General features: G+C 62.8%; 97 protein-coding genes and 1 riboswitch. Of the genes, 34 read left to right on the top strand and 63 right to left on the bottom strand.

Annotation, left to right across the window (positions count from 1 at the left end):
* Positions 1-572 precede the first annotated feature (572 nt).
* Positions 573-2,423 (bottom strand): glutamine--fructose-6-phosphate transaminase (isomerizing), encoded by a 1,851-nt coding sequence (gene glmS, locus AC1DZE_RS22165; RefSeq protein WP_477700558.1) that lies wholly within the window; start codon positions 2,421-2,423, stop codon positions 573-575.
* Positions 2,424-2,556: 133 nt separating this feature from the next.
* Here glmS and AC1DZE_RS22160 point away from each other — a divergent pair, with 133 nt between their 5' ends.
* Positions 2,557-3,042, top strand: a complete 486-nt coding sequence (locus AC1DZE_RS22160; RefSeq protein WP_477700557.1) for an Lrp/AsnC family transcriptional regulator — start codon at positions 2,557-2,559, stop codon at positions 3,040-3,042.
* 63 nt (positions 3,043-3,105) lie between these two features.
* Here the strand turns inward: AC1DZE_RS22160 and AC1DZE_RS22155 are convergent, their stop codons facing one another.
* The 3 genes from AC1DZE_RS22155 to AC1DZE_RS22145 all read right to left on the bottom strand — a co-directional run bounded on the left by AC1DZE_RS22155 (position 3,106) and on the right by AC1DZE_RS22145 (position 8,641).
* Positions 3,106-4,557 (bottom strand): DUF3999 domain-containing protein, encoded by a 1,452-nt coding sequence (locus AC1DZE_RS22155; protein WP_477700556.1) that lies wholly within the window; start codon positions 4,555-4,557, stop codon positions 3,106-3,108.
* Complete coding sequence (locus AC1DZE_RS22150; RefSeq protein ID WP_477700555.1) at positions 4,554-7,550, bottom strand: DUF2339 domain-containing protein; 2,997 nt, start codon at positions 7,548-7,550, stop codon at positions 4,554-4,556. Before AC1DZE_RS22150 ends, AC1DZE_RS22155 begins: the two co-directional genes overlap by 4 nt.
* 218 nt (positions 7,551-7,768) lie before the next feature.
* Complete coding sequence (locus AC1DZE_RS22145; RefSeq protein WP_477673898.1) at positions 7,769-8,641, bottom strand: LysR family transcriptional regulator; 873 nt, start codon at positions 8,639-8,641, stop codon at positions 7,769-7,771.
* 131 nt (positions 8,642-8,772) lie between these two features.
* Here AC1DZE_RS22145 and AC1DZE_RS22140 point away from each other — a divergent pair, with 131 nt between their 5' ends.
* Entirely contained in the window at positions 8,773-9,732 is a 960-nt protein-coding gene (locus tag AC1DZE_RS22140) for a DMT family transporter (RefSeq protein ID WP_477673897.1), read from the top strand.
* Positions 9,733-10,419: 687 nt separating this feature from the next.
* Here the strand turns inward: AC1DZE_RS22140 and glmU are convergent.
* Positions 10,420-11,880 carry a bifunctional UDP-N-acetylglucosamine diphosphorylase/glucosamine-1-phosphate N-acetyltransferase GlmU gene (gene glmU / locus AC1DZE_RS22135; protein WP_477700554.1) on the bottom strand — a complete coding sequence of 487 codons (1,461 nt, stop codon included), beginning with the start codon at positions 11,878-11,880 and terminating at the stop codon, positions 10,420-10,422.
* Here glmU and AC1DZE_RS22130 point away from each other — a divergent pair.
* Positions 11,879-12,820, top strand: a complete 942-nt coding sequence (locus tag AC1DZE_RS22130) for a DUF6279 family lipoprotein (protein WP_477700553.1) — start codon at positions 11,879-11,881, stop codon at positions 12,818-12,820. The genes glmU and AC1DZE_RS22130 overlap by 2 nt on opposite strands.
* A gap of 29 nt (positions 12,821-12,849) precedes the next feature.
* On the opposite strand, the gene AC1DZE_RS22125 is transcribed toward AC1DZE_RS22130, so the two are convergent.
* The gene (locus AC1DZE_RS22125; protein WP_477670014.1) at positions 12,850-13,167 is read right to left on the bottom strand and encodes a hypothetical protein; all 318 of its coding nucleotides are present in this window, start codon (positions 13,165-13,167) and stop codon (positions 12,850-12,852) included.
* Between the two features lie 183 nt (positions 13,168-13,350).
* Entirely contained in the window at positions 13,351-14,109 is a 759-nt protein-coding gene (locus AC1DZE_RS22120; RefSeq protein WP_477673170.1) for a Crp/Fnr family transcriptional regulator, read from the bottom strand.
* Between the two features lie 77 nt (positions 14,110-14,186).
* On the opposite strand from AC1DZE_RS22120, the gene AC1DZE_RS22115 reads away from it, so the two are divergent.
* Positions 14,187-14,594 carry a BLUF domain-containing protein gene (locus tag AC1DZE_RS22115; protein WP_477673169.1) on the top strand — a complete coding sequence of 136 codons (408 nt, stop codon included), beginning with the start codon at positions 14,187-14,189 and terminating at the stop codon, positions 14,592-14,594.
* A 12-nt stretch (positions 14,595-14,606) separates the two neighbouring features.
* On the opposite strand, the gene AC1DZE_RS22110 is transcribed toward AC1DZE_RS22115, so the two are convergent.
* Complete coding sequence (locus tag AC1DZE_RS22110) at positions 14,607-15,596, bottom strand: MBL fold metallo-hydrolase (protein ID WP_477673168.1); 990 nt, start codon at positions 15,594-15,596, stop codon at positions 14,607-14,609.
* Positions 15,597-15,828: 232 nt separating this feature from the next.
* Complete coding sequence (locus AC1DZE_RS22105) at positions 15,829-16,383, bottom strand: gluconokinase (RefSeq protein WP_477673167.1); 555 nt, start codon at positions 16,381-16,383, stop codon at positions 15,829-15,831.
* A gap of 141 nt (positions 16,384-16,524) precedes the next feature.
* Between AC1DZE_RS22105 and AC1DZE_RS22100 the strand changes: the two genes are divergently transcribed.
* Positions 16,525-16,986, top strand: coding sequence for a TfoX/Sxy family protein (locus tag AC1DZE_RS22100; protein WP_477673166.1), 462 nt, complete (start codon positions 16,525-16,527; stop codon positions 16,984-16,986).
* Between the two features lie 68 nt (positions 16,987-17,054).
* Here the strand turns inward: AC1DZE_RS22100 and AC1DZE_RS22095 are convergent, their stop codons facing one another.
* Positions 17,055-17,684: a DUF2917 domain-containing protein gene (locus tag AC1DZE_RS22095; RefSeq protein WP_477673165.1), complete on the bottom strand. Its 630-nt coding sequence runs from the start codon at positions 17,682-17,684 to the stop codon at positions 17,055-17,057.
* 161 nt (positions 17,685-17,845) lie between these two features.
* Between AC1DZE_RS22095 and AC1DZE_RS22090 the strand changes: the two genes are divergently transcribed.
* The 3 genes from AC1DZE_RS22090 to AC1DZE_RS22080 all read left to right on the top strand — a co-directional run bounded on the left by AC1DZE_RS22090 (position 17,846) and on the right by AC1DZE_RS22080 (position 19,926).
* Positions 17,846-18,829, top strand: a complete 984-nt coding sequence (locus AC1DZE_RS22090; RefSeq protein ID WP_477700552.1) for a LysR substrate-binding domain-containing protein — start codon at positions 17,846-17,848, stop codon at positions 18,827-18,829.
* A gap of 72 nt (positions 18,830-18,901) precedes the next feature.
* Positions 18,902-19,429, top strand: coding sequence for a hypothetical protein (locus AC1DZE_RS22085; RefSeq protein WP_477674029.1), 528 nt, complete (start codon positions 18,902-18,904; stop codon positions 19,427-19,429).
* Between the two features lie 56 nt (positions 19,430-19,485).
* On the top strand, positions 19,486-19,926 hold the full coding sequence (locus AC1DZE_RS22080; protein WP_477674030.1) for a hypothetical protein: 441 nt from the start codon (positions 19,486-19,488) through the stop codon (positions 19,924-19,926).
* 82 nt (positions 19,927-20,008) lie between these two features.
* Here AC1DZE_RS22080 and AC1DZE_RS22075 read toward each other — a convergent pair whose 3' ends face one another.
* The 8 genes from AC1DZE_RS22075 to AC1DZE_RS22040 all read right to left on the bottom strand — a co-directional run bounded on the left by AC1DZE_RS22075 (position 20,009) and on the right by AC1DZE_RS22040 (position 29,220).
* Positions 20,009-21,487 (bottom strand): N-acyl-D-amino-acid deacylase family protein, encoded by a 1,479-nt coding sequence (locus AC1DZE_RS22075; protein WP_477700551.1) that lies wholly within the window; start codon positions 21,485-21,487, stop codon positions 20,009-20,011.
* Positions 21,484-22,395, bottom strand: a complete 912-nt coding sequence (locus AC1DZE_RS22070) for a MurR/RpiR family transcriptional regulator (RefSeq protein WP_477670023.1) — start codon at positions 22,393-22,395, stop codon at positions 21,484-21,486. The genes AC1DZE_RS22075 and AC1DZE_RS22070 overlap by 4 nt, the downstream gene beginning before the upstream one ends.
* Positions 22,396-23,679, bottom strand: coding sequence for an amino acid deaminase (locus AC1DZE_RS22065; protein WP_477670024.1), 1,284 nt, complete (start codon positions 23,677-23,679; stop codon positions 22,396-22,398).
* Positions 23,676-24,665 carry an ABC transporter ATP-binding protein gene (locus tag AC1DZE_RS22060; protein WP_477670025.1) on the bottom strand — a complete coding sequence of 330 codons (990 nt, stop codon included), beginning with the start codon at positions 24,663-24,665 and terminating at the stop codon, positions 23,676-23,678. Before AC1DZE_RS22060 ends, AC1DZE_RS22065 begins: the two co-directional genes overlap by 4 nt.
* Entirely contained in the window at positions 24,662-25,687 is a 1,026-nt protein-coding gene (locus tag AC1DZE_RS22055; protein ID WP_477670026.1) for an ABC transporter ATP-binding protein, read from the bottom strand. Before AC1DZE_RS22055 ends, AC1DZE_RS22060 begins: the two co-directional genes overlap by 4 nt.
* On the bottom strand, positions 25,684-26,532 hold the full coding sequence (locus AC1DZE_RS22050) for an ABC transporter permease (RefSeq protein ID WP_477670027.1): 849 nt from the start codon (positions 26,530-26,532) through the stop codon (positions 25,684-25,686). The genes AC1DZE_RS22055 and AC1DZE_RS22050 overlap by 4 nt, the downstream gene beginning before the upstream one ends.
* 4 nt (positions 26,533-26,536) lie before the next feature.
* Positions 26,537-27,478, bottom strand: coding sequence for an ABC transporter permease (locus AC1DZE_RS22045; RefSeq protein WP_477648166.1), 942 nt, complete (start codon positions 27,476-27,478; stop codon positions 26,537-26,539).
* Between the two features lie 185 nt (positions 27,479-27,663).
* Entirely contained in the window at positions 27,664-29,220 is a 1,557-nt protein-coding gene (locus tag AC1DZE_RS22040) for an ABC transporter substrate-binding protein (protein WP_477670028.1), read from the bottom strand.
* Positions 29,221-29,369: 149 nt separating this feature from the next.
* Between AC1DZE_RS22040 and AC1DZE_RS22035 the strand changes: the two genes are divergently transcribed.
* Positions 29,370-29,759: a RidA family protein gene (locus tag AC1DZE_RS22035; RefSeq protein WP_477672530.1), complete on the top strand. Its 390-nt coding sequence runs from the start codon at positions 29,370-29,372 to the stop codon at positions 29,757-29,759.
* Positions 29,760-29,916: 157 nt separating this feature from the next.
* On the opposite strand, the gene AC1DZE_RS22030 is transcribed toward AC1DZE_RS22035, so the two are convergent.
* Positions 29,917-32,046, bottom strand: coding sequence for a lytic transglycosylase domain-containing protein (locus AC1DZE_RS22030; protein ID WP_477670029.1), 2,130 nt, complete (start codon positions 32,044-32,046; stop codon positions 29,917-29,919).
* Positions 32,047-32,055: 9 nt separating this feature from the next.
* Here AC1DZE_RS22030 and AC1DZE_RS22025 point away from each other — a divergent pair, with 9 nt between their 5' ends.
* Positions 32,056-32,694: a 5-formyltetrahydrofolate cyclo-ligase gene (locus AC1DZE_RS22025; RefSeq protein WP_477651343.1), complete on the top strand. Its 639-nt coding sequence runs from the start codon at positions 32,056-32,058 to the stop codon at positions 32,692-32,694.
* A gap of 100 nt (positions 32,695-32,794) precedes the next feature.
* A complete protein-coding gene (locus AC1DZE_RS22020; RefSeq protein WP_477700550.1) occupies positions 32,795-34,663 on the top strand; it encodes a M48 family metallopeptidase in 1,869 nt (622 codons plus the stop codon).
* 131 nt (positions 34,664-34,794) lie between these two features.
* On the opposite strand, the gene AC1DZE_RS22015 is transcribed toward AC1DZE_RS22020, so the two are convergent.
* A complete protein-coding gene (locus tag AC1DZE_RS22015) occupies positions 34,795-35,940 on the bottom strand; it encodes an anhydro-N-acetylmuramic acid kinase (RefSeq protein WP_477700549.1) in 1,146 nt (381 codons plus the stop codon).
* A 168-nt stretch (positions 35,941-36,108) separates the two neighbouring features.
* Complete coding sequence (locus tag AC1DZE_RS22010) at positions 36,109-37,473, bottom strand: peptidoglycan DD-metalloendopeptidase family protein (protein WP_477670032.1); 1,365 nt, start codon at positions 37,471-37,473, stop codon at positions 36,109-36,111.
* A gap of 225 nt (positions 37,474-37,698) precedes the next feature.
* Here AC1DZE_RS22010 and tyrS point away from each other — a divergent pair, with 225 nt between their 5' ends.
* Positions 37,699-38,931 (top strand): tyrosine--tRNA ligase, encoded by a 1,233-nt coding sequence (gene tyrS / locus AC1DZE_RS22005; protein ID WP_477670033.1) that lies wholly within the window; start codon positions 37,699-37,701, stop codon positions 38,929-38,931.
* A gap of 120 nt (positions 38,932-39,051) precedes the next feature.
* Here the strand turns inward: tyrS and AC1DZE_RS22000 are convergent, their stop codons facing one another.
* Together AC1DZE_RS22000 and AC1DZE_RS21995 are read right to left on the bottom strand one after the other, a co-directional pair.
* Complete coding sequence (locus tag AC1DZE_RS22000) at positions 39,052-39,663, bottom strand: OmpA family protein (RefSeq protein WP_477670034.1); 612 nt, start codon at positions 39,661-39,663, stop codon at positions 39,052-39,054.
* Entirely contained in the window at positions 39,660-40,226 is a 567-nt protein-coding gene (locus AC1DZE_RS21995) for a FecR family protein (protein WP_477670035.1), read from the bottom strand. Before AC1DZE_RS21995 ends, AC1DZE_RS22000 begins: the two co-directional genes overlap by 4 nt.
* A 121-nt stretch (positions 40,227-40,347) precedes the next feature.
* Here AC1DZE_RS21995 and AC1DZE_RS21990 point away from each other — a divergent pair, with 121 nt between their 5' ends.
* The 4 genes from AC1DZE_RS21990 (at position 40,348) to AC1DZE_RS21975 (ending at position 43,070) form a co-directional block, all read left to right on the top strand.
* Positions 40,348-41,262 carry a cation diffusion facilitator family transporter gene (locus tag AC1DZE_RS21990; protein WP_477673645.1) on the top strand — a complete coding sequence of 305 codons (915 nt, stop codon included), beginning with the start codon at positions 40,348-40,350 and terminating at the stop codon, positions 41,260-41,262.
* A 76-nt stretch (positions 41,263-41,338) separates the two neighbouring features.
* Positions 41,339-42,097, top strand: coding sequence for a substrate-binding domain-containing protein (locus tag AC1DZE_RS21985; RefSeq protein WP_477700548.1), 759 nt, complete (start codon positions 41,339-41,341; stop codon positions 42,095-42,097).
* A complete protein-coding gene (gene dtd / locus AC1DZE_RS21980) occupies positions 42,097-42,546 on the top strand; it encodes a D-aminoacyl-tRNA deacylase (protein ID WP_477700547.1) in 450 nt (149 codons plus the stop codon). Before AC1DZE_RS21985 ends, dtd begins: the two co-directional genes overlap by 1 nt.
* Before the next feature lie 65 nt (positions 42,547-42,611).
* The gene (locus AC1DZE_RS21975) at positions 42,612-43,070 is read left to right on the top strand and encodes a hypothetical protein (protein ID WP_477700546.1); all 459 of its coding nucleotides are present in this window, start codon (positions 42,612-42,614) and stop codon (positions 43,068-43,070) included.
* Positions 43,071-43,104: 34 nt separating this feature from the next.
* Here AC1DZE_RS21975 and ybeY read toward each other — a convergent pair whose 3' ends face one another.
* Together ybeY and AC1DZE_RS21965 are read right to left on the bottom strand one after the other, a co-directional pair.
* Positions 43,105-43,560 carry an rRNA maturation RNase YbeY gene (ybeY, locus tag AC1DZE_RS21970; RefSeq protein WP_477673525.1) on the bottom strand — a complete coding sequence of 152 codons (456 nt, stop codon included), beginning with the start codon at positions 43,558-43,560 and terminating at the stop codon, positions 43,105-43,107.
* The gene (locus AC1DZE_RS21965; RefSeq protein ID WP_477673524.1) at positions 43,550-44,560 is read right to left on the bottom strand and encodes a PhoH family protein; all 1,011 of its coding nucleotides are present in this window, start codon (positions 44,558-44,560) and stop codon (positions 43,550-43,552) included. Before AC1DZE_RS21965 ends, ybeY begins: the two co-directional genes overlap by 11 nt.
* Before the next feature lie 93 nt (positions 44,561-44,653).
* Between AC1DZE_RS21965 and ruvA the strand changes: the two genes are divergently transcribed.
* The 4 genes from ruvA (at position 44,654) to AC1DZE_RS21945 (ending at position 48,575) form a co-directional block, all read left to right on the top strand.
* On the top strand, positions 44,654-45,226 hold the full coding sequence (gene ruvA / locus AC1DZE_RS21960; protein WP_477648181.1) for a Holliday junction branch migration protein RuvA: 573 nt from the start codon (positions 44,654-44,656) through the stop codon (positions 45,224-45,226).
* A gap of 14 nt (positions 45,227-45,240) precedes the next feature.
* Positions 45,241-46,314, top strand: a complete 1,074-nt coding sequence (gene ruvB, locus AC1DZE_RS21955; RefSeq protein WP_477670041.1) for a Holliday junction branch migration DNA helicase RuvB — start codon at positions 45,241-45,243, stop codon at positions 46,312-46,314.
* A 42-nt stretch (positions 46,315-46,356) separates the two neighbouring features.
* Positions 46,357-48,078, top strand: a complete 1,722-nt coding sequence (locus tag AC1DZE_RS21950) for a rhomboid family intramembrane serine protease (protein WP_477700545.1) — start codon at positions 46,357-46,359, stop codon at positions 48,076-48,078.
* A gap of 116 nt (positions 48,079-48,194) precedes the next feature.
* Positions 48,195-48,575, top strand: coding sequence for an energy transducer TonB family protein (locus AC1DZE_RS21945; RefSeq protein WP_477670043.1), 381 nt, complete (start codon positions 48,195-48,197; stop codon positions 48,573-48,575).
* A gap of 29 nt (positions 48,576-48,604) precedes the next feature.
* Here AC1DZE_RS21945 and AC1DZE_RS21940 read toward each other — a convergent pair whose 3' ends face one another.
* The 6 genes from AC1DZE_RS21940 to AC1DZE_RS21915 form a co-directional block, all read right to left on the bottom strand.
* On the bottom strand, positions 48,605-49,792 hold the full coding sequence (locus AC1DZE_RS21940; RefSeq protein WP_477670044.1) for a DSD1 family PLP-dependent enzyme: 1,188 nt from the start codon (positions 49,790-49,792) through the stop codon (positions 48,605-48,607).
* Positions 49,793-49,816: 24 nt separating this feature from the next.
* A complete protein-coding gene (locus tag AC1DZE_RS21935; protein WP_477670045.1) occupies positions 49,817-50,491 on the bottom strand; it encodes a histidine phosphatase family protein in 675 nt (224 codons plus the stop codon).
* Positions 50,492-50,636: 145 nt separating this feature from the next.
* Positions 50,637-51,257 (bottom strand): DUF4136 domain-containing protein, encoded by a 621-nt coding sequence (locus AC1DZE_RS21930; protein WP_477670046.1) that lies wholly within the window; start codon positions 51,255-51,257, stop codon positions 50,637-50,639.
* 53 nt (positions 51,258-51,310) lie between these two features.
* On the bottom strand, positions 51,311-52,261 hold the full coding sequence (gene ttcA / locus AC1DZE_RS21925) for a tRNA 2-thiocytidine(32) synthetase TtcA (protein ID WP_477673619.1): 951 nt from the start codon (positions 52,259-52,261) through the stop codon (positions 51,311-51,313).
* A 20-nt stretch (positions 52,262-52,281) separates the two neighbouring features.
* Positions 52,282-52,653: a dihydroneopterin aldolase gene (locus tag AC1DZE_RS21920; protein ID WP_431094939.1), complete on the bottom strand. Its 372-nt coding sequence runs from the start codon at positions 52,651-52,653 to the stop codon at positions 52,282-52,284.
* A 54-nt stretch (positions 52,654-52,707) separates the two neighbouring features.
* Positions 52,708-53,481: an SDR family oxidoreductase gene (locus AC1DZE_RS21915; protein WP_457282902.1), complete on the bottom strand. Its 774-nt coding sequence runs from the start codon at positions 53,479-53,481 to the stop codon at positions 52,708-52,710.
* Between the two features lie 64 nt (positions 53,482-53,545).
* Here AC1DZE_RS21915 and AC1DZE_RS21910 point away from each other — a divergent pair, with 64 nt between their 5' ends.
* The 3 genes from AC1DZE_RS21910 to AC1DZE_RS21900 all read left to right on the top strand — a co-directional run bounded on the left by AC1DZE_RS21910 (position 53,546) and on the right by AC1DZE_RS21900 (position 55,998).
* Positions 53,546-54,664, top strand: coding sequence for a class I SAM-dependent methyltransferase (locus AC1DZE_RS21910; protein ID WP_477700544.1), 1,119 nt, complete (start codon positions 53,546-53,548; stop codon positions 54,662-54,664).
* 38 nt (positions 54,665-54,702) lie between these two features.
* Complete coding sequence (locus tag AC1DZE_RS21905; RefSeq protein WP_477670049.1) at positions 54,703-54,897, top strand: DUF2905 domain-containing protein; 195 nt, start codon at positions 54,703-54,705, stop codon at positions 54,895-54,897.
* A 144-nt stretch (positions 54,898-55,041) separates the two neighbouring features.
* The gene (locus tag AC1DZE_RS21900) at positions 55,042-55,998 is read left to right on the top strand and encodes an ROK family protein (protein ID WP_477700560.1); all 957 of its coding nucleotides are present in this window, start codon (positions 55,042-55,044) and stop codon (positions 55,996-55,998) included.
* Positions 55,999-56,019: 21 nt separating this feature from the next.
* Here AC1DZE_RS21900 and mdtD read toward each other — a convergent pair whose 3' ends face one another.
* The 6 genes from mdtD to rplM form a co-directional block, all read right to left on the bottom strand.
* Positions 56,020-57,441 carry a multidrug transporter subunit MdtD gene (gene mdtD / locus AC1DZE_RS21895; protein ID WP_477670050.1) on the bottom strand — a complete coding sequence of 474 codons (1,422 nt, stop codon included), beginning with the start codon at positions 57,439-57,441 and terminating at the stop codon, positions 56,020-56,022.
* A 124-nt stretch (positions 57,442-57,565) separates the two neighbouring features.
* Positions 57,566-57,931, bottom strand: coding sequence for an iron-sulfur cluster insertion protein ErpA (erpA, locus tag AC1DZE_RS21890; protein WP_122955163.1), 366 nt, complete (start codon positions 57,929-57,931; stop codon positions 57,566-57,568).
* 167 nt (positions 57,932-58,098) lie between these two features.
* Positions 58,099-58,500 carry a bactofilin family protein gene (locus tag AC1DZE_RS21885; protein WP_457282898.1) on the bottom strand — a complete coding sequence of 134 codons (402 nt, stop codon included), beginning with the start codon at positions 58,498-58,500 and terminating at the stop codon, positions 58,099-58,101.
* Positions 58,501-58,554: 54 nt separating this feature from the next.
* Positions 58,555-59,262, bottom strand: a complete 708-nt coding sequence (locus AC1DZE_RS21880; protein WP_477666786.1) for a DUF6776 family protein — start codon at positions 59,260-59,262, stop codon at positions 58,555-58,557.
* Between the two features lie 230 nt (positions 59,263-59,492).
* Entirely contained in the window at positions 59,493-59,885 is a 393-nt protein-coding gene (gene rpsI / locus AC1DZE_RS21875) for a 30S ribosomal protein S9 (RefSeq protein ID WP_007867568.1), read from the bottom strand.
* A 10-nt stretch (positions 59,886-59,895) separates the two neighbouring features.
* Positions 59,896-60,324, bottom strand: a complete 429-nt coding sequence (gene rplM, locus AC1DZE_RS21870) for a 50S ribosomal protein L13 (RefSeq protein ID WP_007867557.1) — start codon at positions 60,322-60,324, stop codon at positions 59,896-59,898.
* 205 nt (positions 60,325-60,529) lie between these two features.
* Here rplM and AC1DZE_RS21865 point away from each other — a divergent pair, with 205 nt between their 5' ends.
* The 3 genes from AC1DZE_RS21865 to AC1DZE_RS21855 all read left to right on the top strand — a co-directional run bounded on the left by AC1DZE_RS21865 (position 60,530) and on the right by AC1DZE_RS21855 (position 65,919).
* Complete coding sequence (locus tag AC1DZE_RS21865; RefSeq protein ID WP_477674085.1) at positions 60,530-61,528, top strand: 23S rRNA (adenine(2030)-N(6))-methyltransferase RlmJ; 999 nt, start codon at positions 60,530-60,532, stop codon at positions 61,526-61,528.
* A 405-nt stretch (positions 61,529-61,933) separates the two neighbouring features.
* Positions 61,934-63,850 (top strand): sensor histidine kinase, encoded by a 1,917-nt coding sequence (locus AC1DZE_RS21860; protein WP_477700543.1) that lies wholly within the window; start codon positions 61,934-61,936, stop codon positions 63,848-63,850.
* Complete coding sequence (locus AC1DZE_RS21855) at positions 63,847-65,919, top strand: protein kinase domain-containing protein (RefSeq protein ID WP_477670053.1); 2,073 nt, start codon at positions 63,847-63,849, stop codon at positions 65,917-65,919. The genes AC1DZE_RS21860 and AC1DZE_RS21855 overlap by 4 nt, the downstream gene beginning before the upstream one ends.
* Before the next feature lie 243 nt (positions 65,920-66,162).
* On the opposite strand, the gene AC1DZE_RS21850 is transcribed toward AC1DZE_RS21855, so the two are convergent.
* The 3 genes from AC1DZE_RS21850 to AC1DZE_RS21840 are packed head-to-tail and all read right to left on the bottom strand — an operon-like array spanning position 66,163 to position 69,261.
* Positions 66,163-67,194, bottom strand: coding sequence for a cytochrome d ubiquinol oxidase subunit II (locus AC1DZE_RS21850; protein ID WP_477700542.1), 1,032 nt, complete (start codon positions 67,192-67,194; stop codon positions 66,163-66,165).
* Positions 67,187-68,602, bottom strand: a complete 1,416-nt coding sequence (locus AC1DZE_RS21845; RefSeq protein WP_477700541.1) for a cytochrome ubiquinol oxidase subunit I — start codon at positions 68,600-68,602, stop codon at positions 67,187-67,189. The genes AC1DZE_RS21850 and AC1DZE_RS21845 overlap by 8 nt, the downstream gene beginning before the upstream one ends.
* A 2-nt stretch (positions 68,603-68,604) precedes the next feature.
* Positions 68,605-69,261 carry a GbsR/MarR family transcriptional regulator gene (locus AC1DZE_RS21840; RefSeq protein ID WP_477670055.1) on the bottom strand — a complete coding sequence of 219 codons (657 nt, stop codon included), beginning with the start codon at positions 69,259-69,261 and terminating at the stop codon, positions 68,605-68,607.
* 204 nt (positions 69,262-69,465) lie between these two features.
* Between AC1DZE_RS21840 and AC1DZE_RS21835 the strand changes: the two genes are divergently transcribed.
* The gene (locus AC1DZE_RS21835) at positions 69,466-69,990 is read left to right on the top strand and encodes a hypothetical protein (protein ID WP_477674103.1); all 525 of its coding nucleotides are present in this window, start codon (positions 69,466-69,468) and stop codon (positions 69,988-69,990) included.
* A gap of 376 nt (positions 69,991-70,366) precedes the next feature.
* Positions 70,367-70,837, top strand: a complete 471-nt coding sequence (locus AC1DZE_RS21830; protein ID WP_477670057.1) for a cupin domain-containing protein — start codon at positions 70,367-70,369, stop codon at positions 70,835-70,837.
* A 28-nt stretch (positions 70,838-70,865) separates the two neighbouring features.
* On the opposite strand, the gene AC1DZE_RS21825 is transcribed toward AC1DZE_RS21830, so the two are convergent.
* The 4 genes from AC1DZE_RS21825 to ahcY form a co-directional block, all read right to left on the bottom strand.
* Positions 70,866-71,495: a septal ring lytic transglycosylase RlpA family protein gene (locus AC1DZE_RS21825; protein ID WP_477674556.1), complete on the bottom strand. Its 630-nt coding sequence runs from the start codon at positions 71,493-71,495 to the stop codon at positions 70,866-70,868.
* An 11-nt stretch (positions 71,496-71,506) separates the two neighbouring features.
* Positions 71,507-72,343, bottom strand: coding sequence for a methylenetetrahydrofolate reductase [NAD(P)H] (gene metF / locus AC1DZE_RS21820; protein ID WP_477700540.1), 837 nt, complete (start codon positions 72,341-72,343; stop codon positions 71,507-71,509).
* Positions 72,344-72,351: 8 nt separating this feature from the next.
* Positions 72,352-73,386: a TlyA family RNA methyltransferase gene (locus AC1DZE_RS21815; RefSeq protein WP_477674535.1), complete on the bottom strand. Its 1,035-nt coding sequence runs from the start codon at positions 73,384-73,386 to the stop codon at positions 72,352-72,354.
* Between the two features lie 160 nt (positions 73,387-73,546).
* Positions 73,547-74,977: an adenosylhomocysteinase gene (gene ahcY, locus AC1DZE_RS21810; protein WP_477700539.1), complete on the bottom strand. Its 1,431-nt coding sequence runs from the start codon at positions 74,975-74,977 to the stop codon at positions 73,547-73,549.
* A 101-nt stretch (positions 74,978-75,078) separates the two neighbouring features.
* A riboswitch (S-adenosyl-L-homocysteine riboswitch) is annotated at positions 75,079-75,153 on the bottom strand.
* A gap of 263 nt (positions 75,154-75,416) precedes the next feature.
* On the opposite strand from ahcY, the gene AC1DZE_RS21805 reads away from it, so the two are divergent.
* On the top strand, positions 75,417-76,238 hold the full coding sequence (locus tag AC1DZE_RS21805) for an HAD family hydrolase (RefSeq protein ID WP_477700559.1): 822 nt from the start codon (positions 75,417-75,419) through the stop codon (positions 76,236-76,238).
* A 115-nt stretch (positions 76,239-76,353) separates the two neighbouring features.
* Here the strand turns inward: AC1DZE_RS21805 and AC1DZE_RS21800 are convergent, their stop codons facing one another.
* Positions 76,354-77,601, bottom strand: coding sequence for an MFS transporter (locus AC1DZE_RS21800; RefSeq protein ID WP_477673859.1), 1,248 nt, complete (start codon positions 77,599-77,601; stop codon positions 76,354-76,356).
* 107 nt (positions 77,602-77,708) lie between these two features.
* Between AC1DZE_RS21800 and AC1DZE_RS21795 the strand changes: the two genes are divergently transcribed.
* A complete protein-coding gene (locus tag AC1DZE_RS21795) occupies positions 77,709-78,284 on the top strand; it encodes a TetR/AcrR family transcriptional regulator (RefSeq protein ID WP_477700538.1) in 576 nt (191 codons plus the stop codon).
* A 207-nt stretch (positions 78,285-78,491) separates the two neighbouring features.
* Here the strand turns inward: AC1DZE_RS21795 and AC1DZE_RS21790 are convergent, their stop codons facing one another.
* A complete protein-coding gene (locus AC1DZE_RS21790; RefSeq protein ID WP_477700537.1) occupies positions 78,492-79,463 on the bottom strand; it encodes a Bug family tripartite tricarboxylate transporter substrate binding protein in 972 nt (323 codons plus the stop codon).
* Positions 79,464-79,786: 323 nt separating this feature from the next.
* On the bottom strand, positions 79,787-85,684 hold the full coding sequence (gene uvrA / locus AC1DZE_RS21785; protein ID WP_477700536.1) for an excinuclease ABC subunit UvrA: 5,898 nt from the start codon (positions 85,682-85,684) through the stop codon (positions 79,787-79,789).
* A 200-nt stretch (positions 85,685-85,884) separates the two neighbouring features.
* Between uvrA and AC1DZE_RS21780 the strand changes: the two genes are divergently transcribed.
* Complete coding sequence (locus AC1DZE_RS21780; protein WP_477670066.1) at positions 85,885-86,997, top strand: ABC transporter substrate-binding protein; 1,113 nt, start codon at positions 85,885-85,887, stop codon at positions 86,995-86,997.
* Positions 86,998-87,344: 347 nt separating this feature from the next.
* On the opposite strand, the gene AC1DZE_RS21775 is transcribed toward AC1DZE_RS21780, so the two are convergent.
* The 13 genes from AC1DZE_RS21775 to AC1DZE_RS21715 all read right to left on the bottom strand — a co-directional run bounded on the left by AC1DZE_RS21775 (position 87,345) and on the right by AC1DZE_RS21715 (position 100,490).
* Entirely contained in the window at positions 87,345-87,809 is a 465-nt protein-coding gene (locus tag AC1DZE_RS21775; protein WP_477648213.1) for a hypothetical protein, read from the bottom strand.
* Positions 87,810-88,001: 192 nt separating this feature from the next.
* Positions 88,002-88,220: a hypothetical protein gene (locus AC1DZE_RS21770; protein WP_477670067.1), complete on the bottom strand. Its 219-nt coding sequence runs from the start codon at positions 88,218-88,220 to the stop codon at positions 88,002-88,004.
* Positions 88,221-88,281: 61 nt separating this feature from the next.
* A complete protein-coding gene (locus tag AC1DZE_RS21765; RefSeq protein ID WP_477670068.1) occupies positions 88,282-89,940 on the bottom strand; it encodes an MFS transporter in 1,659 nt (552 codons plus the stop codon).
* Positions 89,941-90,132: 192 nt separating this feature from the next.
* Positions 90,133-90,783: a 2-hydroxychromene-2-carboxylate isomerase gene (locus AC1DZE_RS21760; RefSeq protein WP_477671893.1), complete on the bottom strand. Its 651-nt coding sequence runs from the start codon at positions 90,781-90,783 to the stop codon at positions 90,133-90,135.
* Positions 90,784-90,830: 47 nt separating this feature from the next.
* Positions 90,831-91,583: a YbaK/EbsC family protein gene (locus AC1DZE_RS21755; protein WP_477671882.1), complete on the bottom strand. Its 753-nt coding sequence runs from the start codon at positions 91,581-91,583 to the stop codon at positions 90,831-90,833.
* A gap of 1 nt (position 91,584) precedes the next feature.
* On the bottom strand, positions 91,585-92,505 hold the full coding sequence (locus AC1DZE_RS21750; protein ID WP_477671883.1) for a hydroxymethylglutaryl-CoA lyase: 921 nt from the start codon (positions 92,503-92,505) through the stop codon (positions 91,585-91,587).
* Positions 92,506-92,531: 26 nt separating this feature from the next.
* Complete coding sequence (locus AC1DZE_RS21745) at positions 92,532-92,990, bottom strand: DUF3592 domain-containing protein (RefSeq protein WP_477671884.1); 459 nt, start codon at positions 92,988-92,990, stop codon at positions 92,532-92,534.
* A gap of 36 nt (positions 92,991-93,026) precedes the next feature.
* Positions 93,027-93,956, bottom strand: coding sequence for a 2-hydroxyacid dehydrogenase (locus AC1DZE_RS21740; protein WP_477671885.1), 930 nt, complete (start codon positions 93,954-93,956; stop codon positions 93,027-93,029).
* A gap of 36 nt (positions 93,957-93,992) precedes the next feature.
* The gene (locus AC1DZE_RS21735) at positions 93,993-95,984 is read right to left on the bottom strand and encodes an acetyl/propionyl/methylcrotonyl-CoA carboxylase subunit alpha (protein ID WP_477700535.1); all 1,992 of its coding nucleotides are present in this window, start codon (positions 95,982-95,984) and stop codon (positions 93,993-93,995) included.
* Positions 95,977-96,642, bottom strand: coding sequence for a DUF4126 domain-containing protein (locus AC1DZE_RS21730; RefSeq protein WP_477671887.1), 666 nt, complete (start codon positions 96,640-96,642; stop codon positions 95,977-95,979). Before AC1DZE_RS21730 ends, AC1DZE_RS21735 begins: the two co-directional genes overlap by 8 nt.
* A gap of 214 nt (positions 96,643-96,856) precedes the next feature.
* Entirely contained in the window at positions 96,857-97,636 is a 780-nt protein-coding gene (locus AC1DZE_RS21725) for an enoyl-CoA hydratase/isomerase family protein (RefSeq protein ID WP_477671888.1), read from the bottom strand.
* Positions 97,633-98,823 (bottom strand): dienelactone hydrolase family protein, encoded by a 1,191-nt coding sequence (locus tag AC1DZE_RS21720; RefSeq protein WP_477671889.1) that lies wholly within the window; start codon positions 98,821-98,823, stop codon positions 97,633-97,635. The genes AC1DZE_RS21725 and AC1DZE_RS21720 overlap by 4 nt, the downstream gene beginning before the upstream one ends.
* Before the next feature lie 44 nt (positions 98,824-98,867).
* Positions 98,868-100,490 carry a carboxyl transferase domain-containing protein gene (locus AC1DZE_RS21715; protein WP_477648222.1) on the bottom strand — a complete coding sequence of 541 codons (1,623 nt, stop codon included), beginning with the start codon at positions 100,488-100,490 and terminating at the stop codon, positions 98,868-98,870.
* A 181-nt stretch (positions 100,491-100,671) separates the two neighbouring features.
* Here AC1DZE_RS21715 and AC1DZE_RS21710 point away from each other — a divergent pair, with 181 nt between their 5' ends.
* Positions 100,672-101,706 carry an AraC family transcriptional regulator gene (locus AC1DZE_RS21710; RefSeq protein ID WP_477671890.1) on the top strand — a complete coding sequence of 345 codons (1,035 nt, stop codon included), beginning with the start codon at positions 100,672-100,674 and terminating at the stop codon, positions 101,704-101,706.
* Between the two features lie 41 nt (positions 101,707-101,747).
* Here the strand turns inward: AC1DZE_RS21710 and AC1DZE_RS21705 are convergent, their stop codons facing one another.
* The gene (locus AC1DZE_RS21705; protein WP_477671891.1) at positions 101,748-102,053 is read right to left on the bottom strand and encodes a hypothetical protein; all 306 of its coding nucleotides are present in this window, start codon (positions 102,051-102,053) and stop codon (positions 101,748-101,750) included.
* On the bottom strand, positions 102,050-103,459 hold the full coding sequence (locus tag AC1DZE_RS21700; RefSeq protein WP_477671892.1) for an MFS transporter: 1,410 nt from the start codon (positions 103,457-103,459) through the stop codon (positions 102,050-102,052). Before AC1DZE_RS21700 ends, AC1DZE_RS21705 begins: the two co-directional genes overlap by 4 nt.
* 520 nt (positions 103,460-103,979) lie before the next feature.
* Here AC1DZE_RS21700 and AC1DZE_RS21695 point away from each other — a divergent pair.
* Complete coding sequence (locus tag AC1DZE_RS21695) at positions 103,980-104,906, top strand: sigma-70 family RNA polymerase sigma factor (protein WP_477674652.1); 927 nt, start codon at positions 103,980-103,982, stop codon at positions 104,904-104,906.
* A gap of 115 nt (positions 104,907-105,021) precedes the next feature.
* Positions 105,022-105,237, top strand: a complete 216-nt coding sequence (locus tag AC1DZE_RS21690) for a helix-turn-helix domain-containing protein (protein ID WP_477700534.1) — start codon at positions 105,022-105,024, stop codon at positions 105,235-105,237.
* On the opposite strand, the gene AC1DZE_RS21685 is transcribed toward AC1DZE_RS21690, so the two are convergent.
* Positions 105,232-105,720 (bottom strand): hypothetical protein, encoded by a 489-nt coding sequence (locus AC1DZE_RS21685; RefSeq protein WP_477700533.1) that lies wholly within the window; start codon positions 105,718-105,720, stop codon positions 105,232-105,234. The genes AC1DZE_RS21690 and AC1DZE_RS21685 overlap by 6 nt on opposite strands.
* Between the last annotated feature and the right edge of the window lie 278 nt (positions 105,721-105,998).

Genomic DNA, 105,998 nt, shown 5'->3' with positions numbered 1-105,998 from the left:
ACTTGGGCTCGCTCTCTTCCGATCGCAGGTGCTTCTTTATTGTGTTGCGAGCCAGGCCTGTACGCCTTGAGATCTCGCGAATGGACATCTGATCCCGCAATGCCCAACGTCTGATGACATTCAATGTCGCCACGTCTATCACTCCTAATTTCCCCCTGCTTTTAAAACAAGCAGGGTAGTGCCTACGTGGGTCAGTTTTGGATGGAAATTACTGCGCTAAATGGATCAGATTTCGACGGAATTCAACAGCCTGCCKAAATATTGCAAACGACACTACTTCGCCGCGTCTGGCCAGCCTCATAAAACGACTCTTCGCTGAAACCGCGCTAGCCACGGAGCTGAATGTTGAAGCGGGTGTCGCAGCATCAGCTGCAGAACAGGCTTAGCCTGGGAACGATTAGCCAGCGCAGCCTCACGTACTTGGTCGGACGAAGCGCAGGAATGCCTACCAACGAAACCTATTTTCATATTGTCCGAGGGATCTATTAATGGCATTCTGCGGTTTTTACAGTTTTTCTTAGGTTTTTACAGTTTTTCTTTTTACAAACAAGCGTGCCCGGGCACGCTGACCGTCATTCGACAGTCACTGACTTCGCCAGGTTTCTCGGTTTGTCCACATCCGTCCCCCGCGCCACAGCCGTGTGATACGCCAGCAACTGCAGCGGCACCACGTGCAGCAGTGGGCTCAACGCCCCGTAGTGCTCGGGCATGCGGATGACATGCAGGCCTTCGCCGCTTTCGATGTGGCTGTCGGCGTCTGCCAGTACATAAAGCACGCCGCCGCGGGCGCGAACTTCCTGCATGTTGCTTTTGAGTTTTTCGAGCAGGGCATCGTTGGGGGCGACGCAGACGACTGGCATCTCGCTGGTGACTAAAGCCAGGGGGCCGTGTTTGAGTTCACCTGCGGGGTAGGCCTCTGCGTGGATGTAGCTGATTTCCTTGAGCTTGAGGGCTCCTTCGAGGGCAATGGGGTAGTGCAGGCCGCGGCCGAGGAACAGTGCGTTTTCCATCTTGGCGAAGTCTTCGGCCCAGCTGATGACTTGCGGCTCCAGCGCCAGCACGGCTTGCAGGGCGGCGGGCAGGTGGCGCATGGCTTTGAGGTGCCCGGCTTCTTCTTCGTCGCTGAGCTTGCCTTTGCTTTGGGCCAGGGCCAGCGTGAGCAGGAAGAGGCCTGCCAGTTGCGTGGTGAAGGCCTTGGTGGAAGCCACGCCAATTTCCACACCCGCGCGGGTGATGTAGGCGAGCTTGCATTCACGCACCATGGCTGACGTTGACACATTGCAGATGGTGAGGGTCTGCGTCATGCCCAGGCTTTGCGCGTGGCGCAGCGCGGCCAGGGTATCGGCGGTCTCACCGCTTTGCGTGATGGTAACGACGAGTGATTTCGGGTTGGGTACCGATGTGCGGTAGCGGTATTCGCTGGCCACTTCGACTTGCGTAGGGATGCCGGCAATCGACTCGAGCCAGTACTTGGCCGCGCAGCCGCTGTAGTAGCTGGTGCCGCACGCCAGGATGAGGACCGAGTCGATGTCCTTGAACACGCGGTAAGCCTCGTCGCCGAACAGCTCGGGAACGATGCCTTCCACGCCTTCGAGCGTGTCGGCAATGGCGCGCGGCTGCTCGAAGATTTCTTTTTGCATGTAGTGGCGATACGGGCCCAGCTCTGCGGCGCCGCTGTGGGCGTGCACGGTTTTGACTTCGCGCAGGACGGCTTTGCCTTCTTTGTTGAGTACCCAGTACTTGCCGAGCTGGATGTCAACCATATCGCCTTCTTCGAGGTACACGATCTGGTCCGTCACGCCGGCCAGGGCCATGGCGTCGCTGGCCAGGAAGTTTTCGGTCTTGTCCTTGCCAACGCCCAGGATCAGCGGCGAGCCGGCGCGCGCGCCGACGACGCGGTGCGGTTCGTCCTTGCAGAAGGCAGCGATCGCGTAGGCGCCGTGCAGTTGCGCGACGGTGGCCTTGAGGGCTTCGAACAAATCGCCGTCGTACAGGCTGTCCATCAAATGCACGATGACTTCGGTGTCGGTCTGGCTGTCGAAGACATAGCCCTTGGCCTTGAGGCCGGCGCGCAGCTCTTCGTAGTTTTCGATGATGCCGTTGTGCACCAGTGCAACCTTGCCTGCGCGCGCCGTGGCGCCCGCGCCGCTGCCGTGGCTGAAATGGGGGTGGGCGTTGTGAACGACTGGCGCGCCATGTGTGGCCCAGCGGGTGTGGGCAATGCCGGTGACGCCTTCGAGTTTGTCGGCGCTCACCTGCTCCTGCAACTCGGCCACGCGCGACGTGCTGCGAGCGCGCTTCAGGCCGCCGGCGTACACCGCAACACCGCAGGAGTCATAACCGCGGTATTCGAGGCGCTGCAAACCCTGCACCAGGATGGGAACGATATTTCGGGTCGAAACGGAAGCAACAATGCCGCACATGAAGGTCTCCTGAAGATCAATGCGGTGATGCTACGTACTTACAGTTTTCCAATGTGATCTATTTTTACAATAAAATGGAATTTAATTTCATTATTTGCACAGTATTGAATTAAATTTCATTTATATTTCATTAATGGAACAAATACTCATTGACGATATCGACGTGAAGCTGCTGGACAGCCTGCAAACCGATGCCTCACTGAGCAACCAGGCGCTGGCCGAACGCGTCTATATCTCGCCGCCGACCTGCTTGCGCCGCGTGAAACGCCTGCGCGATGCCGGGCTGGTGGAACGTGAAATCGCGCTGCTCAGCCCCGACAAGCTGGCCGCCCTCACCGGCCACGGGCTGACGGCGCTGGTGGAGATCACGCTGGATCGCCAGGGCACGGAACATCAAGAGGCATTTGAAACGAGGGTGGTGCAGGACGACGCCGTTCAGCAGTGCTACCGCGTCTCACCGGGGCCGGACTTCATGCTGGTGGTGCATGTGGCCGACATGCCGCGCTACCTGGCGCTGGCGCAGCGGCTTTTTACCAGCGATGCAAATGTGCGCAACGTGAAGGCTTTTTTCAGCACCAAACGCGCAAAATTTGAACCAAAAGTACTTCTAGGCCAATAGGAATCTGCGCGAGGTGCTATCAAAACAATAGCAATACGACTTCAGGTAGTGGCGGTATAAAACTTATTGACCGGGCTCCACAGCCTGCCGGGTTTGCCTGAGCAGCACCCACGCCATCAACCCCAGCGCCAGCGCGCCCGCCAGCAAGACGCCCCACAACACCAGGCTGCGTGTCGGCATGCCCTGACTGGGTGGTTGCGCCGCCACCAGCGAGCCGGCCGCACCGGCGCTGCCACCGGTGATGTCTGCTTTGGACACATCGGCCTGGGCGACGGGCAAGGAGTTTTCCTGTTGCGCCTTGTAGCCGGGAATCAGGCTGGCCATGGGCAGAAAAGCGCCTGCTGCCCCCGTTGCGCTGGCCAGGCCCGCAGCCAGGGTGAAAGGGCCCTGCCCGCTGGCCAGAAAGATGAGCTGTGCCGGTTCGAACTGCAGGACGATTTCAGGCGCGGCGGCAAACCCCGGCGTTTTGAGGTCGGCTTCGATCTTCATTTCGCGCACCGATGAGCCCTGCAATTCGACCGGGCCGCTGGTTTGTTCCTTGCCCGCGGTTGTCATCCGGTAGACCACGGCGCTGGCCAGCAACGCCCACGGCTGGTTGCGGTCGTTGCGGCCCAGCACACGGATGGGCACCAGCACATTGCTGCCTTGCGGCGTGATCTTTAAAGCGGCAACAGGCGTGGCAAAGGGCAACGCAAAAGTCAGCTCATGGGGATTCGTCAGCACCGGCGCGGCCATAGTGGCGCCCACGCGCTGGCGCAGGGCCGTGCTACGGGACGTGACCAGCGTGGCGCCGCGCAGGGTGACGGCGGCGTCGCCCCAGGTGATGCGCAGGTAGTGGTCTTTCAGGTCCGCCATGGCAAGCGCCAGGCTGTTGTCGCCCAGGCTCGCGGCCTTGACAGAAGCATCGGCGCGATACAGCACGGTGTCGGCCAGGGGCCGCCAGTTCTTCAGATCCTTGCTGGCCTGCACATTAAAGCTCACGGGCTGGCCGACCGGCAGGTCGGCGTCCAGCGTCAGGCGGGCTGCCGGCGCATTGACGCTGCGCGTGTCGAGCAGCGCGCCCAGCACCTTTTGCGATGAAGCCGCGCCCGCGGTGTCTGCCGCGCTGCCCGTGTTGAGCTGCACCACGCGCCGGCCCTGCCGCTCTTCAATGCGCAGCGACAGACCCTCCAGACCGGCAGCGCCTGCGGCACCCAGGATGGGATACGCCGTGAGCTTGACCTGCTGCTCCTGCGTAGCCGTTTCCGCGGCGACGTTGGCCAGCGCCATGGGCACCGGCTGACCCGCCGCATTGAAGAGGCGTATGTCGCCATAACCGGCGCTTTGCAGCCGCACCAGGGCTTCGGCCGGCACCACCAGCCGCTGCAACGGCGCATCAGGCGCCAGCGTCACAGGTATGCGAACAGCATACGATTTGGCGCTGCCGGCATCCGCGGCGTCGGCGGCCAGCGCCAGCAACGGGGCTGCCAGCGCGGTGGAGAGCGCCAGGGTTAAAAAGCGTTGGTTGATTTTCATGACTGGGTTACCTTCTGGTCGCCCGCATCTTCGGGCAAAACATCTTGCGCAGTGGCGGTGGCGGCGGCCTTGGGCGGCAGCGGCGCAAAGTAGCCCACCACCAGCATCAGCACCCCCACCACGATGAACGCGATGATGCGCTCCGCCCCGCCGGCGTTCGACAAGTCAATCAACAGCAGCTTGACGACCACCAGGCCCAGCAGGCCAGCGCCCACCAGCCACAGCGGCCGCTGCACGCGCCGGTGCGCCAGCACCATCAAGCTCAAGGCCAGCAGTGTCCACAGAATCGCATAGCCGGTTTGCACCACGAAGCTGCCGAACAGCGCGTCGGCATCCCAGCGCACGCCGAAGAAATGGTGGGCGATGCGCAGCCACACGGTATTGACGGCGACAAACACCAGCAAGGCCAAAGCCACCAGTGCATTGCGGCCCGTCACCCAGCCCGCATTGCCCGGCGGCGGCGCGGCCGTCACCAGCACGCGGCGCCAGAACACCAGGGCGCCCAACGCGAGCGCAAGCGTCAGGTCGGTCGGATTGAGCAGCGGGATGTAAGGCAGCGGTGCGGTGTGGCCCGACGAGTGAACCGCAGCCACCAGCGTGCCCCAGAACACCAGCACCGCAAGCGGCAAGGCGGCATACCAGTAGTAAGCCTGGGCATGCGGATTGAGGGGCCACCTGGCGCCCTGTCGCAGGGCCGCGCTGTTGACACGCCCTGCCCACACCGCCAGCAGCATCAGCACCGCGATGGCGCTGACCAGCAGGACCACGCCGGCCCACGAAGTGCGCCAGAGCTCGGCCTTGCCGATACCCGACCACAGGCAGTCCGCAAGCAGGAAGGTCACCAACCACGCGCTTGCCGCATGCAAAAAACCATAGGGCGACCGGGCCTCCATTCCCGCTGGCGAAGACAGGGCCAGCGCCTGCTTGTCAGACTGCCGCAGCATCCAGTAATGCAGCACCAGCACCGCCGGCCACACGGCCCACGCCGGCGTGGCGAGCACGCGGTAGCCTTGACCGGCCTGCGCCACATAACCCAGCGCCAGCACGCCCACGGTGATGCGCGCCGGCCAGGTCGCCACCGCCCACTGTTTCTTCAGGCCCAGCAGCATCGACAAGGCCGCGCTGGCCACCACTGCCAGCATCATCAGCAGGCCGGTGGTGCGGTCGCTAAAGGCCTGTTGAGGAAAGGCATCTGCTTCCAGCGCCGGCACACGGCGGTTGATTTCCAGCAACCAGGCCAGGCACCAGAAGAAAAAACCGTAGAGGTAAACAGGAACGCTGAGCTGCGACTCCACGCCGGCATAGGCCTTGGCCCACGAAGACTCGCTGTGCGGCAGGGGCCGGCGCAGCCACCACGCCAGCTGCAGCGCCGGCAGCGCGATCAGCATGGCGCCGATAAAGGCCGGGTTGCCGAACGGAATGGCCGAGACAGGGTTACCCAGTGCGCCTGCGTCATCAAGCCCGCCCAAAAATGCCATGGCGGCCACGCCCTGCAGCAGCAGGCCGAAAGCGCGCGGCATCCAGCGCGCCTGCCGCATGCCGACCCAGAACGCGCCCGCACCTTCGAGTGCCCAGACAGCCGACGTCCACTTCGCGTCAAGCGCCAGCGGCACCGCCAGCGTGGCAAAACCCACACCCACTGCAATAAAGCATTCAATCAGCAAGCGGTAGCTGGACAGCGCCCGGCGTACCAGCACCATCGCCGTCACCAGGTACAGCGCGGCAAAGCCCAGCGCCGAAAAGGCCGTGCCCAGTTCCATGGTGCGCACCAGCCCGGCCTGAAGGCCGAAGCCCACCAGCGGCGTGCCGAACACCAGCATGGTGTCGACGGCGTTGCCGAGCTTCGTGGGCGTGTTGCGCGCATAGAGGATGGCGGCGAAAAGATAGATCAGTACAAAGCCGATGAGGAAAGGCTGGGTGCTGGCGTAGTGCTCTGGCGTGTACTTGAGAACACCCCAGGCAGTGGCCACGCCGAAGGTGGCGATAAAACCCACCACGTTCAGGATGCGCCACGAACGTTTGTAGGCAATGAACAAAATGGCCAGGTTCAGCACTGAGTAGTAGCTGAAGAGACCCACATGGCTGCCCTGCCCTGTCGACAGCAGAATCGGCACGGCAAAACCGCCGGCGAATGCGGCGACCGCCAGCGCGCGCGAGTTTTGCAGCAGTGCCAGCGCACAGCTCAGCGCGCACACCACAATCATCAAACCAAAGGCCGGTAGCGGTTCAAGCAGGCCGTACATGCGGAAGGCCGCAAACACCGTGAGGTACATCACCGCCACGCCGGCGCCCTGCAGAGCGAGTGCAAAGCCGGGCTTTTCCGTGCGCTTGCGAAAGCCCACGGCCAGCAGCGCGATCGCCGCGGCGGCGATGGCCGCCAGGCGGAATTCCACCGGAAAGAGCCCGGCCGATGCCGCGTAGCGTGCCAGGAATGACAGGCCGATGAACAAAATAACCAGCCCGACCCGGACGATGGTGTTGCCGCCCAGGAACCAGTTTTTGCCGGCAATCAGGGCCAGCTCGATGGCATTGGGCTCGGCCGGCTTGTAAGCCGGCCGCACGGCGGGCGCGGCCTGAGCGCGCGGCAAGCCATTCGGGGCCAGGTCTTCTTGCAGGGATGCCTCTTCGTTGCTAACCGCGCTGAGCGTGCTGGCAGCCACAGGCGCCATGGTTTGCGGCGCAGCAGGTGCGCGTGCAGGAAGCGGGGCAACGGGCGAAGGAGCGGTGTTTTCAAATTCCCTGAATCCGCCGTCGTCTTCCACAACCTGAATGCTGCCACGCGGCATGGCAGATGGTTGCGGTGCCGATGCAGTCGCCGCTTTGACCTGCTGCGCATGCTTTCTGTGTGCGGCCTCGACTTCGGCGCGCACGGCCCAGCGCAAGGAAAGGCCGGCGAACAAACCGAGGAAGCCCCCCAGAAAGACTCCGAAATCGCCATAGCCCGGCCAGAACCAGCCCAGCACGGCACCCCAAACAATGCTCCAGATAATCATGACCCCGGCCTCCCTGTTGTTTTCCGTGCTGCGATGTTGCACGCCAGCCTGCGGAATGGGCTGATGGTACTTGATGGGCACACTCGTGAGCACCGGCGGCACGGTGCCGGGCAAGCCAGCAGAAAAGCCCGTCTGCAGCCCTCATTGATTTAGAAAGAAACCGGCTGAAACCCAATCAGAACTGGCGCAAGCAGCTATCAAATAAGTAGCAACCCGACTCAACGTGCTTTGGCACCTTCACGGGCGGTGTTCCAGAAAGCACGTGCCAGCGGCGAGAGTTTGGCCACATCCAGGCAGGCCAGACCGACCGTGCGCGGCTGCGGCGGTGACAGGGGCCGGTACACCACGCCCCTGGGTGCATCGGGCAGCGCGAGGCGGGCAGCTACCGATACCGCCAGGCCCTGCTGCACAAATTGCAGGATGGAAATGATCTGCGTGAAGTGGTACAGGACCTTGGGCAACGCGATGTTTTTTTGCAGGATGGGCACGATGACCGGCCCGCAGCCGGCCTCTGTCAGCACAAAGTCCAGCCCCGTAAGGGCGGTAACCGGCACGGCCTTGTGTTTGGCCAGTGGGTGTTTGACCGGCAGGATGGCGACAAACTCGTCCTGCACCAGCGGCAGCACTTCAAAGCGCTCGTCAGGCACGACGACAAAACCCAGCTCCACCCGTTTTTGCAGCAGCCAGTCGTCCACCACTTCGTCGCTTTCCTCTTCAATGCGCACCTGCGCGCCTGGGTGGCGCTTTTTAAAGGCAGCCAGCAGTGGTGGCAAAAGGTTGACGGTGGACGTGGGCCCAAATGAACCGATGCGCAGCGTACCGGTTTTCAGCTCGCGGGCGTCGCCGAGCTCCTGCGTCATGGTGGCGGCCAGGGCGGTCATTTCGCGGGCCCGCAGCAACAGCCGCTCGCCGGCATCCGTCATGGCCACGCCGGACGCGTCACGCTGCGCAAGCTTCACGCCGAACTGCGTTTCAAGCGCGCGCAACGCATGGCTGACGGCCGACTGCGTCGTGCCCAGGCGCATGGCCGCGCGTGAAAAGCTGCGGCATTCATCGAGAGTGATCAGGACTTCAAGTTGGGCGAGTGTCATGGTCGGTTCAACAAGCGTTAAGGGGGTACGCGGGCAAGAATGAGTAAACACTCATTTGATAGTGAGTCATTTAGCAGTTAATCTCATGCATCAATCTAACCGATGCCAGCCTTTTTCCCAACAAAAACCGCATGACCGCTACAGCCACATCATCCACCGCAGCCCCCCTGTCCGGCATCGCCGCCACGGCTCCCCCGGCGGGTAAAAGCCTTCTGGGCCTGTACCTGCGCCTGACCTGCGTGCCCTTTCTCTGGGGCGGCACCTTCATTGCCGGGCGCGTCATCTCCGCCCACCTGCCGCCCGCCACGGCGGGTTTCATACGCTTTGTGTTTGCTACGCTGGCGCTGCTGGTGGCGCTGCATTTCACCGAAGGCCTGCGCGCACTCACGACACTGTCGCGCCGCCAGCTGCTGGGCACGATGGCGCTGGGCGCCACCGGTATCTTTATTTACAACCTGTTGTTCTTCTCGGCGCTTTCCGTGCTGCCGGCAGGCCGCACCTCACTCATCATTGCCCTGAACCCGGTGGTCACACTGCTGCTGGCCGCCGCATTCCTGGGCGACCGGCTTTCGCCAGTGCGCTGGCTGGGCGTAGCCCTGGCCTTGCTGGGCGTATGGATCGTTGTCACGCGCGGAGATCTTTCGCAAATCGCGCAGTCGCTCGGCAAGGGTGAGCTGTCGATGTTCGGCGCGGTGTGCGCCTGGGCGGTGTACACGCTGCTGGGACGCAAGCTGCTGCAGGGCCTGTCGCCGGTGCTGGCCACGCTCTGGGCCGCCATCTGGGGCACGCTGTTCCTGGGCCTGCTGGCCCTGCGCGACATCACCAGCGTACATGCCGGATCATTCACCCCTGAGGTGTGGGCCGGCCTGGCGTTTCTAGGCGTGCTCGGCACCGCGGTGGCTTTTGTCTGGTACTACGAAGGCATACGCCAGCTGGGCGCGGCACGCACCGTGGTGTTCAACAACCTGGTGCCGGTGTTTGGCGTGCTGCTGGGTTGGCTGATTCTGGGGGAACCCTTGAGCGTCAGTTTGCTGGCGGGTGGGGCTTTGGCGATTTTTGGGGTGTTTTTGGTGAATCGGGTGAAGAGTTGAGCTTCTGTTTATTTGATGGGCGCGCTCTTTGCTGAGTGCTGCTGGCCGGGGGTTGCCCGGCATGCAACTCACTTTCTTTTGCTTCGCCAAAAGAAAGTAAGCAAAGAAAAGGCGACCCTGGTTCCTGCGTCCCTCCGCTTCGCTACGGGCAACCTGCGGTGCTCGGTCCAGCCGGGGTCAAAAACAACTCGCTGCGCTCAAACAAGTTTTTGCCCTGATCCGCCTGACCCTGCGCTCCTCGGCGCATACACAAGGGGGTGGAGGCAGGAATACCAAACAGCCGAAGACAGGGCCCTGAATACCGGAAGAAACAAGGACACGCCATGGCGTGTCCTTGTCGGTATTAGTATTGGTATTGGAGTTGGTACTTGTCTTCAGTCCCCGCTCCCGATTAGCCCTTCTGTCTGCGCCGAGGAGCGCAGGGCCAGGCGGATCAGGGATCGCGATTGTCTGAGCCGAAGGCGAGTTCGAGCGAGACCCCGCCTGGACCGAGCACCGCAGGTTGCCCGTAGCGCAGCGAAGGGACGCAGACAGCAGGGTCGCCTTTTCTTTTGCTTACTTTTCTTTTGGCGAAGCAAAAGAAAAGTGAGTAGCCGCCGGGCTACCCCCGGCCAGCAGATCTCAGAAAAAAGCGCATGGCCAGAGCAAGAACAGCCAAGACAAGGCGCCCCCCGGATAGGCAAAGACCTACCCCTTAACCACCTTCACAGGCCTCTTCCAGTTAGGCAAACTGACCTGTTTGCCCCGCGCCACACTCAACGAATCCGGTGGCGTACTTTTGGTGATGGTCGACCCTCCGCCCACCGTGCCGCCCGCGCCTATGGTGACGGGTGCCACCAGGACGCAGTTGCTGCCGATGTGCACGTCGGCTTCAATCACCGTGCGGTGCTTGTTGGCGCCGTCGTAGTTGGCGGTGATGCTGCCGGCGCCGTAGTTCACGCGCTCGCCCACCGTCGCATCACCCAGGTAAGCCAGGTGGTTGGCCTTGGCGCCCTTGGCCAGGGTGGCGTTTTTTACTTCCACAAAATTGCCGATGTGTACCTCGGCGCCCAGTTGCGCGCCGGGCCGCAGGCGGGCAAAGGGCCCGATCAACGCGCCCTCGCCGATCTGCACACCCAGCTTCTCGCCGTCGATATGGGTGAAGGGATGGATCACGGCGCCGGCGGCAATGGTGCAGTTGGCAATCACGCAGTTGGCGCCAATGCGCACTCCGTCGCCCAGCGTGACCTGGCCTTCGAACACGCAGTTCACGTCGACTTCCACATCCTGGCCGCAGCGAAGCGTGCCGCGCACATCCAGTCGTGCGGGATCGGCCAGCCGCACGCCTTGCTCCATCAGCGCCGTGGCCAGGCGGCTTTGGTACACGCGTTCCAGTTCAGCCAGTTGCACCGGACTGTTCACGCCGGCCACCTGGGCTGCGTCTGTGATCTGCTGCGCCACGACGGCCACGCCATCAGCCACCGCAAACTTGACGATGTCGGTGAGGTAATACTCGCCTTGGGCGTTTTGATTGTCCAGCCGGGAAAGCCAGGCACGCAGCAGGCGCGTGGGGACAGCCATGATGCCGCTGTAAATTTCGCGGATCTCGCGCTGGGCAGGTGTCGCATCTTTATGCTCGACGATGGCGCGTACCTGGGCCGAGGCTTCGGCGCCGGCCCGCAAGGGCTCGGAGGCGTGCGCCTGCGCGCGCACGATACGGCCATAACCCGTGGGGTCGGCCATGCTGAGCGTGAGCAGTGCCAGCCGCTGGCCGTCGCACTGTGCCAGCAGGGCCTGCAGCGTGGCGGCTTGGGTCAGCGGCACATCGCCCGACAGCACCAGCGTGACGCCATCGTCGGCCAGCAGGGGAATCGCCTGCTGCACTGCATGACCGGTGCCGAGCTGTGGTTCCTGCCGCGCAAATTGCAGGCTGAGCTTCGAATCTGTGCCCGTTTCCCGCTGCGTAAAGCCCTGGCAGGCGGCCTCAACAGCCTCAGCGCCGTGGCCGGTAATGACGACCGCCTTGCGCGCTGACAAAGACGCAGCGCATTCGATGACATGCTGCAGCAAAGCCTTCCCGCCCAATCGGTGCAAAACCTTGGGTAAGCTGCTTTTCATCCGCGTGCCTTTGCCTGCGGCCATGATGACGACATCAACTGGGGTTGCCATGAAGTTTCCTCTGGATTTTCGAAGGACAGGATTTGAAAAGCGTGCCAGCCCCGCCGGGGCAGCGCTGGTACGCAGCTTACGGATTATCGGTGTGCTTGCCGCCATGCTGCTGGGTGCGGCGCTGCCCGGTTGCAACGTGATGATGAAACTGGCCTACAACCAGGCGCCTGAGCTGGTGTATTGGCATCTGGACGGCCATTTTGACTTCACCGACACGCAAAACGTGCAGGTCAGGGCCGACCTGGACAGGCTGCATGCCTGGCACCGGCAAACCCAGCTGCCGGGCTATATCGACACGCTGCAAAAACTGCAGCACCAGATGCCGCAGGACATGGACACGGCAAAGGCTTGTGCGGTCTATACCGACCTGCGGCGAAAGCTGATGGTGGTGTCGAACGAGGCTGAGCCCCTTATGACAAAGCTGGCGGGCACGCTCCACGCCAGCCAGATGAAAAAACTGCAGCAGCGTTTTGAAAAAGGCAATGCCGACTACCGCGAAGACTTTCTGGAGTCATCCAAAACCAGCCGCAAAAAGCGCTACAAAGAGGCGGTGAACCGGGCTGAAATGCTTTACGGGCGGCTGGAGGAAAAACAACTGGACATCATCGGCCGGCGAATCGATACGTCCCACTTTGACGCCGCCGTGTCCTACCGGGAAAGGCTGCGGCGCCAGCAGGATGCCCTGCAAACCCTGCGCCCGCTGGCTGACGGCCATAGCGCACCCGAGAAAACGCAGGCCGCCGTGAACGGACTGTTTGAACGCACGCTGAACTCACCAGACGTCGCTTACCGGGACTATTTCGAACGCCTGACCCAGGACATTTGCCAGGGGTTTGCAGAACTGCACAACAGCACCACGCCCGCCCAGCGCTTAAAAGCCGTGGAAAACCTTCACCGCTATGAGCGGGATTTCAAAGCCCTGCACAGCCAAAAGTCCTGACCCAGGAGCCAGCCCCCGCGCAACCCGGCTTATTTGCCGGGCGCCTTGGAATGGGACAAGCCTTCCTCTTCAGCTTTCTTCAGTTCTGCCGCCTGCTGGGGTGAATCGGGTTTCGCCGCCTTCGCGTCGGCAGCGACATCTGCATCCTTGAGATAGGACTTGATGTTCTTCTGGTAGTCGCGGGTGGCTTCATAGCTCCCTTCGCCCATCTGCCCGGCCGGGGCATCGCCCGGCCTGGACTGGCGCGGCTGGAACTCGCGGGAGCCGCTGCTTTGCTGTTGCTGGCGGTCCGAAACACGGCGCGGTTGCTGCTGCAGGCGTGCACCGGGTGCTTGTGCGTGGTTCATGAACGTCTCCTGGGTGGGTTGTCGGTGCGTGTCGCCACGACCTTCCCTTCGCTGGAAAAGGGGGCAAATCGTGGGCAAGGAGAGTCACCTTAAAACCGGATGGACGCCGCGTTTGTCATCCGCCCCATGGCCTTGTTGTCAGCAACCGCCTACACGCCTGAACCAAAGCAAAAACAGATGAAATCAGAGTAAAGGAATGTGCGCAGGCGGCGTGTCGTAGTAGTCGGCAATGCGCTCCAGCGCGCGGGTATTGAGCAACCGGAGCTGCCCATTTTCAATCTCATGCAGACCCAGCTGGCGCAACCGCCTGAGCGTCTTGTTGGTATGCACCAGCGACAGTCCCAGCGCGTCGGCAATATGCTGCTGGTTGATGGGAAACCCTATCCAGCCTTTTTCGGCCATGCCCACGCGTTCCAGCCTGCGGTACAGGTGCATCAGCAGCATCGCCACGCGTTCGGTGGCGTTGCGCCGGCCTGCCGTCAGCAGGTGGTCATCGACCATACCTTCCTCGCGCGCGCCCATCCACGTGATGTCGTAGCCCAGGCTGGGGTGGTTGCGAAACAGTTCCCACAGGCCGTCCCGCGGGAACACACAGAGGCTTACATCCGTCACGGCCTCGATGCCGTGCATGGCGCCGTCCGCGAACTTTTGCTGCAGGCCGATGAAGTCTCCGGGCAGCAAAAAATTGAGTATCTGGCGACGGCCATCGCTCAGGGTTTTGTAGCGGAAGGCCCAGCCCGAGTAGAGGGTGAAGAGTTTGCCGTTGGGCTTTTGCTCATGCAGGATGGTCGTGCCGGCGGCTACCTGCAAGATGCCAGTGCGGAAGGCCTCGATGAACTGGAGCTCTTCCGCTTTCACGGGCATGAATGCACCGGTGCTGCGTAAACCGCAAGCATTACAGCGAGGCGGGCAGATGGCTGATGTTGGCGTCGGAATGCTCATGGAAGGCACATCTTAGGCGCATATGGCTGTGTCTTTTGACATTGTGAGGTGTGTAGTCCGTCGCTACATTCGGCGCAATGACAAAAATAAGCACCACTTTGTATGAAATTCTTTACGTCAGCACCTTGGCGCCGGAGGCGCCGTTGAGCGTGGTGGGGGGTATTGCGGCCAAGGCTCGCCTGGTCAATGCGGAGCGCGACATTACAGGACTGCTGATTTTTGACGGCATGCGGTTTTGCCAGCAGCTTGAAGGCGGCCAGAAGCAGGTGTTGGCGTTGCTGGAGCGCATCCGGCAGGACACCCGCCACATCAACATGCAGGTTCTGCACCACGGCGAACTGGCCGCCAGGCGGTTCAGGCGCTTCAGCCTGGGCTATTGCCTGGTCGAGGATGAGGACGTGCTGGAGCGCATGGAAACCCTGGACGGCCAGGCCGCGCTCGATGCCTTTGTGGGATTGCTTTCCAGGCTGGACCTGGATTCCTGAACGCGCCGGGCTTCAGCCCTGCAGCGCTTGCCACATTTCCTGGTCGCGTTGGGCTGTCCAGATACGCGGGTTCTTGATGCCGCTGGCTTCGTCAAATGCGCGGCTCACGTCAAACGGCAGGCAGTGCTCGTAAATAAACACATGGCCGAAGATCGGGTCCATGCTTTTGCGGGTGTGGTCCATGGCGGCTTTGAGGTCCATGCCGGCGGCGGCGGCTTCCTTGCCCGCCTGGTACAGGGTTTCGACCCAGCGCTTCGTATAGTCCAGTGCCTTGTTGACATTGGCAGCGCCCTTCATGGCCTCGCCGCGGCCGGGCACGATGGCTTCGGCTTTCAGTGCGCGCAGGGCTTCCAGTGTGGCGGGCCATTCCTCCAGCTGCGCGTCGCCGGTGTAAACGCCGGCCTCGTACTCGACCAGGTCGCCTGAGAACAGCACTTTTTCTTCTTCGACCCACGCAATCGTGTCGCCGCGTGTGTGGCCGGGGCCCGGGTGCCAGACCTGCACCTTGACACCGCCCAGGTCCAGCACCAGCTTGCCAGGCACTTCGCACTTCACCGGGTTGCCGCCGTCGATAACCAATGTCGGCCAGGTCAGGCCGGGCACGCTTTCGGCGTTGCGGAACAGGCGCGGAAAGCGCTCCATCTCGCTTTGCATGTCCTGCACACCGCGCTCGACGATGAGTTCGTACGTGCCCTGGCTGGCGATCACTTCCGTGGCGCCTTCCGCAATGTAGGCACTGGCGCCCAGCACCCGGACCGCGTGATAGTGAGTCAGCAGCACATATTTGATGGGCTTGTCGCTCACGGTGCGGATACGGGCGATCAGGTCTTGCGCCATGGCCGGGGTGGCGGTGGCGTCGCTCACCATGATGAATTTGTCGCCAATGATCACGCCGGAATTGGGGTCGCCCTCGGCGGTATAAGCCCAGCAATGTGCGCTGAGCTGCTCAAAAGTGATGACCTTGTCGGTGAGATCGGACTGCGAGGCGAAGGCTTTGGACATGCGGTTCCTGTGTTTGGGACGCCGTGCCGGCGGTTCAATGAACCCGCGGCAGTTTTGGGTCATTTTACTTAAACGTAACGCGTTACGGATAGTTGAACCAATACACCTGCCCGGTGAAAACGATTTTCAAGGCCGCTATTGATTTGATAGCTGCTTGCGCTCGTCCTGATTGGCCTGCAAGGCAATTTGATGCCAAAAAACGGGCCCTGCAGGCGAGGCCGGCGGCAGGGCGCTACCCGCGAATTGCCAGCCAGGCGACCGCACTGTCGGCCAGGGCTTCCAGGGAAGCATTCCCGGCCAGGGTCAACACGCCCGGCTCGGCCGAAGGATCCTGCAGCGCCTCGAACTGGCTGGCGACCAGGCTGGGCGGGTAAAAGTGACCCGGCCGCGCGGAGACGCGTCGCAGGGATTCGGCCTGGCCGATGGCCAGATGCACAAACTGCAGACCGGGCACGGCGCCGCGCAGGCTGTCGCGGTAAGCGGCCTTGAGGGCCGAGCAGGTCAGCACAACACCGGCCGGGTGACGCGCCAGTTCCACACCCAGCTGGCGCAGCCAGTCAGCGCGGTCCTCGTCCGTGAGGGGAATGCCTTGCTGCATCTTCTGGATGTTGCCGGAGGGATGGAAATCATCCCCTTCGATCAGCGGCAACGCCAGCTGGTCGGCCATCAAACGCCCGACCGCCGACTTGCCGCAGCCAGCCACACCCATGACCACCACATGGACTGCCGGGGCGGCGTGGCGCACACCGGGCGCGGAGAAGGAATGGGTCTGGGAAGCTGGGGCCATGCCCAAATTATCGCGGCCCGCCGCGTCTTTGCGCGTCGCGCCCGCGATATCTGCCAGGCACCGATTTTTTGAGCAAAGGGGCAGCCATGGCGCGCTGCGCCCGCCGCAACACAAGTCCGCCGGGTTTGGTATGGTTGCGCGATGGCTTCTTCCACGAATGATTTTGCGACCTACTGCTGCGAGCTTTTGTCAGGCGTCGGGCCCTGCACGGCCAAGCGCATGTTTGGCGGGTTTGGCATCAGCACCTCGGGACTGACGCTGGCCCTGGTGGCCGACCTGGGCGGCGGCGAGAAGCTGTGGCTCAAGGCGGATGCGCAGACCCGCAGCCTGTATGAAGCCCACGGCTGTGAGCGGTTCACCTATGAAATGACACGAAATGGCGTCAGTGCGCCGCACAGCCTCAACTACTACGCGGCACCCGAAGACGCGATGGAGTCGCCCGCCGTGATGCTGGAATGGGCGCGTGTAGCGTTGGAGTGTGCGTTGAAGGCGCGTGCGGTCAAGGCGACCAAAGCGCCCAAGACAACGAAGGCGAGGAAAACGCCAAAGGCGCCGGCAACCAGGACCGCCAAAACGGCCAAGCCCCGAACCAGGCGCCCATAAAAAAACCCGCAGCCTTGCGACTGCGGGTTAAACGGTTTTCCCGGAGTAAAACTGTTGGCTATCTGCGCTTAGACCAGGTTGGACATGGCCAGCACGTTGTAGTTACGCGGCTGGAGCTGATTGTCCCTGTAGGCGTCAAAGTCGTGGCCGGTGACGTGAGGCCGGGCGCGGGCAGTGACGAACACCAGGGCAACGGGGGTCAGCACCGCTTCAACAGCGGCGACAGCACCCATCGCCAGCCCGCGGACCAGGCGGCCGAGGGCGCTGGTGGCCAGGCCGAAGGCGGCGCGCAAGTCACCCAAAGGCTGCATCACGCCGGCGCGCCAGCCGGAAGTCTCTTTCATCTCGGGCACTTCGGCGCAGGCCGTTGCCGGCTCCCAGCTGAAATAAGCGGAAGCAGCGTGACCAGCGCTGAAGGACTCCATCACCAGCGACTCACCCGCCCGCAGCGAAAGGCTTTCGCCCCGGCTGAGGAAATGGTCGCCGGCGCGGACCTGGATGTCCTGGCTGGCGGAGTCGAAGGTGGCCCAGACCCGGCCATGCGCAATTCGCAACACGCCGGCCTGCGAGGCGCGCAGCGTCAGCGCTCGGCCCGCACCCAGTTTCCAGAAGCCCGCCAGGCCGGCCACATGGCCGTTGGTGGCATCGGAAGCCTGTTGCAAGAAACGATCTCCTGAGAGGTGAGCTGCGTGGTCCATGGTGTTCTCCTAAAAAGGCACAAAGTGAGTGATGAGGGTTGAATCATCTCGCCACGGGCTTGCACAGTCCAATGAAATCGCGGTAAGCTATTGATTCCATAATCGCATCAATCAATTAGGCCCGAATTGCCCTATTTGGCCTTTTTCACCCTCACACTGTCATGCTCCATTCACAAACACACCTGCGCTCCCGGCCGATTTCCGCCGGCCAGTTAAGGGCTTTTGAGGCCGTCGCCCGCCACCTCAACTTCCGCGCCGCCTCGGAGGAGCTGGCCCTCACCCAATCGGCTGTGAGCCGCCAGATCCAGGGCCTGGAGGAAGACGTGGGCGTGAGCCTTTTTCACCGCCATACCCGGGCGGTGGAGCTCACCACCGCCGGCGGCATCCTGCTGCGGGCCGTCACGCCCTCGCTGGAGCGCATTGACAACGCCGTGCGGCAGATACGCCAGACCGCCGGGCGCAAGAGCGTTTCGCTCACCACCTTTGCCTCGTTTGCCTCGATGTGGCTGATTCCGCGGCTGGAGGGCTTTCAGCGCGACAACCCCGACATCGACATCCGGATTGATGCGTCAGACGTGGCGGTGGACCTGGACATTTCTGACCTGGACCTGGCGCTGCGCTACGCCCCGGCCAGCCACATGCCGCCAGGCGCCATACGCCTTTTCGGCGAGCAGATCACGCCCGTCATCAGCCCCTGGCTGCTCAAAAGCGGGCCGCGCCTGAAGAAGCCAGACGATCTGGCACAGTTCACCTTGATTGAGGCGGGCGACGCGCATCACACCCATCTGGAATGGCTGACCTGGCGCCGCTGGCTGGAAGAGCACGCCAGCCCCAAGCTGGAAGCCAAGCGCTGGCTGTACTTCAACTACGCCTACCAGATGGTGCAGGCGACGCTGACGGGCCAGGGCGTGGTGCTGGCGCGGCTGCCACTGATTGCCGAAAGCCTGGCCTCAGGCGATCTGGTGGAGCCCCTGCCGCAAATGCGCATGGAGTCTCCGATGAGTTATTGGCTGATCATCGGCCCGCGCAATGTGGCCCGGCCCGAAGTGCTGGCGTTTTGCGACTGGCTCAAAAGCCAGGCCGCGCTGACGCGTGAGGCGATTGGGGATGGGCCGGATCCGGATACGGTTGACTCTTTGGATTGAAACCCACCCCATGAAGATCGAGCCATGTCATTCCGCAGGTTTGCGGGCCATATCAAGTTAGGCGACGCACGAGTGCACTTCAGCACCTTCCTCAAGACTGGCGTCGAGGTACTACAAATAGGCGGCCAGCATTGGCAAAGCAACGCTTGGCCCATCGATCATTGGAAGGCCAACCCTGGTCGCTGGCGCCTTTTCACTCCAGCGATTGATGCGTTCCTTAACGAAGACCTGACGCTTAGGAACTTCGGAACATCGATTGAACAATTCGTCCTGATCCTGGAGGTTGCCGACTTCAAGGCCTGGGGCGAGGGAGTGGCCTTCACGGGACCTGACGGATTCACCCGGTACAAGCACAAGACACGGGAAGTTTGGAGCGTCGGCCGAATAGACTGGACTGAAGTTCAGAATCTACCAGCCCGATTGCAACTACTTGCCTTCGGGCAAGCCTTGCAGGCCGCCATTGCGAACGTCGCGATTGCTAAACGCAAGCCGAAGGATTTCCCTGCGGAGGCATTGGGTTCGGCGGTAGCCGCCAGGCTTCACTCAGCGAAGGTTTCGCAACTTTCTCGCAAAGTTCATGCGCAGTACGACGGGGCCTGACCTTTCCATCGAGAGGCCTCACATGTCAAACGTTCAATCTTCTCGAAAGGAATTCCGTGCGTGTTCAAGTCGTGTCCACTGAAGACGAGTACTGGGCTGCCGTGAAGCAGTTGAAGGGAACGTTCGAGTTCTTCGAGGAGCAGGGAGATGCCCACGGGCATATTGACGGCGATTTGCAGGACGCGATCGAGGCCGTGCTGGTGCCTCTGGCCGGATCATGGGAGCGCTCCGACGTATGGTTTCACAATCAAGACTTCTACGGGAACGGCATTCGCTCCCTCACCTTTCGTGCAGGCGACTTCCCCTGGCCCAGCGTAGTGTCGTTGCAGAAGTTATTGGTGGGTGATGCAGCCCGGTTCTGCATCTCCGTAGTGCTTTTGAATACGCTCGAGCTGGACGGCAAATGGGTGAGTTCAGTAGCAATCCTGCAGGACCAACTGGTTGCCACTCCCCTCGCTCTTGAAATGCTGAGGAAGCATTTCAGCGTTGAGACTTGACTTTATTAGCCCCCACGGTCGCTCACTGCGTGTAGCTCCCGAGGCCTTGCAGGCCGCGGCTCATGCGGGCTGAAGAGTCTTTTCAGGGCTGGGTTACGTGACGTTTCAACAGCCGCCCGGCACGTGCCTGTACCTTCGCGTTCGCCGCATCAGCACCGCCGGCCACATAAGCCAACTCGCCATTCACAAAGACCTTCTCGATGCCTTCGGACAGCGCGATCGGGTTTTCGTACGTCGCCACGTCGCGCACTCGGACCGGGTCCAGCACCACGACATCGGCGTACCAGCCCGGCTGCAACTGGCCGCGCTGGTGCAGGCGGAAGTTGCGCGCCGAGAGGCCCGTCATCTTGTAGATCGCGGTCTCCAGCGAAAACAGCTGCTGCTCGCGCCAATAGCGCGCAAGCACCCGCGGGAAGGCACCCCACAGGCGCGGGTGCGGATGCTTGTCATGCGGCAGGCCGTCCGATCCGATCATGGAAAGCGGGTGCGCAATGACGCGCCGCACATCATCCTCGTGCATCTGGAAATAGCAGGCCCCGCCGGGCTGCAGGCGGCGGCAAACTGTTTTCTGGTCAACGCCCCACTCGGCTGCAATCGACGCCAGGGTGCGGCCCATCATTTCCGGATGCGGGGCCGACCAGCTCACGAGCACGTCAATAATGCCGTCGACCAGGTCTTCGCGCAGCACGGTCGAGCCGGCCACGTAGGGATAGACATCCATCGCGATGTCCTGGCGCTGCGCCAGCGTGTCGATCAGCGGCAGCGTCTCCTGCGTGCGGCCCCAGTTGGCCGGGCCGGCGCATTTGTGATGCGAGATCACCAGCGGCACACCTGCCTCGAAGGCGCAGCCGGCGGCCTCGTGCATGGCCTCCAGGATGTCGGCCATCTCCGAGCGCATGTGTGTGGCGTAAATGCCGCCGTACCGCGCGACGACGCGCGCCAGCGATGTCACCTCGGCGGCCGGTGCCGGCATGGCTTCGGCGTAAAAGAGGCCCGACGACAGGCCGATCGCGCCCTGGGCCATGCATTGCTCCAGCAGGGTGCACATGGCGGCCACTTCGCCGGCGGTGGCTGGCCGGTTGAGGTCGTCCACACAGGCATAGCGCAGCGTGGTGTGGCCGATCAGCGGCGCTACATTGACGGCCGGCTGCGCCTCGCCCACCGCCTGCGCATAAGCATCCACCGAGGGGTACTTGAATGAATTTCCCAGCAGGGTGAGGGCGCCCTGCGGTTCCTCCACCACGAAAGGCGCGACCGACAGGCCGCAGTTGCCGGTGACCACCGTGGTGATGCCCTGCGACAGCTTGGGAAACATGCCGGGCGCGTTCAGCACGATAGCGTCGTCGTGGGTGTGCACGTCGACGAAGCCGGGCGCAATCACCAGGCCGCTGCAGTCGTACACCTGGACATCGGACAGAGACAGGCCGTCCGGCAGGCTGCGACGCAAGTCCGGGCCCATGGCCACGATCCGGTCGCCCGCCAGCAGAAGGTCACCTGATCGGCCAGTCGCGCTGGTACCGTCCACCAGCAGGCCGTTTTCCAGCAAGGTGGCGCGCGTCATCGTACTTTCCCCATGGTGAGCTTGGCGCCTTCGTCCCAGTCCAGCCGGGGGTGGTGGTGCATGTCCACGCCGCGTGTTTCCAGCGTGTGCTGGATGTTGGCCAGCCGGTTCACGGCCTTGTCGCCCAGGCGCTGCGCCACCAGCACGGTGAGGATTTCGATCACCGTCAGGTGCGCCAGGTAGGCCTCGGGGCCCACCGGCATTACCGGGTCGGGCGCCACTTCCACGCCCAGCACGATGTCGGCCAGCGCCGCCAGCTGCGAGCCGGGCTGGGTGAGCGCGATGATGGTGGCGCCCTGCGAGCGCGCCACGTCCACCGCCTCCAGCAACGAGGGCATGCCGCCGACATGCGTGATGGCCATCACCACGCCACGCGGGCCGATGGTAGCGGCCGAGATCAGCTGCAGGTGCGGGTCCAGGTAGCTGTTGGAAGCCACGCCCATGCGGTACAGCCGCGCCTGCAAGTCGGAGGCCATGAAGTTGGAGGTGACGCCGACGCCATAGCAGTCCACCCGGGCGCCGTCGACGATGGCGTCGGCCGCCGCCTGCACCGCTTCCACATTGAGCTGGGCCTGCACGCTGTTGATCACCGTGGTGGCGCCGCGCGTCACCTTGGCGATGACCTGCCGGGTGTCGTCATCGATGCGCACGCGCCGGTTCAGCGGCGAGCCGCCCACCGCCAGCTCTTGCGCCAGCGCCAGCTTGAACTCGCGCAGCCCGGGGTAGCCCAGGTCACGGCAGGTGCGCATGATGGTGGGGACCGAGCTGTTGGCGCGCTGTGCCAGGGTCTCGAAGGTTTCGTCCAGCACGCGCTGCGGGTCTTCCAGGATCAGGGCCAGCACAGTGCGCCGTGCGGCGGGCGCGCGGTCCATGATCTCGGCAATTTTTTCAAGGACGCGTGGAGTCATTTAAAAGCAGGTGACGATGGCGTCACACACGTTGTTTTGTTCGTCCACCACCGGCATCCAGCGCCATTTGTCGAAGGTGGTGCAGGGGTGGGAGATGCCCAGCGCAACCAGGTCGCCCACGCGCAGGGCCTGGTGTTCGGGGCCACTGCCGCGCAGGTAGGCATGCTGGTCGTTCAGGCCGGCGATCTTCCAGTCTGCAGGCGCCGGTGTCATGGTGGCCTCGCCCGCTCTGCACACACCCAGGGGCACGGGAAGCTCCAGGTCGTAGGAGATGTCGCGCTTGCCCACCGCGAGAATGGCCAGGCCCGGTTCAGGGCAGGATTGCACCGCCGCCCACACCTCCATCGCCGCGTGCAAGCCATGGCCGCAGCCCATGCGCGCAGCTACCGTATTCATGAAGCGGTGGTACGTGCCATGGTCGTGCGTCACATAGCAGCCCGAACGCAGCAGGCCCTGCACAGGCTGCGACAGTTTCATCTTCAGGTGTTCGGCTACCAGATCGAAGATGGCGGAGCCACCGGCCGTGAGCAGGATTTCATTCGTTTCGAACAACTGTTGTTCGTCGCAGGCTTTGGCGATGTCGCGCACACGCTGCATCAGCGCATTGGCGTAGGCCGTGTCGGCGTCTGACTGGCCGGTGGCGCCCAGGCCTTCGTAGCATTCGATGCCGACCAGCCGCGTGGCCTTGCCGCTGCGCAGGCGCTGAGCCAGGGCCAACGCCTGCTCGTGGCTGCGGCAGCCGGTGCGGCCGCCGTCCACACCGATCTCCAGCAGCACGTCGAAAGGCTCAGCGTGTGCATTCACCGCATGCCAGGCTTCAATGAGCTCCGCCTGCGCCAGTGAGTCCACCAGAAAAGCCACCCTCAGCCCGGCATGGGCACGCTTGAGGTCGGCTATGCCCTGCAGGTCCACCGACTGGAACACCTGGTTGGCGATCAAGCAGCGTTTCGCACCGGCCGTCACGCCTGCGCGCAGCTGCGTCACGGTGGCGAAGGTCAAGCCCCAGGCGCCGGCATCGAGCTGACGCCGGAACAGCTGCGGCGACATGGTGGTTTTGCCGTGCGGCGCCAGGCCCACGCCGTGGCTGCCGGCAAAACCCTGCATCCATTGCAGGTTGCCGGCCAGAGCGTCGCGGCGGATCACGGCCAGCGGCAACGGCAGGTCGCCGCGCAGCACGTTCCAGCCCTGGGTGCCAACGGCCGAGCGGCGCAGCGGCGGGCTATGGTGCGGAAAGCCCTTCCAGGAGGCGTCGAGCAGGGGGTCGAGAATATCTTGCAGTGTCATGGTGTCGTCAATGATTCGATGTCGTCTCGGATGCAGGCTTTGAGGCGGCCGCCGCCCATGTCGCGCGGCTCCGGCCGTGTCTCGGCACAGGCGTCAATGGCATGCGGGCAGCGTGTGCGAAACACGCAGCCCGAAGGCGGATTGACCGGGCTGGGCATGTCGCCTTTCAAGGGCACATGCACCATCCTGATGGTCGGGTCCGGTTTGGGCGAAGCGGCCAGCAGGGCCTGCGTGTAGGGATGCAGCGGCCGCGCGAACAGCTGCGCCGTCGGCGCCACTTCCATCACCCGGCCCAGGTACAGCACAACCACCCGGTCGCACAGGTATTCCACCACATCCAGGTCATGCGAGATGAACAGCATGGTCAGCTTCAGGCTATCGCGCAGGTCGCACAGCAGGTTGACCACCTGCGCCTGGATGGAAACGTCCAGTGCCGAGAGCGGCTCATCGGCCACGATGAATTCAGGCTGCACCGAGAGGGCCCGCGCCACGCCGATGCGCTGCCGCTGGCCGCCGGAAAACTCGTGCGGGTAACGCGCCGCGTGTTCAGGCGGCAGCCCCACTAACTGCAACAGCTCGGCGATGCGCTGTGCGGTGGCCTCCTTGCCTTTGGCCAGGCCATGCACCTGCAATGCCTCGCCCAGGATGTCGCGTACCCGCATCTTGGGGTTCAGGCTGGCGTATGGGTCCTGGAAGATCATCTGCAGCTTGCTGCGCAGCGCGCGCATGCGGCTGCCCGAGGCCGCGCCGAGGTCTTCGCCGCGGTAGCTCACCGTGCCGCCGGTGCTGTCGACCAGGCGCAGCAGGGCGCGGCCGATGGTGCTCTTGCCCGAGCCCGATTCGCCCACCAGGCCCAGTGTCTCGCCGGGATGGATCACGAAGGACACATCGTCCACGGCGCGCACTGGCCGCACAGAGGAACCGAAGAATTTCTGCAGGTTGCGCACCTCGATCAAGGGCGCAGCGGCTGGGGTCTGTGCGCTCATGCGGCCTCCGGCACCAGGATGCAGCGGGCGCTGCCGCCGGCTTCGTCGTTGCGCAGCGCCGGCATGGCGTCGCGGCAGGCCGCGATGGCCTTGTCACAGCGCGGCTCGAAAGCGCAACCCGGTGGCGGCGCCAGCGGGCTGGAAACCTGGCCGCGGATGGCATAGAGTCGGCGCTTGCCTCCCGCCGCATGTGAGCCCTCGCCCGCCGACGCCCGCCCGCGCTGCTGCGCCGGCAGGCAGGCCAGCAGGCCCTGCGTGTAAGGATGCTGCGGCCGTGCGAACAGGTCGTTGACAGGCGCGGCCTCCACGATGCGGCCGGCGTACATCACAGCCACGTCATCGGCATGGTGGGCCACCACGCCCAGGTTATGGGTGATGAACAGGATGCTCATGCCGGTTTCGGCCTGCAGACGACGCATCAGCGCCAGGATCTGCGCCTGGATGGTAACGTCCAGCGCGGTGGTGGGTTCGTCGGCGATCAGCAGCGTCGGGTCGCAGGCCATGGCCAGCGCGATCATCACCCGCTGGCGCATGCCGCCCGAAAGCTGGTGCGGGTATTCATGCAGGCGCTGGGCAGCCGCCGGGATCTCGACGAGCTCCAGCATGCGCAGGGCCTGGGCCAGGGCGGCCGCATGGCCCAGGCCCTTGTGCAGGCGCAGCGATTCGGCCACCTGCTCACCCACGGTGAAGACCGGGTTCAGGCTGGTCATCGGCTCCTGGAAGATCATCGCCACCTCGTTGCCGCGGATTGCGCGCATGCGCGGCTCGGGCAGCGTCAACAGGTCCAGCGTTTCGCCGGCGCGATTGACGAACAGGGCCTGGCCGCTGACCTGCGTCGAAGCGGTTCGCGGCAAGAGGCGCATCAGCGTCAGGCTGGTGACCGATTTGCCCGAGCCCGATTCGCCGACCAGGGCTGTGGTCTTGCCGGCACGGATGTTGAAGCTCACGTCGGCGACGGAGCGGATCAGGCCTTCGTCGGTGTCGAAGAAGGTGGAAAGGTGGCGTACTTCGAGACGGTTCACATCGATTTCCGCAGGCGCGGATCCAGCAGGTCGCGGATGCCGTCGCCCAGCAATTGAAGCGACAGCGCGGTAAGGATGATGGCCAGGCCCGGGAACAGCACGATCCACAGCGCCTGGTGGGCGTATTGCTGGCTGCCGGCGACCATGGTGCCCCAGGTCGGGATTTCGGGCGGCACGCCCACACCCAGGAAAGACAGCGCGGCTTCCGCCAGGATGGCGTAGGCAAAGATGAAGGAAGCCTGCACGAGAATCGGCGACATCAGGTTGGGCAGCACATGGCGCCAGAGGATGCGCACGGTGGAGACCCCGACGGCGCGCGCCGCTTCCACAAACAGCAGCTCGCGCACCACCAGCGTCGAGGCGCGCACCACCCGCGCCACGCGAGGCGTGTAGACCAGCACCAGGGCCAGCACCACGTTCAACATCGAGGGGCCGAGAATGCCGACCAGGGCGATTGCCAGCAGGATGTCGGGGAAGGACATCATGGCATCGACCAGCCGCATGACGGGCGCGTCGAGCCGGCGAAAGAAACCCGCGATCAGGCCAAACAAGGTGCCGGCCACCACCGAACCCAGCGCCGTCAGCAGCGCGATGGTCAGCGAATAGCGTCCGCCGAAGGCGATGCGGGCAAACAGGTCGCGGCCCAGTTCGTCGGTGCCGAACAGGTGAGCAGAAGAGGGTTGCGAGAGGCGCTGGCTCACGGCGGTTTCGTTCGGGTCCAGCCCGCTCAGGGGGCCGGCGAAGAGTGATACCAGCACCACCACGACCAAAGCGATGGCCGCGGCCAGAACGATACGGCGGCGAAACAGCTTGCGCAGGATGAGAGGAAGTTGAGGCATACGCATCGCTTCAGTACTTCACGCGTGGATCGACCACGGTGTAGAGCAGGTCGATCGCAAAGTTGATCACCACATAGATTGCCGCCACCACCAGCAGTGCCCCCTGGATCACCGGGTAGTCGCGCCGGATCACCGCGCTCACCACCAGGTTGCCCACGCCGGGCAGGCCGAACACCGTCTCGGTGACCACCGCGCCACCGATCATCAGTGCCACTGTCAGGCCGAGCACGGTGACGATGGGCACCAGCGCGTTGCGCAGCGCATGTTTGAGCACCACCACGTTTTCCGAAAGCCCCTTGGCCCGGGCAGTGCGCACGTAGTCCTCGCCCAGCACATCCAGCATCGAAGCGCGGGTGAAGCGGATGATCAGCGCCGAATTGAGCACGCCCAGCACCGTGGCCGGCAGCACCAGGCAGTGGATGCGGGCCGCCAGCGAGGCGCCCGGCTCGCCATAGCCCGAGACGGGGAACCAGCCCAGCGAGACCGCGAAGATCTGCATCAGCACCAGGCCGAACCAGAAGCTGGGTATGCTGGCGCCCAGCATGGCGAAGCCGGTGAAAGCCTGGTCGACGGCCCTGCCACGATACACGGCCGAGACGATGCCGCACGGCACACCGATCAGCGCGGCAATGGCGATGGCCATCAGCGAGAGCAGGGTCGTGGGCTCGGCCCTCTCCCACAGCGCCTGGGTTACCGGGCGCTGCAGAAAGATCGATTCGCCCAGGTTGCCGCGCGCCAGCTCCCGGACCCACAAGCCGAACTGCACCGGCAGGGGCTTGTCCAGGCCATAGACCTTCTGCACGCGCGCGATGTCCTCGGCCGTGGCCTGGTCGCCCAGCAGCACGGCGATCGGGTCACCCGGGGCGGCGCGCGTGAGGATGAAAACCAGCACCGCCACGATGGCCATGACCACCAGCATGCCGCCCAGCCGGGACAGGAGGTACCGTGTCATGACGTTGCTCTATTCAATGATGCGAATTTTTTACTCATTCGAAGGCACTCCACGTCCCCATCTCCACGCCCGCCGAAAGAACAGCGAAATAAAGCCAGTTGAGCCGCGGAACCGGCTTTGCCGGGCCGCAGGCGGACGGCCCCCTCGGGGGGCAGCGCATTACACGGAGTGAAAAGCGTGGGGGCTCAACTCTTTAGGCTGGTGTTCCAGAAGAACGGGTAGGTGTAGGGGGTGTAGCCCTGCAGCGCAGGCGCACGCGCCGACAGGCTGGCGAACTTGCCCACCTGGATGTAAGGCACCTCGTCATACACCACCTGCTGCACCTTGCCCCATAGCGCACCGCGCTTGGCAGGGTTCGGCTCCTGGTTCAGCGCGGCCAGTGCCTCGGCCTTGGCGGGCGAGCTCCACCAGCCCGGCGCGCCGTCGCCCAGCTGCGGCGGTGAAAGCATGGGCTCGGGGAACAGGCCCGAATGGGTGATGTAGATGTCCCACAGCTTGGGGTCGGCGCGGCGCTGCAGCAGCGTCGCCCACTCGACCACGTTGAGTTCGGCCTTGAAGCCGGCACGCTTGAGCTGCTCGGCCATGATCAATGCCATGTTGTAGTGAAAGTCGTACTGCCGGCTGGTCAGGATACGCACCGGCTCGCCCTTGTAGCCGGCCTGCTCGGCCTGGCTCTTGGCCTTCTTGGCATCGCGTTCGTTATAGGCTGCGGTGCCGGCTGTGGAATAGAAGGGCGTGCCTTTGGGGAAGTGGTTACCTTCGGCGATGAAAAATCGCGTGTCGCCAAAGCCCGCTGCCAGCATCTCGCCTTCGCCCAGCGCGGTCTGCACCGCCTTGCGCACCGGTTGATGCGCCAGTGAACCCTCCTTGGTGTTGAACACCAGGTAAGGAAAGCCGAAAGAGGGCGTCATGATGGGCACGACCTTGCCGCCGGCTTTTTCCAGCCGCGGCAGCGCCTCGATCGGCAGCAGATCGGCGTAGTGGAACTGGCCGGCCAGCGCACCCTCCACCCGCGTGTTGGCATTGGGCACCGGTACGAAGCGCAGTTCCTCCACCACGGCCACCCGCTTGCCGCCGTAACCGCTGGCAGCTTCATTGCGCGCGGTGTAGCCATCGAAGCGGGTGAGCAGCACATACTGGTCGGGCTTGCGCTCCTTGAACTTGTAGGGCCCCGTGCCTACGTATTCGCGCAGCGGTTGGGCCAGCGATTCCTTGGCCATGATGGCTGCCATGCCCGAGGCCATCGCCAGCTGCGAGAGCAGCGGCGCATAGGCGTTCTTCAGGCTGATCTCCACGCTGAGTGGGCCCTTGGCCGACAGGTCGGCCACCTGCACCGCCACCGACTTGCCACGCGGCGAGACTTCCATCCAGCGCTTCAGGCTGGCCACCACGTCGTCGGCATGAAGCTCGCGCCCGCTGTGCAGCATCACGCCCTTGCGCAGGGCGATGCTGTAGAGCTTGCCGTCCGCCGATATCTTGGGCATCGCCTCGGCCAGCATCGGCACCAGGGCCGCCTTGGCGTCGAAGGTGAACAGCGGCTCGTAGACGTGCTGCATGATGATGCAGACCAGGTCGGCCGGGGTCGACTGGATGTCCAGCGTCGGCGGCTCAGCCACCATGGCCAGATTCAGGGCTGACTTGCCCGTCTGCGCGGCGGCCGGACCGAAGCCGGCGCCGGCCGCACCCAGGGCCAACAGGGAGGACAAGGCAGTGCGGCGGTGCATGCGAATTCCACGGATCATGACAACTCCTGATTGAAGTTAAATTTCAAAAGTGAAGATTAATTGACCTGAAGAGGATCATTTTCAGGATAAACCCGAGTATTTGCGCATATTCATGAAAATATATTTCATAATTTGCCACAAAAGAGACTGGAAAAAAGGAGTTCTTCATGCCTCTGGAACATTTCGGAAATCCTCCGCTGGCCTCCGACCGCCAGCCCCGACCGTTCTCACCCGCCGTACGCGCCGGTGACTTCGTCTATGTCTCCGGCCAGGTGCCGGCCAATGAAAACGGCGAGATCGTGACCGGCGGAATAGAGATGCAGACCCACCAGGTGATGAAGAACCTGCAGGCGGTGCTGGCCCTGGCCGGTTGCACGCTGGACGACGTCTGCAAGAGCACTGTTTGGCTGCAGGACGCGCGCGACTTCGGCAGTTTCAACCGCATCTACATGGGCTATTTCGGTGAGAAGAAGCCGGCCCGCTCGACGACCGAAGCGCGGTTGATGGTGGATGCGCGGGTGGAGATTGATGTTGTGGCTTATAAGCCCAAGGGCTGAGGCCTGGCTTGTTCTGTCGTTGCGCTTTTTGCTGAGGGTTGCTGGCCGGGGGTTGCCCGGCCAGCAGGATTCAGAGGAGGGTGCGCCGGAAAATTAATAACAACCCTGAAAAAACGCTATCAATTCAATAGCTGCCCGCGCTCGTCCCCAAAATACTTCAAGGCAGATCCTTGTAAGGCTCCGGCTGCGCCGCATCCCTGGGCCCCACGGTGCCAAGCCGTGCTTTCAGCGACTGCGGCTGCCCCGTCAGGATGGCCGCGTAATTGGTGGTGTTCGACAGCACTTTTTTCACATAGTCGCGCGTTTCGCTGAACGGCACGCTTTCGGCCCAGATCGCAGCGTCCAGCACCGGCCCGTTGCGCCAGAGGCGTGGCCGCCCGGGGCCGGCGTTGTAGGCTGCGGCGGCCATGGGCATGGAGCCGTTCAGGTCATCCAGCGCAAACTTGAGGTAGGCCGTGCCGATCGCGATGTTGGTATCGCGGTCATTGAGCTGGTCTTGCGTGAAGCCTTCAAGGCCGATTTTTTTGGCCGTCCAGCGTGCCGTCGCCGGCATGACCTGCATCAGGCCCGAAGCGCCCACGCCGGAGCGCGCGTCCATGATGAAACGGCTTTCCTGGCGGATCAGGCCGTACACATAGGCCGGGTCGAGGTTGATGGACTGGCTGCGTTTGGTCACCGTTTCGCGAAACGGCATCGGGAAGCGTTGCTCGAAATCGATCTCGCCTTTGGTGCGCTCACTGGTGTTGATGCAGCGGTCCCAGATCTGCCGGTCGCAGGCGAACTGGGCGGCCGCCAGCAGGTCGCGGTCAGCCATGCCACCGCGCTTGTGCAGGTTGGTGCTGTAGTTCCACTCGCGCGTGCCTTCGGGGCGCAGGCCGACGGCGATGGCATAAGCGGCGCGGTTCAGGCCCGGGTTCAGCCGTGCAGTTTCTTTTTCCTCGGCCGTCAGCGGCGCTGGTCTAGCCGGCACCGTGATCTTCTGGCCCAGCTCTTCCAGCGCGAGCTGCTCGTAAAAACCACGGGCCGACGCGAAGGACTGCAGCAAGGCCAGGGCTTCGGCTCGCTGCGGCGCAATGGTGATGCCGGTGCTGATGGTTTGCGTTACGCCGGGTGTGGTCGCGACGACGATCGGGCCTTTGGGCGCTGCGTCAGGCGGCGCGGTGGCCAGCAGCGCGCGCGCTTTCCAGTAGCTCCAGGTAGGTTCCTTGCGCGCGTCGTCGCTCATGGCGTTGACGGCTGCCAGCACGAGCGTCCAGTTGGGCTGTGTCCCTGCGCGCAATGCGGCCCGGACTTTCCAGCCCAGCATGTCATCGCTGAGGTCGGTGTCCTTGGTGACCTTAGAAAAGTACTGCAGCGCGTCGCCTGCAGGCGTGGTGCCCAGGCGGGTGGCGGCCTGCCTGCCGATCACACCCCAGACCCAGTTGCGCTCTTCGGTATTCAGCTGCATGCCCCATTTGTTTTCCATTTGGGATGCCGCTCCGTCCGTGTCGCTGATCGCCATCTTGATCAGCGCCAGCGTGACGATTTCGCGCCGCGCCTTGCTAAGCGCGAGGTGTTTGCCCGCCAGGAACCTGATGGGGCTGGCATTCAGTTCATTGACCATGCCGACGGCGTCGGGCGCAATGATCTGTACCGCACTGGTCGCTGCGCGTGGCCGGTTGGCCTCGGTGGCCAGGCGGGCCTTGATCCAGACGTCCTGCGCTGTGAGGTTTTTGGTGCCAACCAGCCGCTCGGCGGCCGAGTTGCAGCCGTCGTCTGCCTCGCGCTGTGCATACCAGTTCTTTTTCACTTCGTCGGCCAGGCGCGCATCAGCCACCGGATTTTTGAGGTGTTCGACCAGCAGTGCGTAGCAACGCACTTCCTTGTCGTCGTTCATCCGGTAGTTGGGGTATTCAGCGGCAAAGCCGGCCCAATCGCGGCGCTGGCCCAGCAGCAGCAGCCAGTCGTTGCGCAGCCGGTCTTCCTGGTAGGTGCCGGCGTAACGGCCGAAAAAATCCTGCACCTCTTGCGCACTGGCTTCGCCCAGTCGCGTCTTGAGTTCCCAGTAGGCCGCCCAGGGCTCAAGCGCGTGGCCCCGGGCCTGGGGCAGCAGTTGTGCCAGCCGGCCCTTGTCGCCGCGTTTGAAAGCCTTGTTCATCTCCACAATCACGTTGTCGGCTGCGCTGGCGCTTGCGGGAAGGGTGGTTTGGGCGGTTGCAGGGACGAGCAGCGTCAGGGAGGCAATCGCGGAAAAAATGGCGGGCAGGGAGGCCGCACGTACCGGGCCATTAAGAAATTTGTATAGCATCGGGACATTATGGACAAATTAAGCATACGCAAGGCGCTGGTGGAAGCGCGACTGAACATGCCTGACCGCCTGGTGCGGGCTGACCTGCTGCAGCGTGTGATGCGCATCTGGCTGGTAGGTTCCACGCACGAGGTGATTGGCGCGTATTGGCCCATCAAGGGCGAGTTCGATCCGCTGCCTGCACTGTACCGCTGGCAGGAAGATGCCATTTTGAGCCAGGATTCGTCATCAAATCCGGCGCTGGACCAGGTGGAACGTGCGCAACTAGCTACTGAAAGCATAGCAGCGCGGTCGCCGCGCAAGATCGGTCTGCCGGTGGTCAACAAGCTGCACAAGACATTGACTTTCCATGCCTGGTACCCGGGCTGCCCCATGGAAGAAGACGCCTACGGCATTCCGAAACCAAAAGATACAGAGGTGATTATTCCCACCCTGCTGTTCGTGCCCTGCGTAGGTTACGGCCCCGGGGGCTATCGGCTGGGCTATGGCGGGGGCTTTTACGACCGCACGCTGGCCACGCTGCAACCACGGCCTTTCACAGTGGGCCTGGGCTATACCCAGGGCTGGCTGCCCGACATGGAGCCCGAGCCGCACGACATTCCGCTCGATGCCATCCTGAACGACAAGGGCGTGGTCTGGCCGGTGTGACCGCTCAGCGCTCGCTTCGCCCGCCTTGGAAAGCAGGCGAGGGCCGGTATATTAGCCACTCGAGCAAAGCGGTTAATGACTAAAAAACAGGGAGCGGAGCATGGCAGGCAGTGGAGAAGACGGCAATACGGTGAGCAGCAGGATCAGGAAGGACCTGCTGAAAGTTCTGGCCCTCGCGCTGGTGACGCTGTTTCTGGTTCCGGGCTCAACCTTGCTGTTCGCCAGGCATGCACAGCAGCAACTCGACCGCACCATCATCCAGTCGATAGAGCGGCAGGTCGACCAGGACTCGAGCATGTCCGCCGAAAGCAAGGCGCACACCAAGAAGTTTTACCGTGATAACCCGGTCTCCCGCATATGTGCCGACGCCAACGCCGACCTCGTGCAGGACAGGGACATGTTCTGCGAGCCGTTCTCCGAAGTCTGGCAGTTTTACGCGGCACATCTCATCGCCAAATGGACGATTGCCGGCGGTGTGGCCATCTTGCTGGTGGAACTGCTGCTGGGCGCCGTGGCTTTCTGGAACCGCAAGGCCCGGTACCTGAGTTTTGTGACCGGCTGGCGCATGCTGAGCCTGGCCAGCGCGGCGCAAATGCTGGTGCAGGGCACCATGCTTGTCTGGCTGTCCTTTTGGGTGACGGCATTCTTCTTTCACGTGTATTACATCAAGCTGATCGCGCTGATCGGCTTTGTGGTGGCTGTCGCGGTGTTCTTTGCCATTGCCGGGCTGCTGCGGCGCCCCGCCATGGCAAACACCATTGACGGGGAGCTGGTCAGCGACGGCGACGCGCCGGGCCTTTGGGCCAACACACGCGCTCTGGCCGCGCGCCTGAAGACCGCGCCGCCCAAACAGATCGTGGCGGGCATTGACACCAATTTTTTTGTCACCGAAGCGCCGCTTACCGTGGCCGGCCAGGCGCTGACCGGCCGCACGTTGTTTGTCAGCCTTCCGCTGCTGCGGCTGCTGGACCGTGCCCAGGCCGATGCCGTGCTGGGCCATGAGCTCGCGCATTTTCGCGGTGGTGATGCCGCCAGCAGCGCCCGGCTTGGGCCCAAGCTTGTGCAGTACGACCACTACCTCGGCCTGATGCGTGGCGGTGGTCTGACGGTTGCGGTCTATCACCTGATGTACCTGTACCGGGTGATATTTGAATTCGCGCTGATGCGTGACAGCCGCGAGCGCGAATTCAAGGCCGACCGCGCCGCCGCGAAGCTGGTTTCGCCGCAGGCCATTGTGGAATCGCTGATCAAGATTACCGCCTACGCAAGCTACCGGTCGGAAATCGAGCGTGAACTGTTCGAGCACGACCGGCAGCACGGCCAGCAACTCGGCATTGCGCAGTTTGTGGCCTCGGGCCTGACACCCTACGCCGCCTCTACCAAATTCGTGAAAGCCATGGGAACAGCCAGCGTGCCGCATCCGTTTGACTCGCACCCGGCCATGCTGGACCGCATGAAGAATGTGCATCACCTGGTCAAGCCCGACGCTTTCGGCGCCATCGTGACTGATCCACCATTGCGCAACTGGGCTGACGACATACAGACCGCGCCGCAGATTGAGCAACGACTGTGGTCGGCCTACGAGCAGGGTTTTGCCGCCGACCATGAACGTACCCTCGCTTACCGCTACGGGCCGGACAATGACATGGAGCAGGCGCTGGTGCTGCGCTACTTTCCCCCTGTGCTGTTTCAGCTCAAGGGCACCCTCTCTGTCGGTGTGACATACAGCGGCCTGCAGCTGCCTGGCAAGCCCGATGAACTTTCGTGGGACGACATTCAGAACCTTGGCTATGAAAACGGTTTTGGCGGTGATGTCCTCACGGTTACCTTGACTGAAAAAGGCCTGTTGGGTGCCAAGACGACCAAGGTAAAGCTGCCCGGCATCAGTGCGCAGCGTGAGCAGTTCAAAGAGGTGCTGGGGACTTACCGGCACCGGCATGAGGTGATGCGGAAGCAGTTGGCGGGGTAGGCTTTTATCGGCCGGTTCTTGCTCCGGCCTTTGCGCTCTTTGCTAAGGGCGGTTGGCCGGGGGTTGCCCGGCCAGCAATCCTCAGACGAAAGCGCAACGCCGGAACAAGACCGACCGCTATCCGTCCCAGCCTAAGCGGGGTAGACCGCCCCCAGCACCCGCAACCCCTTTGCCCCCGTCACGCTTGGCAAATTACCGGGCCTGCGCAACACCGCCTGCTGTGCCAGCCACGCAAAGGCCGCCGCCTCCACCTGCAAAGGTGGCAAACCATGCTGGCCGGAAGTCTCAACCTTGAGCTGCGGCAACCCGGCCTGCAGGCGCCCAAGAAGATGGGTATTGAACGCGCCGCCGCCGCAGACGATCAGCAGGCTGCTGGCTTTTCCATGGCTGTTGACGTCCGCCGCGCAGGCGCTTGCAGTGAATTCAGCGAGGGTGTTCTGGACGTCTTGTGGCCGCGCCGCGGAAAAGGGCGCGAGCTTGCCGGCCAGCCAGTTCATGCTGAAAAGATCGCGGCCGGTGCTTTTGGGGATCGGTTGCGAAAAATAGGGCTCGTCCAGCAGGCTGGCCAGCAGGTCCGGCAACAGCTTGCCCGTGGCCGCCCAGGCGCCGCCGGCGTCATAAGGCTGACCGGTGTGTTGCAGGCACCATGCATCCATCAGGGCGTTGCCCGGTCCGCAGTCAAAACCCAGCACGGGTGACGACGCGCCCGGCGGAAGCACGCTGAGGTTGGAAATGCCGCCCAGGTTCAGCACCGACACCGTGACGTCCGCCTGGCCGAAAACGCCCTGATGAAATGCCGGCACCAGAGGTGCGCCCTGGCCACCGGCCGCCACATCGCGGCTGCGAAGATCAGCCACCACATCGATGCCCGTGAGCTCTGCCAGCAAAGCCGGGTTGTTGAGCTGGAGCGTGTAGCCTGCGCCCGCCGGGTCGGGGGATGTTCTGTGCGGCTGGTGCCGCACGGTTTGGCCATGCGCGCCAATGGCGCGAACCTGCGAGGCGACGATCCCCTGTGCAGCAGCCTGGACAAGCAGCGCAGCGACGACTTTGGCATACGCCGCCGCGATGTGATTGGCAGCAACGGCGGCCCGGTGCAGTTCGTTGTCCGTGGGCGAATTCAGCGCCAGCAGCTCCGCGCGAAACAGCCCATCAAAGGATTCGGTGGCCGCAGCAAGCACGCGCAGTTTTCCACCGGAAAGATCGACCAGCACACCATCGGCACCGTCGAGCGAAGTGCCTGACATCAGGCCAATGAAGAGATCGGATGTTGTAGGCATGGGCCTATTTTGCCGCAGGGAAGTGGCCAATCACGTCTTGGCCCAGCGCCCTTTGATAAAAGGCTCTTCCACCAGCCGGGGCCGCGGGACTGGCTTTGCCAGACCGCAGGCGCAGCGCCCCCTCGGGGGCAGAGAGCTACACGCAGTGAGCGAACGTGGGGGCTCTAGTTACTCAGCGCGGGTTTGCGTGATGGTGGCGGCCGCTTGCAGCTGAGTCTTCACGCCCGCCGAGAGCTCCCTGAATGCCGGCATGGCAGCCGTAGACACGGGAATGGTCTCGCTCTGCTTGGCGATCGTCATAGGGTCCTGCTGGGTGCCGTTGACGCGGAACTCGAAATGCAGGTGTGGGCCGGTGGCCCAGCCGGTGGAGCCGACGAGACCGATGGTCTGGCCCTGGCTGACGTTCTGGCCGCGCTGCACCATGATTTTGCTCAGGTGGGCATAAACAGTTTCATGGCCGTTGCGGTGGCGAACGAACACCACGTTGCCGTAACCGTTCTGGACACCCGAAAACTCCACCACGCCGTCGCCGACGGTACGTGCAGGTGTTCCCGTAGCTGCTGCGAAGTCGGTGCCCAGGTGGGCGCGCCATTTTTGCAGGATGGGGTGAAAGCGCATTGAAAAGCCGCTGCTGATGCGCGAGAACTCGACGGGCGAGCTCAGGTAGGCGCGGCGCAGGCTCTGGCCGTCGAGCGTGTAATAGCCGCCCCTGTGGGCAACGCCCGCGGCGTCCACGCCCGGAGGCTGGAACCACATGGCCTGGTAGGCCTTGCCGGCGTTGACAAACTCGGCCGACAGCACGCGACCGGTGCGCAGCGGCTCGCCGTCGGCTTCCAGGCTTTCATAGACCACGTTGAAGCGGTCGCCCTTGCGCAGTGCGCGGCGGAAATCGATGTCACTGGAGAAAATTTCGGCGATCTGCACCGCTACGCCATCGGGAATGCGGGCGTCGTCGGTGGCGGCGAACAGCGACGTCTGAATGCTGCCGCTGGACAAGCGCGCAGTAGCCACATACGGAGCGGTTTCAATGCGCGAGCTGAAACCGGCGGCGCCGCGCTCGACCACGAGGCGCTTGAACATCGTTTCGTCGTCAGTGGGCCAGCGCATGCTGAGCTTGAGCAGTTGCTGGCTGTCGCTGGCTTCGGCGGTTACGTTCTTTCCGGCACGGCCCGACAACAGCAGGCGCGCATTGGCGTCGCTGCGCAAAAAGGCGGCTGCGGCGCTGTCGTCGATGTTCAGGCGCTTGAGCAGGGTGTCGGCGGTATCGCTGCTGCGGGTGCTTTCGGTGCGGAACAGCTTGAAACGGAAATCGGTGAGGGAATCGGTCTGTATCTGCGTGGGCAAAGGCTCGACCGCTTCGAGTATCTGGCGGACCGGCAGGTTGGCCGCATCGGGTGCCAGGGGCGCAACGCCGAATGCTGTGACACCTGTGCCCAGCAGCAGTGCTGCAAGGCTGGCGGTGACCCGTTTGGGATGGCGACGGAGGCTGTCGGCGATGGGCAGCAGTATCTGGGAGGGAGATGGCAGTGGCAAAGCAGTATTCCCAACAAAAGTGCATCGGGCGCTGCGCGAGCACCGGACTGCTGTATAAAAGGTGGAGAGCTTTGGCGGCCAGCCCTGGATTCAGGGGTGGGGCCGGAGCCATCCGGTTATGAGTTTCCTGATCAGCAAATTGCAGGCCAACTAAAATGGCTCCGCCGCTGCAGGAGAGCCGCCAGTATATCTGTCGGACAATTCCCCGACATGTGAAAAACCCTTATGAATCAAGAGCTTGTTACAAAATTTCCCGTCACCGACCGCGTCAGGGAGGCCCTGGCGGTGTCCCTGCGCGGCTGCGATGAGCTGATCCCGGAAAACGATTGGATACAAAAACTGGCCAAATCGGAGGCCACGGGCGTCCCGCTGCGCATCAAACTGGGGCTGGACCCGACGGCGCCTGACATTCATGTCGGACATACCGTGGTGCTGAACAAAATGCGTCAGCTCCAGGATCTGGGCCATACAGTCATTTTTCTTATAGGCGACTTCACCAGCCTGATCGGCGACCCGTCCGGGCGCAACACCACACGGCCCCCGCTCACGCCCGAGCAGATCAAGGTCAACGCCGAAACCTACCGCGCCCAGGCCGACAAGATCCTGGACCCCGCCAAAACCGAGCTGCGCTACAACAGCGAATGGAGCGAACCGCTGGGCGCCACCGGCATGATCAAGCTGGCTTCTCATTACACCGTGGCCCGCATGATGGAGCGCAACGACTTCAACGACCGTTTCAAGGCCGGCACGCCTATTAGCGTGCATGAGTTTTTGTACCCGCTGATGCAGGGCTACGACTCGGTCGCGCTCAGGAGCGACCTGGAACTCGGCGGCACCGACCAGAAGTTCAACCTGCTGATGGGCCGGCACCTGCAGCAGGAATACGGCCAGGAGCCGCAGTGCATTTTGACCATGCCGCTGCTCGAAGGCCTGGACGGCATCGAGAAGATGTCCAAGAGCAAGAACAACTACATCGGCATCAGCGAAGACGCCAACACCATGTTCGCCAAGGTGCTGTCGATCTCCGATGTGCTGATGTGGAAGTGGTACACACTGCTGTCGTTCAAGAGCGAGGCCGACATCGCAGCGCTGAAGGCCGAAGTGGACGGCGGGCGCAACCCCAAGGACGCCAAAGTGGCGCTGGCCAAGGAAATCACTGCGCGCTTTCATTCCGCTGCCGCAGCCGACGCCGCCGAGCAGGATTTCATCAACCGCAGCAAGGGCGGCGTGCCGGATGAGATTCCCGAGGTGTCGCTGTCCGGTTCGCCGATGGGGATAGGCGCGCTGCTCAAGGCGGCCGGCCTCGCGCCCTCGGGCAGCGAAGCCACGCGCCTGATTGAAGGCGGCGGCGTGCGGATTGACTCCAGCGTGGTGAGCGACAAGGCGCTCAAGCTGAACAGCGGAACGTATGTGGTGCAGGTGGGCAAACGCAAGTTTGCCAGGGTCACGCTGGCCTGAACTGCGGCCCGGGGCGCTTTCCGCAGACTCGGGGCGGCGACCGAACGCTACTATTTTAATAGCTGCTTGCGCTTACCCCTATTGGTCTACAGGCATTTAACCTGCATACCAGTCATCTTGTTACCGAACCTCGATGGCCACGCGCCGGTTGCGCGGTTCTTCCACTTCGTCAGCGGTAGGCACGGCCAGGTCGCGCTCGCCCCGGCCCGCCGCTTCGATACGCTCTGCCGGAAACTGGCGGTCGATCAGTATCTGGCGCACCTGCTGCGCCCGCTGGGCCGACAGCACGTCGTTGCTGGCTCCGGCGCCCACAGTGTCGGTATGGCCGGTGATCACGATGTCGCCGCCACTTCGGGCCAGCGCATCGGCGAGCACGTCTTCCATGATTTTCTGCGACTCGGCCGTCAGCACCGTGCCGCCCGCATCAAAGTACACGGTGTAACGCTTGCCCCTGGGCGGCGCCATGTCATACAGCGCAGCGTTATCGGCGCGAACCTTGGCCGGATCAGCCTGGTCCACCCTGGGGGCACCCGTTGAACCCCGCGCTGCCGTGGCACGCTGGAAAGGCACGGACAGCACCGCTTCGCCGCCTGCGCCTTCCCTGGCGCGCACCACCACGGCGGACGGCGTACCGCCCTCCTGCGGCAGCAGCACAACACGGGTGCCGGTGGAACAAGCCGCCAGCAGCGTGCTCAGGAGAATGGCGGAGAGAAGGGGGAAATGGATTCTCATGGCTGTGGGTCCGCCTGCACGATGAAGTCGGTGCCGCGAATGCCGATGAAAGCGGTCTTGGTCTCGATGCGCACGGTCTCGGGATGGGCCTTGCCCACCAGGCCGCTCATCATGCGCAGCGAACCTTGCAGCAGGGAGAGCAGCAGGCCGCCCTCTTGTGTGGTGGCATCAAAGCTGAAACCCTTGATGTCCAGTTGCGAAGCCGGACCCACCACCACCGTGGTGCCGTCGCGCAGTACCAGGCTGGCGGCGGAGTCGGCGCCTGTGACGATGCGGCCGGCGGGCAACACGGGGTCTCCCGCTTTTGCCGGCCGCGCTGCGCCGCCGGCCTCCAGCAGCTTGACATCACCGCGCAGGGTTTTCAGAAAGCCGGCCTGCCCCGGGGCGGGTGGAGGCGGGGGCAAGGGTACAGAAGCGGGGATGGCCGATGCCTCGACGGCAGGCGCCGGCGCCGCTGCCGGGGTGGCCGGAGCACCCGCGGCAGGTTCCGGCCGGGTTTGTGCGGCGGCTTGCACGGCTGCAAGCATCAGTCCGGCCAAGGCTGTCAGATAGCGATGTTTCATGAAGACCTCTTTGGGCGGATTATCCATTACCTTTAGTTACGATTCGCCAGGCAAGTCTTACCACCCCGCCATCCTTCTCCGGTTTGTTACCCGGCATGCCCCCATACCTCACAATGCACAGATGAATTTTCCCGCCTGGCAATCCCTGACGCCGCAGCGGCTGCTGCGCGCTTCCGTCGCCGTGGCCGCAGCCACCATCGTCCTCAAAACGGCGGCCTGGTACATCACGGATTCGGTCGGCCTGCTGTCTGACGCCATGGAGTCTTTCGTCAACCTGGCCAGCGCCCTCTTTGGCCTGGCCATGGTCACGATTGCGCAGCGCCCTGCCGACGACGACCACCCCTACGGCCACCACAAGGCCGAGTATTTTTCGTCCGGCTTCGAGGGTGCGCTGATCGTCGGCGCGGCGCTGGCCATCATCTGGGCTGCCGTGCACCGCATGCTGGACCCTCGGCCGCTGCAGCAGCTTGGCTGGGGCCTGGCGTTGTCGGTGGGCAGCTCGGCGCTCAACGGCCTGCTGGCCTGGGCGATGTTCCGCGCGGCCCGGCAGCATCGGTCCATCGCGCTTGAGGCCGACGCCAGGCACCTCGTGACCGATGTCTGGACCTCAGCCGGCGTGGTGGTCGGCATAGGTGCTGTCATGTTGACCGGCTGGCTTTGGCTGGACGCCGTGGTGGCGATCGGCGTGGCCCTGAATATCCTGTGGGAGGGAGGCCGGCTGGTCTGGCGCTCGTCACAGGGCCTGATGGACGAGGCGGTGGAGCCTGAAGTGCTGACCGAGATCCAGAAAACACTCGCAGGCTTCAGCCACCCCACCATCCGCTTTGACCACCTGAGCACGCGCCGCGCCGGCCAGCGGCGCTTTGTCGATATGCACATGCACATGCCGGCCAGCTGGTCGCTGGGCCGCGCGGCGGCCGTGCGCACCAGCGTTGAGCAGGCGCTGATGAGCGCCGTGCCCGGCCTGCGCGCCAGCATCCAGCTGCTGCCCACCGATGTGGAAGCCCATTTCGACGATGAGGCCGACCTGATCTGATGGCCTGCCGCCCTCTTCCGGCCGCCGATAATTTCCCCGACCTTCCGACTTTCTACCCCTGAGACCAGGAGCCTTGATGAAACGACCCCCTCTTGCGCTTGCCGCCCGCGTCCTTGCCTGCGCACTGCTCAGCGCCGCCGCGCAGGCGGCGGAGCTCCAGGTGCTGAGCGCCGGCGCCATCGAGCCCGGCCTCAAGGCGGCAGCGGCAGCTTTTGAAAAGCAGACCGGCCACACCGCCAAAATCACCTTCAACACCGCGCCCGAGCTGAAAAAGCGCATGGACGGCAACCCGGCGTTTGACGTGGTGATCGCGCCGCCCGCCGTCATCGGCGAATTTGCCGCGGCCAGCAAGCTGGCGGAAACACGCGCCAACGTCGGCCGTGTCGGCATGGGTGTGGCGGTGCGCGAAGGCGCGCCTGTGCCCGACATCACCAATGCCGAGGCACTCAAACGCTCGGTGCTGGCCGCCGACTCGCTGGTGTTCAACCGCGCCTCCACCGGCTTGTACCTGGAGGGCCTGCTCAGGAAGATGGACGTGTATACGCAGGTGGAAAGCAAAACCACGCGTTATCCCGACGGCGCCTCGGTGATGGAGCACGTGCTCAAGGGCAAGGGCCGCGAGATCGGTTTCGGTGCGATGACCGAGATTCTTCTATACAGGGACAAGGGCCTGAAGTTCGTCGGCCCGGTTCCGGCCGAAGTGCAGAACTACACGTCGTACACCGCCGCGCCGCTGGCTTCCGGCAAACAGCAGGATGTGGCCCAGCAGTTCGTCAGTTTCCTGGCCGGCCCGGTCGGCAAGCCGCTGTTTGTCGCGGCCGGCGTGACCGACTGATGAAGGCCGTGCTGCAGCGCGTGGCCGAGGCCCGCGTGGTGATTGCCGGCGAAACCGTCGGCCAGATAGGCGGCGGGCTGCTGGTGCTGGTGTGCGCCGAGCGCGGCGACGCGGAGGCGCAGGCCGACAAGCTGCTGGCCAAAATACTCAAGCTGCGGATTTTTTCCGACGAAGCCGGAAAGATGAATCTGTCGGTGCAGGACGTCAAAGGCGGCCTGCTCATCGTGAGCCAGTTCACCCTGGCCGCCGACGCCTCAGGCGGCAACCGGCCCAGCTTCACTGGCGCAGCCCCGCCGGATGAAGGACGCCGGCTCTACGACTACTTCGTGGCTCAGGCCCGCGGCCTGCATCCGCAAGTCGAAACCGGGCAATTCGCAGCCGACATGCAGGTGCACCTGGTCAATGACGGGCCGGTGACGATTCCGCTGCAGATCGCACCGGGAAGTTAATCAGCCATAAGAGGGCAAACCCAATGAATCATCTAAGGTCTCCCGTCCTTCAAGTACTGCTGGCAATGGCTTTATTGCTAGCCGGCTGTGCCAGCAAGCCGCGGTTGGTTTATCACACGTTTGGTTTTGATATGTTGGCTGACAGCCCCGACGCTGAACTTCTTGACTATCGTTACGGAACCTCATTGCAGCCAGGCGCCCGGCCGCCCGAGTGGGCATTAAAGCAAGGAAAAATTCGCCAAGCTGCGGGCACTACTGGCGAGATGGTTCTTGGTGACAATCTTTACGCCAAGTGGCGCAACAAGTCGACGGGTGAAGTGCTTGAAGATACCGTGTCGCTAACCGGCAGATTGCCAGGCGACATTACCAATCATCAGGTGTATTTTGTGATTGAAGGCCGGCAGCTACACATCTATTTGATCAGTCCGGATTTTCGCCCCCGGGATTTCCCCGTCATTGGACCGAAGAAATATCAGGACTTCAAGGTCTACGCGATCTACCCCGCACCGGTCAGTCCCAAATGATGGATGGCGTCCTGCGTCAGTGTTTTGGGGGCCTTTAGCGATAAGGGTTCTTGAAACCCAGCCCGGCCAGGATGCGAATTTCCTCCGCTTCCATCGCCTCGGCGTCCTCTTCACCAGTCTCATGGTCCCAGCCTTGCGCGTGCAGCGTGCCGTGCACCAGCAGATGGGCGTAGTGGGCCTGCAGCGTCTTTTTGTTCTCTTTCGCCTCTTTGGCCACCACCGGCGCGCACAACACCAGATCGGCCGTGACCACGGGCTCCTGCGTGTAGTCGAAGGTCAGCACATTGGTAGCGTAGTCGCGCTGGCGGTAATCGCGGTTCAGCGCCTGGCCTTCCTCGGCATCCACAATGCGTACGGTGATCTCGCCGTCGTGCGCCAGCGCGTGGCGGATCCAGCGGGCCACGCTGTGGCGCGGCAGGGCGGCGCGGTGACGGGCGGCGTCCTTCAGGTCGCCAAACTGCAAGGACAGGCTCAGGTTTTTAAGAGCCATTTCGGCTCCTGGCGCTTGTGCGGCGCGCGGGAGCAGCTATCGAATCTGCAGCAATTTCTGCCGCAATACCGGGCCGCGTCTTGTCGTATGCATCCACAATGCGGGCCACCAGCGGATGGCGCACCACGTCGGCGCTGGTCAGGCGCGTGATCGCAATGCCTTTGACGCGCTTGAGCACGCGCTCCGCGTCTACCAGGCCGCTGAGCTGCGTGCGCGGCAAGTCCACCTGGCTGATATCGCCCGTCACCACGGCCTTGCTGCCAAAGCCGATGCGGGTCAAAAACATCTTCATCTGCTCGGGCGTGGTGTTTTGCGCTTCATCGAGGATGACGAAGGCGTGGTTCAGCGTGCGGCCGCGCATGAAGGCCAGCGGCGCGATCTCGATCTGCTGGCGCTCAAAGGCCTTTTGCACGCGCTCAAAGCCCATCAGCTCATGCAGCGCGTCATACAGCGGACGCAGGTAAGGGTCCACCTTCTGGCTCAGGTCACCCGGCAAAAAACCCAGGCGCTCGCCGGCCTCGACCGCCGGGCGGGTCAGCACAATGCGTTGCACCGTGCTGCGCTCCAATGCATCCACCGCGCAAGCCACGGCGAGGTAGGTCTTGCCGGTGCCGGCGGGGCCGATACCGAAAGTGATGTCGTGGGTGGCAATGTTTTCCAGGTAGGTGCCCTGGTTGGTGGTGCGGGCGCGCAGGTCGGCGCGGCGGGTCGACAGCGCCATGGCGCCGTCGGGCGCGATGCTGAGCGCGGTGTCGCCGGCCAGCATCAGCTGCACGGTTTCGGGCTCTATGGGCCGCTGGGCAATTTCGTACAAAGCCTGCAGCACTTCCAGCGCCTGGTTGGCCTTCACCTTGGTGCCGTCGATCTTGAACTGCTCGAAACGGTGCGCAATCGTGACATCCAGCGCCACTTCGATGGTGCGGATGTGGCTGTCCATGGGTCCGCACAGGTGGCCCATGCGGGTATTGTTCGGCGGCGTGAAGGTGTGACGAAGAATCAAGGCGGTGGTTTTCCTGGAAAACGGCGGTTAAAGGCGGAAAAACACAATTGTCCGCCCAAACAGGCGCCTGCGTCTGACTGATAAGATTTGCCCATGATTGGAAGACTCTCTGGCCAGCTGGCCGAAAAAAATCCCCCGGAAATCCTGGTGGACTGCAACGGCGTCGGCTATGAGGTGCTGGTGCCCATGAGCACCTTCTACAACCTGCCCGGCCTGGGCGAAAAAGTCAGCCTGCTGACACACTTTGTGGTGCGCGAAGACGCACAAATCCTCTACGGTTTCGGCAGCGCCACCGAACGCGCCGCCTTCCGCCAGCTCATCAAGATTTCCGGCGTAGGCCCACGCACCGCGCTCAGCGTGCTCAGCGGCATGAGCGTTGAAGAGCTGTCGCAAGCCGTCACCCAGCAGGAAGCCGGCCGCATCATCAAGGTGCCCGGCATCGGCAAAAAGACCGCCGAACGCCTGTTGCTGGAACTCAAGGGCAAACTGGGCGCCGACATCGGTATCCAGGTCAGCGTCGCCAACGATGCCCAGTCCGACATCCTGCAGGCCCTGGTGGCGCTGGGCTATAGCGACCGCGACGCCGCACTGGCACTGAAGGCATTGCCCAAAGATATCGGCGTGAGTGACGGCATCAAGCTGGCGTTGAAGGCGCTGGCGAAATAGGCCGGTAACCCAGTATGAGCATACAAACCGACGATTTCGCTCCCGGCGACTTCCCGCCCGCCAAGCGCGTGATGTCGGCCGCGCCGGCCTCACCCGGCGAGGAGGCGATCGAGCGCGCGTTGCGCCCCAAACTGTTTGACGAGTACGTCGGCCAGACCAAGGTGCGCGACCAGCTTGAAATCTTCATTGGTGCGGCCAAAAAGCGCAGCGAGGCGCTGGACCACGTGCTGCTGTTCGGCCCGCCCGGCCTGGGCAAGACCACGCTGTCGCACATCATTGCGCATGAGCTGGGCGTGAACCTGCGGCAGACCTCCGGACCGGTGCTGGAAAAACCCAAGGACCTGGCGGCGCTGCTGACCAACCTTGAAAAGAACGACGTCCTCTTCATTGACGAAATTCACCGCCTGAGCCCGGTGGTAGAAGAAATCCTCTACCCCGCGCTCGAGGACTACCAGATCGACATCATGATCGGCGAAGGCCCGGCGGCGCGCAGCATCAAGCTCGACCTGCAGCCCTTCACGCTGGTGGGTGCCACCACGCGCGCCGGCATGCTGACCAACCCGCTGCGCGACCGCTTCGGCATCGTCGCGAGGCTGGAGTTTTATACACCCGACGAACTCGCACGCATCGTGCGGCGCAGCGCCAAGTTGCTCAATGCGCCCATGGACGAAGAAGGCGGTTTTGAAATTGCCCGCCGTTCACGCGGTACGCCGCGCATTGCCAACCGCCTGCTGCGCCGCGTGCGCGACTATGCCGACGTGAAGGGCACCGGCCACATCTCGCTGGACATCGCCAACAAGGCGCTTGCCATGCTCGACGTAGACCCGCAGGGCTTTGACGTGATGGACCGCAAGTTACTCGAAGCCGTGATCCACCGCTTTGATGGCGGCCCGGTCGGCCTGGACAACATCGCGGCCAGCATTGGTGAAGAGCGCGACACGATTGAAGACGTGATCGAGCCCTATTTGATCCAGCAAGGCTATTTGCAGCGCACGCCGCGCGGGCGCATCGCCACGCTGGCGGCCTACCGCCACCTGGGCGTGGCGCCGCCGCAGCAAGGGCAAGACTTCTTTGGCGCCGGCAAATAAACAATGAACCGGCCCGCCAGGTGGCAAGGGCAGGAGGGGAGCATGGAATTTCCGGATACTGTTCCGTCGGCCTTGCTGGCAGGCGCACCTGATGCGCCTGAATATGTGCGTGAGTTTCCCTCATCGTGGCGCAGCACCACGGGAACCCTGACGATCCTCTTTTCATTCCTGGCCGTCATTCCGGCCTTGATGCTTGTGTTTGTCCCGTTTTCCGGTTTTCCCGGATGGCGACTGGCCAGCCTGGGCGGCCTGCTGTGGTTCGTCTGGCTTTTTGGGCGGCAGCTTGTCGGCGGACGTCCGGCCTTGCGGGTGGGCCCCGAAGGCATCAGCGCCGCCGTACTGAAAAACAGGACCATCGCGTGGGCTGAGGTGTCAGATATCGAGTCGCAGTCTGCGCAGGGCCACACGTCGATCAACGTGTCGCTCGCACCTCATGTGAAAGACAAATGGTGGTGGGGCAGCCGTAAAAAGCGGCTTTGCATTCTCTTGAACAGCGTACGGACCAAAGACCACCCCGACGCGATCATGGCCGCGATGCAGGCCTTTGCTACCTACGGCGGGCGGGGCTTTATGCAGGCGATGGAGCAGCGGACCGCTGAACTCAAGGCCGTGGAAAATTTCGACGCCCGCCTGAAGGAGCTCACGCCTGTGACTTGGGCGCTTTACCTGGTGGTCGGCGTGAACGTCGCTGTCTGGCTGGCGAATCTCGGTGCCGGAATCAGCGCGTTCAAACCCTTGCCGTCGGAGCTTTTGGCCTGGGGCGCCAATTCGGCGGCGTCCGTGGTGGAAGACCGCCAGTATTGGCGTCTGTTGACAGCCACCTTTCTGCACGGCGGCTTTCTGCACCTCGCGTTGAACATGCTGGGCTTGTGGCAGGGCGGGGTCCAACTCAACCGGCTTCACGGCAACTTTCAGTTCCTGTTGATCTACCTGGCCAGTGCGCTCACCGGCAGTGCGCTCAGCCTGCATTTTTCTGCCCAGCAATCCGTTTCCGTCGGTGCTTCCGGTGCGGTGTTTGGTGTCCTGGGGGCGCTGCTGGTGGCGGTGCGCCAGCATCGCGGGCAAATACCCGGCGTTACCAGCAAGAACGTGATGACCAGTCAGGGCGTGTTTCTGGCGTATGCGCTCGTTCAGGGTTTCAGCAAGCAGGGTATCGATAACGCCGCCCACGTGGGGGGCCTCATGGCAGGATGTGTGCTGGCCTGGGTGCTGACCGAAAAAATCGCCGCCGTTGCCACACCGGCGCGGCGGCTTTCAACGGCGGCTATCGGTTCGTTGCTGTCGGCCACCGCAGTGGCCGCTCTGGTGGCCACAACGCCGACGCCTGCCGTGCACCATCGGCAGCTGTTTGAATTTCAGGCCGGGCTGACGCGCATTTTGCCCGCGATGCAAGCCGCGGAGAAAGCCTTTCAGGCCGACGTCAAAGCTTTTCGCGAAGGCAAGATGCCGGAGCCTGAATTTGTCCAGGCGATAGAAGCACGGCACCTGCCGGGTTACCAGGCCGTCCAGCGCGCCCTGGCCCCGCTGGACATTCCTGCCAATGACAAAGTCGGCGCCGGCATGCGCGATGTCAAGCGCGCCAACAACCTGATGGTGGAACTGATGCAAATCCAGCTGGCCACTGCACGTGCCGTGCAGGGCGATGTCACCGCCGCAGCCGGTCAGGCCCGCGTGCTGGTGATCAGCGCGGAGCTCAAGGCCATTGATTCGCGGATTTCCGAGCGTGTGAGCGCCGCCAAGCCCAAATCCAAATCCAACCCCTGAGAAAAATAGCCATGTCTCGCCGTTCCCTGATTTCGCCGGGCCTGATGCTTTGTTGGGCAATGGCGGTCGGGGGCTGCGCGGTCCCTGCACCGGGACCGCGCACGCCCAATCCAGCCGTGCCTCTCGCTTCCACGTCCAGCCTGCCGGAATTCCCCGAGCTGTTCCGGCAGATGGGAAAACTCTACGCTGATCATCCGCAGGCGCCGCAGATGCAGGACGGCGACGGTATGGGGCAAAAAATTTCCATCGCGCGCGTGCGCAAGCCCGGCGCGCTCGACGCCTTGCAAGCTTACCGCGCGCAGGGAGTGCATGGCCGCGTCGTCGTGATCACACTGCTGGACGCCGAGGGCAAGCTGCTCGATGCGCGGGTGCTGTCGTCCACGCATGCCGAACTCAATGGGGCCGTACTGCAGTCGGCACGCGAAGCGGAGTACCGGGGCGGGCGCATCAATGGCGCGCCCTCGCCGATGTATGCAGTCTACGGCGTGAACTTCTAGGCGCGCTTCTCAGACGCCATGCCGGCAGGTCAGGTCAGCGCGCCACGCGCATCAACCTGGTAAATGCGCTGCACTGTGCCGTGGCGCAGACCACCGGCCACGCCAATCATGGCGTCGTGCAAATTCACGGTGGGGTCGCAGTGGCCGGGAATCAGCCACAGCATGCTGCCCAGGCCGGGCAGGCGCTTGCTGTCGCCCGCGGGCCGCAAAATGCCGTGCTCGTCGCCGCCATTGAAATAGGCCAGCTCGCTTTCACTGTCAAAGGCATGCACCAGCGGCAGGCCGGAATCAATGGCGTGGCTTTTGTGGCCGGCGTCGCACACCGCATGGCTGCCGTGCGTGCTGATCACCTGGGTTTTGACGAACAGCGCGTGTTCGAACTGCGGCTGCGACGGGTCCCGTTCGTTTTGGGCGTAGTCGGCGTCCATGAACATGAAGGAGCCGGCCTGCAGTTCGCCATAGACGCCGCTGGCGGCTTCCAGCATCAGGCTGCCGGTGCCGGCCCCCGTGACCAGGTCTACCGTGATGCCCTGGGCTTCTATCAGTTTGCGCGTCAGGAGCACGGCCTCCACCGCCCTGGCGATGGCGTCGCGCCTTTCCTGGGCGCTTCGCATGTGCTGGGCCTTGCCGTGGTAGGCCTGCAAGCCGGCAAAACGCAGCGCGGGGTGTTTGCGGATTTCCAGCACCAGCGTGACGGCGGCCGCGCCGGGCTCGACACCGCAGCGGCCCTGGCCAACGTCAATTTCCACAAACACGTCGATCACAGTGGCGCCCGCGCTCTTGTTGTTGATGCGGGCCTCCGTCATGGCCTGCGCCAGGCGGATTACGCCTTCGGTGCTGTCCACCGCAATGGCAAGGTGCCCACCCTGGGCCGCGACTTTTTGCGTGAGCGCCGCCACACGGGCCAGCTTGCCCGGGGCGATCACTTCATTGCTGATGTAGACGTTGTACACACCGCCGGCCACCAAGATTTCGGCTTCGGACGTTTTTTGCACGCACACGCCAATGGCGCCGGCCCGCATCTGCGCCTTGGCCAGCGCGACACTTTTGTGCAGCTTGGCATGGGGACGCCAGCGAACGTTGTGCTTCTTGGCAAATTCGGCCATGCGCGCGAGGTTGCGCTTCATCGCATCCAGGTCGATGACCAGGGCGGGGGTATCGATGTCGTTGACCGGTTTGCCGATCAGTTCGGCCAGATGGGATGGCAGGGTGCTCATGGATACGTAGAAGTTTATCTGTGCCTATTGTGCGCCGACACCGGAACCGGCCTCGCCGCCGGCAAATCCGTCATCCAGCGCAATGCCGTCCAGGTGCTGGGTGTCGGCCCAGCCTACCAGTGAAAAACCCTGGGGCGTCCAGAGCAAGCGGTTGATGGCCGTGTTGCCCAGCGCCCAGGTGCGTGGGGCCTGGATGTCCAGCCGCGTGGCGGCGCGGTACAGCACGTCCATCACCCCGCCGTGGCCGACCATGGCGATCAGCTCGCCCGGGTGGGCGGCTGCCAGGCGCTCGGCGGTAGTGACCACACGACTACGCAAATCGAGCAATGATTCACCGCCAGCGGGCGCAAATTCCGGGTCCCGCTTGCGCCATCGCATCGACTGCTCGGGCAGCAGCGCCTCGATCTCCGAAAAGGTTTTCCCTTCAAAGTCGCCGAAGCCGCGCTCCCGCAGGCCTTCCTCACGCGTCACCTCGATGCCCAGTGCACGGCCCAGGTACTCCGCGGTTTCCCAGGCGCGTGTCAGATCGCTGGCGTAGATGGCGGTGATGGGTTCCTCGGCCAGCGCGAGCGCCATGCGCTCAGCCTGCCGGCGTCCAATGTCATTGAGGGGAATGTCCAGATGGCCCTGGATGCGGGTATCCACATTCCAGGTGGTCTCCCCATGCCGTATGGCAATAACGCGCGTCACTTCAGTCATGACACACCAACACGAAGGGGGTAATAGAAGCGAGAAGCGGTGCTAAGCCAGCCAGGGCCGCGGAACCGGCTTTGCCGGGCCGCAGGCGCAGCGGCCCCCCCGGGGGGTAGCGTAGTACGCGAAGCGACAAGCGTGGGGGCCACATCTACCTTGGGATCTCCACATTGATGCGGCGTGTCCCCGGCGGCGGCTGCGGGAAGCCGCGCAGTGCCGAGTCCAGCATGGCGGGCAGCACCGCCGGGGTGTCCGACCAGACGCCGTCGTGCAGGGCCCGTGTTTCATAGGCGACCTGGTTGGTGCGAAGGTCGCGCATCACGATGCTCAGCTCGCGCTTGAAATAGGTCGGCTCCGAGATTCCGCCGCCGATTGGGAACGACAGGCCGACCCCGACGCCGCGGCTACCGCCGCCCATGAACACACCGCTTCCAAACCCAAAACCGCCGTAGGGACTGTAGCCATAGGGGCCGCGGTCGATGATCTGGGTGTTGGCCACAATCTGCACGCTGTAGCGTGCGGCGGGCGGATTGAGCTCCATTCCCACCTTGGCCAGGGCGCTGCGCGCCATGCCCTCGAGGGCCTCCTGCGGCGAACCCGGGGCCTGCTGGGAGGGCAGGCGCTCAAAGCGGTAAGGTGTGCCCGGCGCCGGCGGCGCGCCGTTCCAGTTGTAGAAGGCAGTGACATCACTGTCGACCAGGCGCACGGTGGAACAACCCGCCATGACAAAAGCCATGGCAGCCATGAAGAAAATCGCGAACGCACGTTTCATGAGACCTCCAAAGCAATGAGTTGTTGAAAAACGAAGAACGCTGAAAAAACCAGTCAACCGGAATGAACACCGATCACGGACAATCCCGGAGGCACCGGCTCCCAGAACTCCTCAGTGTCAAAAGCCTTGTCGCCTTCCGGGTCGGCAATGCCCGTTGTCTTGATGCCCTTGAAATCGTGGCGCTTGTTGTCCATCAGGTGCGAAGGCACGATGTTTTGCAGTGACGCGAACATGTTTTCCAGCCGGCCGGGGAATTTTTTCTCCCATTCGCGCAGCATGTTGCCGACCTGCTTGCGCTGCAGGTTTTCCTGGCTGCCACACAGCGTGCACGGGATGATGGGAAATTCGCGCACCTGCGCCCAGCGCGTCAGGTCTTTCTCGGTCACGTAGGCCATGGGGCGGATGACGACGTTCTTGCCGTCGTCGCTCACCAGCTTGGGCGGCATGCCCTTGAGCTTGGCCGCAAAAAACATGTTGAGGAAAAACGTCTGCAGCATGTCGTCGCGGTGGTGGCCCAGCGCAACCTTTGTACAGCCGAGTTCACCCGCGACACGGTACAAAATGCCGCGGCGCAGGCGCGAGCACAGCGAGCACAGTGTTTTGCCTTCGGGGATCACGCGCTTGACGATGCTGTAAGTGTCCTGGTTTTCGATATGGAAGGGTACGCCAAGCTTGCCGAGATAGTCCGGCAGGATGTGCTCCGGGAAACCGGGCTGCTTCTGGTCGAGGTTGACGGCCACCAGTTCGAAATTGATGGGCGCTCGCTTTTGCAGCTTCAGCAAAATGTCGAGCATGGCGTAGCTGTCTTTGCCGCCCGAGACGCACACCATGACCTTGTCGCCCTCTTCAATCATGTTGAAGTCGACGATGGCGCGGCCGACTTCGCGGCATAGGCGTTTTTCCAGTTTGTGGTCTTCGCGCTCGATCTTCATGCTGTTTTGCACGCGCGCGGAGCTTTCCTGCTGCTCGTGTTCCGCGACAGCATCTTCCCAAACAGCACTCATATCATTCACTCCCATATCGTTCACCACTGTCCCGTCTCGATGCGAATGGCTACTTCGCAGTCGTCAAAAATTTCAAGTTTGGCGATCTTCACCCGCACGCCCAGCACGCCGGGCAACTTCATCAGCCGGTGCGCCAGCTTGCCGATCAGGCTTTCCAGCAAGTTGACGTGTTCCGAGGTGCATTCGGTGATGATGATCTGCCGCACCTTGCGGTAATCCAGCACATGGTGGATGTCGTCGTCATGGGGCAGCAGCGGCTGTGTGCCCAGGTTCAGTTCGGCATCGACCTGGATCGGTTGCGGCGCGGTTTTTTCGTGATCCAGAATGCCCAGGTTGGCGTCAAAGCGCAAACCGGTGAGATTCAGGATCTGGGTGCCCCGGGAATTGAACATGGTGCCAGTCTGTAGTGGGTCAGTTGTGGTGATGTGTAAGCCGTTGCCGATGGCTTACATCAGCGAAAAATCGCGCTCGAACTTCATCAGGTGCTGGCCGCCATCCACCAGCAGCGTGGTGCCGGTGATGGAGCTGTTCTCCAGTGCAAACTTCACCGCGGCCGCCACGTCGGCCGGGGTGGACGACCGGCCCAGCGGCGACAGCTTGTGGCGGGCCTCGAATTGTTCGTCGGTGAGCAGGTGGCTGGTCAGCGTCAGTCCCGGCGCAACGCCGACCACACGAACCTGCGGCGCCAGCGCCAGCGCCAGCATGGTGCCGGCCGCTTCCAGCGCGGCCTTGGAAAGCGTGTAGCTGAAAAAGTCGGGGTTCTGGTTCCAGAGCTTCTGGTCCAGCAGGTTGACGACGGCCCCCCTGGCACCGCGCGAGGCCACATGCGCATGCAGGGCCTGGGCCAGCACGATGGCGGCGCCGGTGTTGCTGTGCAGATGCCGGTCCATGGCGGCGAAACCGAAACTGGCGGCGCTGTCTTGTTCAAAGGTCGAGGCGTTGTTCACCACGGCATCGACCTGGCCCATGCGCTCGACCACGGCCGGCAATAGGCCGCGCACTGCCGTTTCGTCGTTTAAATCCGCATGAAAAGCGGCTGCAGCGCCCGACAGTTGTGCGCAAGCAGCTACTGTTTTAATAGCATCTTCCTCGGAGCTGCGGTAGTGCACCGCCACCTGCCAGCCGCCGGCCGCGAGCGCCAGCGCGATGTCGCGGCCCAGCCGCCTGGCGGCGCCGGTCACGAGGACAACGGGTCGGGATGATGGCGGGGTTGGGGTCATAGGTGGTGAGGGTTGGCAAAAAAGGTCAGGGACGTATCGCCGACAATTGCAGGCGGTGACAAACATGACCCAGACGACCAATCCCCCCATTTTACCGACCGGCCTCGCCGACCACATCGCCAGGGCCATTGACGCTGCCGGCGGCTGGATCGGGTTTGACCGTTTCATGGACATGGCGCTTTACACGCCCGGCTGGGGTTATTACGTCAATGCCTCGCGCAAATTCGGCCTGATGCCGCAGTCGGGCAGCGATTTTGCGACGGCCCCGGAGATGTCCGCCCACTTTGGCCGGGCGCTGGCCAGGCAGGTGAAAGAAGCCCTTGCGGCAACCGGCACCACGGAAATCTGGGAATTCGGCGCCGGCTCGGGCGCCCTGGCGCACCAGTTGCTGGATGCGCTGGGCGACTCTGTCACGCAGTACCGCATCGTCGATTTGTCGGGCAGCCTGCGCGAGCGCCAGCAGGAACGGTTGCAGGCTTTTGCCGGCAAGGTGGACTGGGTAGCGGAGCTCCCGGCGCAGATGCGGGGCGTGGTGGTGGGCAACGAAGTACTGGATGCCATGCCGGTGAAGCTGCTCGCGCGGCTCAACAACACCTGGCATGAGCGCGGCGTGGCCCGCCTTGAGGGAGGATTTGTCCATGCCGACAGCCCGACCGATCTCCGGCCTCCCATTGAAGTGGAAGGCGAACACGATTACGTCACAGAAATCCATCCGCAGGCGGAAGGCTTCATGCGGACACTGGCCGACCGGCTGAACGCCGGCGCTGTGTTCCTGCTCGACTACGGCTTTCCCGAACACGAGTACTACCATCCGCAACGCAGCATGGGCACGCTGATGTGCCACCGTGGCCACCTGGCCGATGCCGATGCGCTGGCGGACGTGGGCGACAAGGACATCACGGCGCATGTCAACTTCACCGGTGTTGCCCTGGCAGGGCAGGAAGCCGGCCTGCAGGTGCTGGGCTACACCAGCCAGGGGCGGTTTTTGCTCAATTGCGGCTTGCTGGACGGCATGGAAAACGCCAGCCTGCCAGACCGGGTGATGTTGCAAAAGCTGGTGAACGAGCATGAAATGGGCGAACTGTTCAAGGTGATCGGCTTTGCGGTGGATTCTCCGGACGCTCCTTATTCAGGATGGGAAGCATCGGGGTTTTCTCAGGGCGACAGAAGCCACACCCTGTAGGGCCCCCGCGCCACAATGCCCTATATGAAAGCACCTCCATGATTCGCTGGATGATCGTGATTTTCCTGATCCTGGTGGTCATCAGCGGCCTCACGCCCTGGCTGCACAAGCTGGGCTTCGGCAGGCTGCCAGGCGATTTCCGCTTCAGGCTATTTGGCCGGGAATGGTTTATTCCATTGGCGACCACGGTGTTGCTAAGCCTGATCGCCACGCTGGTTGCCAAACTCATATGAAACAAATCACGCCAAAAGACTACGCGCACCCCTTCTGATGACAGATAGCATCTATCCTCAATGCGCATTGACTGATCCATCCATCGGCCCACCTCTGGAGACCCGGCCTTGAACGCAAACTCCCCCTTCCCGACACCCGTTCAGATTCCCGTGCTGCCCAAAGGCTCCGCACCCTTGCTGTGCGTTGACGTAGGCGGGACCAAGGTGGCCGTCAGCGTGGCCGATGAGCACGGCGTGCGGGGCCGGGTGACCGAAGCCACCGTCAAACAGGGCAGCCGCGACGCGCTGGGCCAGCAGGTTCTGGCGTTGATGGCACGCAGCTGCGCCGAGGCGGGCATCGATCCCTCAGCCGTTTCGGCAGTGGGCGTCGCATCGTGCGGACCGTTTGCGCTGCACGACGGCCTGATCGAGCTGACAACCCCCAACATCTGCGGCGGCATGGCCGGCAAGGCGCGTGGCCTGCCCAACGACTGGCTCAGCGTGCCGCTGGAAGCACCGCTGCGCCAGGCCTTTCCCAACGTACGCGTAGAAAACGACGGCATCGCCGCACTCGAGGCCGAGCGCCGCTGGGGCGCCCTGCAGGGTCTGGAGCACTGCGCCTATGTGACCTGGAGCACCGGCGTCGGTGTTGGCCTGTGTGTTGATGGCCGGGTGCTGCACGGCAAGCACGGCAATGCGGGCCACGCCGGCCACATGTTTGTGAGCGACAGCCATGACGCACTGTGCGGCTGCGGCAATATCGGCGACCTGGAAGCCTTGGTGGCCGGCAATGCGATAGAGCGGCGGTTTGCCGGCGCGGGCCACGCCGGCGCGATCAACCTCTTTGCCGCCGCGCGCGCGGGCGATGCCAGCGCAACGGTGATGGTCGACGAGCTTTGCCGGGTGATGGGTCGCGCCCTTTACAACCTTGTGGTCACGCTGGATCTCCAGCGCATCAGCCTCGGAGGGAGCGTGTTCCTGAATCACCACGACTATCTTTTGCCGCGCCTTCGGGCCCAGATACAGGGCAAGCTGCCGGCCCTCACGGATGGCGTTGAACTGGTGACGGCCGGGCTGGGCGAACGGGTCGGGGATTTTGCAGCTTTGGCACTGGTGAGTTGACGCGACTGCCGGCAGAAAAAACTAGCCCTGCCCCGAAGCCTCGGTCGCTTCAGCCTTCTTCACCACCCTCACCTGCGGCGACAGCTGCCAGAAAATCCCCGCTGATGCCAGCGTGATCAGCCCCATCGCGGCGAACGTCGCCTGGAAGGAGTGCAGCGTCTGCACGGCCTCGCCGGCACCAAAGAAGCCCGTGAAAGCGGCCAGCACCGCGCCCGCTGCGGCCACGCCCATGCTCATCGCCAGCATCTGCACCATCGACAGCAAACTGTTGCCGCTGCTGGCCATGCTGCTGTCCAGGTCGCGCAGGGTCACGGTGTTCATCGCAGTGAATTGCATCGAGTTGACCGCGCCAAAACATGCCAGCTGGAGGATGTGCAGCCACAGCGGCTGCGCCGGTGTCACGAAAGCAAAACTCGCCATCGTCAGGCCCACCATCGCGGTGTTCGTCACAAGCACCCTGCGATAGCCGTAGCGAGTGATCAGCGGTGTGGTGAAGCGCTTGACCAGCATGCTCGCCACGGCAACCGGCACCATCATCATCCCCGCCTGCAACGGCGAATAGTCCAGGCTGACCTGCAGCAGGAGTGGCACCAGGAAAGGCATGCACGAGCTGCCCAGGCGTGAGAACAAATTGCCCAGCAGTCCGATGCTGAGCGTGGGAATCGAGAACAGCCGCGGCGAAAACAGCGGGTCAGGGCGTTTGGCGGCATGCAGCCAGTACGCGGTAAGGCTGGCCATGCCGAACACCAGCAGCACCAGCACGCTGGCCTGTTTCAGGCCCAGGCCCGACAGCCCGTCCACCGCCAGCGACACGGCCACCATGCCGAAGGCCAGCAAAAGGTAGCCCGGCAGGTCGAAACGCGGCATTTGAAGCCGCGGGTTGTCCTCCATGTAGAAAAGCGTCGCCACGCAGCCCAGTACCCCCACCGGAATGTTGATGAGGAACACCCAGTGCCAGGAAGCCACCTGGACCAGCCAGCCGCCCAGCGTGGGCCCGATCAGCGGGCCAACCAGGCCCGGAACGGCAATGAAGCTCATGGCCTGCAAAAAGCGCTCGCGCGGAAAGGCGCGCAGCACGGCCAGCCGGCCCACCGGCAGCAGCAGCGCCCCGCCCATCCCCTGCACCACCCGCGCCGCCACCAGCTGCATCAGGTTGCCGGACAGCGCGCAGGCGATGGAGCCAATGACGAACAGCGAGATCGCCCCCACATACACCCGCCGCGTGCCAAAGCGGTCGGCGATCCAGCCGGACGCGGGGATCAGCATGGCCATGGTGAGGGAATAGGCCACCACCACCGACTGCATGCGCAAAGGACTTTCGCCAAAGCTGCGGGCCATGGCCGGCAAGGTGGTGTTGACGATGGTGGCGTCCAGCGTCTGCATGAAAAAGCCGATAGCTACCAGCCAAAGCAGCATGCGCAATGATTTTTCTTCTGCCTGCATGGATAAGAGATGCGAAAGTGCGAACTTGGTTCACCGCATGGGAAATCAAGAAGACAAGAGGATGGCCGGACAGCAAAAAGCCGCCCCGAAGGCGGCTTTTAAAGCGAAAGCGTTGAGTTCCGCCTCAGGCCGAGAAGCTGGATCCGCAGCCGCAGGTGCTGGTGGCGTTGGGGTTCTTGATGACGAATTGCGCGCCTTCAAGGTCGTCCTTGTAGTCGATTTCGGCGCCCACAAGATACTGGTAGCTCATGGCGTCGATCAGCAGGGACACGCCATTTTTGGTCATGGTGGTGTCGTCTTCGTTGGTGATTTCATCGAAGGTGAAACCGTACTGGAAACCGGAGCAGCCCCCGCCCTGCACAAAGACGCGCAGCTTCAGATCCGGGTTGCCTTCTTCGGCGATCAGCTCAGCCACTTTGGACGCGGCGCTGTCGGTGAAGACAAAGGGCGCGGGCATTTCGGTCTGGATATTTTCGGCAACGGCACTCATGGGGACTCCAATACATAAAGCGAATCAGGGTTCGCGATTCGAGGCTTTCAAGCCTCTGGCGACACTTATGGCAAATAGTACAGCAATTCAATCAACCATAACGCCCATGCGTGTTAGGCCCGGCGGTCTATTTGTGAGCGCTTACTCGCCCAATTCACCCCCACCAATCAGATGTTGTTGGCGGCCAGTTTGAGCGTGGGTTTTTCTTCTAGTTCCGCGTGGCTTGTAGCGCGCAACTGTCCGAAGATGACGGCGCCCTGGTGCATTTCAAGCGCCTTGTAAGACACGTCGCCCTCGATTTTGGCTTTGGGCTGCAATTCAAGCAGCTCGGATGCGTGGACAGGGCCCATCACCCGGCCATTGATGATCACATGGTCGGCATGAATATGGCCGGTCACGGTGGCGGACTCGCTGATCACCAGAATGCTGGAGCTGCCTTCGGCGGCGCGGATGTCGCCGATCACTTCACCGTCGATCCGCAGGCCGTCGGTGAATTTCAGGTTGCCCTCAATGCAGCTGCCTTGGGCGATCAGGCTTTTGATAGGCGGCTGCTTCTTTTTTCCAAACATACAAAGGTTCCTGTGCTGGGGGTGGCGGTGGAAGGGGAAATCGGGGAGAAATTCTCAAAGCTTGAAGGTCTGGGCAGATCTGACCGCTGTCCCCTCAATGACTTTAGCTGTAACTGTTTGTACCATGGCTTGGGGGGGCAAGTCGAGGACACCTTCCACACGAAGGTACTGTTTGAACTGTAAAGTTTGCGGTCCGCCGGGCAAAGTCATCGTCCAGGGTTTTCCGTCCTGCGTGCCATGAACCGTCAGGTCAAGTTTCCCGTTGAAATTAGGCGCACCTTTGACGGGCTGGATCACCAGGACCTGCCATTTGAGCTGGGTTCCCGACAATACCTCGGCCTGCAGGCTGCGGATGGCGACAACCTCGGCGCTGCCAGCCGGCAAAAGCTTCTGAAAAAATCCCAGGTCGTCGCGCAGGCTGCGGTTGTCGCTCTCCAGCTGCCGGATCTGGCTCATCATCTTTTCCTGCACCGCTTTTTCGGCCGTGAGCAGGCTGCCTGAAGTATTGGCAATCGATTGCGCCCTGTCGCGGTCTGCACGCAAAGTGACCACTTCCTGACGCAACACGCTGATCTCTTCCCTGGCATCGGTATCCACGCCCGCAATCCCCTTGCCGAACTCGAAGGCCCAGAGGGCGACCGCTGCGGAAAACCCCAGCATCAGGGCACCGGCGATCCACCGCAAGGGCCAGGGGAGCGAGCTGCGCACCGACATGCGCGGGGAGCTGATCGTCAGCCGGCGGCGAAACAGGCGAAATTTCAAATCGGGGACCCTGCAGTTTTCGGTTCGAGGAGCTGCATTGTGCACGCAGACATCCGCTGAACCGCCCGATTCAGCCGTAAAGCCGGGTAAGGCTTTGCATCAGGAAAACTAAACGCTTACAAAGCATTGACAGGACGTTGCGGGCGCCACACAAATGCTTCGGCCATGAAAAAAGCCGCCGGGTAAACCAGGCGGCTTTTCGGGGACAGCGAAAGCGGCTAAATGTCGATTTAGCGCTTGCTGAACTGCTTGCGGCGGCGAGCTGAGCGGAAACCGACTTTTTTACGTTCGACTTCACGTGCATCGCGGGTCACAAAGCCAGCCTGGCTCAGGGCCGGCTTGAGCGTTGCGTCGTAATCGATCAGCGCACGGGTGATGCCGTGGCGCACTGCGCCGGCCTGGCCGGACTCGCCGCCGCCGTGGACGTTGACCATGATGTCAAACGTCTCGACGTGGTTCGTCAGAAACAGGGGTTGGCGGCAGATCATGATCGAGGTTTCACGACCGAAGAACACCTGGATGTCACGGTCATTGATCGTGATCTTGCCGGTGCCTTTTTTGATAAACACACGGGCGACGCTGGATTTGCGACGGCCGGTGCCATTGTTCCATTCACCAATCATCAATGGCTCCTTAGATGTCCAGCACTTTAGGCTGTTGGGCGGTATGCGGGTGCTCTGCACCACCGTACACCTTGAGTTTCTTGATCATGGCGTAGCCGAGCGGGCCCTTGGGCAGCATGCCCTTGACGGCTTTTTCCAAAGCGCGGCCGGGGTGCTTGGCTTGCATGTCGCGGAAATTGGTGGCAGTGATGCCGCCTGGATATCCGGAATGGCGATAGTAGATCTTGTCAGTCGACTTGGCGCCGGTGACGCGCAGCTGGGCTGCATTGATGATGACGATGAAGTCACCGGTATCGACGTGAGGCGTATAAATGGCCTTGTGTTTGCCGCGCAAACGGAGAGCAACTTCGCTGGCTACTCGTCCGAGGACCTTGTCGGTCGCGTCAATCACAAACCACTCGTGCGTCACATCAGCGGGTTTTGCGCTGAACGTTTTCATGAGTTTTCTTTCGAAAAAATGGTTTGTCGGGTTCTTTTCTGCGGTCGGTGTTCTTCTGATGAGAACCTCTTAGGCAGTATTTCAAGCTCTGCCGCGGAACCACTAGGCGCTGCAGAGCCCACGATTATATGAAAAATCAAGGACTTGCGTCAATATTCAGCCGGGTTTAAGGCATTTCCCCCATGCAAGAAGGTAGGATAGACCCATGTTTTCCTATCGCCACGCCTTCCACGCAGGCAACCACGCCGACGTGCTCAAGCACACCACGCTGATCGCGTTGATGAAGTATTTGACCCAGAAAGACACGGCGCTGACCGTGATCGACACGCATGCGGGCGCGGGCCTGTACCGGCTTGACGGCGACTACACCGAAACCAGCGGTGAGGCCCAGGAAGGCATTTTCAAGCTACTTTCCCAATCTGTTTCCGAGGCAAAACCGGCTCCAGCCCAATCACAGCATGCGCAAGCAGCTCCTAAAACAATAGCAAAACCCACCGCCGCCAAACCAGCTGCAGGCGGCTGGGCGCCTGCCCTGCAGGACTACATCGACCTGCTGCGCGGCCTGAATCCGCAATTCGCCGAAAGCGGCGACATCGCGCACCTGAAGATCTATCCGGGCTCCCCTTTCATCGAGCAGCAATTCCTGAGCGGGCGCGACAAGCTCAAGTTGTTTGAATTGCATCCCACCGATTTCAAGTCGCTTTCCGGCAACATTGAACAGTTGGGTGTAGGCCGCCAGGTGGCGGTTTCGCGCGAAGACGGCTTTGAAGCCCTGAAAACCTTTTTGCCGCCACCCGCCCGCCGGGCGATGGTGCTGTGTGATCCCAGCTATGAAATGAAGAGCGACTACGCGCGCGTGTCGGCCTGCATGGCAGACGCCGTCAAGCGCTTCGCCACCGGCACCTATGTGGTCTGGTATCCCATCATCCCGCGGCCGGAAGCCCATGACCTGCCCCGTAAGCTAAAGACGCTGGCCGTGAAAGCCAGCCGAAGCTGGTTGAATGCCGCTTTAACGGTGAAATCGAGTAAATTAACAACAGATGCCGCCGGTGACGTGGTGCGGCCAGGCCTTCCTGCCAGCGGCATGTTTGTCATTAACCCGCCCCACACCCTCAAGGCAGAGCTGCAAGCGGCCCTGCCGCAAATGGTGGCCCTGCTGGGGCAAGACCGCAATGCCGGCTTCACGCTGGAGCATGGCGGCTAGGGCTTTCAGGACGACGCCCTGCAAGAGGGGATGGCAGCCGGCACCGCCAGCCGGTTATGCCAGGTTGGCTGTGTTGTGCGCCCAGACTTTCCTGTCTTTACCGCCGCAGTGAGTTGTGGCAAGGTTGCCCCGTAAACTTTCCCAAAGTCTGCGCCTCCATTGCCCCACCCCTGTTTGCCCGCGTCCTGTCCTGATTTCCGCTTTCTTTTCTTCTTTTCCTCTTGGCTCTCCCCGCTCCCTCGGTGCTCCACCACTAACATGCCCGTCCAGGCTCAAGCTCTCCCATCCGCCGCCCCGGATACGCCGGGCCGTGGACCGCGCGTGCGTGGGAAAACGGCCGGACCTGCGGAAAAGGGAATCAACGACGGCTCAGCAAGCGGGATGGCGATGGGCACGCCAGAGGACATGGAAAGTGAAATCGAGCGCCGGGTTGCGCTTCGCACCCAGGAGCTTCGTGCATCGCTGGCGCGCTACCAGACCATGGTGGACCTCGCGACCGAAAACATCTGCGTCGGGCAGGAAGGCCTGCTGCGCTTTGCCAATCCGCCGTGCCTGGCCTTGCTGGGTACAGAGGCCGGCACCATGGCCGACCGGCCCATGATCGAGTTCATCCATCCGGAAGACCGCAACTTTGTTTCCGGCAAGCACAAGCTGCGCGCCGCCGGCAACGTCGTCCCGGCTTTTGAGGCGAGATTCCAGCGCGACGACGGCACGACTTCCTGGGTGGAAATCAACGGCGTGCTGGTGGACTGGGAAGGTGCGCCGGCGGACCTTTTTTTCCTGAAAGATGTCACCGAGCGCAAAAGACTCGAGGCTCTGACCCGATCAGCCGCCGAGCGCTACCGGGCGGTTGTGGAAAACGTCAACGACGTGATCCTGGTGGTGCAAAAAGGCATCGTGCGCTTTTCAAATACCAGCGCCCAGGCCATGTTCGGCCTGACGCTCACCGGGCTGCCGTCCATGCACCTGATCCATCCTGACGACCGCAGGATGGTGCAGCGCCAGCGCGAGCTCATGCAGTCAGGCACCATGGTCAGCGCCTACGAGGCCCGCTTCATCACGCCACCGCGCGAGACCATGGCGCCGGACCTGCGCACCGGCTGGGCGAGCATCTACGGCACGCGCATTGAGTGGGACGGCGAACCCGCCCTGCTCGTGCTCATGTCCGACATCAGCGAACGCCGCCGGCTGGACGAAGAACTCAAGACCGCGCTGACGCAGCGCGAAGCCATCCTCGAAACCACCGCCGTCGGCGTCACCTTCCTCAAAAGCCGGCGCCACCAGTGGCTGAACCGCACGCTGGCCGCCATGCTCGGCTACAGCCCGGCCGAATTGCTGGGCCAGGAAACGCGCGTTCACTATCCCAGTGACGAGGACTTCGAACGCACCGGCGAACTCGCCTACGCGCAGATCGCGCAGACCGGATCGTTCTCGCTGGAAACGCGCATGCGCCGCAAAAGTGGTGAACTGATCTGGGTTCAGCTTGACGGCTCGGCGCTCGACCGCAATCGCCCGCAGGAAGGCTCGGTGTGGACTTACGTGGACATCACCCGCCGCAAGGAAGCCGACGAAGAAGCCCGGCGGGCCCTGGCGCGCGAACGCGAGCTGGGTGAGCTCAAAACGCGCTTTGTGTCGATGGCCTCGCATGAATTCCGCACGCCGCTTGCCACGATTCTGTCGTCCGCAGAGTTGATAGAACACTACGGCGAAAAAATCACGCACTGCGAGCGCCAGGACATCATGGCCGACCTGGTGATCGCGGTCAAACGCATGCAGGGCATGCTTGAAGACATGCTCACCGTCGGGCAGGCCGACGCCGGCAAACTCAAGCTCAACCTGAAACCGCTGGATATCGCGGCGCTGTGCCGCAAGCTCGTGACCGAAATGCACACCAGCGACGCCGGCCAGCATGCGATTGAATTTGAAGCCCCCATCGGCCACGACGCTTTTTCGCAGCTGGTCCTGCTCGACGAACGGCTGGTCCGGCACATTGCCAGCAACCTGCTGGCCAACGCCTGCAAATATTCGCCCGCCGGCAGTGTGGTGGTGCTCACGCTGGACCGCCGGCAGGATGAGTCCGGGGACCACCTGATCCTGCGCGTCAGTGACGAAGGCATCGGCATTCCGCCCTCAGACCTGCCACGCCTGTTCGAGAGCTTTCACCGCGGCTCCAACGTAGGCAACCGCCAGGGCTCCGGGTTGGGCCTGGCCATTGTCAAACACGCCGTTGACCTGCATCACGGCAAAATCGAGGTGGCAAGCATGCCGGGAACGGGCACACAGTTCACGATCAGCCTGCCCATTTCTCAAGGAAACCCATGACCCTGATCCTGATCGTTGAGGACGACGACGCCATCCGCAGCAACATCGTGCGGCTGCTCAAACTTGAAGGTTTTGAAACGGCCGCGGCCGCAGATGGCCGGCAGGGCCTGGAGCAGGCCCGTGCAAGCCGCCCCGACCTGATAGTCTCCGACGTCGGCATGCCCGGCATGAACGGCTTTGAACTGCTGGCAGCCGTGCGCGCCGACCCGCTGCTGGTCAACACGCCCTTCATGCTGCTGACCGCGCTGGATGACCGCGAGAGCATGCGCCGCGGCATGACGGCCGGCGCCGACGACTACCTGTCAAAACCCTTCAGCCGCGCCGAACTGCTCGACGCCGTCAACGCGCAGCTGAAGAAAAAAGAACGGGTGCGTGAAGCCATCGACTCGGGGGTGGCCGCCGGCGAAGAACGCCTGCGCGCAGCTTTTGCCAGCCGCATCAGCGGCAGCCGCCCCGACAGCGTACCGGTTGATATTCCGGCCAGCGCGCAAACCGAAGAAATCGCCAATGCCACTGTGCTGGTGGCCAGCATCCGCAATTTCACCTCGCTGGCTGAAAAGCTCAACGCCGCGGAAGTGTCACAACTGCTCACCGAATATTTTGAGCGCATCTCCGAACCCGTGCTGAAAAACAGCGGCCGGCACATCAAGTTTGTCGGCGATGGGCTGATGGCGGTGTTTGTCGACACCCTCACCGGCTCGCCGCTGCCGGCCCCGCGCCGCGCCATTTCTGCGGCTCTTGCCATGGCACTGGCCACGCATGAATTCCGCGACTGGCTGGAGCAGCGCTTCGGCGGCCGCGCGCTGCCGCCGTTTGCCATGGGCATCGGCATCCACAGCGGCGCCGTCACGCTGTGCCAGCTCGGCACGCAACAGACCAAGGAACTCACGCCCGTGGGCGAAACCGTCACGCTGGCCTCACGGCTGGAAGACGCCACCGAAGAAAAGGGCTGGACGGTGATGGCCAGCGAGCAGACGCTCGGCGAAGCCGGCACCGGTATCCAGACCGGCATCCACACCTCGCTCTCGCTGCCCGGCCGCAACCTCGCCATCGATGTGGCCGAGGTCACGGGCCTCGTCACCACCATGGAAGACAAGATCCACGGCATGGCCAGCCTGACCGAGCGCGCCAGCGAGATCAGCGACGCCGTGCGCGCCAATTCGGACATTACCGCACGCGCGGTCAAGGGCGCGCTGGACGCCAAGCTCTCGGCGCTGAAAGACCTGCGCTTTGACGCCAGCAGCGAGGCGGTACGCCTCAAGGGCTACCGCATCACGCGCAAGATCGGCGCGGGCGGCATGACCGAGGTCTACCTGAGCGAACGCGAATCCGACGGCCTGCCGATCGTGCTCAAGGTGCTGGACTCACGCGGCAAGGAAGCCTCGGAACACCTGGTGCGCTTCATCCAGGAATACGCCCTGCTCTGCAAGATCGACCATCCGCACGTGATCAAGATCTACGACCAGGGGTTCACCGACGAGCATGCCTACATCGCGATGGAGTACTTTGAACGCGGTGACCTGCGCAGCCTGTTCGGACCCGACCTGGCCCGCTCGCAGGCGCTGACGGTGGCGCGCGAGGTCGCCCAGGCGCTGTCGGCCATCCACGCACACGGCATTGTCCACCGCGACATCAAGCCTGAAAACGTCATGCTGCGCGCCGACGGCAGCGTGGCGCTGGCCGACTTCGGCATTGCCAAGTCCATGCTGCAGGCCCCCAGCATGGGACTGACCCAAACCCATCACGGCGACGTCGTGGGGACGCCCTACTACATGAGCCCCGAACAGGCCACCGGCCGCAAGGTGACGGCGCAATCCGACCTTTACAGCCTGGGCGTGATGCTGTTTGAAATGCTGGCCAACCGCCGGCCCTACATTGCCGAATCGCTCGAACTGCTGCTGGCCAAGCACCTGAACGCCGACACCCCCGCCCTGCCCGCGGTGCATGCGGAATTGCAGGGCGTGGTCAACAAGCTGATGGCCAAAAGCCCCGAGCACCGCTACGAATCAGCCGAAGCCTTTCTGCTCGAACTCGAATCCATCGCGCCCGCGCCTGAAATTAGTCTTTAGAAAAGCTCCCCCCTGTCCAGGCTCACTGCGTGTAGCCCGGTCCCCCTCAGGGGGCGGCGCCTGGGGCCGGCAAAGCCGGACCCTCGGCCCCCGCTGATGAATACCTCCGCTGGTAACGCCCTGAATTCTTCAACCAGCATGAGCCGTGGAACCGGCTTTGCCGGGCCACAGGCGGGCGGCCCCCTCGGGGGGCAGGGAGCTACACGAAGTGAGCGACCGTGGGGGCCATATCCTGCGCGGGGGCTAATATTTCAATGCCGTACTTTTTCCCCAGAAAATCCGGTACGCAAAGACCGTGTAGCCGATGATCATCGGCAGCACCACGGCTGCGCCGGCCAGGATCACGCCCATGGCTTCGGGCGCGCTTGCCGACTGCCAGATCGTCAGCTTGTCGATCACCAGCCACGGGAAGAGGCTGTAGGCCAGGCCGTAGAAGGCCAGCAAAAACACGCCCACCGTCGCACCAAAAGGCACCCATGCGCCGTATTCATTGCCTTGTGCCAGGCGCACCGGCAGGCGCTGCAGGCTGCGGAAAATCACGCCAAACAGCACCGCCGTGGCCGCCGGGATTGGCAGCAACAGCACGATGTTCGGAAACGAAAACCATTTGTCGAAAATGCTCTGGCTCACCAGTGGCGTAGCCACCGAAATGGCGCCAATACCGATCACAGTGAACAGCAGGCTGCGCCTGGCCCAGCGCACGGCCTGCAGTTGCAGTTCACCTTCGGATTTGATGATGAGCCAGCCGGCGCCGAGCAGGCAATACGCCGCGACCAGCGCCGCGCCGATGACCGCGTTGAACACAATCGTCCACCAGGTCGCCGCAAAACCGGTGATCAGCGAGCCCAGCATGTAGCCCTGTGACCAGCTCGCCAGCAGTGAGCCGGTGTAGAACATGCGGTTCCACAAGGGCTTGTGGCTGGCGCGCGCCTTCACGCGGAAGTCAAAGGCCACGCCGCGCAGCGTGAGGCCGATCAGCATGAAGGCCACCGGCAAATACAGCGCGCCCAGAATGACGCCGTGCGCCAGCGGAAACACCGTGAGCAAAATACCGACGCCCAGCACCAGCCAGGTTTCGTTGGCATCCCAGAAGGGTCCGATGCTGGCGATCATGGTGTCCTTGTCGTCATCGCCGGCGGTGCGCATCAACACGCCCACGCCCAAGTCGTAGCCGTCCAGGATCACGTAGGCCAGCATCGCCAGGCCCATCACCACCAGGAAAACAATGGGCATCCAGCCGGCGGCTTGCGTCAGGTCAGGGGCAAGGTCAAGCATGGGAGGCTCCTTCTTTTTCGGGGTAGTTCACGACGTTGAGGTCCTTCTCGGGCTCACCGGCGGTGCTGTCGTCCCCGAACGGCTTGTCGGCGTGTTTCCTGTGCCGCGCGAGGTAGAAGACCACCGACACATAAGACACCAGCAGCACCGCATACAGCGCGAGGTAGAGCGTCAGCGTCAACGCGATGCGCGGTGCCGGCACTCTTGAGGCGGCATCGGCTGCCGTCAGCACGCCCGTCACCAGCCAGGGTTGCCGGCCGATCTCGGTCACGTACCAGCCGGCGATCAGCGCGATCCAGCCTGCGAATGTCATGGCGACCAGAACTCGTGCATGCCATACGGTGAGCGTACGGTCAGGGTCTTTTTTCCAGGGTGCCAATTGCCACGCGCTGGCCCAACTGACCAGAAGCATCAGGACGCCCACCCCCACCATGATGCGAAAGGCCCAGAACACCGGCGCCACCGGCGGATGTTTTCCCTCGAACTCGTTCAAGCCCTTGACCTCGCCGTCCAGGCTGTGCGTGAGGTAGAGCGATGCCAGCTTGGGAATGCCGATTTCATAGCGGTTGGACTTGGTGGCTTGGTCGGGCAGTGCAAACAGTACCGCGGGCACGCCTTTTTGGGTTTCCCAGATGCCTTCCATGGCGGCCAGCTTGGCCGGCTGGTGCTCCATCGTGTTCAGGCCGTGCTGGTCACCCGCAACGATCTGCAGCGGAATCAGCATGGCAGCCATGTAGATGCCCGTCTTCAGGCCGGCCATGACTTCGGCCCCGCGGTCATCACGCAGCCAGCGGTAGGCCGAAACGCCCGCCACCAGAAATGCCACGGTCAGCCCCGACGCCAGCAGCATGTGCACCAGCCGATACGGAAATGAAGGATTGAAGATCACCGCCAGCCAGCTCGTCACATGCGCCTGGCCGTTGATCATTTCAAAACCCGCCGGCGTCTGCATCCAGGAGTTGAGCGCCAATATCCAGAAAGCCGACAGCGTGGTGCCACCCGCCACCAGCAGCGTGGCGATGGTGTGCATGGTCTCGCTCACGCGTTCACGCGCAAACAGCATCACGCCCAGCATGGTGGCCTCCAGAAAGAAGGCGGTGAGCACTTCGTAGGCCAGCAGCGGCCCGGCAATGTTGCCCACCTTCTGCATGTAGCCCGGCCAGTTGGTGCCGAACTGGAAGCTCATGGTGATGCCGCTGACCACACCGAGGGCAAAGGTCAGCGCGAAAATTTTCACCCAGAACTGGTAGGCGTCCATCCAGTATTGCGCTTTGGTTTTCACGAAGCGCAGCTTGAAATACAGCAGCACCCAGCCCAGCGAAATGCTGATGGTGGGAAAGAGGATGTGGAAGGTGATGTTGGCCGCGAACTGGATGCGGGCCAACAGGAATGCGTCTAAACCGTCCATCATCAACTCCTGTTTTCGTCGGGAAGGTTGGCAGCAGGTGCTGCGGGGCCGAGGAGCTCGCCGGAAGGCTTCGCCGCCACTTTGCTGGATGCGGTGCGGCCTGTCAAACCGGCCTTCACGCTACTGGCGACCTTGTCCTTCACTTCCAGCAGCTTCTGCACCTTGGCGCCCATCTTCATCAGGCTCATCAGCGTGGCCGAGTCCATCTTCTGCACATCGGCCAGCCAGCCCGTCATCAGCTCGATCAGGTCGTGCATCTGCTTCATGCGCGCCTGGGCGTGGATGTCATCCTGGTTGGCCGGGTGTTCCATCAGCGCATCGCGCAGCATTGAAAGCGTCGGGTCAATCTCGCGCTTGCGGCGTTCCTCGGCCAGTGTGCGGAAGATGGCCCAGACGTCTTCCGGCGCACTGAAATACTCGCGCCTGTCGTTCGGCAGGTGCTGCAACCGCACCAGGTTCCACGACTGCAACTCCTTCAGCCCCATGCTGACGTTGGACCGCGAAAACGCCAGCGCTTCGCCGATTTCATCGGCATTCAGGGCCCGCGGCGAGACATATAACAAGGCATAAATCTGCCCCACAGTACGGTTAATGCCCCACCGACTGCCCATTTCACCGAAATGGAGAACAAACCGCTGGGTTAAGGGGGCCAGATTCATGGTTTGGGTCTCTTTACGGCGTCTTTGGTTTATTGAATTTTCAGGAATTACTGAAATTCTAATAAATCCAGGGAGTTCACGCCAGGGGTTTGGTGGGTTGACCTTTGGAACCTCTGAAAATTGATAATGGGCTTTCGTCGGCAAGCCCTCCATTAGGGGTTTGCATTCTGAATTCAATTTATTTACCGGATTGGGCCATCCCATATGCCAGAACGCAGTGAACTCGAAGGCTTCATCCAGATTAATGGCATTAACCAAACCGGCAAGGTGGCCGTATTTGTGTCGGACTACGAAGCAGTGATCAGTGACACACGAGAGCCGTCCGGATTAATCAAGGAGAAGCTCTACCTTCATCCCTTCAATCTTCACATGCTCCGCAATTCCCAAAGCAACGTGATGAAAAACGGGTTTTTCTATTCAGTCTCCGGGACATCGGTCGGGTCGTATGCCCAAGGTCCCTTGGGGGATCCACGTGATTGCGAATTTAACCAGCGACCCGTCAAGAGATTTGACATTCATTCCCAGTACACCGCGGAACTGCTGACAGTGAAGATTGAAGGCACCACAGAAGCGGGTGTGCATGCTTTCCCGCAGAATCAAGGCAAGCCGTTGCCACCATGGGCATTCAAGATCCAGTTTGCCGTTCCGAGAAGTGATATGAAGCGATTTTTTGGATTCACCGACTTTAACTATCCATTTTTTGAGCAATTGCTTGATGGCTGTCGATAGGCGAAGGCCCGAATCACTGACGCTCGGCCTTTCATCCACACCACGCCCCATGTCCCAACACCTGGGGTTGAGCGCGCAAGAGTATGAGCTGCTGCTGCGCCCGCGGCGCTTCGGCATGCTGGTTTAGGCGGTTTTTTACGGTGGCGTGCCGGGTGCCCGCCCGTCACTTGCTATCAATTCTGGAGCTGATTGCCCAGATACTTGCTGGGCTATAGGCCGATTTGACTCATAAACGAGCGAAGCACAGAGCCGGGGATGGCAGAACCTGCAGCGAAACGAAAAGGCTGGCCACCCGGTCGGGTCACCGCTATTGGCAAGCCCGTCGCAACATGGGCATACTGGCCCGCCCATATACAACACCCTGTAAAAGGATTCCATGCGCCATACCACCACCGTCCTCGGCTTTTCCATCACCCTGGCTTTTGTGGCCGGGATTGCGCTGTCACCGCTGGCCCAGCACGCCCTGCCCGATGCGCATGCGCAGGCCGTGCCCCTGGCGCCGGCGATGATTGACCTCGCCGCGCTCAAGCACAGCGACATTCCCGGCACCCCCAACCCTGAAATGAACGCGAAGGGCCTGGTCATCACCGACAACGCCACCATCGGCATCCAGTCGGGCAACGTGGCCAAACACATTCACCCGAAAACCGACGAGATCCAGTACATCATCGAAGGCAGCGGCGCCATGTGGCTGGGCGGCGAGCGCAAGGAGTTCAAGCCGGGCACGCTGATCATCATTCCCAAAGGCACGGCACACGGCGGTACGCTGGTGACCAGCGGGCCCGTCAAGGCGCTGGCCATCAAGATCCCGCCTCAGCCCAGGGACGACGTGACTTTTGTGAACTGAGCGAGCGCGCCTCGGTCAGCGAGGCGATTCAGCGCGGCGTACGCGGCGCCGCTGGGCGCCGCCTTGCAGGCGGGCGCTTCCGGGCCGCAGGCGCGGGTGTCGTCGCGACCTCCGGCGTGGACTCCGGCACCAGCAGCACAACTTCCTTCAGCCCCATGCCCAGCATGCCGAGCTCTTCCGCCGCGGCACGGCTCAGGTCGATGATGCGGTCGCCGCTGTAGGGTCCGCGGTCGGTAATACGGACGTCCACGTCGCGGCCGTTGACCAGGCTGTGGACACGCACCATGGTGCCAAAAGGCAGCGTGCGGTGCGCGGCGGTGAACTCCTGCATGTCAAAGCGCTCACCGCTGGCGGTGCGCCGGCCGTTAAAGCGCGGGCCGTACCAGGAAGCCTGGCCGCGCTGGAATTCGCGGGGCACTTCGCCGGCCAGCAGCGACGGCCTGGGTGCAGCGGCAGAAGGCGGCACCTCGTCGGTCATCTCACCGATCACGGGTGATGCATCGGTGGCGGGACGTGAAGGACGCGGCGCCGGTGCAGCAGCACCAGCGCCCGGCGCGGTGGAGGGTTTGTTTGGTGGCGCCGTGGTGCAGGCTGCCAGCAAAGCCAGCAGCACCGCAGCGCTGAGGGTGGCGGCAGACCGGCAGGCACCCTGCAGCATGGATGGCGGCCTCAGGCTCGCTGCAGTCGCCCGATGATTTCGGTCGTCGCCGCGGCCTGGTTCATCGTGTAGAAATGGATGCCGGGCACGCCGGCTGCGTAGAGCTGCTCGCACAAACCGCTGATCACATCAAGGCCGAAGCTCTTGATGGACGCGGTGTCGTCACCAAAGCCCTGCAGGCGCAGGCGGATCCAGCGCGGAATCTCGGCGCCGCAGGCATCGGAAAAGCGCATGAGCTGGGTGGAACTGGTGATGGGCATGATGCCGGGGACGATGGGCACGTCCACACCCAGTGCCTGCGCGTCGTCGACAAAACGGTAGTAGGCGTCGGCGTTGAAGAAATATTGGGTGATCGCCGAGTTGGCGCCGGCCTTGACCTTTTGCACAAAGGCCTGCAGGTCGGCATCGGCCGATCTGGCCTGGGGATGGATTTCCGGGTAGGCGGCCACTTCGATATGGAAAGCGTCACCGGTTTCGGCGCGGATGAAGGCCACCAGGTCGCTGGCGTAATGGAACTCGCCGCCCGCGCCGTAGCCGCTGGGCAGGTCGCCGCGCAGGGCGACCAGGCGTTTCACGCCCATGATCTGCAAGGTGGTGAGTTGCTGGCGCACGGTGGCCTTGGTGGCGCCCACGCATGAGAAATGGCAGGCCGCCGCCACGCCTTCGGCCAGGATTTCGTTCACCGTGCCGAAAGTGCCGTCTTGCGTGGAACCGCCCGCGCCAAACGTCACCGAGCAGAACTCGGGCTTGTGCGCATACAGCGCCTGGCGCGCCACACGCAGCTTCTCGGCGCCTTCGGGTGTCTTGGGCGGGAAAAATTCAAAACTGAGGGGAAGGTTCAGGCTCATCGCGGATCTCACTCGTCGTTATTTGTCGTATCGGTTTTGTTGTCACGCCGTTTGCCACGCGCGGGGCCGGGCTGGCCGGCATGCGCAAGTTCGGAGTCTTCGTGCGGCGCGCGGGAGGCGCGCATTTCGCTGCGCGGCACGCGCTTGGCAACCTTGCGCTGCGGTGCGGCCGGCAACGGCTGGTCTTCGCCTGCCACGTCCTGGCCCTTGACGGCCTGGATAAAAAATTCGCGGTTGCCGTCGCCGCCTTCAATCGGCGACGCCAGCCAGGCTTTTACTTCCAGTCCCAGCGCCGCGCAGGCATCGCGCAGGCGCTTTTCGACAAACTCGAAATGCGCCGGGTCGCGCACGATGCCGCCCTTGCCGATCTGGCCGGGCTGCAATTCAAACTGCGGCTTGACCAGCATGAGCAGATCGCCGCCGGGTTTGAGCAGGCGAACCACCGCAGGCAACACCAGCGTGAGCGAGATGAAGGACAAATCACCGGTCAGGAAGTCGAAGTTGGCTTCTGCGGCTGGGCCCGCTTCATCCAGGTCAGCGTCATCCTCATCGCCATCGAAGTCATCCGGAAAATCCATGTCGCCGCTGTCGCCTGCATGGCCGGCCACCAGGTCGGTGGCGGTCATGGAACGGGCATTCAAGCCCTCGACGCAAACCACACGCGGATCTTCACGCAGGCTGGCGTGCAGCTGGCCGTGGCCCACATCAACGCCTACCACCTGCACGGCGCCGTGCTGCAACAGGCAGTCGGTAAAGCCGCCCGTGGACTGCCCCACGTCAAGGCAGCGCAAGCCAGCCACCTTCAGGCCGGTAGCCTTCAGCGCGCCTTCGAGCTTGAGCCCGCCGCGCGAGATGTACTTGGCTTCGGTGGTGTCCAGCAGCTGCAGTTCGGCGCCGGGCGGAATCTCGTCGCCGTTCTTGGCGACCTTCTTCCAGGCAGCATCGGCTTCGGGACGCCACTGCACCCCCGAAGCAATCAGGCGCTGGGCCTGCGAGCGGGTGGCGGCATGGCCGTGTTCGACGAGGAATAGGTCAGCGCGCATGTAGTGTCTTCCGGTATTCCAGCAACAGACTTAAGGGCGTAGCGAGCGGCCCGAGAGCAAGGCGCGGGCGTCAGGCAACCGGAATGCACTTGAGGTGCATGAGGATTGCCTGATCGGGACCCGCAACGCCGCTATCGGGTCGCGCAGTAGCCAGGGAAAATCAGTAGCGGTAGGTGTTGGCCTTGTACGGGCCTGCTTTGCTGACACCGATGTACGCAGCCTGCTCGTCGCTCAGTTCAGTCAGCACAGCGCCAACCTTCTTCAGGTGCAAACGAGCGACTTTTTCGTCAAGATGCTTGGGCAGCACATAGACCTTGCCCACTTCGTACGCATCTTTCTTGGTGAAGAGCTCGATCTGCGCGATCGTCTGGTTCGCGAAGCTCGAAGACATCACGAAGCTCGGGTGGCCGGTGCCGCAGCCGAGGTTGACCAGGCGGCCCTTGGCCAGCAGGATGATGCGCTTGCCGTCCGGGAAGATCACGTGGTCGACTTGCGGCTYGATCTCTTCCCAGGTGCACTTTTCGAGTGCGGCAACGTCGATCTCGTTGTCGAAGTGGCCGATGTTGCAGACAATGGCCTGGTCTTTCATCTTCGCCATGTGGTCGTAGGTGATGACGTTCTTGTTGCCAGTGGCGGACACAAAAATGTCGGCCTTGTCAGCAGCGTATTCCATGGTCACGACCTTGTAGCCTTCCATCGCGGCCTGCAGGGCGTTGATGGGGTCGATCTCGGTCACCCACACCTGGGCGCTCAGGGCGCGCAGGGCTTGTGCGGAGCCCTTGCCCACGTCGCCGTAACCGGCCACCAGTGCGACCTTGCCGGCCACCATCACGTCGGTGGCGCGCTTGATCGCGTCGACCAGGGATTCGCGGCAGCCATACAGGTTGTCGAACTTGCTCTTGGTGACGGAATCGTTCACGTTGATGGCGCGCAGGGCCAGCGTGCCCTTGGCCGACATTTCATTCAAGCGCAGCACGCCGGTGGTGGTTTCTTCGGTCACGCCGATGATGTTTTTCAGGCGGCGGCTGTACCAGGTCGGGTCTTGCGCCAGCTTGGCCTTGATCGAGTTGAAAAGGCAGATTTCTTCTTCGCTGCCGGGCTTGGAGATCAGGCTGGCGTCTTTTTCGGCCTTGGTGCCCAGGTGCATCAGCAGCGTCGCGTCGCCGCCGTCGTCCAGGATCATGTTGGGGCCTTCTTCAGGCGTGCCCTTGGCACCGCTGAATTCGAAGATCTTGTGGGTGTAGTCCCAGTAGTCGGCCAGGGTTTCGCCTTTGATGGCGAATACCGGCGTGCCGGCGGCGGCGATCGCGGCGGCGGCGTGGTCCTGCGTCGAGAAGATGTTGCACGACGCCCAGCGCACTTCGGCGCCCAGGGCTTGCAGCGTTTCGATCAGCACGCCGGTCTGGATCGTCATGTGCAGCGATCCGGTGATGCGCGCGCCCTTGAGCGGCTGCGCCTTCGCGAATTCTTCGCGGATGGCCATCAGGCCGGGCATTTCGGTTTGTGCGATGTTCAGTTCCTTGCGGCCCCAGGCGGCAAGCGAAATATCGGCAATGGTGTAGTCGGTGGAAGGTTTCAGGACGGCGCTCATTTGGTAACTCCAAAAGTCATAGGTCAAATTGGGCAAAATAGCCACGAGCCTGTGTGTCAATCGGGGAGTTTGTTGTTAGCCTCACCCGGCTTGAAAGCACATGCGGGTGAGCGTGGTTGCAAATGAAAGTCCTGAGCCTAGACCACATGGAGTGGGTTGCAACGCTCCTCAGGAAGCCGTGATTATAACAAATCACCCCCGTCCAGGCTCACTGGCGTGTAGCCCGTTCCCCCCTCAAGGGGGCGGCGCCTGGGGCCGGCGAAGCCGGACCCTCGGCCCCCACTGGTGAAATACCCCCGCTGCATACGCCCTGAATCTTCAAGCCAGCATGAGCCGTGGAACCGGCTTTGCCGGGCCACAGGCGGGCGGCCCCCTCGGGGGGCAGCGACCCACACGAAGTGGGGAGCGTGGGGGCCACATTCAGTGCGAAAATTTCATGATGCAAGAACTCCAGCAGTGGCCTGTTACAGAACGTCAACTCATTACCGGCGTCTTCACCGATATCGACGACACCTTGACCACGGAGGGCGAAATCACACCCGATGCGCTGGAGGCTTTGGGCGAATTGAAAGCTGCAGGGTTCAAAGTCGTGGCGATCACCGGGCGGCCTGTCGGCTGGAGCGAGCCTTTCGCGGCGAGTTGGCCGGTGGATGCCATCGTGGCGGAGAATGGTGCGGTGGCGCTGCTGCCGGAGCAGGTTTTAGGCAAAGAAGTCCCGGAATCCGCACCAGCCGTGCGCAAGCAGCTATCAAAAATATACCGACAGGATTCCGCGACACGCGCTGCCAACTTCGCTCGCATGCAGTCCGTGCTGGCGCGCATCGAGTGCGAGATGCCAGGTGTGCACCGCGCCACCGATTCACCAGGCCGCGAGACCGACATTGCCATTGACCACAGCGAATTTGTGCAACTGAGCGACGCGCAAATCGCCGCAGTGGTGGCACTGATGAAAAGCGAGGGCATGCACGCCACCGTCAGCAGCATCCACATCAACGGCTGGTATGGCAGCCACAACAAGCTCGAAGGCGCGCGCTGGATAGTCCGGCAGCTCTGGCAGCGCGACCTGGACGCCGAGATGGACCAATGGGTCTATGTGGGCGATTCGACCAACGACCAGCTGATGTTCAAGACCTTTGCCAACAGCGTGGGCGTGGCCAACATCGCGCGCTTTGTGCCGCAGCTGGCGCACCTCCCGCGTTATGTGACGCGGGGTGAGCGCGGTGCAGGTTTTACTGAGGTTGCACGCGCTCTGCTGGATTAACAACCGTGCCTGCCCCGCGTTAACTAAGCGGGTGCCGCGGATCGGGCTTTGCCCGGCCGCAGGCACCGTCCCCTGAAGGGGAGGGGACGCTACACGAAGTGAGCGTCAGCAGGGGTTAGCTATATTGGCGGCGCACTGAGCCCCACCGCAACCAAGCGCCCAAGGCGGCCACTGCCAATACAAGCGCAGCGTAGCCCTCCGCCGTGGCGGGCAGACCTAGCGGCGCAATCAAACGCCCAGCCAGCATGGCCGGCACGCTGAAGGCCAGATAGCTGGTGGCATACAGCGCGGCAAATAATTCAGCCCGCTGATGCGGCTGCGCCAGCGGCGCGAGGGTCTGCACCTGCGCAGAGAAAGCCGAGCCGCCGCCAAAACCGGCCAGCGCTGTTCCTGCAAAAAACAGCGCCACGGAGCGCGTGGCCAAAGACACGGCCACCAGCCCCGCACCCACAGCCAGCAAGCTCATGCCGACGGCGCTCATACGCACCGGCGTCAGGCTTTTCAACAAAGTCGGTGACGCGGCGCCCAACCCGAAAAAGGTGGCAATGGCCAGGCCGTTGACGATGCCGTCATGGATGCCGAAGATTTGCTGCAGCATGGAAGGCACCAGCGACAGGTACAGGCCCGCGAGCGACCACACCGCCAGCATCGTCGGCACGCCACGGAAGAATTCAGCGCGCGCCTGCACCGGTATCGAAATGCGCGGCACCAGCGAGGCCAATGCGCCGGGGCGCGGCGTGGCGCTTTCGGGCAGAAAGAGCGTAGCCACCGCACCCACGACGCAAATCGCAACCAGCACACCAAACACCAGCGGCACCGGGTGCAGCGCAAACTTGACGGCGATGCCGGTGAGCAACGCGCCCACAGCCAGCCCCGCCAGCGGCGAGACGCTGCCGATCATCGCGCCCAGGCGTTTTTGCGCGGCCGGTGCGGCCTCGACCACCGCCGCCGTCAGCGCGCCGCTGACCATGCCGGTCGCAATGCCCTGCACGATGCGCGCAGCGATGATGCCGTTAATGCTGTCGGCCAGCAAAAAGGTCAGCATCGCGCCGGCCTGCAGCAGCAGGGCGGTAAACACCACAGGCCGGCGGCCTATGTGGTCAGACAGCGAGCCCGCCACCAGCAGCGAAGCCAGCAGCGCAATCGCGTAAATCGCAAACGCCACCGTCAGCAACGCAGGGGAAAAGCCCCACTGCTGCTGGAAGACGACGAACAGCGGCGACGGCGCACTGCCCGCCACGAAGAACGCGAACAACAGGATCGCCAGCAGGGGGAAGGCGGCTGCGGGCGGCAGTTGCCAGCGGGGCGCCGTCGAGCGGGATGGTTGCAATGAGGGATTGGCGGGAGCAGCAGGGGTAGCCATGGGGAAACGCTCAACTTTCTTAAAGCTAATTTATTCGCGTTTGTGAATTCTATACCCGTTCAAAAATTAACGCAAATATCATTGCTTTTAGGCTAGAATTCGCCCTGATGAGCACCCTCCAAACACCCCAGAACAAACGCCCCGGCGGACGCAGCGCCCAGGTGCAAATCGTGGTGCGCAAGGCGCTGGAAGAGCTGATTGCCCAGGAGGGCCGAGACAAAGTCACCGTGCCGGCCGTGGCCGAGCGCGCCGGCGTGAGTGCTTCCAGCATTTACCGGCGCTGGGGCGACGTGAACGGCCTGCTCGGCGAAACCGCCCAGCAGCGGCTGGACCCGAACCGCCCCTTGCCTGAGACGGGCGACCTGAAAGCCGAACTCACGGCCTGGGCCAAAGAACTGATCAACCACCTCAACAAGCCAGGCAATGCCTCGCTGCTGAAGGCCGCTGCCGCGCTGGCGGGATCAGAAGAAACCAACTGCCTGAAAAACCGCCGCAACGAAGCCACGGTTCTGGTCAAACGCGCCCAGACCCGCGGCGACGCCACACCCACCGTGCAGCAGGTGCTGGACCACATGATGGCCCCCATCATTTACCGGTTGATTTTTGGCGCTGGCGTTGAACCGACGCTAGCCGATCAGCTGGCCGACGAACTGTTTGCGCTAGCCAACCCCGTCAGTAAGTAAACCGAGAAGCCAGCAGAGGCCGCGGAACCGGCTTCGCCGGGCCGCCAGCCTCGTCCCCTGCAAGGGGAAAAGGGACTACACGCAGTGAGTCCCGATAGGGGTTTACCTGTTTCCCCGCGGAACCGGCTTTGCCGGGCCGCCAGCCTCGTCCCCTGCAAGGGGAAAAGGGATTACACGAAGTGAATCCCGATAGGGGTGTGCCTACTTTCAGTTGGGCTTGGCGAGGCCTAACTTATCGATCAGCACCTTCTCCCGCCCAACGGTGTCTTGCGCAAACTTCGTGTAGTCCGCGGAGCTCAGGTAGTTGGGCAGCATGTCGTAGCGGCCCAGCGCCGCAACATAGCTGGGTTCTTCCATCGCTTTCTTGAAGGCATCGTGCAGGCGCTTGACCACCTCGCGCGGCGTACCTTTGGGTGCGCCTATGCCAAAGGGCGAGTTCTGCACGATGTCATAGCCCAGCTCTTTCAGCGTGGGCGCGTTCGGGAATTTATCGAGCCGCTTCTCGCCCCAGGTATTGAGCACACGCAGCTTGCCGGCTTCGACCTGCGGCGCAAAGCCGGTGCTGTCGGCGCCCGCCATCAGCTGGCCGCTGACCAGTGCCAGCATCAGGTCAGCGCTGCCTTTGTAGGGCACGTGCTGCAGCTCGATGCCGGCCTTCTGCGCGATGAGCTCGGTCGTCAGGTGCGGGCTGGTCAGCGTGCCCGTCGAGCCGTAGGTCAGCTTGCCAGGGTTGGCCTTGGCATAGGCGACAAAGTCAGCCCAGGTCTTGAACGGGCTGTCGGCAGGCACCACGATGCCGAAGGCGTAGCCAGTCACGTTGATCACGTAGCTGATGTCCTTGACCGGGTCCCAGTTGATTTTGGTGGTGTAACCAAGGCGGAACACACCCAGCGGAATCTGCGCCAGCGTGTAGCCGTCAGCCTGCGCGCTTTGCAGTTGCTGGGCCGGCAGGGTGCCGCCCGCGCCGGGCTTGTTCTCGACGATCACCGTCTGGCCCAGAATTTTCGAGGCGTTGTCGGCCAGCGAACGCATGGTGATGTCGGTCGGCCCGCCCGCCGGAAAGGCGACGATCAGCTTGATCGGTTTGACCGGGAATTTTTGCGCATGGGCAGCACCCCACACGCCAGCGAGGGAAATGGCCAGGGCGGCGGTGATCTGCAGTAAAGGACGGCGTTGCATCGGTGTATCTCCTGATCCTGAAAGTGTGGCGGCTTGAAGCCCATATCATGCGTGCAGCAAGCCGCCGTCGCATCAGGGCAACACCTGAAAGTTGTCACGTCGGCGTCAGCCAAATCTTAAAGCGTTTTAAGCGTTTCAACCATACAGGACCAGCGCAAACAGCTATCAATTCAATAGCAAATCACAAACACCCCCTGCAAGCAGGGGCCGCGGGACTGGCTTAGCCAGACCGCAGGCGCCGCCCCTGGAAGGGGGAAGGTGCTACACGAAGTGAGCGTCCGACGGGGTGAACTAATTCGCCGCCCCCTCGAGGGGGGAACAGGCTACACGGAGTGAGCCTGGACGGGGGTGGATCTATTCAGCACGCTTCCCAAGGCTTTCCCTGTATGCGTGCCGAGCTTGACGACAGCCTCAGGCGGTGCCGAAGCCACCACGCGCCCACCGGCGTTGCCGCCGTCCGGCCCCAGGTCAATCACCCAGTCGGCTTCGGCGATCACGTCCAGGTCGTGTTCGATCACCACCACGCTGTGGCCGCCGTTGACCAGGCGGTGCAACACGTGGATCAGCTTTTCCACGTCGGCCATGTGCAGGCCCACCGTGGGTTCATCCAGTACATACAGCGTGTGCGGCGCCTTCTGGCCGCGGCGCGTGATGTCGTCGCGCACCTTGCTGAGCTCGGTCACCAGCTTGATGCGCTGCGCTTCGCCGCCCGAGAGCGTCGGCGACGGCTGGCCCAGCGTGAGGTAGCCCAGGCCCACGTCTTTGAGCAACTGCAGCGGGTGGCTGATGTTGGGCATGGAAGAGAAGAAATCCACTGCCTCATCCACTTCCATCTTCAGCACGTCGCCGATGTTTTTACCGCGCCAGGTCACGGCCTGCGTTTCAGGGTTAAAGCGCGCGCCATGGCAGGTTTCGCACAGCACTTTCACGTCGGGCAGAAAGCTCATGCCGATGGTGCGCACGCCCGCGCCTTCGCAGGTGGGGCAGCGGCCTTCGCCGGTGTTGAAGGAAAAGCGCCCGGCGCTGTAGCCGCGCGCGCGGGCTTCCAGCGTGTCGGCAAAGAGCTTGCGTATCGTGTCCCAAAAACCGATGTAAGTCGCCGGGCAGGAGCGTGGCGTCTTGCCGATGGGCGTCTGGTCGACTTCCAGCACGCGGTCTACCGCCGCATAACCTTCGATGCGTTCGCAGCCGGTCCAGTCGGGCGTCTTGCCCTTGTCGTCGGCGTCGCGCCCAGATTTGGTCGAGCGCTGCATGACACCCGCATGCACATTGGTCAGCAGCACATCGCGCGCCAACGTTGATTTGCCGGAGCCCGATACACCCGTCACCGCCACCAGCCGGTACAGCGGCACGGTGACCGACACATCCTTGAGGTTGTGCAGGTCGGCATTGACCACGGTGAGCCAGGAGGTGAAGGGCCCGGCGGCGGCCGGCGCCGCATTGTGCAGTGCGCTGGCATTGGCAGCGGCGGCCTTGAGCGCAGCGGCTTTCAGCGTGGCCGCCTTCTGCTTGCTCACCGGCTTGGCGTTAACGTCAACGGGCGCTTCTTTCACCGCGGTCAGGGGTGCCACGCCCTTGCGTGTTTCGCGCCGGATCTGTAGCGGGTGAATAAGCGGGTTCGCAAGGTAGCGTCCCGTCAGAGATTCCGGCACAGCCGACAGTTGCGCCGCCGTGCCTTGTGCAACCAGCGTGCCGCCGCGCTTGCCCGCACCGGGGCCGATGTCGATGATGTTGTCGGCGCGGCGGATCGTGTCTTCGTCATGCTCGACCACCACCAGGGTGTTGCCGCGGTCGCTGAGTTTGCCCAGCGCGCTCAGCAAAATCTGGTTGTCACGCGGGTGCAGGCCGATCGTCGGCTCGTCCAGCACATAACAAACGCCCTGCAGGTTGGATCCCAGCTGCGCCGCAAGGCGGATACGCTGCGCCTCGCCGCCCGAGAGCGTGGGTGCACCACGGTCCAGCGTGAGGTAGCCCAGGCCCACGTCTTCGAGGAATTCGAGGCGACTTTTGATCTCGGGAATCAGGTCGCGCGCGATGCCGGCTTCACGGCCCAGCAGCGCGAGTTTTTCGACCCACCCCCGCACGTCCGTCACCGACAGCGCTGCGATGTCGGCAATGCCGACACCCGCGAACTTCACCGCGCGGGCCTTGGCATTGAGGCGCGTGCCTTCGCAGGTCGGGCAGGCGGTGCCGGCCACGTCTTCCACTTCGGGTTCGGCAAAACTTTGCTCGCGGCCCTTGTTGTCGTCGTCCATCACCGAGTCGTCAAACACCTTGCGCTGTTCCTTGGTGAGCTTGACGCCCGTGCCGACGCAGTCGGGGCACCAGCCGTGCTTGCTGTTGTAGCTGAAGAGACGCGGGTCCAGCTCGGCATACGAGGTGGCACAAATCGGGCAGGCACGCTTGGTCGAAAAGGCGATCAGCTTGCCGATGTTTTTGGCGCTGGCGCCGGCCATCATCGCGCCGCGCAAACCATCCAGCGGCGCCAGCACATGGACCACGCCCTTGCCGTGCTCCAGCGCGGTCGCGAGCGCGGCACGCAAGGCGGCCTCGTTGTCGGGCGACACATGGATGTCGGCAATCGGCAGCTCGACCGTGTGTTCCTTGAATCGGTCAATGCGCGGAAAGCCCGTGGTCGGCAAAAACTCGCCGTCGATGCGCAAATGCGTGTAGCCGCGCGGGCGCGCCCAGTCGGCCAGCTCGGTGTAGACGCCCTTGCGCGCAATCACCAGCGGGGCCAGCAGGCCGATGTGCTGGCCGCGGTAGGTTTTGATCAACTGCGCGGCGATGCTTTCAGGGCTTTGCGGCATCACGGCCGCGCCGTCCTTGGTGCAGTGCTGGATGCCCAGCTTCACATACAGGAGGCGCAGGAAATGCCAGACCTCGGTGGTCGTGCCCACGGTGGACTTGCGGCCGCCGCGCGAGAGGCGCTGCTCGATCGCCACGGTGGGCGGAATGCCGTAGACCGCGTCCACCTCGGGCCGGCCCGCCGGCTGCACGATGCTGCGCGCATAGGCGTTCAGTGATTCGAGGTAGCGCCGCTGCCCTTCGTTGAACAGGATGTCAAAGGCCAGCGTGGACTTGCCCGAGCCCGACACGCCCGTCACCACATTGAACTTGCCGCGCGGAATGTCGACCGACAGGCTCTTGAGGTTGTTCTCTTTGGCGTTGACGATCTGGATCAGGTTGGAGAAGGCCGGGCGTGTAGCCCAGACCTTGGGACGCGACTCTTCAACGCCGTGCACCTTGCCCATCGCCTGCTCGTATTCGCGCAGGGCGAGCGCCGTGTGTGAGGTCGGGTGCTGGCGCACTTCTTCGGGCGTGCCCTGCGCCACCAACAGGCCACCGCCCTCTCCGCCTTCGGGGCCGAGGTCGATCAGCCAGTCGGCCGAGCGGATCACGTCCAGGTTGTGTTCGATGACGATCAGCGAGTGACCGGCTTCGAGGAGCTTGCGCAGCGCGCGCATCAGCTTGGCGATGTCGTCAAAGTGCAGGCCGGTGGTCGGCTCGTCAAACAAAAAGAGCGTGCCACGGCCTGGTTGCCTGAGTGCCAGCGCCTGCTTGCTGGCGCTCGCCGTCTTGCTGGCATTGGCCAGAAAGCCCGCGAGCTTGAGGCGCTGCGCCTCCCCCCCCGAGAGCGTGGGCACGGGCTGGCCCAGCTTCACATATTCCAGGCCCACATCGACGATGGGCTGCAGGGAACGCACCACTTCGCGGTCTTGCGCAAAGAGCGCAATCGCCTCGCTCACCGTGAGGTCCAGTACGTCGGACACATTGAGCAGGCGCGGCTTCACGTCGCCTATCGCCTTGCGTTCAATCGTCACTTCGAGGATCTCGGCGCGGTAACGCTTGCCGTCGCAGTCGGGGCAGCGCAGGTAGACGTCGCTGAGGAACTGCATCTCGACATGCTCGAAGCCCGAGCCGCCGCAGGTCGGGCAACGCCCGTCGCCGTTGTTGAAGCTGAACTTGGTGGCGGTGTAGCTGCGTTGTTTGGCCAGCGGTGCCAGCGCGAACAGGTCACGCACGGCGTCCCACGCCCCCACATAGCTGGCGGGATTGGACCGCGCCGTCTTGCCGATGGGCGACTGGTCAACAAACACCACATCGGTCAGGTGGTCGGCGCCCATGAGGCGGTCGTGCAGGCCTGGCGTTTCGGTCGCCTTGCCGAACTGGCGCAGCAGCGCGGGCGCGAGGATGTCCTGCATCAGCGTGGACTTGCCCGAGCCGCTGACGCCGGTAACGCACACCAGGCGCTGCAGCGGAAAGTCGACGGTCAGGTTCTTCAGGTTGTGGTCGCGCGCGCCTTCGAGGATGAGGCGCGGGGTGTTGTCGGTCACCGCGCGCTTGAAGCCCATGCCCACCTGCTTGCGCGAGCCGAGGTAGGCGCCGGTCAGCGTGTCGGCGTGTTTGATGTCGTCGGGCGTGCCGTCAAACACGATCTGGCCGCCCTTCTCGCCCGGGCCCGGGCCCATGTCGATCAGGCGGTCGGCCGCCAGCATGACGGCCGGGTCATGCTCGACCACCACCAGCGTGTTGCCGGCGTCACGCAGGCGGTGCATGGCCTGGGTGATGCGGTTCATGTCGCGCGGGTGCAGGCCAATGGAAGGCTCATCGAGCACAAACAGCGTGTTCACCAGCGAGGTGCCCAGCGCGGTCGTGAGGTTGATACGCTGCACTTCCCCACCCGAGAGCGTGCGGCTCTGCCGGTCGAGCGTGAGGTAGCCGATGCCGACATCACACAGGTACTTCACGCGAGTCTGGATTTCTTCGAACAGCGACTTGAGCGCCTGCAATTCGGCATCGTCGCCCATCACGTCGAGTGAAAGGCCGCTGAAGAACTGCCGCAGCCTGTCAATCGGCAGGCGCATCAGGTCGTGCAGCGCCAGGCCCGGCAGGGCTTCGAGCTGCTCGCGGCTCCACTGCACCCCCACCGGCATGAAGCGCTGGCTGGGCGGCAGCACCGCATCTGCGGCTTCTTTGGAACCGAGGCGCCAGAGCAAAGACTCGAGCTTCAGACGCGCGCCGCCGCAGGTTTCGCATTGCGTGTAGCTGCGGTATTTCGACAGCAGCACGCGGATGTGCATCTTGTAGGCCTTGCTTTCAAGGTATTCGAAGAAGCGCTTGATGCCGTACCACTGCTTGTTCCAGTTACCGTCTTTGTAGCCCGGTGTGCCGTTGATGACCCAGCCCTGCTGCTCGGGCGTGAGCTTGTACCAGGGCGTGTCGCGCGGAACGCCCGCCGCTTCGGCGTGGCGCAGCAGGTCGTCCTGCGCTTCCTTCCAGGCCGGGGTCTGGATGGTCTTGATGGCGCCGGCGCGCAGGGTGAGCTTGTCGTTGGGAATCACCAGGCCGTAGTCGACGCCGATGACGCGGCCAAAGCCGCGGCAGGTTTCGCACGCGCCCATGGCCGAGTTGAAAGAGAACAGCGAGGGCGTGGGGTTGGTGTAGCGCAGGTCGCTGTCGGGGCAATGCAGGCCCGTGGAGAAGCGCCACATCACATCCGGTTGACCATCCTCTGCGTGTTGTACATAGATGTTCAGGCGCCCGCCACGCTTCAATGCCGTCTCGATAGCTTCCATCACACGGGCTTTTTCCACCGCGTGGGTGCGAAAACGGTCGGCCACCACGTCGAGCAGCTTGTGCGGGCCGGCCGGCGTGGCCACATCGCGCTGGGCATGCACGCGCGTGAAGCCACTGACAGAGAGCCACTGCTCGACCTGCTCGGTGCTGGTGTTGCCGGGCAACTCGACCGGGAAGGTCAACACCACGCGCGGGTCACCTTCTTCGGTGCGCGCCATCAGCTCGGCATAAATCGACTCGGGCGTGTCGTGGCGCACGTTCTGGGCGGTCTGCTTGTCGAAGAGTTGCGCAGCACGCGCGTAAAGCAGCTTCAGGTGGTCGTTGAGCTCCGTCATGGTGCCCACGGTGGAGCGCGAGCTGCGCACCGGATTGGTCTGGTCGATGGCGATGGCGGGCGGCACGCCTTCCACCTTGTCGACGGCCGGCTTGTCCATGCGGTCAAGGAACTGCCGCGCGTAAGCAGAGAAGGTCTCCACATAGCGGCGCTGCCCTTCGGCAAACAAGGTATCGAACACCAGGGAGGATTTTCCCGAACCGCTGGGTCCTGTAACTACCGTCATTTCACCGGTGCGAATATCCAGATCGAGGTTTTTGAGGTTGTGCTGGCGCGCGCCGCGAATGCGGATGATTCCCTGGGACATGAGTGCAGTCTTTCCTGAAGAGGTCAAACATTCTAGACAGGGCAACCGGCTGTGCAGGATGTAGGGATTAATGTCCTTTTTGCACACTTTTAGCTACGCCAATTAGGGCGGCTTCTGGTTTTCCTGATCGCATTTTTTGCGCTTTCATGCTTCACTTATGGATACATCATTTCACCCCGGATGGAAACACTGTGAACAACATGAAAAAACTCAGCAGATGGTGCGCCGCCATCGCGATGGTGGCCGTGGCCCAGGCCAGCCATGCGCAACTCCTTGTCGGGCAGACCGCAGGGTTTACTGGCCCCGTGGGCGCCGGCGTCAAGGAAACCACGGAAGGCGCCAAGCTCTACATCGACGCCGTCAATGCCAAGGGCGGTGTGGGCGGGCAAAAGATTGAGCTGGTGTCGCTCGACGACAAATTCGATCCCAAGCTGGCGGTCGAAAACGCACGCAAGCTGATTGAAGAACAAAACGTGCTGGCCATGTTCCTGACCCGCGGTACACCCCATACCGAAGCCATCATTCCGCTGCTCGACAAAAACAGCGTGCCGCTGGTCGGCCCTTCTACCGGTGCCATGGTGCTGCACCAGCCCGTCAAAAAACATGTGTTCAACGTACGCGCCACCTACCAGCGTGAAGCCGAGAAAGCGGTCACTCACCTGCATTCCATGGGCATCACCCGTATCGGCATCGTGTATGCCGACGACAGCTTCGGCGCTGACGGCGTGATGGGCGCGCAAAAAGGGCTGACGACTGCCAAGCTGCAGCCCGCTGTACTGGAAAAATTCGACCGCTCCAAACCCGACTTCGCGCCGATCGCACCCAAGGTTTACCAGTCCAACGCGCAGGCCGTCATCATGGTGGCCTCAGGGCAGGCCGTGGTCGACGGCATCAAGGCCTTCCGCGCGGGCGGCTCCACGGCGCAGATCGTGACGCTTTCGAATAATGCCTCGGGCGGCTTTGTGAAAAGCCTGGGCGACAACGCCCGTGGCGTGATCGTCACGCAGGTGTTTCCGTATGAGCGGTCCATCGCCTTCCCCATGGTGAAGGAAGCACAGGAGCTGGCCAAGGCCAAGGGGCAAGCCGACGTGAGCCCCGCGATGCTGGAAGGTTTTGCCGCTGCAAAGGTGTTGGTAGAGGGCTTGCGCCGGGCAGGCGCCAAACCCACGCGCGAGAAACTCCAGGCGGCCCTGGAGGGCATGCGCAAGATTGATATCGGCGGGCTGGAAGTGAGCTACAGCCCCGAAGACCATACCGGGCTGGATTTTGCCGATCTGTCCATCATCGGCACCGACGGAAAATTCAAGAGATAAATAGCACCCCCCTGCCGACGCTCACTTCGTGTAGCGTCACCTCCCCCCAAGGGGGACAGGCGCCTTGCGCCCGGCGTAGCCGGATCGCGGCCCCTGCTTGGGAAGAGAATCCCCCCTGCCGACGCTCACTTCGTGTAGCGTCACCTCCCCCCAAGGGGACAGGCGCCTTGCGCCCGGCGTAGCCGGATCGCGGCCCCTGCTTGAAAAGAGAATCCCCCCTGCCGACGCTCACTTCGTGTAGCGTCACCTCCCCCCAGGGGGGACAGGCGCCTTGCGCCCGGCGTAGCCGGATCGCGGCCCCTGCTTGCGAATTCGCACACCTGCGGCGCCAAGCCGTACGGGTTTGCTCAGCCGTAAAGCGCGCTTTCGAGTTCCTTGAACTTCTCGGGGCCTACAGCTTCCTTGATCTTGGGTGCCAGCTCCTTGAGCTTGTCGATGTCGCCTGCGGCTTCCACCGCCAGGTTTAGGCGGAAACCCCGAAGGCCCAGGGCAGCCGTCAGCCGCGTGGCGATGGGGTAAGCCCTTGAATAATGCTCCTGCGCATTCAGGGTAGGACTGCCATCTGCGTTTTGGGCCGACACCTCCGGAACCGGCTCATCAGGCGGCTGCACCGCCAGCGGCGCCAGCAGGCCCAGCGAAATCAGGTGGTTGATGTCTTCTGCGGTGACGCCGAATCCCGAGGTGGCCTTGACCACATCCTCCAGGCTGCGTTTGCCGTCAAACATGATGAAGGCAGAGCGCTGCCGGGGGGTCAATGCGACGGTTCGGTTCTGCACGGCGGTCTGGCCGGCTTCCGTCTTGGTGTAAATCATCGGCTGATCTCCAAATAAATGCGCGAGGGTGCCACCATGAGGTGCTTGATTTTCAGAGACGCTGTGATCGTTGTTTTTGTCTCTGTTAATTCAATTTAACTCATTTTCACCGGCAACGCACCTTTTCTGGGCATGATCGCGGCGACGTCCTGCACGCAAAAGCGCCACTCGCTGTCAGCCTGACCCCTTCACTCAACCATTCGTACGCGCTTCCAGAGCAGTGATAACAACAGGTGCAGCCAGCCGCGAAGCACCATGTTTTTCACCGCCCAGATCAATATCGCCGCCCTTGTTCAACAGAAATAATGCCAGCCCGGCAATCACGATAAAACCCACAACAATTTTCCACATCTTTCTTTCTCCCAAAAAAAAGCCCCCGGCAAATGGATGACGAGGGCCCGTAAAAAACATAAGGCTTTTCAGCCTGAAAAGGCCGGTGCGGGCTCCTGGCCCGCACCGGCGCAAATACCCGTCAGTCGTTGGCGTAAATATCCACGTCCTTGGTTTCCTTGATGAACAAGGTGCCCACCACCAGCGTCATGCCGGCGATGATGATCGGGTACCAGAGGCCGTTGTACATATTGCCGGTCTGCGCCACGATGGCAAAAGCCGTGGTGGGCAGCAGGCCGCCGAACCAGCCGTTACCGATGTGGTACGGCAGGCTCATGGAGGTATAACGGATGCGGGTCGGGAACAACTCCACCAGCATGGCTGCGATCGGGCCGTACACCATGGTGACCAGAACCACCAGATAGAACAGGATGGCCGTGACCATGACCTTGTCGACCTTGGCTGGATCAGCCTTGCTCGGGTAGCCGGCAGCCTTCAGGTCGTCCGCGACCGCTTTCTTGAACTCGGCATCCTTCTTCTTGGCGTCGTCGGCGCTGAGGCCCTTGGCGGTGTAGCTGGAGATGGCGGTTTCGCCGATCTTGATGGTGGCCACGGTGCCGGCGGGTGCGACAACGTTGTCATAGCTCACCGAAGCGCCTGCCAGCACCTGCTTGGCGATGTCGCAGGAGCTGGTGAATTTGACGGTGCCGGTCGGGTTGAACTGGAACGAGCACTCTTTCGGGTCGGCGGTCACAACCACCTTGTTCTTGGCTTGTGCCGCGGCCAGGTCAGGATTGGCGGCTTTGGTCAGCGCGGTGAACACCGGGAAGTAGGTGACCACAGCCAGCAGGCAGCCGGCCATGATGATGGGCTTGCGGCCGATCTTGTCGGACAGCGTTCCGAAGATCACGAAGAAAGGCGTACCCAGGATCAACGAATAAGCCACCAGGATGTTGGCCGTGGGGCCGTCGACCTTGAGCGCCTGCGTCAGGAAGAACAACGCGTAGAACTGGCCGGAGTACCAGACCACGGCCTGGCCGGCGGTCAGGCCGATCAGCGCCAGGATCACGATCTTCAGGTTTTTCCACTGGCCGAAAGATTCGGACAACGGTGCCTTGGAGGTTTTGCCCTCAGCCTTCATTTTCTGGAACGCGGGGGATTCGTTCATCGACAACCGGATGTAGACCGACACGGCCAGCAGCAGGATGGACACGATGAACGGAATGCGCCAGCCCCAATCAGCGAATGCGACTTCGCCCATGGCGGTACGCACACCCAGGATGACCAGCAGGCTCAGGAACAGGCCCAGCGTGGCTGTGGTCTGGATCCAGGAGGTGTAGGCGCCGCGCTTGCCCTGTGGCGAGTGCTCGGCCACATAGACAGCTGCACCGCCGTATTCACCGCCGAGCGCCAGGCCTTGCAGCATGCGCAGGGCAATCAGGATCACCGGGGCGGCGACACCGATGGATGCATAGTTGGGCAAGAGGCCGACGATGAAGGTCGACAAGCCCATGATCACGATGGTGACCAGGAAGGTGTACTTGCGGCCGATCATGTCGCCCAGGCGGCCGAACACCAGCGCGCCGAAGGGGCGCACGATGAAGCCGGCTGCAAAAGCGAGCAGCGCAAAGATGAAGGCAGAGCCTGCATCCAGTCCGCTGAAGAACTGCTTGGCAATGATGGCTGCCAATGAACCGTAGAGGTAGAAGTCGTACCACTCAAATACGGTGCCGAGCGAGGAGGCGAAAATCACCTTCTTCTGCTCGGCTGTCATCGGCCTGTTGTCGACGGCTGTTGCCATGATGTTGTCTCCAAAATAATGAGACTTCCGGTATGGAAGCTACCTTCATTATTTTGGTTGTGCCTGACCTAGCTCTGACGTGAAACTAACAGGAGCTTTCACGAAACTTATGCGTGGCTGACAAGTCAAGGGGAAACCCTTGAAGAACTTTTCAGCATGCGAAGCACCTCAGGGAAAACGCTTAAAACCTTCTTAGGCCCCGCGTCGAATGCCCGTCGCAACCTTACACGCGGCATTCCAGCCATCACCATCAAACCACGGGCTGCCGAGCAGGTACTCGCGCAGCATCGGCAACGCATCCAGGCCCCAGAAAATTTTGCCGTCCACCTCAAACGCCGGCACACCAAAAACACCTTTCGCAATCGCCGCTTCGGTATTGCTTTTGAGCTGCGCCTTCACGCCCTCGTCCTGCACATCGCGCGCAGGCGCGAGCTGCTTGAGCAGCGCTTCGTAACGGGCCGCATCGCCGGCCTCACCGCCTTCGCCCCAGACATGGCGAAAGATGGTTTCGCACGCATAGCGGTTGGGTGTGCCGCCCTGCCCCTCAGGGCCGCAGGCCACGGCCAGGCGCAGCAAGGGCAATGGGTTGAAGGGGTGGCTGGCCGGCATCTTCATTGCGATACCCAGGCTGTGCGCCAGCCACAGCACCTGCCGGTAGGTCCAGTCGCGTTTGGGAGCGATCTCCGCAGGGCCCAGCTGGCCATAGTGCTTGAGCATGCCCGCGAACAGCACCGGCGTGTACGCCACGCTATAGCTCACACCCTTCAGCGCTTCTGGAAGGCGCTCAAAAGCCAAAAAGGCATAGGGCGAAATGACGTCGAAGTAGCATGTGATGTGCTTGATCGCGGGTGCATTACCGGCTACCGGCTTCATCGTTGTGTTCTCGCCGGTCATGGCTGCATCGCAGCCATGCGCTGCCCTATGGATGTCCAGATATGGCGTTTAGCGGTGTCGTCAGCCCCACTCCACTGCGCGATTTCATCGCGCGTGCGAAAGCAGCCTTCGCACAGGCCCGACGCCGCGTTCATGCGGCACACGGAAATGCAGGGCGACGGAACGTCCGGCTCATTATCGAGTGTGGCCGCGCGCAGAGAGACCAGTTCGATCGCGTGCTTGCGCGCCAGTTTGTCTTCGTCCACATTCACCGCAAAGTCTGCCACCGGCGCGCCCGTCAGCAGCTCAAGCTCCTGCGGCGACAGCTGGAACACCGCATGCGGATGGCCCGCGGCCGCCCACACGGTTTCAAAGCGGAACAGCGAGCGGTCAATCAGCGTCACGGAGGGCGTGGCATGCGCCAGCGGCGACACACCGCCTATGGAGAACCCCGTGCGCGCCTTCACAAACTCCGCATCGGCCCGTGCCAGGCGCTTGCCATCGATACACACCATGGCCTCGACCTTTTTTTCATCAACCCGCTGGTCGCCGGACGTCACCACCAGCACGGCGGCATCGTCAGACTTTCGGCGAAAAATAATGCTCTTGGCAATCTGGCCCACCTGCACACCCAGTGCATCGGCTGCCTGCTGCGCGGTGCGCGCGGCATCGTCGAGCATGACGGGTGCATGCAGGTGGCCGCTGTCCAGCAGTACAGCGGCAACCCGCTGCACGCCCTCCGGTAACGCTTTCAGTTCAGCACCACACATGTCAATTCATTCGTTTGTTAAGAAGCGCGGTTGCCGCGCGGGAGTTCGGCTTGCGCCCGAGAAAATCGCTGATGAATTTTCCTGCATCAATGAGCTTGTCCAGGTCAATGCCCGTCTCAATGCCCATGCCATGCAGCATGTACACGACATCTTCGGTCGCCACATTGCCGGTAGCACCCTTGGCAAACGGGCAGCCGCCCAGGCCGGCCGATGAGGTGTCGTATTGCCATACGCCCATCTGCAATGCCATGAGCGTATTGCCCAGCGCCTGGCCGTAGGTATCGTGAAAATGCCCGGAGACATCGTCGATGTCGAAATGTTTGAGCGTCGCCTCCATGGCGCGCTGCACTTTGAGCGGCGTGCCCACACCAATCGTGTCAGCCACCCCCACATGCTGCACGCCTATGCCCTTCATCAGGCCGGCGAGCATGCTCACACGTTCAGGCGCAATTTCACCTTCATAGGGGCAGCCAACGGTGCAAGACATCGCGCCCCGCACATAAATGCCTTTTTCACGCGCAGCTTCCACCACGGGGCGAAATCGCTCAATGCTTTCGGCGATCGAGCAGTTGATGTTCTTCTGGCTAAAGGCTTCGCTGGCCGCGCCGAACACCACGATCTCGTCGGGCCACAGCTCGCGCGGCGGCGCAATCGCGGCTTCAAAGCCTTTCATGTTGGGCGTCAGCACCGAATAGCGCACACCCGGCTTGCGCTTGATGCCGGCCATCACCTCGGCGTTGTCGGCCATTTGCGGCACCCACTTGGGCGACACATAACTTGTGACTTCGATCTCTGTGAGGCCGGCATCCTGCAGGCGGTGCACCAGCCCGATCTTCACCGCGGCAGGCACCTGGGCTTTTTCGTTCTGCAAGCCGTCGCGCGGGCCGACATCGACAATTTTGACTTTGGAGGGCAAGGACATGGTTTTTCCAGTATTCGATTTCAAGGTCAGGCGGCCGCAGGTGCCGCGCCGCGCGGGCGCAACCACAAAAGCAGCCAGCCGGCCAGCACACCCAGCGCACTGAACAACAAAAGAACCCCACCGATAAAGCCCTGCACCAGCACCGACCCCACAATCTGGGCCTGCACCGGGTCTTGTGCCGGGTAACGCACCTTCACGGCTTCACCGACTTTGTGAATGGCGCCGCCCTGGCGCACCAGAGGATCAGCCACACGCAGGGTACGGCCATCGTGTGCGGAAAATTCGACAATGCTTTTCTGGCCCATGCTGAGCTTCAGGCGGGACGCTTCATGTCCCACCACCCGCCCGGCGACCGTGCGGGTGTCGCTGCCAAGGCCCAGGCTCGAGGCCAGCAACCAGGCCGCTCCCAAGGCCGTCAAGCCGCTGGGCACCAGCAACAACCAGCCCAAAACACTGAGCAGTCGGCGAGATGTGGACGATGGCATCAATGAAACTCCGGGGCCTGCGCTTCAACAGCCGCTTCAATAGCCACGCAGTGGATCAACAATACCAGCAACCCGCTCTCCGCGTTCGACGGCACGCACCTTGCCCGCAATCTGGGCAATACTTTCCTCACGCAGCGTGCGGGCCGAGGTGTGCGGGGTTACCGTGACCTTCGGGTGTTTCCAGAAAGGGTGGTCTGCCGGCAGCGGTTCAACATGGAATACATCCAGCGTGGCGCCCGCCAGGTGGCCGTTGTCGAGCAGCGTGATCAGGTCGCCATCGACCAGGTGGCTGCCGCGCGCCACGTTGATGACATAGCCGCCCGGCCGCAACTGCGACAGGGTGTCCAGGTTCATGATGCCCCGCGTTTCAGACGTCAGCGGCAGCAGGCACACCAGGATGCGGCTGGCCGCGAGAAAATCCTGAAAGCCCTGCCCACCCGCATCGCCTGAAAAACACCGCACACCCTCAATCGTCTTGGGCGACCGGCTCCAGCCATTGACCGGAAAATCAAACTGCGCCAATGCACGTCCGACGCGCTCGCCCAGCACGCCCAGGCCCATCACGCCAATGGGGAAATCGGTGCGCAGGCGCGGCTTGCGGTACGACCACTTGCCTTCGGCAATATCGGCCTCATAGCCATCGAGCTCGCGAAAATGGCGAATGACCGCATGGCACACAAACTCGGCCATCTGCACGGACATGCCGGCATCGTCCAGCCGCACCACCGGTACGCCGGCGGGCAGCCGCAGCTTCATCAGCGCATCAACGCCGGCGCCAATATTGAAGATGCCTTTGAGCTTTGGCTGCTCGTCAAAGAACTGCTGGGGCGGCGCCCAGACCACCGCGTAGTCGGCCAGCGCCGCGCCAGTGGACCACAACTCCACCTGCGCATCGGGAAACTCGGCTTTCAGGCCGTCTACCCAAGGCTGGGGTTTGATATCGGAACAGCAAAAACTGATGCGCATGAAAAGAATCCCGTTTGAATCAAAGCAAAGTAAAAATCAAACGGCTATTTTCAACAATTCCGAGCCCTCGCTCACCTGGTCACCCGGCGCATACAGCAACTCCTGCACCACGCCATCGGCCGGCGCGGCAATGGTGTGCTCCATCTTCATGGCTTCCATCACCGCCAGTGGCTGGCCCTTGCTCACCTTGTCACCGGCCTTGACGGCAAACGACACCACCTTGCCCGGCATGGGCGCCGTGAGGCGGCCGCCTTCGGCCTGCGCTTCGCCCGCATGGGCCAGCAGGTCAATCGAAAGGATTTGCGTGGCGCCTTTGGCGGTGAACACATGGTCCAGCTCGCCCTGGGCATACACGGCAGCCGTCATGCGCTGGCCGGCAAACTGCACGTCAATGCCCTGGGCGGTTTCGGCAAACACCAGCGGGCCCGATGCCTCGCCAATCGTGAGGCGCAGCGCACCGTCGTGCAGATAGGCAAGCGTTGCCTTGGCCGGTTCGTCGTGAAATTCAAACTCAAAGCGGCGTTCCATCACCCCATGCGAGCGCCAGCCATCGCGGCGGCTGAAAGGGTCTGCGCCTTCCATGGCCCGCTCATCCAGCAGGGCCTTGGCCACCGCCGCCGCACCCGCCATGGCCAGGCCCACCGGCTCCTGCTTGAAAAGCACGGCTTCTTCGCGCTGGATCAGCGCGGTGTCGAGGTTGGCTTTGGCAAACGACGGGCTGCGCACCACATAGCGCAAGAACTGCACATTGGTGCTCAGGCCCACGATGCGGGTCTGCGCCAGAGCATCGTCCAGCCGGGCCAGCGCTTCTTCGCGCGTGGCGCCATGCACGATCAGCTTGGCCACCATGGAGTCGTAGTAAGGCGAGATCGCATCGCCTTCGCGCACGCCGTCATCCACCCGGACCTGTCCTCTTTCAAATGCCGTGTGCGCCGGCTTCTTGTAGACGTGCAGCGTGCCGGTGGCGGGCAGGAAGTTGTTGTCGGGTGTTTCGGCGCAGATACGCGCTTCGATGGCGTGGCCGTTGATGCGCAGTTGGTCTTGCGCCAATGGCAGTTTTTCACCCGAGGCCACGCGCAGTTGCCATTCCACCAGGTCCAGCCCGGTAATCGCTTCGGTCACCGGGTGCTCCACCTGCAGGCGAGTGTTCATTTCCATAAAGAAGAAATTCATGCTGCCATCTGCGCGCTGCTCGACGATAAATTCCACGGTTCCCGCGCCGACATAATTCACGGCACGCGCAGCGGCCACAGCGGCCTCTCCCATCTGCTTGCGCATGGCTTCGGTCATACCGGGGGCCGGCGCCTCTTCCAGCACCTTCTGGTGGCGGCGCTGCACCGAGCAATCGCGCTCAAACAGGTAAACGTAATTGCCATGCGTGTCGCCAAACACTTGAATCTCGATGTGGCGCGGGCGCTGGGCATACTTTTCCACCAGCACCGCATCGTCGCCAAAGCTGTTGATGGCCTCGCGCTTGCATGAGGCCAGCGCCGCGTCGAAGTCTTCCGTCTTGTCGACCGCGCGCATACCTTTGCCACCGCCGCCCGCGCTGGCCTTGATCAGCACCGGATAACCAATGCGGTCAGCCTCCCGCTTGAGCAGTGCCGGGTCCTGGTCGCTGCCGTGGTAGCCGGGCACCAGCGGCACGCCGGCTTTTTCCATCAGCTGTTTGGACTCGGCCTTCAGGCCCATGGCCTTGATGGCCGAGGCCGGTGGGCCGATAAAGACCAACCCTGCGTCGGCACAGGCCTGCGCAAATTCCTCGTTCTCGCTCAGGAAGCCATAGCCAGGGTGAATCGCCTCGGCACCGGTGGCCCTGGCGGCTTCAATGATGCGCTCCCAACGCAGGTAACTGTCTTTGGGCGCGCTGCCGCCGATGTGCACGGCCTCGTCGCAAAAGCCGACATGCTTGGCGCCCGCGTCAGCGTCGGAATACACCGCAACAGATTGAATGGCCATGCGCCTTGCGGTAGCAGCTACCCGGCAGGCGATCTCGCCCCTGTTAGCGATAAGAATTTTTTTAAACATGGTCGTTCTTTGAGAAAGGAGACTTCAAGGTGAAAGCCGAAGCGGTGCCGGGGTCGGGCCGGCCGCTGAAGATGCGGGCCACGCGGATAAACAGCTGACGCAGGAACCGCCAGCAAACGCGGATCAGCCAGATGCTGAGCGCCAGCACCAGGGCCAGCACCACCACAAACACCAGCGGGTGCGCAATCGCCAGCCACAGGCCGGCCGGCACCAGCGAGTCTTCGACCAGCGAGGCGCCAATATTGCTGAAGGGCTCGGGCGAGGTGTTGATGGCTGCGCGCGTGGTGGCCTTGGCGGCAAAGCTGGTAGCGGCCAGCGTGCCGCCCAGCAGGGCCGCCACCAACGCGCCCAGGCCGTTGTCGGCGCCAAACACGGCGGCTGCAAGCGCCGCACCAGCAGGGATGCGAATCACGCCGTGCACCACATCCCACAGCGAATCCAGCCCCGGAATCTTGTCGGCAAAAAATTCAATGAACACCATGAAGCCGCTGACCCCCAGCACCACCGGGTTGGCCAGCAGGTGCAGGCCCTGCGGAAGCTCTACCCAGCCCATAAACCCTGCCAGCCCGGTGAGCAGCACGACAAGGTACAGGCGCACACCGCTGGCCCAGCCCAACGCACCGGCCAGGGCAATCAGTTGTGCGGTGTCCAGACTCATGGAGCCCCCACGCTTTTCACTTCGTGTAATACGCTGCCCCCCGAGGGGGCGCGAACTTGCTTGGGGCGGCCCGGCGCGGCGCTCATCCGCTGTTCATGCGAGGCACTGCTCAAAAACCAGCGAACGCCGCGGGACCGGCTTTGCCGGACCGCTGGTGTTGCCCCCTCGAGGGGGGAGGCGGCTACACGAAGTGAGCAAGAAACGGGGGGGAGTGTCATATTTGCCAGTTCGGTTTGCGTTTTTGCAGGAAGGATTGAACGCCCTCACGCCCCTCGGGGCTCACACGCACATCGGCAATACTCTCCACCGTCATCTGCACCAGCTCCGGCGTGATGGGCTGGCCGGCCACGTCCTGCACCAGCTGCTTGCACAGCTTCACGGCCTCCGGGCCGGCGTTGACAAGCGCCTTCACAAGCTCGGCCACCTTGGCGTCCAGCGCGTCGGCCGTCACCACTTCATGAACAAAACCAATGCGCAAGGCCTCGGCCGCATCAAAACGTTCGGCAGTCAGAAAATAGCGATGCGCCGCCCGCGCGCCCATGGCGCGGATCACATACGGGCTGATGGTGGCGGGTATCAGGCCCAGCTTCACCTCGCTAAGGCAATACCCGGCCGTGTCCACCGACACAGCCATGTCGCAGGCTGCCACCAGGCCCATGCCGCCGGCATACACGTCGCCCTGTATGCGGGCAATCACCGGCTTGGGGCATTCATAAACAGCCTGCAGCATGGTCGCCAGGCGGCCCGCGTCTTCCAGGTTCTGCGCATGGGTGTAGTCGGCCATGCTGCGCATCCAGTTCAGGTCGGCGCCGGCACAAAAGGCCGTGCCGTTGGCCGCCAGCACAACGCAGCGCACCTCGTCGTGCATGCCCAGCTCGACAAAAGCCTGCGTCATCTCGGCGATGACCTCCTGGTTGAAGGCATTGCGCACGTCAGGCCGGTTCAGCGTGACGGTGGCGAGCGGCCCGCTCAACGTGATCGTGAGGTGGTTCATGGCTGTGTCCAGACGACGTCATCGTCGACGGCGTAAAGTTTGCATTTTTCCGGCGATTTGCGGTTGCAGCTGTCAAGCGCCCGCTTGACCGGGTCGTCGCCGCCCTCGGCCCAGCCCCAGCCGCCGGTGGGCCCGATGGCAAACGCACGGGGAGCATCCTTGGAAAGAAAGACCTTGTAGCCATTCTTGCCCGACGCCGACAAGAAGGGCAACTTTGGCTCTTCAGTAATCGCGGCGAAATCTGTTTTGGGCGGCCGTTCAGTTTTCGGGCTACCGCCAAACCGGGCAAAAACCGGTGAGGGCTGGCTGGGCAGGCCGATTTCATCAAGGAAACGCGTCACTTCCGGCTGCCAGATGGTTTGACCTTTGGTGGCGCCAAACATGCTGTGCGAATCACTGCCAAAAGTTCCAAACGCCACCACCCGCGCCTTACCGCCGCCGGCGTTGTAACGCGCAGCCATCTCCTGCCAGGTGGTGGGTGTGAAGTAGCTGTCGTTATCGCCGTAAAACCAGAGCGAAGGAACGCGTGTGTCTGCCGCATAACCGGCAGCGCCCCTGGCGAGCCCCGTTTCCCATCCGGCGCAGGTCTCCTGCCGCAAGCCGCCCGCGAAATTCACGAGCCCCTTCACGCCGGGGTAGTTGAGCGCACCAAAGGCCAGCGTCGTCCATCCCCCATGCGATTGACCCACGATCAAAATACGGCTCTTGTCTGCATACGGCTGCTCAAGCGCATAGTCCAGCACGGTCTTGACGTCTTCAGCCTGTGTGCGTCCATTGCTTTCCACATTGCAGCCGCCATTGATATAACTTCCGCTGGATTTCGAAAACCCCTGACGCATGGGAACCAGCACCACGTAGCCGCGCTGCAAAAAATACCGCGCCGCAATGACCGGCCGGTAGCGCGACTGAAAGCGCGGGTCACCATAGGCCTTGCCATGGTTGATGACCACCACCGGAAAAGGCCCGGGGCCGTCGGGCTTGTAGATCGTGGTCTCCAGCTCCGTGCTGCCCACAAAGGCTTTTTTGGACACCAGCACGACGGATTCATTGAGCGCCGCATTGAGCTCGGGCTCCTGTGCATGCACCTGGGGCGCGAAGCTGCCGCAGAGCCCCGCCAACAAAAAGGCCCACGCAGCGACTTGCCCGTGCAGTCGCGCATGCGGGGGGGTGATGTCAATGTTGTCCATGCCAGCCTCCATTCGTTTGTCGGTTTTTATTTTCACTCTCGACATTACATTCGGAAGACGCCGAACTTCGTATCGGGGATCGGTTGGTTCAGTGTTGCCGAGAGCCCCAGCGCCAGCACACGCCGCGTATCCGCCGGGTCAATCACGCCGTCGTCCCAGCCGCGCGCGGTGGAGTAATACGGATGCGACTGCTGGCCAAACTGGTCCAGCACGGGCTGCTTGAAGGTGGCCTCTTCTTCGGCGCTCCAGGTGCCGCCCTTGGCTTCAATCGCGTCGCGCTTCACAGTCGCCAGCACGCCCGCGGCCTGCTCGCCGCCCATCACGCAGATGCGCGCGTTCGGCCACATCCACAAAAAGCGCGGTGAATACGCCCGGCCGCACATGCCGTAGTTGCCGGCGCCGTAGCTGCCGCCGATGATCACCGTGAACTTGGGCACCTGGGCCGTGGCCACGGCCGTCACCATCTTGGCGCCGTGGCGGGCAATGCCTTCGGCCTCGTATTTGCGGCCGATCATGAAGCCGGTGATGTTCTGCAGAAACACCAGCGGCACCTTGCGCTGGCAGCACAACTCGATAAAGTGCGCGCCCTTCTGGGCCGATTCGCTGAACAAAATACCGTTGTTGGCAATGATGCCCACCGGCATGCCTTCAATGTGCGCGAAGCCGCAGACCAGCGTGGGGCCAAAGCGCGCCTTGAACTCATGAAACTCGCTGCCGTCGACGATGCGGGCAATCACCTCGCGCACGTCATACGGTTTTTTCGGGTCCACCGGAATCACGCCATGCAGCTCCTGCGGGCTGTGCAGCGGCGGCACCGGCGTGCGCAGGGCCTGGTCGAAGCGCTTGGTTTTGTTAAGGCTGGCCACGGCCTGGCGGGCCAGTGCCAGCGCATGCGCGTCGTTTTGCGCCAGGTGGTCTGCCACGCCTGAAAGCCGCGTGTGCACATCGCCGCCGCCCAGGTCTTCAGCTGAAACGATTTCGCCAATGGCCGCCTTCACCAGCGGCGGGCCGCCCAGAAAGATGGTGCCCTGGTTCTTGACGATGATGGTCTCGTCGCTCATGGCGGGCACGTACGCGCCGCCGGCCGTGCAGCTGCCCATGACCACGGCAATCTGCGCAATGCCCTGCGCGCTCATGTTGGCCTGGTTAAAGAAGATGCGGCCAAAGTGGTCGCGATCAGGAAACACGTCGTCCTGATTGGGCAAGTTGGCGCCGCCCGAGTCAACCAGGTAGATGCAGGTAAGGTTGTTCTGCATCGCCACTTCCTGCGCACGCAAATGCTTTTTCACCGTCATCGGGTAGTAGGTGCCGCCTTTCACCGTGGCGTCGTTGCACACGATCATGCAGTCCACCCCATTGACGCGGCCGATGCCGGTGATGACGCCGGCACACGGCGCGCTGTCGGTGCCGTCGCGGTCAGGGTACATGTCTTTGGCGGCCAGGGGGCCCAGCTCAAGGAAAGGCGTGCCCGGGTCCAGCAGCATCTGCACGCGATCACGCGGCAGCAGCTTGCCGCGCGACACATGCCGCGCCCGCGTGGCCTCACCACCGCCCAGGGCGGCCTTGGCGACTTGCGCGTTCAGGTCATCTACCTGCGCCTGCATGGCGGCGGCATTGGCCTGAAAGTCGGCAGAGCGGGCGTTGAGTTTTGTCTCCAGAGCGGGCATGGCAATTCCTGAAATACGGGTGAAAGGCGCTGAAACGGGGCTGGCCTGCGCCAGACCTTCGGGCGCGTGGACCCTACCTTAGCGCCAGATTAGCGCTAAAGAGCCAGCTTAGCGAAAACCCGCCCCACAGGCACAGCCAATGAGGTTGCAAATCCTGCCACCTTAGCAGAAAATTACCGCCATGCTCACGAAAGCCGCCACAAGGCCCACCAATCCGCCCAAAGCCGCCACCCCCATGGCCTTTGCCAGAAGCATTGCTTCTGCCTACAAACGCTACAACCAAAGCCCCGCAGAAGCCCTGAAGCTGGCACAGATCACGCCAGCGCAGCTCAAACAAGTCAACGCCCACATCACCGCCCGCCAGATGGAGCAACTCTCTGGCGCCGCCATGCAGGAGCTGGACGACGAAGGTCTGGGCGCCTTCAGCCGCAAACTGCCCTGGGGCAGCTACGGCATGCTGGCCCGCGCCTCCATCAGCTCACCGAACCTGGGCGTGGCCCTCAAACGCTGGTGCCGTCACCACGCGCTGATTGCCGACGACATCACCCTGCGCGTGGCCACATCCGGCGATACCGCCGCCATCACGGTCGAAGAAAAAGACCCCGGCCAGGTCGGTGAGTTTGCTTTGGTGCACGTGCTGCGCAACATCCACGGCCTGGCCTGCTGGTATGTGGATTCGCGCATTCCGCTGCAGGCTGCGCGCTTTCCGTTTGCTGCGCCGCCGCATGTAGAGGCCTATGGGTTGATGTTCCCCGGGCCGCTGCAGTTCGACGCCGCGCAGGCGGAAATCCGCTTTGACGCGCGCTACCTGGCCTTGCCGCTGCGGCGTGATGAAAAGGCCCTGCAGCAGATGCTGCAGCGCGCGTTGCCGCTGACGGTACTGCAGTACCGGCGCGACAGGTTGCTGGTAGAGCAGGTACGGCAGGCCTTGGCGAACCCGGCGGTGGCTTCGCACAATGCCGAGACTTTGGCGGCGGCGCTGAACATGTCGGCTCGCACACTGCACCGCCAACTGAAAGAGGAAGGCGCCTCACTGCAGGCACTCAAAGACGGCGTGCGCTTTGAGCAGGCCGGGGAACTGCTTCACCGCACCAGCCAGCCGGTGAAAAAAGTGGCTGCGGCTGCCGGCTTTGGCAATGAGAAAAGCTTTACCCGGGCATTTCGTGCGTGGTCCGGCGTCAGCCCCGGAGAGTTTCGCAAAAACCTGCAGGGCTGACGGGCCTTGATGCGCCCGGCGTTACACCGGACGCACCTCCTTCAGCCAAGGCTGCTGAAAGACCCGATGGGCTGCAGTTCCTGCGTGACGGGCAATTCGTCACAGCGCGCCTTGATGTCTGCCGTGAAGGCCTTGAAGGCCGGCAGCCCGGGCAGCGGGCTTTCAGCTACGCCGTCGCCGTACATCGCCACATGTACAAAGCTCACCCCGTCGGCCAGTTGATGTGTCTGGTAGCTCAGGCCGGCAGGCTTGACGGCCTGCAGCTCGGCATACACGGCGCGAACGAGGCGCTCATTTTCTGCGGCCATTTCGGGCTTGACGCGGTAACGAACGATGACTGCTCTCATACTTTTGCTCCTGTGGGTTGAATAAAAAAGGGTGCCTTGCCGCGCAGCCGAAGGGCTACCGCGGCACCGGCAAGTGAAAGAAGGGCGCAGGCCATTAGCGCCTGGGCAAAGCCGCCACTGAACTGTTGCGCGCTGCCATAGCCGCCCGCATGCGCAAACACCGTGGCTGCAACGGCCACGCCCAGCACGCCGCCGAGCTGCCGCAAGGTCTGGAACAAGCCCGAGGCCTTGCCGATATCGCCCGGCTCCACCTCTGCCAGCACCGCGCTTTGCACCGCCGGCATGGCCATGGAAACACCCATGCCCGTCACCACCATGGGCAGCACCCACAGCGCGTAGGCACTTTGCGGGCCGGCCAGCAGTGCCACCCACGCCACGCCAACGCCCTGCAGGGCCAGGCCAACCACCACCAACTTGCGTACGCCAACGCGCGCCACCATGGCCCCGGCCACCGGCCCGACGAAAAACAGGGTGGCCGTCCACGGCAGCATGCTCAGGCCCGCACCCAGCGGCGTGCGGCCCTGCACCACCTGGAAGAACTGCGCCATGAAAAACAGCGTGCCCATCAACGACGCCGTCATCAAAAAACCCGCCGCGTTGCCCGCCGCAAACACCGGCGAGCGAAAAAGCCTGGGCGGCACCATGGCGTCCCACGCCTCACGGCGCTGCAAGGCCACAAAGGCCGCGCCCAACACGGCCCCCATGCCCAGCGCGCCCAGCACAGGCACGCTGAGCCACCCGCCGTGCGCGCCGCGCATCAGCCCCCACACCAGCCCCAGCAAGGACAGCACCATGAGCACCGCGCCCCGCCAGTCCAGCCGGCCCGGCGTACCCTTGCTTTCGGGCACCTTGCGCCACACCAGCGCGGCCACCCCCAGCGCAAACGGCACGTTGATCCAGAAGACCCATTGCCACGCCAGGCCGTGCACGACCGCACCGCCCGCCACCGGCCCGGCCAGCACCGCCAGGCCGGTGATGCCGCTGAACAGCCCCAGCGCCTTGCCCCGCTGCGCCGGCGCAAACGTCGCCGCCAGCAAGGCCATGGCCAGCGGCAACACCATGGCCGCGCCCAGGCCCTGCAGCGCCCGCCCCGCAATCAGCCAGCCCATGCCCGGCGCCAGCGCACAGGCCGCCGACGAGGCGGCAAACACCAGCAGCCCGCAGGCGTAAACCCGTTTGCGGCCAAAGCGGTCGCCCAGCGCGGCAGCGGTCATCAGAAGCACGGCAAAGCTCAGGCCGTAGGCATTGACCGTCCACTCGAGCGCCTCGACGGAGGCCGACAGCTCATGCCTCAGGGTGTCCAGCGCCGTGGTTACCACCAGCGCGTCCAGCGCCGCCATAAAAGAGCCGGCCGCCGCCAGGCCCAGAACCCAGCGCTGCTGCGCGGTAAAACCTGCTTGATTCATTTGCGTCACTTCATCGCTCCTTGTTGGGAGGCGGCCCACCCCATCCGATGCCATCCAGATGTATGCCCGCCTCTATGCCAAAGACGGCGGCGCCTGGCAAATCGATGCAAAAATATTTTTGCGTGGCCGCGCATCGTTTGGGCTCCGCCCAACGTCTTACTAGGGCCTGTTAACGCTATTTATGCAAATGCGAATGGGGTGAAAACGGCGCCAATCAAGGCGCGCGACGACGCCCAGACCGGGCGTCTGCGCTAGGAGCGCAACGCGGAGTGGCGCCGTTTTCACCCCATTCCCTCCGGGTTGCGATCAAAAAGGCCTTGCGCGGCGTTGCAAAGCCTTGACGGGGTCTACCCCGCCTGCGTTTTGCGCCTTGCTCAAGGCCTTTTTGACTCGCAACGCATCTTGCATAAATAGCGTTAACAGGCCCTAAAGAAAGCCCCCTGGTTTGCCGCAGCCTTTCATCGGCAAAGCCACCCAAGCCCTCACCTCCGAAGCACAATCACCAAGCCAAGGCCCTTTCATGAACGCCACACCCCAATCCACCGCCCTGCCTACAGCACCAGCCGCCACACCCCAGCCGGCCCTGCCTGAGTTCATCACCCTCATGGGCAAGCTGCGGCCCCGGCTGCACCGCTACTGCGCGCGCATGACGGGCTCCATCTTTGACGGCGAAGACATCGTGCAGGACACCCTGGCCAAAGCCGCGCAGGCTTATGACCCGGCCACGGTGCAGCATGCTGAGGGCTGGCTGTTTCGCATTGCGCACAACACCGCCATGGACTTTTTGCGCAGCAAGGCACGCGAAGAAGTGCACCTTGCCGATGAAGAGCCCGACACCACCGCCGACCCCTACGCCAGCGCCGAGCTGCGCCATGCCACCACGGCAGCGCTGCGCACCTTCATGCAGCTGCTGCCGGCCCAGCGCAGCGCGGTGATCCTGGCCGACGTGCTGGGCTACGCGATGGACGAAGCGGCAGAGGTGATGAACGTGAGCCTGCCCGCCATCAAGGCATCACTGCACCGCGGCCGCCTGCGCTTGCGCGAGCTGGCACAGCAACCACAAGACAAAGTCCCACCGCCTGCTTTGTCGCCGGCAGACCAGGCCCTGCTCACCGAATACGCGGCCCGCTTTAACGCGCGAGACTTTGACGGCCTGCGCGACATGCTGGGCGACCAGGTACACCTGAACCTGGTGGCACGTCTGCAACTGGACGGCAAGGCCCATGTGGCCGAATACTTTGGCCGGTATTCAGCCGTGACAGGCGTGATGCGCGTCACACCCACCAGCATTGAAGGCCGGCCGGCCATCTGGCTACACCAGGAGAGCGATTCCACGGTCAATGGCGACTACATCGTGGGGCTTGAGTGGCGAGACGGGAAGCTCATCACGATTCGCGACTTCAGGTATGCGTTTTACTTCGATGATGGGGTGCTGTTTGGTATTTGAGTGCGGACCATTGGGCAGGCATTGATTGACGAGCAGTTGGCAGTCCGGCGGCTGGCGCATGCCGCGGAAACGCTGACGGTGCACCCTGCGTTGGCAGCTTGGGAAGGGTGCTGCTTTGCTGCAGCAGCTCAAGGATGAGGTGCGGTTTGAGAAAATGAAGGAGCTGTTGCTTCGGACTTCAAAGGCGATCAAGCAGGTGGCGGAAGTGTCGTGGTTTCGCAATAAGAAAAGCTTCAACAGAGCATTTCGCCAATGGACAGAAACTGCAGCAGCAAAATTCCGCAGAATCAAAGACACGAGGTCTAGGCGCCAATCGTGCGGCTATCTATAGGCGATCTAAGTCGAGGAAAGAATTCACAATTGATCTAGTGACTCCCGCGCCCATGATCATGGCGTCCAAATGTCGAACAGCACCGTCGAGAAGTAACTCTCGGTTTCTCTGAAGAATCGCTCTTGCTCGCTCTCTATTCATTCTCGCAGTCGCCAGCACACAGATCTTCAATGCATCTCCCAAATGGTTCTTGCGATATCGCTTCTTATCCTGCAGCATTCTCTCTGTTTCATTGATAAGTTCAGCCGCATAGTCTTTGCTTTGATCAACTAATTTCAGTTTCCAGCCATCCATGCGTGTCTGGTCCCGCCCCTTGATACGAAAAGCTTTCTCGTGCAACAAAATGGACTTACTAAGGTCAAGGGGAGTACCGGTCCGAGAGTGCGCTCTAAATGCGACGGCTCTCTCAAGATCAGACTCACGAACCAAGTCAAACTCTTGTCCGGTGCTTTTGCAAATAGCGGCAAGATCATCAATAAGCACGCGTATCCCACTAATCTCCGCGTCGAACACTGTTGAATTCCGTCGAAATCTGATCCATTTAGCGCAGTAATTTCCATCCAAAACTGACCCACGTAGGCACTACCCTGCTTGTTTTAAAAGCAGGGGGAAATTAGGAGTGATAGACGTGGCGACATTGAATGTCATCAGACGTTGGGCATTGCGGGATCAGATGTCCATTCGCGAGATCTCAAGGCGTACAGGCCTGGCTCGCAACACAATAAAGAAGCACCTGCGATCGGAAGAGAGCGAGCCCAAGT

Source organism: Polaromonas sp. P1_F1 (genome assembly GCF_056405795.1).
Note: the sequence above shows the minus strand (reverse complement) of the source record. Positions and strands in the feature narration are given on the sequence as shown.

What these genes read in the sequence shown, in the direction of transcription:
- AC1DZE_RS21910 (WP_477700544.1), top strand. Translation starts at nt 53,546, where the DNA reads ATGACCCAGACGACCAATCCCCCCATTTTACCGACCGGCCTCGCCGAC.
- AC1DZE_RS22100 (WP_477673166.1), top strand. Translation starts at nt 16,525, where the DNA reads ATGGCTTCTTCCACGAATGATTTTGCGACCTACTGCTGCGAGCTTTTG.
- AC1DZE_RS21775 (WP_477648213.1), bottom strand. Translation starts at nt 87,809, where the DNA reads ATGATTTACACCAAGACGGAAGCCGGCCAGACCGCCGTGCAGAACCGA.
- uvrA (WP_477700536.1), bottom strand. Translation starts at nt 85,684, where the DNA reads ATGTCCCAGGGAATCATCCGCATTCGCGGCGCGCGCCAGCACAACCTC.
- AC1DZE_RS22115 (WP_477673169.1), top strand. Translation starts at nt 14,187, where the DNA reads ATGACAAAAATAAGCACCACTTTGTATGAAATTCTTTACGTCAGCACC.
- AC1DZE_RS21930 (WP_477670046.1), bottom strand. Translation starts at nt 51,257, where the DNA reads ATGAAACGTGCGTTCGCGATTTTCTTCATGGCTGCCATGGCTTTTGTC.
- AC1DZE_RS22060 (WP_477670025.1), bottom strand. Translation starts at nt 24,665, where the DNA reads ATGAGCGCACAGACCCCAGCCGCTGCGCCCTTGATCGAGGTGCGCAAC.
- AC1DZE_RS22045 (WP_477648166.1), bottom strand. Translation starts at nt 27,478, where the DNA reads ATGACACGGTACCTCCTGTCCCGGCTGGGCGGCATGCTGGTGGTCATG.
- AC1DZE_RS22020 (WP_477700550.1), top strand. Translation starts at nt 32,795, where the DNA reads ATGGCAGGCAGTGGAGAAGACGGCAATACGGTGAGCAGCAGGATCAGG.
- AC1DZE_RS22150 (WP_477700555.1), bottom strand. Translation starts at nt 7,550, where the DNA reads ATGATTATCTGGAGCATTGTTTGGGGTGCCGTGCTGGGCTGGTTCTGG.
- AC1DZE_RS21850 (WP_477700542.1), bottom strand. Translation starts at nt 67,194, where the DNA reads ATGCTTGACCTTGCCCCTGACCTGACGCAAGCCGCCGGCTGGATGCCC.
- AC1DZE_RS22145 (WP_477673898.1), bottom strand. Translation starts at nt 8,641, where the DNA reads ATGACACTCGCCCAACTTGAAGTCCTGATCACTCTCGATGAATGCCGC.
- ybeY (WP_477673525.1), bottom strand. Translation starts at nt 43,560, where the DNA reads ATGGCTCTTAAAAACCTGAGCCTGTCCTTGCAGTTTGGCGACCTGAAG.
- AC1DZE_RS21935 (WP_477670045.1), bottom strand. Translation starts at nt 50,491, where the DNA reads ATGACTGAAGTGACGCGCGTTATTGCCATACGGCATGGGGAGACCACC.
- AC1DZE_RS22075 (WP_477700551.1), bottom strand. Translation starts at nt 21,487, where the DNA reads ATGACGCGCGCCACCTTGCTGGAAAACGGCCTGCTGGTGGACGGTACC.
- AC1DZE_RS21825 (WP_477674556.1), bottom strand. Translation starts at nt 71,495, where the DNA reads ATGCTGCAGGGTGCCTGCCGGTCTGCCGCCACCCTCAGCGCTGCGGTG.
- AC1DZE_RS21740 (WP_477671885.1), bottom strand. Translation starts at nt 93,956, where the DNA reads ATGCGCATCAGTTTTTGCTGTTCCGATATCAAACCCCAGCCTTGGGTA.
- AC1DZE_RS21920 (WP_431094939.1), bottom strand. Translation starts at nt 52,653, where the DNA reads ATGTTCAATTCCCGGGGCACCCAGATCCTGAATCTCACCGGTTTGCGC.
- AC1DZE_RS21865 (WP_477674085.1), top strand. Translation starts at nt 60,530, where the DNA reads ATGTTTTCCTATCGCCACGCCTTCCACGCAGGCAACCACGCCGACGTG.
- AC1DZE_RS22130 (WP_477700553.1), top strand. Translation starts at nt 11,879, where the DNA reads ATGAAGTTTCCTCTGGATTTTCGAAGGACAGGATTTGAAAAGCGTGCC.
- AC1DZE_RS21800 (WP_477673859.1), bottom strand. Translation starts at nt 77,601, where the DNA reads ATGGCTACCCCTGCTGCTCCCGCCAATCCCTCATTGCAACCATCCCGC.
- AC1DZE_RS22090 (WP_477700552.1), top strand. Translation starts at nt 17,846, where the DNA reads ATGCTCCATTCACAAACACACCTGCGCTCCCGGCCGATTTCCGCCGGC.
- mdtD (WP_477670050.1), bottom strand. Translation starts at nt 57,441, where the DNA reads ATGCAGGCAGAAGAAAAATCATTGCGCATGCTGCTTTGGCTGGTAGCT.
- rplM (WP_007867557.1), bottom strand. Translation starts at nt 60,324, where the DNA reads ATGAAAACGTTCAGCGCAAAACCCGCTGATGTGACGCACGAGTGGTTT.
- AC1DZE_RS22050 (WP_477670027.1), bottom strand. Translation starts at nt 26,532, where the DNA reads ATGCGTATGCCTCAACTTCCTCTCATCCTGCGCAAGCTGTTTCGCCGC.
- AC1DZE_RS21730 (WP_477671887.1), bottom strand. Translation starts at nt 96,642, where the DNA reads ATGAGTCTGGACACCGCACAACTGATTGCCCTGGCCGGTGCGTTGGGC.
- AC1DZE_RS22095 (WP_477673165.1), bottom strand. Translation starts at nt 17,684, where the DNA reads ATGGACCACGCAGCTCACCTCTCAGGAGATCGTTTCTTGCAACAGGCT.
- AC1DZE_RS21990 (WP_477673645.1), top strand. Translation starts at nt 40,348, where the DNA reads ATGAATTTTCCCGCCTGGCAATCCCTGACGCCGCAGCGGCTGCTGCGC.
- glmU (WP_477700554.1), bottom strand. Translation starts at nt 11,880, where the DNA reads ATGGCAACCCCAGTTGATGTCGTCATCATGGCCGCAGGCAAAGGCACG.
- AC1DZE_RS21940 (WP_477670044.1), bottom strand. Translation starts at nt 49,792, where the DNA reads ATGAGCACCCTGCCATCCCATCTGGCCGAACTGATCGGCAAACCGGTC.
- AC1DZE_RS22015 (WP_477700549.1), bottom strand. Translation starts at nt 35,940, where the DNA reads ATGCCTACAACATCCGATCTCTTCATTGGCCTGATGTCAGGCACTTCG.
- AC1DZE_RS21830 (WP_477670057.1), top strand. Translation starts at nt 70,367, where the DNA reads ATGCGCCATACCACCACCGTCCTCGGCTTTTCCATCACCCTGGCTTTT.
- AC1DZE_RS21725 (WP_477671888.1), bottom strand. Translation starts at nt 97,636, where the DNA reads ATGAACCACCTCACGATCACGTTGAGCGGGCCGCTCGCCACCGTCACG.
- AC1DZE_RS21845 (WP_477700541.1), bottom strand. Translation starts at nt 68,602, where the DNA reads ATGGACGGTTTAGACGCATTCCTGTTGGCCCGCATCCAGTTCGCGGCC.
- AC1DZE_RS22105 (WP_477673167.1), bottom strand. Translation starts at nt 16,383, where the DNA reads ATGGCCCCAGCTTCCCAGACCCATTCCTTCTCCGCGCCCGGTGTGCGC.
- erpA (WP_122955163.1), bottom strand. Translation starts at nt 57,931, where the DNA reads ATGAGTGCCGTTGCCGAAAATATCCAGACCGAAATGCCCGCGCCCTTT.
- AC1DZE_RS22110 (WP_477673168.1), bottom strand. Translation starts at nt 15,596, where the DNA reads ATGTCCAAAGCCTTCGCCTCGCAGTCCGATCTCACCGACAAGGTCATC.
- AC1DZE_RS22160 (WP_477700557.1), top strand. Translation starts at nt 2,557, where the DNA reads ATGGAACAAATACTCATTGACGATATCGACGTGAAGCTGCTGGACAGC.
- AC1DZE_RS21705 (WP_477671891.1), bottom strand. Translation starts at nt 102,053, where the DNA reads ATGAGAGCAGTCATCGTTCGTTACCGCGTCAAGCCCGAAATGGCCGCA.
- AC1DZE_RS22065 (WP_477670024.1), bottom strand. Translation starts at nt 23,679, where the DNA reads ATGACACTGCAAGATATTCTCGACCCCCTGCTCGACGCCTCCTGGAAG.
- AC1DZE_RS21755 (WP_477671882.1), bottom strand. Translation starts at nt 91,583, where the DNA reads ATGTGTGGTGCTGAACTGAAAGCGTTACCGGAGGGCGTGCAGCGGGTT.
- AC1DZE_RS21855 (WP_477670053.1), top strand. Translation starts at nt 63,847, where the DNA reads ATGACCCTGATCCTGATCGTTGAGGACGACGACGCCATCCGCAGCAAC.
- AC1DZE_RS22040 (WP_477670028.1), bottom strand. Translation starts at nt 29,220, where the DNA reads ATGATCCGTGGAATTCGCATGCACCGCCGCACTGCCTTGTCCTCCCTG.
- AC1DZE_RS22035 (WP_477672530.1), top strand. Translation starts at nt 29,370, where the DNA reads ATGCCTCTGGAACATTTCGGAAATCCTCCGCTGGCCTCCGACCGCCAG.
- AC1DZE_RS22030 (WP_477670029.1), bottom strand. Translation starts at nt 32,046, where the DNA reads ATGCTATACAAATTTCTTAATGGCCCGGTACGTGCGGCCTCCCTGCCC.
- rpsI (WP_007867568.1), bottom strand. Translation starts at nt 59,885, where the DNA reads ATGATTGGTGAATGGAACAATGGCACCGGCCGTCGCAAATCCAGCGTC.
- AC1DZE_RS21780 (WP_477670066.1), top strand. Translation starts at nt 85,885, where the DNA reads ATGAAAAAACTCAGCAGATGGTGCGCCGCCATCGCGATGGTGGCCGTG.
- AC1DZE_RS21795 (WP_477700538.1), top strand. Translation starts at nt 77,709, where the DNA reads ATGAGCACCCTCCAAACACCCCAGAACAAACGCCCCGGCGGACGCAGC.
- AC1DZE_RS21815 (WP_477674535.1), bottom strand. Translation starts at nt 73,386, where the DNA reads ATGCGCGCTGACCTATTCCTCGTCGAACACGGCCATGCCGCCACCCGC.
- AC1DZE_RS21735 (WP_477700535.1), bottom strand. Translation starts at nt 95,984, where the DNA reads ATGTTTAAAAAAATTCTTATCGCTAACAGGGGCGAGATCGCCTGCCGG.
- AC1DZE_RS22155 (WP_477700556.1), bottom strand. Translation starts at nt 4,557, where the DNA reads ATGAAAATCAACCAACGCTTTTTAACCCTGGCGCTCTCCACCGCGCTG.
- AC1DZE_RS21695 (WP_477674652.1), top strand. Translation starts at nt 103,980, where the DNA reads ATGAACGCCACACCCCAATCCACCGCCCTGCCTACAGCACCAGCCGCC.
- AC1DZE_RS22070 (WP_477670023.1), bottom strand. Translation starts at nt 22,395, where the DNA reads ATGACTCCACGCGTCCTTGAAAAAATTGCCGAGATCATGGACCGCGCG.
- tyrS (WP_477670033.1), top strand. Translation starts at nt 37,699, where the DNA reads ATGAATCAAGAGCTTGTTACAAAATTTCCCGTCACCGACCGCGTCAGG.
- AC1DZE_RS21765 (WP_477670068.1), bottom strand. Translation starts at nt 89,940, where the DNA reads ATGGCAACAGCCGTCGACAACAGGCCGATGACAGCCGAGCAGAAGAAG.
- metF (WP_477700540.1), bottom strand. Translation starts at nt 72,343, where the DNA reads ATGAGCCTGAACCTTCCCCTCAGTTTTGAATTTTTCCCGCCCAAGACA.
- AC1DZE_RS21710 (WP_477671890.1), top strand. Translation starts at nt 100,672, where the DNA reads ATGCTCACGAAAGCCGCCACAAGGCCCACCAATCCGCCCAAAGCCGCC.
- glmS (WP_477700558.1), bottom strand. Translation starts at nt 2,423, where the DNA reads ATGTGCGGCATTGTTGCTTCCGTTTCGACCCGAAATATCGTTCCCATC.
- AC1DZE_RS22125 (WP_477670014.1), bottom strand. Translation starts at nt 13,167, where the DNA reads ATGAACCACGCACAAGCACCCGGTGCACGCCTGCAGCAGCAACCGCGC.
- AC1DZE_RS21985 (WP_477700548.1), top strand. Translation starts at nt 41,339, where the DNA reads ATGAAACGACCCCCTCTTGCGCTTGCCGCCCGCGTCCTTGCCTGCGCA.
- AC1DZE_RS21950 (WP_477700545.1), top strand. Translation starts at nt 46,357, where the DNA reads ATGGAATTTCCGGATACTGTTCCGTCGGCCTTGCTGGCAGGCGCACCT.
- ruvB (WP_477670041.1), top strand. Translation starts at nt 45,241, where the DNA reads ATGAGCATACAAACCGACGATTTCGCTCCCGGCGACTTCCCGCCCGCC.
- AC1DZE_RS21905 (WP_477670049.1), top strand. Translation starts at nt 54,703, where the DNA reads ATGATTCGCTGGATGATCGTGATTTTCCTGATCCTGGTGGTCATCAGC.
- AC1DZE_RS21750 (WP_477671883.1), bottom strand. Translation starts at nt 92,505, where the DNA reads ATGTCCTTGCCCTCCAAAGTCAAAATTGTCGATGTCGGCCCGCGCGAC.
- AC1DZE_RS21745 (WP_477671884.1), bottom strand. Translation starts at nt 92,990, where the DNA reads ATGCCATCGTCCACATCTCGCCGACTGCTCAGTGTTTTGGGCTGGTTG.
- AC1DZE_RS21700 (WP_477671892.1), bottom strand. Translation starts at nt 103,459, where the DNA reads ATGAATCAAGCAGGTTTTACCGCGCAGCAGCGCTGGGTTCTGGGCCTG.
- AC1DZE_RS21770 (WP_477670067.1), bottom strand. Translation starts at nt 88,220, where the DNA reads ATGTTTTTTACGGGCCCTCGTCATCCATTTGCCGGGGGCTTTTTTTTG.
- AC1DZE_RS21805 (WP_477700559.1), top strand. Translation starts at nt 75,417, where the DNA reads ATGCAAGAACTCCAGCAGTGGCCTGTTACAGAACGTCAACTCATTACC.
- AC1DZE_RS22025 (WP_477651343.1), top strand. Translation starts at nt 32,056, where the DNA reads ATGGACAAATTAAGCATACGCAAGGCGCTGGTGGAAGCGCGACTGAAC.
- AC1DZE_RS21840 (WP_477670055.1), bottom strand. Translation starts at nt 69,261, where the DNA reads ATGAATCTGGCCCCCTTAACCCAGCGGTTTGTTCTCCATTTCGGTGAA.
- AC1DZE_RS21835 (WP_477674103.1), top strand. Translation starts at nt 69,466, where the DNA reads ATGCCAGAACGCAGTGAACTCGAAGGCTTCATCCAGATTAATGGCATT.
- AC1DZE_RS21720 (WP_477671889.1), bottom strand. Translation starts at nt 98,823, where the DNA reads ATGGACAACATTGACATCACCCCCCCGCATGCGCGACTGCACGGGCAA.
- AC1DZE_RS21715 (WP_477648222.1), bottom strand. Translation starts at nt 100,490, where the DNA reads ATGCCCGCTCTGGAGACAAAACTCAACGCCCGCTCTGCCGACTTTCAG.
- AC1DZE_RS21915 (WP_457282902.1), bottom strand. Translation starts at nt 53,481, where the DNA reads ATGACCCCAACCCCGCCATCATCCCGACCCGTTGTCCTCGTGACCGGC.
- ruvA (WP_477648181.1), top strand. Translation starts at nt 44,654, where the DNA reads ATGATTGGAAGACTCTCTGGCCAGCTGGCCGAAAAAAATCCCCCGGAA.
- AC1DZE_RS22000 (WP_477670034.1), bottom strand. Translation starts at nt 39,663, where the DNA reads ATGAGAATCCATTTCCCCCTTCTCTCCGCCATTCTCCTGAGCACGCTG.
- dtd (WP_477700547.1), top strand. Translation starts at nt 42,097, where the DNA reads ATGAAGGCCGTGCTGCAGCGCGTGGCCGAGGCCCGCGTGGTGATTGCC.
- AC1DZE_RS22140 (WP_477673897.1), top strand. Translation starts at nt 8,773, where the DNA reads ATGACCGCTACAGCCACATCATCCACCGCAGCCCCCCTGTCCGGCATC.
- AC1DZE_RS21885 (WP_457282898.1), bottom strand. Translation starts at nt 58,500, where the DNA reads ATGTTTGGAAAAAAGAAGCAGCCGCCTATCAAAAGCCTGATCGCCCAA.
- ttcA (WP_477673619.1), bottom strand. Translation starts at nt 52,261, where the DNA reads ATGAGTGCTGTTTGGGAAGATGCTGTCGCGGAACACGAGCAGCAGGAA.
- AC1DZE_RS21975 (WP_477700546.1), top strand. Translation starts at nt 42,612, where the DNA reads ATGGCTTTATTGCTAGCCGGCTGTGCCAGCAAGCCGCGGTTGGTTTAT.
- AC1DZE_RS22120 (WP_477673170.1), bottom strand. Translation starts at nt 14,109, where the DNA reads ATGAGCATTCCGACGCCAACATCAGCCATCTGCCCGCCTCGCTGTAAT.
- AC1DZE_RS21860 (WP_477700543.1), top strand. Translation starts at nt 61,934, where the DNA reads ATGGAAAGTGAAATCGAGCGCCGGGTTGCGCTTCGCACCCAGGAGCTT.
- AC1DZE_RS21995 (WP_477670035.1), bottom strand. Translation starts at nt 40,226, where the DNA reads ATGAAACATCGCTATCTGACAGCCTTGGCCGGACTGATGCTTGCAGCC.
- AC1DZE_RS21790 (WP_477700537.1), bottom strand. Translation starts at nt 79,463, where the DNA reads ATGCAACGCCGTCCTTTACTGCAGATCACCGCCGCCCTGGCCATTTCC.